The organism is Rathayibacter sp. AY1B5, assembly GCF_002932795.1.
Taxonomy (GTDB): Bacteria; Actinomycetota; Actinomycetes; order Actinomycetales; family Microbacteriaceae; genus Rathayibacter.
In genome coordinates this window covers 1-111,073 of record NZ_PSWM01000002.1, presented here as the reverse complement: position 1 = coordinate 111,073, position 111,073 = coordinate 1, and the positions used below count along the sequence as shown (strand labels likewise).

Genomic DNA, 111,073 nt, shown 5'->3' with positions numbered 1-111,073 from the left:
GCCACAAGATGAAGGCAGTGCGACCAACCAGGATTGTTGGTAGGTGGAATTGCCTAGTAGTCCTGCACATGGGTTTATCCTCGCTTTCACTACCGACACCGGTCGTGATGAGGATCCGCGGACCGGACTCCCGACGCTCCGCGCCAGCGCGTGTGCCGGACCGACCCGCACGTTAGGCTCGTCCCCGATGCGAGGGGTGCTGCTGTGAGGGACGAACGCGGGGACGACGGCTCGAACGAGGGAGTCGGCGACCAGCCGACCCGGCGGAGCCTGCGGCGGGCGCCGCACGCGCTGCCCGAGGCCCGCGTCGCGACCCCGGTGCTCACTCCGGTCCGTCCCGTGCGCCGACGACGGGGCCGCGTCTTCCGCACCACCCTCAGCACGGTCGCCCTCGCCGCGATCGCGGGGCTGGTCGCCGTCTCCGCGCTCCCCGCCTACTCCGTCGATCCGGTGCCCGACTCGCAGGCCGCCGTCGAGGCCGCGGCCCGCGTGCGGGCGCTCGGCAACCAGAAGCTCACGGTCGCTCCGACCGCGCTCCAGGAGCAGGTGATCCGCGACTCCTTCACCGCGCCGACCCAGGCCCAACTCGACGAGGCCGCCGCTCAGGCGCGGGCCCTCGCCGCCGCCGAGCAGGCCGCGCGAGACGCCGAGACCGCCCGCCTCGCCCAGGAGGCGCAGGCCGCAGCCGGCACCGACGGCACCACCGCGGGCAGCGGCGGCACCAGCACCTCGGTCACCCCCCGCGAGGAGGGTGACGACTACCCCTGGCGGGACCAGCTCACCGACGACCAGGGCGGCGGGCTCTCGCCGCTGCGGTACTACTACCGCGAGTGCGTCGACTTCGTCGCCTGGCGGATCAACCGCGACCAGGGCTCGACGAGCGCGCCCTTCAAGTGGACCTGGGGCAACATGACCCCGGGCGGCGGCAGCGCCTACGCCTGGGCGGGCCAGTGGGCCTCCCACGGCTGGGTGACCAGCAGCACGCCCGTCCCCGGCGCGGTCGCCTGGTTCACCGGCAACCACGTCGCCTACGTGCAGGCCGTCAACGCCGACGGCACGGTGTCGCTCGAGGAGTACAACTGGGGCAACGACCACGCGTACCACAAGCGGACCATCCCGGCCTCCCAGGTCGCGCTCTTCCTCTACCCGCCGAGCTGATGACCGGCGCCGTCGGCATGGCCGTGGCGCAGTTCGCTCCCACGCAGGACCGGGAGGCGAACCTCGCGACGATCGGGCGCCTGGCCCGTGTCGCCGCCGAGCGCGGGGCGAGCCTCGTGGTGCTGCCGGAGTACAGCTCCGCCTTCACCGATCCGCTCGGGCCCGAGCTGGTCGCCGCGGGCGAGGCGCTCGACGGGCCGTTCGTCACGGGTCTCGCAGCCCTCGCGCGCGAGCTCCGGATCCACCTCGTCGCGGGCATGGTCGAAACGATCGACGGCCACCGCATCGCGAACACGCTCGTCGCGCTCGACCCCGAGGGCGTGCTCGTCGCCCGCTACCGCAAGCTGCACCTGTACGACGCCTTCGGCCGGACCGAGTCGGAGTGGGTCGCCGCGGGAGAGATCGCCGCGCCCGAGACCTTCGTGGTCGGCGGCCTCGTCGTCGGCCTGCAGACCTGCTACGACCTGCGCTTCCCCGAGGTCAGCCGCTGGCTGGTCGACGCCGGGGTCGACGTCATCGCGGCACCGGCCGAGTGGGTGCGCGGCCCGCTCAAGGAGGCGCACTGGCGGACGCTGGTCACCGCTCGCGCGCTCGAGAACACGATCTACCTCGTCGCAGCCGACCAGACGCCGCCGATCGGGGTCGGCACGAGCATGATCGTCGATCCGATGGGCGTCGAGATCGCCACTCTCGGCGAGGTCGAGGACGTCGCCGTCGCCTGGGTCTCACGCGAGCGGATCGACGCGGTGCGCGCGACGAACCCGGCTCTGGCGCTGCGGCGCTTCCGGGTGCTCCCCCTCTGAGCGCCGCCACCGCCGCCACGGCGCCGGGGAGCCGGCCGCATCCGGTGCCGCCGGCTCCTCAGCGCGCCATCCGGGCGAGGCCCGCGACCGCCGTCTCCAGCACCTCGAACCGCTTGCAGAACGCGAAGCGGACCAGCGACCGGTAGGCAGCGGCGTCCTCGGGGCGGCAGAACGCCGACACGGGCACCGCCACCACTCCCGCGAGCTCCGGGAGCGCCCGGCAGAGCGCGACTGCGTCGTCGTAGCCGAGCGGTGCCGCGTCCGCGACGACGAAATAGCCGCCCGAGGACGGCGCGACGCCGAAGCCGGCCGCGGCCAGGCCCGCCGACAGCAGGTCCTTCTTGGCCGCCAGCGTCCGCGCCACGCCGGTGAAGAAGGCGTCCGGGAGCCCGAGCCCGAGGGCGACGGCCCCCTGGAACGGCGAGCCGCTGACGTAGGTGAGGAACTGCTTGACCGCGAGGACGGCCGTGATCAGCTCGCGCGGGCCCGTGACCCAGCCGATCTTCCAGCCCGTGGTGCTGAAGGTCTTGCCCGCCGAGGAGACGGAGAGTGTCCGCTCGAAGGCTCCGGGAAGGGAGGCGAGCGGGACGTGCGGAGTGTCGAAGCGCAGGTGCTCGTAGACCTCGTCCGTCACGATCAGGGCGTCGTGCCGCTCGGCGAGCCGCACGATCAGCTCGCGGGTCTCTGCCGGGAGGACGGCACCGGTCGGGTTGTGCGGGTCGTTCACCAGGATGACCCTCGTCCGGTCGCTCACCGCGGCGGTCAGCTCGTCATGGTCGACCGTGAAGGAGGGGCCGCGCAGGAGCACGGTGCGGTGCACCCCTCCGGCGAGGGCGATCAGGGCTCCGTAGGCGTCGTAGTGCGGAGTGAAGGTGAGGACCTCGTCGCCCGGCTCGAGCAGGCCCAGCAGAGCCGCGGCGAGGGCCTCGGTGGCACCCGTGGTGACGAGGACCTCGCCGTCGGGGTCGAGGGCGATCCCGGAGAAGCGCAGCCGGTGCGCGGCGATCGCCTCGCGCAGCACGGGGAAGCCGGGACCCGGCGGGTACTGGTTGATGCCCGACGCGATGGCGGCACGCGCGGCGTCGAGGATCTCGCGCGGGCCGTCCTCGTCCGGGAAGCCCTGGCCGAGGTTCACCGCTCCGGTGCGCAGGGCGAGCGCGCTCATCTCGCTGAAGACGGTGGCGGCGACCTCGCCGCCGGGGCCGAGGAGGCCGGCGCCCGCCGCGGCGCGGGACCAGGATCCGGGAATGCTCACGTGCCCAGTGTGCCCGCTCGGGGCGTCCGGCCGGTTTCATTTCCCGCTCGCAGGCCCGTCATAAGAAACGCCCAGGTACGATCGCCAAGCTATCCCCGCTTGGAAGGAGCAGCACCCATGACCGAGAGTCACGAGGGTCCTCGTCAGCCGGAGGAACCCACCACGCCGACGGAGTCCGGCGCCCGAGAGGCGACCGAGCGCACCCACGGCGAGAGCTCCGGAGTGTCGTCCTCGACCACCGGGCCCACCGAGCCGATCCACCAGGGCGGAGCGCACCGCGAGAGCGGGAACCCGACCGTCCCCTACCCCTCCTCCTCGGCCCCCCAGCCCCCGTACACGCCGAACGCGACGGCCGGCAACGAGGCGCAGCCCGTCTCCCAGCCCGCCCGCTACGGGCAGTACGCGCCGCCGGCGGCGAACACCCTGCACGGCTCCGAGGAGCCGCCCTCCTCGAGCCCCTTCGGCCCCGGCGCCGAGTACACCCCCGCCCCCACCGCCACGAAGCGCCGAGCCGGAGTGGGCGTCGTCGCGGCGCTCGCCATCGGCGCGGTCGTCGGCGGAGTCGCGGGAGCCGGCGTGTTCGGCCTCTGGTCCGCCTCCAACGGCGGCGGGACCCGCGTGGTCTCCGCCGGCGGCTCGCAGACGATCACGGTCAACAACGCCGAGGACGCGACGACCGCCACTGCGGTCGCCGCCAAGGCCACTCCGAGCGTCGTCACCATCGCGGTGAGCGGCAGCTCGTCCGCCGGCACCGGCTCCGGCATCGTGCTCTCGAAGGACGGCTACGTCCTGACCAACACCCACGTGGTCACCCTCGACGGCGAGATCGCGAACGGCACCGTGTCGGTCACCACCAGCGACGGCCGGATCTTCGACGCGACCGTCGTGGGCACGGACCCGACCCTCGACCTCGCCGTCATCAAGCTGACCGGCGCGACCGACCTCAGCCCGATGACGTTCGCGGACTCCACCAAGATCAACGTCGGCGACACGGCGGTCGCCATCGGCGCCCCGCTCGGCCTCTCCGGCACCGTGACCGACGGCATCGTCAGCGCGCTCAACCGGAGCATCCAGGTCGCCTCCTCGGCGGCTCCGGACGACTCGGGCGACAGCTCGAGCGGCGGCACCGAGAGCCCGTTCAACTTCGACATCCCGGGCCAGCAGGCGCCGACCCAGGCGAAGAGCACCATCTCGCTGCCCGTCATCCAGACGGACGCGGCGATCAACCCGGGCAACTCCGGCGGCGCGCTGCTCGACAGCGACGGCGAGCTGATCGGCGTGAACGTCGCTATCGCGAGCGCCGGCCAGTCCTCCTCGAGCGGCCAGTCCGGCAACATCGGAGTCGGGTTCGCGATCCCCAGCGCGATCGCGGAGCGCATCGCGAAGGAGATCATCGCGAACGGCTCCGCCTCGCACGGCCTGCTCGGCGCGAGCGTCTCGGACTCGACCGCGGACGTCCTCGGCGCCCGCATCGAGGAGGTCTCCGGAGGCGGTGCCGCGCAGGCGGCCGGTCTCGCCAAGGGCGACATCATCACCGCGATCGACAGCACTCCGATCACGAGTGCGTCCGACCTCACTGCGCAGGTCCGCGCGCAGGCCGCGAACGCCGCGGTCGAGCTGACCTACGTCCGCAACGGCCAGAGCTACCAGGCGAAGGCGACGCTGGGCCAGATGGCCGCCGGCTGATCCTCCGACGCCGCGCACAGCCCTTCGAGGATCCGTCCCCGGGGGGCTGTGCTCGGCCACCGCGCACAGCCCCTCGAGGATCCGTCCCCGGGGGGCTGTGCTCCGCCACCGGGCACAGCCCCTCGCGGATCCGTCCCCGGGGGGGCTGTTCCGCGTCCGGGCCGGGCCCCGGGGCGGGGCGGTCCCCGCTGGTAGGGTGGTGGATCCCTGCGCCCGCGCTCCTCCCGCACGAACTGGACCCATGCAGCCCGAGATCCCGGAAGACGACCTCTCCGACCTGCCCGGCGTCTCCTACGTCATGCCCGTCCTCAACGAGGTCGCGCACGTGCGCGCCGCGGTCGACTCGCTGCTGCACCAGGACTACGCCGGCCCCTTCGACGTCGTCCTCGCCGTCGCCCCGAGCATCGACGGCACGGAGGAGCTCGTCGCCGAGCTGAGCGCGGCCGATCCGCGGATCCGCGTCGTGCCGAACGAGGTCGGCTCCACTCCTGCGGGCCTCAACGCCGCGATCCGCGCCTCGCGCCACCCGGTCGTCGTCCGCGTCGACGCGCACTCCGTCCTGCCGCCCGAGTACGCGCGCACGGCCGTCGAGGCGCTGCAGCGCTCCGGAGCGGCGAACGTGGGCGGGGTGATGGCGGCGGAGGGGCTCACCCCGTTCCAGCGCGCGGTCGCCCGGGCGTACGGCTCGCGCATCGGCCTGGGCGGCACACCGCACCACGTCGGCGGCGAGGAGGGCCCGGCCGACACGGTCTACCTCGGCGTCTTCCGCCGCTCCGCCCTCGAGCGCGCCGGACTGTTCGACGAGCGCTTCAAGCGCGGGCAGGACTGGGAGCTGAACCGGCGGCTGCGCGAGCGCGGCGAGGTCGTCTGGTTCACTCCGCGGCTCACCGTCACCTACCGGCCTCGGCCCTCGATGCGCGCCCTGCTCCGGCAGTTCCTCTCGACCGGGATGTGGCGCGGCGAGCTGACCCGGATGTTCCCGGCCTCGCGGTCACTGCGCTACTTCGCCCCGCCCGTGCTCGTCGCGATGCTCGCCGTCGGGCTGATCGTCGGGCTGGCGGGAGTCGTCCAGGCGCTCGCCGGAGTCGCACCGTGGCTCCTGCTCGGGTTCGCGGTGCCCGTCGCCTACCTCCTCCTGGTCGCGGCGGCCACCCTCGTGGTCGCGCGGCCGGACGGCGCGCGTGCGATGCTGTGGTTCGCCGTGGTCATCCCGGCGGTCCACGTGGCCTGGGGGACCGGCTTCGTGCTCGGCTTCGCCGGGCTGACCAGCAACATCTCCGCCCACCGCCACCAGCCGCGGTCCGACTCGCCGAGGGGCGCATGACCACGACGACGAGACCCCGCTCCATCGCCGAGCTGCGCGCCGTCGCGCAGCCGCCGGAGGTGCGCGGGCGCCGCAACGCCGAGCACTGGACCGCGTCGCTCTACCTGCGCCGCTTCTCGCCGTACCTGACCTGGCTGCTGCTGAAGACCTCGATCTCGGCGAACGGCGTCACCGGGCTGATGATCCTGGTCGGCTGGAGCGCGGCGGCCGCCCTCCTGATCCCCGGGATCGCCGGAGCCGCGCTGGCGCTGCTCCTCGGCCAGCTGCAGATGCTGGTGGACTGCTGCGACGGCGAGGTCGCGCGCTGGCGTCGCACGTCCTCGCCGGCGGGCGTGTTCCTCGACAAGGTCGGGCACTACACGACCGAGGCGCTGATCCCGATCGCGCTCGGGCTGCGGGCGGCGGGCCTCCCGTTCGAGGCGCCGGCGGACTTCCTCTGGACGACGATCGGCTTCGCCCTGGCCCTGGTGATCGTCCTCAACAAGGCGCTCAACGACATGGTGCACGTGGCGCGCGCGAACGCCGGGCTCACGAAGCTGGCCGACACGAAGGGCGAGGCCGTGCCGTCCTCGTCCGGACTGGCGAGCCTGCGCCGGGCGGCCCGCTTCCTGCCCTTCCACCGCCTCTACCACTCCGTCGAGCTGACGATGCTGGCCTTCGCCACCGCTCTCGCGGGCCTCGTCGTCGGAGCGGGAACGGCCGACCGGGTCCTCGTGGGGGCGCTGCTGCCGCTCGCCCTCCTCGCTCTGGCCGGCCACTTCGTCGCGATCATGGCCTCCAAGCGTGTCCGCTCCTGAGCCCCGGGTCGGCGTCGTCGTCCTGACGCAGGGGACCCGGCCCGACGACCTCGCCGCGGGGCTGGCCGGCGTCCTCGCGCAGGAGGGCGTCGACCTCGACGTCGTCTGCGTCGGCAACGGCTGGGAGCCGGACGGCCTGCCCGAGGGAGTGCGGGCCCTGGCGCTCCCCGAGAACCTCGGCATCCCGGCCGGCCGGAACGCCGGAGTCGACGCCGTCGCGGGGGAGTACCTCTTCTTCCTCGACGACGACGCCCGGATCCCGTCCCCGCGCTTCCTCGTCGACGCGGTCGCGCTGCTCGCCTCGAACCGCCGCATCGGCCTGGTCCAGCCCCGCGTCGACAGCACGGACGGCACGCCGAGCCCGCGGCGCTGGACCCCGCGCATCCTCAAGGGCGACCCCCGCCGCTCCGGCCCCGTCTTCTCGGTCTGGGAGGGAGCGGTCGTGCTGCGGCGCGACGTGTTCACCCGGACGGGCGGCTGGGCGGCTCCCTTCTTCTACGCCCATGAGGGCATCGAGCTGGCCTGGCGGGTCTGGGACACCGGACGCACCGCCTGGTACGCGGGAGAGCTCGTCGCCCAGCACCCGGTCATCCAGCCGACCCGCCACGCCGACTACTACCGGCTGAACGCGCGCAACCGCGTCTGGCTCGCCCGCCGCAACCTCGCGGCGCCTCTGGCGCTCATCTACGTGGGGTGCTGGACCGCGATCCAGTGCCTCCGCTGGCGTCGCGACCCGTCCGCCCTGCGCGCCTGGTTCGCCGGCTGGCGGGAGGGATGGCGCTCGGATCCGGGCGGCCGGCGCGTCCTCTCGGCTCGGACGGTGCTCCGGATGGCGTTCGCCGGGCGTCCGCCGATCGTCTAGCATCGGGGAATCCGCCCCCGCCGGGGCCCCCGAAAGGACGACGGTGTTCGATTCGACCCAGCTCTCCCCGCCCGAGCGCGCCGAGGCGGAGGCGACCCCCGCCGGACCGGACCTCCTCACGGCGGTCCGCGAGCGCCTCGGCGCCGTCGACGACGAGTTCTCCGGCCGCCTCGACGAGCACCTCCCGCGCCTGGTCGATCTGCTCGCCACGGTGTACGCCGGCCGCGACGACCTCGAGGACCAGCTGGTCGCGATCGTCGAGCTCGCCGCCGCCTCCTGGGAGGAGCGGCCCGAGGAGCTCCGCGCGCTCGACCGCACTCGCGAGCAGCACCCGACGTGGTTCCTCTCGAACAAGGCGCTGGGCGGCGTCTGCTACGTCGACCGCTACGCCGGCGACCTCGAGGGGCTGCGCGCCGAGATCCCGTACTTCCGCGAGATCGGGCTGAACTACCTGCACCTGATGCCGCTCTTCGACGCGCCCGAGGGCGAATCGGACGGAGGGTACGCGGTCTCGAGCTACCGGCGCGTGCGCCCGGACCTCGGCGACATGGAGCAGCTCCGCGGGTTGGCCTCCGAGCTGCGCGAGCAGGGCATCGCGCTCGTGGTCGACTTCGTCTTCAACCACACTTCGAACGAGCACGAGTGGGCGCAGCGCGCGCTCGCCGGCGAGCAGCGCTTCGAGGACTACTACTGGATCTACCCGGATCGGGAGCAGCCCGACGCCTTCGAGCGCACGACGCGCGAGATCTTCCCGGAGGACCACCCCGGCTCCTTCGTCCAGCTGGAGGACGGCCGCTGGGTCTGGACGACGTTCCACCGCTACCAGTGGGACCTGAACTACTCCAACCCCGAGGTGTTCCGGGCGATGGCGGGCGAGATGCTCTTCCTCGCCAACCAGGGGGTCGACGCCCTGCGGATGGACGCGGTCGCGTTCATCTGGAAGGAGCTCGGCACCACCTGCGAGTCGCAGCCTCAGGCGCACCTGCTGCTGCGCGCGTTCAACGAGGTCTGCCGCCTGGCCGCTCCGGCGCTGCTGTTCAAGTCGGAGGCGATCGTGCACCCCGACGAGGTGATCGAGTACATCGACGTCGAGGAGTGCCAGCTCTCGTACAACCCGCTGCAGATGGCGCTCACCTGGGAGGCGCTCGCCACCCGCGACGTCCGCCTCCTCGCGCAGGCGCTCGAGCGCCGGCACGCCCTCCCCGAGGGCACGGCCTGGGTCAACTACGTGCGCGGGCACGACGACATCGGCTGGACCTTCGCCGACGAGGACGCCGCCGAGCTCGGGATCGACGCCGCCGGCCACCGCCGCTTCCTCAACGACTTCTACACCGACCGGTTCGACGGCACCTTCGCCCGCGGAGTCCCGTTCCAGGAGAACCCGCGCACCGGCGACCGCCGCGTCTCGGGCACGACCGCGTCCCTCGCCGGAGTGGAGGCGGGCGACGCCTACGGGATCGACCGCGTGCTGCTCGCGCACTCGATCGCCCTGAGCACCGGCGGTCTGCCCCTGCTCTACCTCGGCGACGAGGTCGGCCAGCTCAACGACCACGGCTACCTCGACGACCCGACGACGGCCGGCGACTCGCGCTGGGTGAACCGGCCGCGCCGCCCCGCGGAGCGCTACGACGAGCGCGAGGTCCCGGGGACGGCAGCGAGCGAGGTCTTCGGCGGGCTCCTGCACCTGATCGCCGTGCGCAAGGCCGTGCCGATGTTCGCCGGCACCGAGCTGAGCGTCTTCGACCCGGTCAACGACCACGTGCTCGGCTACCAGCGCCCCGGCGACGGGGAGTCGGTGCTGGTTCTCGCGAACGTGTCGGACGAGGTCCAGGAGGTCGCGGCCGAGCGGTTCGGAGGGTTCGCCGCGGAGGCGGTCGACCTGGTCACCGAGATCGCGGTCGACCTGCGCGAGGGCTTCCGTCTCGCTCCGCTGCAGTTCGTCTGGCTGAGGGTGACCCCGGCCTGATCGGCCCGCCGGACGCCCCCGGCGCGGGGGCCGCCGGTACCCTGGAGCGGATGACTCCCGCTCCCCGTGCCCTGCTCGCCCGCCTCCGCACCGACGCGCGACTCGCGCGCAAGGTGGGCGGCGAGCTGCTCGCGGCCCGCCGGGCCCGCCACGCGGTGGCCCGGCTGCTCGCGGAGCGCGGGCCGCTGCCCGAGGGCCGCTTCGAGATCGGCGTCTACTTCGCCGACGGCGACATCAACCTGTACCAGCTGCGGCAGTGGTACCGACCGCTGGCCGAGCTGGCGCTGACGCACCCGGTCGTCCTGCTCAGCCGCAACGCCGGCGCCGCGGAGGTGCTGCTGCACGAGAGCCCGGTCCCCGTCGCCTACGTCCGCTCCGTCGCCGACCTCGAGAGCACCATCGCGAGCCAGCCGCTGAGGATCGTGCTCTACGTCAACCAGAACGCCCGCAACTTCCAGATGATGCGCTACGGGCGCCGCTGGCACGTCTTCGTCAACCACGGCGAGAGCGACAAGATGTACATGACGACGAACCAGTTCAAGGCGTACGACTACAGCTTGATCGCCGGGGACGCCGCCCTCGCCCGGCTGCACCGCGTGCTCTGGGACTACGACTTCGACAAGCGCGCCCTCGCCATCGGCCGCCCGCAGGCCGACCACTTCGCCGGCGCCGTGCCGCTCACGCCCGACGAGCGGCGCGTGGTGCTCTACGCGCCGACCTGGGAGGGCGACCGCCCCGCCGCGGGTTACGGCTCGATCCGGAGCCACGGCACGGACCTCGTGCGCGGGCTCCTGGCCGACCCGCGGTTCCGGCTCGTCTACCGCCCGCATCCCCGCAGCGGGGCGGTCGACTCCGACTACGCCGCGGCCGACCGGGCGATCGTCGCGATGATCACCGCTGCCAACGCCGCCGATCCGCGCGCCGGCCACGTGCACGACACCGGTGCCGAGCTCGGCTGGCAGCTCGCCGCCGCCGACCTCGCGATCCTCGACGTCTCGGCGATGGTCTACGACCGGCTGGCCACGGGGCGCCCCCTGCTGGTCACCCGGCCCGTCAGCGCCGAGGCGGAGGTCGACGAGAGCGGCTACCTCGGCGACGCGGAGTGGCTGCGCGCCGAGGACGCCTCGGCGATCGTCGCGCGGATCGACAGCGCCGAGCACGATCCGGAGTCGGTCGAGCGGCTGGAGCGCTGGGTGCACCGCTACTTCGGCGACACGTCTCCCGGAGCGGCGACGCGGCGCTTCCACGCGGCGATCGAGCACCTGCTCGCCGAGTGGGAGCGGCACGCCGCTCTGCACCGGGGCGACGGCGCGGTCGACGACCACGATCCGGAGGGCTGAGCGGGCGGCAGCACCGCCCGGACCGCCGCGTCAAGGGTGGGCCCCGTCGCCGAGCGGCCTCCCGGCGCCCCGCTACGCTCGTCCCATGATGACCCCGCGCGCCTTCGCCCGCTCCCGCCGGCGCCGGTCGGCACCCGCCCAGCCCGCGGTCGAGCCGGACATCGTGGTCTCCGCCGACCCGGAGAAGCCGGTCTTCACGATCCGCTCCTTCCGCATCGGGCTGTTCGGCGCGCTGGGCGTGCTGGTGGCGCTCGTCCTGGGCGGCCTCGTCGTGCAGCTGGGCACGGTGCTGACCTACATCTTCGTGGCGCTGTTCTTCGCGCTCGGCCTCGATCCGCTGGTCTCCTGGCTCGAGAGCAAGCGCCTGCCGCGGCCGCTGGCGATCACGGCGGTGTTCGCCGCGGTGGTGCTGATCTTCGCCGGTCTGCTGGTCTACATCATCCCGATCCTGGTCGAGCAGCTGACGATGTTCGTCACGAGCGCTCCGCAGATCGTCACCGACATCGCCTCGCAGCAGTGGGTGCTCGACCTCGAGCAGCAGCTGCGCGGCGTGATCGACATCGACGAGCTGATCGAGAGCGTCCAGAGCTTCATCGGCAACCCCAACAACCTGCTCTCGCTCGGCGGCGGACTGATCGCGGTCGGGACCGGGATCGCCAGCGGCGTGACCGGCGCCGTCATCGTGCTGATCCTGACGCTGTACTTCCTCGCGTCGCTGCGCTCGATGAAGGCCGTCGCCTACCGCTTCGCCCCCGCCTCGCACCGCGCGAAGGCGCACGAGGTCGGCGACGAGATCACCGGCGCCGTGGGCCGCTACGTGGTCGGCCAGGTCTCGCTGGCCGGGGTGAACGGGGTGCTCACGTTCATCCTGCTGCTCTCGATCGGCGCCCCGGTGCCGGCGCTGCTGGCCTGCGTCGCGTTCCTCGGCTCCCTGATCCCGCTGGTCGGCACGCTCTCGGGCGCCGTGATCATCTCGCTCGCCTGCCTCCTGGCCTCGCCGCTGACCGCGCTGGTCGCCGCGATCTACTACCTCGTCTACATGCAGGTCGAGGCGTACCTCCTCAGCCCCCGCATCATGAACAAGGCCGTCTCGGTCCCCGGTGCGGTCGTCGTGATCGCGGCGGTCGCGGGCGGCACCATCGCGGGCGTGCTCGGCGCCCTGGTCGCGATCCCGGTCGCGGCGTCGGTGATCATCGTCGTGCAGAAGGTCGTCTTCCCCCGCCAGGACGCCAAGTAGCGGACCGCACCGCGACGGCCGGTCCGCTCAGCGCCAGGGCGGCACCGCGCCGTCGACCGCGGCGGTGAAGCGGCGGACCGACTCCGGGACCACGACGCCCTCCTCCGCCGGCACCGGCATGAGTGTGCGGGTGACCAGCGGCACGACGCCCGCCCAGACCCCTGCCTCGGGCTCGTCGCCCGCTCCGTGCGCGCGCACCTTCAGGCTCGCCTCGGCCAGGGGGAGGCGCAGCACCAGCGTCGCCGCGATCTCGCGGGCGGTGCTCGGCCGCACCTCCTCGTCGCGCCCCGGCAGGAGGCGCGCCACCAGCAGGTCGAGGGCCCTCGCCTTCTCCTCGCCCTCCAGCGCCTCGGCGCGGCCGATCACCATCGCCGAGCGGTAGTTCATCGAGCTGTCGAAGGTGGAGCGGGCGACGACCAGGCCGTCGACCAGCGTGACCGAGGCGGTGAGGAGCGAGTGCCTCGCCGCCTCCCGCAGCAGTCCGCCGCCGCTGGACCCGTGCAACAGGAGGGAGTCGCCGTCGCGGGCGAACAGGATCGGCAGCACGATCGCGGCGCCGTCCCGCACGACGGCGACGTGGGCGATCAGCGCTTCGTCGAGCAGGGCGTGCAGCTCGGCGGGATCGGTGCGCTGGCGGTCGCGGAGACGGGAGACGCGGGTGCGGTCGGTGACGGGGAGACTGTCCATGTCGGAATCGTCCCGCGCCGACTGGATCTGCCAGGATGCCACTGGGCCGCGATCGGAGTGGTCCAGAGCGGAGCGGTCGATGGCATCGGGCGATCTGGAGATCCCGCTGCTGCTCGGGCCGTCGCCGCGCGGCTCGGTCCGCGCTGCGCTCGCCGAGGCGCTGCGCCAGGCGGTGCTGGACGGGCGCTACCGGGCGGGGGACCCGATCCCGTCGAGCCGCGTGCTCGCCGAGCGGCTCGGTGTCTCGCGAGGATCGGTCGTCGCCGCCGTGGACCAGCTGGTGGGGGAGGGCTACCTCGTCGCCCACCCGCGCGCGGCGGTGACGGTCGCCTCCGACGGACTGCTGGCGCCGGCGCCGCACGAGCCGCGGCCCGAGTCCCGGGAGACCGTCGCCCCGCCCGCTGCGGCGGACCTGCGGCCCGGCAGGCCGGACACCCGCGCCCTCGACACCCCGGAGTGGCGGGCCGCCTGGCGCCTGGCACTCGCCTCGCCGCCCTCGGCGCCTCCTCGGGGTTCCGGGGACCCGGCCCTGCGGGAGCAGATCGCGGAGCAGTTGCGCCGGTCCCGCGGCGTCGACGTCCGGGCGTCCGACGTGGTGGTGACCAGCGGTACCGCGGGTGCCGTCGCGCTCCTCGCCCGAGCCGCCTCGGCCTCGCTCGGACGCGAGGTGCGGGTCGCCGTCGAGGACCCCGGCTATCCGGCGGTCCGGCGCCGCCTGCGCGCCGACGGGCACGAGGTCGTCGGCGTCCCGGTGCGCGGGGACGGCATCGACCTCGACGCCCTCGCGAGCTCCGGCGCGGACCTGGTCGTCGTGACTCCGTCGCACCAGTACCCGACCGGCGGCAGGCTCGCGCTGGCCGAGCGCCTGGAGCTGGTGCGCCGCGCGTCGGCCGGCCCCCTGCTCGTGGTGGAGGACGACTACGACAGCGAGTTCCGCTACGTCGGCGCCCCGCTGCCCGCGCTCGCCTCGCTGGACTCCGGCGGCGGAGTCGCCCACGTCGGGTCGTTCTCGAAGACCGTCTCGCCGTGGCTCCGCATCGCCTACCTCGCCGTTCCGCAGGCGTCCTGGCTGCGCGGTGCACTGGCCGGGCTCGACGACGAGAAGGACGCCTCCGCCTCGGGTCCGACGCAGGCGGCACTCGCGCAGTTCATGGCGAGCGGGGCGTTCCGGAGGCACCTCACCCGTTCGAGACGGCGCTACGCCCACCGCCGCGAGCTGGTCCGCGCCTTCGCGGAGTCGGCGCCGTGGGGGCGCGCGAGCGGACTCGACGGGGGTCTGCACGTCGTCCTCTCCCTGCCCGCGCCTCTGGACGCGCACGCCGTCGCGGCCGCGCTGCTCCGGGAGGGACTGCTCGTCGCCACCCTGCACGAGTACGCCCTGTCGGGACGGGCTGCGACCGAGGCGCTGGTCCTCGGCTACGGGCACGTCAGCGACCTCGAGCTCGCTTCGGCGCTGGACCTCGTCGACCGGACCGTCCGCGCGCTCGCCGCCGGGGCCGTCCGTGGTATCCCTGGAGGATGACCCGCGATTCCGCCCTGCACATCACCGACGATCCCGACGCCGACGCGCTGCTCAGCCGCGACCCGCTGGCCCTGCTGATCGGGATGCTCCTCGACCAGCAGGTCGCGATGGAGACGGCCTTCTCCGGGCCCCGCAAGATCGAGGAGCGCCTCGAGGCCGAGGGCGCCTCCTTCGACGCCGCGTCGATCGCCGGCTTCGACGAGGACGCGTTCTCGGAGCTCTGCCGGACGCCGCCGGCGATCCACCGCTATCCGGCGAACATGGCGGGCCGCGTGCAGGTCCTCTGCCGTGCTCTCGTCGACGACTGGGACGGCGACGCCGCGGCCCTCTGGACGCGCGAGGACCCCGACGGACGCACGGTGCTCGCCCGCCTGAAGGCGCTGCCCGGCTTCGGCGAGCAGAAGGCGCGGATCTTCCTCGCCCTGCTCGGCAAGCAGCGCGGGTTCACGGGCGAGGGCTGGCGCGAGGCCGCCGGCGCGTACGGCGAGGAGGACTCCTTCCGCTCGGTCGCCGACATCGTCTCGCCGGAGTCGCTGACGAAGGTCCGCGCCACCAAGCAGGCCGCGAAGGCCGCCGCCAAGGCGAAGAAGTAGGGCGCGGGGGCGGCGGATCGATCGAGCGCTCGACGACGGTCCCGGTCGCCCGCTCGGCAGTCGCAGGCCGAGTAGCCTGATCCGATGATCCCCGCCGCCACCGCCCGGCTGCGCTTCCGTGAGATGGCCGTTGAGGACCTTCCCGCGATGGCGGACCTGCTCGGCGACCCGGTCGTGATGCGGTACTACCCCGCGCCGAAGGACCGCGAACAGGCGGCCGCCTGGATCGAGTGGAACCGGCAGAACTACCGGGAGCACGGTTTCGGGCTGTGGATCGTCGAGACCCTCGACGGCGAGTTCGTCGGCGACTGCGGTCTGACCTGGCAGCGCGTCGACGGCGGCAACGAGCTCGAGGTCGGCTACCACGTGCGGGCCCGCCTGCAGGGCCGCGGCTACGCCACCGAGGCGGCTGCGGCCTGCCGCGACCTCGCGCTCGCCCACCGCCTCGCGGGACGACTCGTGGCGCTCGTGCACCCGGACAACGCCGCCTCGAGGTGCGTCGCCGAGAAGACTGGCCTCCGCGTGATCGGCGAGGACCGCGACGACAGTGGACTCGTCCGCACGATGCTCGGGATGCCGCTCGGCGGGCCCGCGAGCCTCCGCAACGAAGGCTGAGCGCCCCCGTCCGCGCTCGAGCGCCGTCGATCGACCGCTCAGCCTTCGCTGTGCGGGTCTCGGTCTAGAGCCGGTCGTCCAGTGCCGCGATCAGCGCCGCGCGGTCCTCGCGGAGGATCGAGGCCCCGCCCCCCGGCACGGTCCGCACCTCGACGCCGCGGCCGGCGAGGACGCCGCCCAGCGAGCCGTGGCCCAGCGGGTCCTCCGGCAGCACGGCGAGCGTCGGCACGGGGAACGTCTCGGGGGCCTCGGCCGCACCCCGCGCCGTCAGCCCGTCGGCGGAGTCCTGCTCCCAGAGGGCGTGGGCCGACACGTCGAGCTCGATCTGCTCGTCCGTCCAGATCGGGTGGCGGTGGCGGAGGGAGTCGGCGTCGCCCTTCTCGACGTGCGCGACCGAGCCGCCGCGGTGGAGCGCGCTCGTCAGACCGCGGGCGTCGGAGAACGCGGGGTCGAGCAGGATCAGCTGATCGGCCCGGTAGTGCGGAGCGAGCCGGGCGGCGACGACGGCTCCGAGGCCGTGGCCGATGACGAGGTCGGGGGTCTGCAGCACCGAGGCGCGGACGTCCGACGCCCAGCGCTCCGGCGAGTACACGGGCGACGCGGGGGAGCCGCCGTGACCGGCGAGGTCGGGGGCCACCACGCGGTAGCCGTGCTCGTGCAGTGCGGGGACCAGGGCGTACCAGATCCGGGAGTCGGAGCCGAGGCCGTGGAGGAGGAGCGCCGTCCGCTCGCCCGTTCCGCCGTAGTCGCGGACGAACAGCGCCAGCGGCTCGGCCGGAGCGGCGGCCAGCGCCTTCCGCTCGGCGCGCGGCGGTTCCAGCAGGAGGGTGTTGCCGAACGCCTGCGGTGCCGGCCCGAAGGCGTCGCGCGCGCTCTGGATCACCTTGCGGCCGAGCATCGCGTTGCCGACACCGCCCAGTGCCGCTCCGATCCCGAACGGCATCGCGCGGCCGATGAGCCCCGCACCCTGCTGGGCGAGGAAGTGCTTGGCGAAGGACTTCTTCGCGCGGTCGGCCAGCTCGCCCACGAGGAAGGACGGCAGGCCCTTCGTGACCACCGAGCCCCAGTACTGGTTGAGGCCGCTGCCCCCGCCGACGGCCTGCCCGGCCACCTGGCGCACCATCTCGCTGCCGGAGGAGCCCATCATCAGCGTGAGCACGAGGGCCCGAGCGCGGTCCGGGTCCTCGAGCGGGATCCCGTGTACCTCCGTCACCGACTGCGCGAAGAGCGCGCTCGCCTCCAGGAACCCCGCCGCTCCCGCGCCGGAGAGGGCCACCGAGGCGGCCGTGCCGATGCCGGGGACGACGGCGGTCGCTCCGATCGCCGCGCCTCCCGCGGCCACGCTCGAGAGGTACTGCCGCTCGAGCGAGGTGATGATCTGCTCCGGCGTCGCACCGGGACGCCGGCGCCGCAGCAGACGGATGTTCGCCAGCACGGCCGGGCGCTGCACCGCGAGGAGCCGGTCGAGCAGCTTCGCCAGCTGCGCGTTCTCGGAGCCGTCGGCCTGCTCCACCTCGCCGGCCCTCTCCACGGCGCGCTCGCGCTTGCGGTCCTTCTGGGCCATGTCGTGCACTCCTGCGTCCTCGGGCGCCGCGTGCGGGAGGGGTCAGTCGTCGGAGACGGTGCCCTGGACGGGCGGGCCCTCGGCCGGCGCCGTGCTGCTCCGCGGTGTCGGCGCGTAGTCCTCAGCGTAACGCGCGAGCACCTCCTCGATCGGCGCGTCCAACACCAGTCGGCCCTTGTCCAGGTAGAGCCCGCGGGTGCAGAAGCGGCGGAGGTCGCGCTCGTTGTGCGAGACGAAGAAGAGGGTGCGGCCGGAGGCGAGCAGCTCCTCGATCCGCGCGTAGCACTTCTCGCGGAACGCCCTGTCGCCGACTGCGAGCACCTCGTCCACCAGGATGATCGGCTCCTCGAGCCGCGACACGACGGAGAACGCGATGCGCACCTTCATCCCGCTCGAGAGGTGCTTGTAGGGGGTGTCCAGGAAGTCGCCGATCTCGGCGAACTCGATGATCGAGTCGAAGCGGGCGTCGACCTCGCGCTTGGACATCCCGTGGAGCCCCGCTGTCAGGTAGACGTTCTCCCGCACGCTGAGGTCGGCGACGAAGCCGCCGGTGATCTCGATGAGCGGAGCGACGCCGCCGCGCACCTCCACCGCGCCCTCGTCCGGCAGCACCACGCCGGCGACCAGCTTGAGCAGCGTCGACTTGCCCTGCCCGTTCCGGCCGACGACGCCGATCGCCTCGCCCGCCCGCACCTGCACGTCGAGCCCGCGCAGCGCCCAGAACTCCCCGGGCCGCGAGCGGCGGGAGCGGCCGGCGAAGAGGTCCTTGAAGGAGCGGCGGCCCCGCCGGTTGCGGCGGAAGCGGATCCCGAGGCCGCGGCACTCGATGACCACCGGGGCGTCGGCCATCACAGCTCCTTCAGCACGGCGCGCTCGGAGCGGCGGAAGACGACGAGGCCCAGCACCAGCACGAGCACCGAGATCCCCGCGGAGGCGAGGATGAGCGGGACGTCGAGCTCGCTCTCGAAGAACGCGGAGCGGTAGAGGGCGAAGATCCCGCTGAGCGGATTGAGCGCCGCGAGCGGCCGGATCTGCTCCGGCAGGTTGGCCGTGGAGTAGATGATCGGCGACGCGTAGAAGAGGAACCGGAGCACGAGCTTCACGGCCCGCTCCAGATCGCGGAAGAACACCACGAGCGGAGCCACCAGCAGGCCCACGCCGAGCGTGAGCAGTGCCTGCAGGAGGATCGCCACGGGGAACAGCAGCGCCGCCCAGGTCAGGTGCGCGCCGGCGATCACGGCGAAGAGCACCAGCACCGGCAGGCTCGCCACGAACTCGATGCCCTTCGAGAGCACGATCCGGCCGACCCAGATGGTCCGCGGGATCGACGTCGACCGCACCAGCTTCGCCTCGCGGAGGAACGCGCGGGTCGCGTCGGAGGTCGCCTGGTTGAACCACATCCAGGGCAGCAGGCCCGCGAGCAGGAAGACGATGTACGGGTCCTCGCCGACGGTCCGCTGGAAGACGACGGTGAAGACGAAGAAGTAGATGCCCGACATGACGAGCGGGTCGAGCACCGACCAGACGTAGCCGAGCGCGCTCGTGGCGTAGCGGACGGTGAGGTCGCGCTTCGTGAGGAGCCAGAGGGAGTGGCGGTAGCGCCAGGCCCGGGAGCGCCGGTGGCGCAGGGCCGTCTCGGTCGCGAGGGTGTCGGCCGTGCTCACTGCGCGACTCCTCCCGTCGGCTCCGCTCGAGCCGGGGAGGGGAGCGTCAGACGAAGAGGTTCGCGCGCTCGAGGTCCTCGGCGAAGTCCACCTCGACGGCGTAGAGGTCGGAGATGTCCATCGGCTCGACGAGCAGGCGGTCCTGCTCGATCGCCAACTCTATGCCACGCTCGAAGTAGTCCTGGGCGTCGACCCGGGCGAGCTGGCGCACCAGCGCGGCCTTGTCGGAGGCGGACACGTAGTTGATCCCGACCGCCTCGCCGAGGCCGCCGCGCACCGTCTTGGAGAGCTCCTGGATGAAGCCCTCGGCGCTCGTCGTGTACTTGACCTCCTCGTCCGAAACCTTCGAGGTGTTGACGGTGACGAAGGAGACGTCCTTCGCGATGAGCGCGGCCGCCCGGTCGAGGATGCGCGGGTCGAAGACGACGTCGCCGTTCATCCAGAGGACGCCGCCCTGCCCGCTCGCCTGCAGGGCGCGAAGGAGGCTCTTGGAGGTGTTCGTCTGGTCGTACTGCTCGTTGTAGACGAACGTCGCCGAGGGGAAGGCCTCGATGATGTGCTCGAGCTTGTAGCCGACGACGATGCTCACCGGGATCTTCGCGCCGAAGGCGTGGTGGATGTTGTCGAACTGCTGCTGCATGATCGTGCGCCCGTCGCTGAGCGGCGTGAGCGGCTTGGGGAGGGAGCGGCCGAGCCGGCTGCCCATCCCTGCGGCGAGGATGACGACGGTGGCGGGGCTGCTGCTCGTCGAACCTGTGTGCATCATCGTGTGTTCTCCTCGAATTAACCGCTGCGTCTCGATCTGGTCGACTCCTCGGGTAGAGACCTAGTGTACAGTTCACGCCCCCCGGGGCCAGAGTGGTTGACCTCTCGCCGTGTCGCCGGGCGTCGGCGCGGGCGCCGGGGGCCCCCGGACGAGTTGGTACCGTAGCCGGATGACGTCCGTGACGAACGCCGAGCCCGCTGAGGGTGCCGCGGATCCGGACGGCGCCTCGCCCGTCGTCTTCGAGCTGCACCAGCTGACCCGGACCTTCGGGAGGACGGTGGCGGTCGACCGCATCGACCTGGCCGTCCGTGCGGGGACCTTCTACGGGATCATCGGCCCGAACGGCGCGGGCAAGACCACCACGCTCTCGATGATGACGGGCCTGCTGCGGCCCGACACCGGCCGCGTGCTCGTGCACGGCGTCGACGTCTGGAAGGACCCGTCGGCCGCGAAGCCGCTGATCGGCGTCCTGCCCGACCGCCTCCGGCTGTTCGACCGGCTCACCGGCGCGCAGTTCCTCGCCTACTCCGCCGCGCTGCGCGGCATCGACCTCGCCACCGCGAAGCAGCGCACGGTCGAGCTGGGCGAGGCGCTCGGCCTCTCCGACGCGCTGGAGCGCCTGATCTCGGACTACTCCGCGGGGATGGCGAAGAAGGTCGCCCTCGCGGCGGCGATGATCCACGCTCCGCGCGTGCTGGTCCTCGACGAGCCGTTCGAGTCGGTGGACCCGGTCTCCTCGGCCGCCGTCATCACCGTGCTGCGCCGCTTCGTCGAGGGCGGCGGCACCGTCGTCCTCTCCAGCCACGGGCTCGACTTCATCGAGCGCGTCTGCGACGACGTGGCCGTGATCGTCGGCGGGCGCGTGCTCGCCTCCGGGACGGTCGCGGAGGTCGCCGGCACCGCGACGCTGGAGGAGCGCTTCCTCGAGCTCGCGGGCGGCAAGCAGATCGCCGAGGGGCTGCAGTGGCTGCACGACTTCTCCGGCTGAGGATCGACGTCCTCCTGGGCGCGTTCCGCTCAGGGCCCGCGCGCTCGGCCGGCGCCGTCCTGGGCGTGCTCGTGGTCGTCGCGGTGACGGCCCTGCTGATCGGGGCGATCGGCGCTCTGCGCTCCTCGGACGCTTCGGCGGGAGCCCTCGTGACGGCAGGCGGCCTCGTCTCCGTCGGCTTCCTGGTGCTGCCCTTCCTGCTCGGCCCGCTCGACCCGATGGACCCGCGGGCGTTCCGGCTCTTCGGCCTTCCGCCGCTCCGCCTGGCCGGTGCGCTGGCGCTGGCCGGCCTCGTCTCGGTCCCCACCCTCGCGCTGCTGGTGGTCGGGCTCGCGAGCGCGCCGCTCGTCCCCGGTGCCGGCGCCTTCGCCGTGGTCGGCCCGCTCCTCGCGGTGGCGACGGCCTCGCTCTTCGCGCGGATCGGCCTCGCCGCCTCCGCCGCACTCGTCCCCTCCCGGACCGCCCGCGAGCTGCTGGCCGTGCTCGGCCTGGTGCTGATGCTGGGCGGTCCCGCCGCCCTCGGCGCCGCCGCGCTGGTCGACACCGGGGACACACCGGTGCTCGAGCGCTGGGGCGCGATGATGGGAGCCACTCCGTTCGGTGCGGCCTGGATGATCGCCCCGGCCGCCCGGACCGGGGACGCGCTCGGCCCGCTCCTGCTGTCGCTGGCGACGCTCATCGCGGCGGGAGTGCTCTGGTGGCTCGTCGTCCGCCTGCTGACGGGGCGCCCCGAGCGCACGCACCGCCCGCCGCGCGGCCTCCGCCTGGGCTGGTTCGACGTCCTCGGCTCGACGCGCACCGGAGCGATCGCGGCGCGCAGCGTCACGTACTGGCTCCGGGATCCGCGCTACCAGGCGTCGCTGGTGGCCGTGCCTGTGCTGCCCGTCGCGGCGCTGCTGCTGCTCGCGGTGGTCGGAGTCCCCTTCCCGCTGCTCTCGCTGCTCCCGGTGCCGCTGATCGCGCTGTTCCTCGGCTGGTTCCTGCACAACGACGTCGCCTACGACGGCTCGGCGTTCTGGCTGCACGTCGCCGCGGGCGTCAGCGGCTGGTCCGACCGGCTCGGCCGCGCCTTCCCGACCCTCCTGCTCGGCGTGCCGGTCGTCGTGATCGGCTCGCTGATCAGCAGCGCGACCTCGGGGCTCCCCGACGCGCTGCCCGTCGTGCTCGCGGTGAACACCTGCCTCCTGCTCGTCCCCGCCGGCGTCGCCAGCGCGGTCTCGGCACGGCTCGCCTATCCGGCTCCGCGCCCGGGCGACAGCGCGTTCACGCAGCCCCAGGCCCCCGGAGCCAGCGGTGCCGGTCCGCAGTCCCTCGCGTTCGGATTGGGGCTGCTCCTCTCGGCGCCGGCCGTGGTGCTCGGCGTCCGGGCGCTCTTCGTCGACCCGGAGGCGGCGGGGGACGCCGTGCTCGTGGGCTTCAGCAGCGCGGTGGTCGTCTTCGCCCTCGGCGTGCTCCTCGGCGGCCGGCTCTTCGAGCGCCGCGCGACCGAGCTGGTCGCGTTCACCAGCCGCTACTAGCGGCCCAGGAGCACCTCGAGCTCGGCCACGACCAGGTCCGGGCGCGTGAGGAACGGGTGGTGGCCGGTCGGCACGTCGACCGAGCGCGTCGCCCGCTCGGCGTGGGAGCGCTGGAGCCCGACGCTCGTGCTCCGGTCCTCGGTGCACACCAGGTAGGTCGACTCGGCGCCCCGCCAGCCCGCCGCCGTCGTCGGAGTGGAGAAGGCGGACGAGGCCTGCGTCGTCACCCGCTGCCAGGCGCCCTCGCGGTCCTCCTCGTCGCCGTCCTGGAGGAACCGGTCGGCGAAGGACCGCGCGTCGTAGCCCGCGATCTGCAGCGAGCCGTCGGGCAGCAGTCCGATGCGGACGGGGTCCGGCTCGCCGCTCATGATCGCGCCCTGGGAGAGCCCGGGCTCGGGGGTGTAGGAGGACACGAGCAGCAGGCCGGCCACGGCCGGGTGGGGGCCCGCCTCGGCGATCACTGTCCCGCCGTACGAGTGGCCGACGAGCACGGTCGGGCCGCCGACCTCCAGCGCCTCCCGCAGTGCTGCGGCGTCCGCAGCCAGGCCGGGCTCCGACTCGGGATCCGCGGGGGACTCACCGCAGGAGGGGAGCGCGAGGGCGCGGCTGCGGACGCCCGTCCGCTCCTCGAGCAGGGCGGCGGCTCGCCGCCACCACCAGCCTCCGTCGCGCACCAGCGCGCCGTGCACGAACAGCACGTCCATGGAGTCTCCTTCTCTCCTCGGAGCTCCGACGCTAGCTGCCGCGCGTAGGATCGTCGGCATGATTCCGCGCGCCGAGAACAGCAGCACCGACCCCCTCGAGGGAGGCGGAGGAACCGCCACCCTCGACCGCGAGCTCGAGGAGCTCCTCAACCAGGAGTCCATCGAGCCGGGCGACCACGAGCGCTTCTCCCACTACGTGCCCAAGGACAAGATCCTCGAGAGCGCCATCACCGGCAAGCCGGTCCGCGCGCTCTGCGGCAAGAAGTGGCTCCCGGGCCGCGACCCGGAGAAGTTCCCGGTGTGCCCGGCGTGCAAGGAGATCTACGCGAAGATGAAGTGAGCTCCCGCCTCGCTCACTCGTAGCGGGTCGGGAGGACGGGCTCGCCGCGGCCGAGCCGGAGCGCGTCGATCGGCAGCTCGAGGACGGCGTTCGCGTGGTGCTCGCGGGCGGCCGCCACTCCCTCGATGCCGAGGTGCTCGGGCCGGATCGTCCCGTCCTCGATCAGGGGGACGAGCAGCGCCCGCTCGCCCTCGCCGACGGCACCCTCGGGACCGGCGCCCACGTGCACGACCTCGGCCTCGGCGACCCCGTCCTCCGAGAGCAGCCGGCCGGCGGCCTTCCGCCCGCCGATCGACGCCTTCGAGACCGACTTCTTCGCCACCGCGACCCACTCGCCCGCATCGTCCTCGTGCGCGACCAGCTTGTAGACCATGCCCGCCGTCGGGTGGCCCGAGCCCGTCGCCACCGAGGTGCCGACGCCGTAGGAGTCGACCGGTGAGGCCGCGAGCGCGGCGATCCCGTACTCGTCGAGGTCGTTGGTGACGGTGATGCGCGTGCCGGTCGCGCCGAGCGCGTCCAGCTGCTGCCGGACGGCGGCCACCTGCTGGGGGAGGTCGCCGGAGTCGATGCGCACGGCGCCGAGGCCGGTGCCCGCGACGCGGACCGCCAGGTCGACGGCGGCGGTCACGTCGTAGGTGTCCACCAGGAGGGTCGTGCCCGGGCCGAGCGCGGCGACCTGTGCGCGGAACGCCTCCTCCTCCGAGTCGTGGAGGAGCGTGAAGGAGTGCGCGGAGGTGCCCATCGTGGGCACGCCGAAGCTGCGCCCCGCCTCCAGGTTCGAGGAGGCGCCGAACCCGGCGATGTAGGCGGCGCGCGCCGCGGCGACGGCGGACCGCTCACCGGCGCGGCGCGAGCCCATCTCCGCCAGCGGGCGCCCGTCGGCGGCCGAGACCATCCGTGCGGCGGCGCTCGCCACGGCGCTGTCGTGATTGAGGACACTGAGCACCAGGGTCTCCAGCAGCACGCCGTCGGCGAAGGGCGCCTCGACGATGAGCACGGGGGAGCCGGGGAGGTAGACCTCGCCCTCGCGGTAGCCCCAGACGTCGCCGCGGAAGCGGTAGTCGGCGAGCCAGTCCAGCGTGCGGGAGTCGACCACGCGGTTCTCGCGGAGCCAGGACAGCTCGTCGTCGCCGAAGCGGAAGCGGGAGATCAGCTCGAGGAGCCGGCCGGTCCCGGCGAGCACGCCGTAGCGGCGTCCGGGCGGGAGGCTCCGGGCGAACACCTCGAACATGCAGCGGCGGTCGGCGGTGCCGCTGCCGAGGGCGCCCTCGACCATCGTGAGCTCGTACCGGTCGGTGAGGAAGGCCGTGGAGTCCATCCGCTCAGTGTTCCACGGCCGCCCCCGCGCGGCCCAGGCGCGGGTTCCGGGGCTTGCGCGCGCCGGCGGGCCCGGGAACGGCGTGCGGCCGGGACCGGCCCGCAGGGCGCGGGTAGGCTGTTCCTCCGTGACGGACGCACCGCTGGGCATCTTCGACTCCGGAGTCGGCGGGCTCACCGTCGCCCGCTCCGTGATCGACCAGCTGCAGAACGAGTCGATCGTCTACCTCGGCGACACCGCGCACTCGCCCTACGGGCCCAAGCCGCTCGCCGACGTCCGCGCCTACGCCCTCGACACTCTCGACACCCTGGTCGACCAGGGCGCCAAGCTGCTCGTCATCGCCTGCAACACCGCCTCGGCCGCGATGATGCGCGACGCCCGCGAGCGCTACACGCTCGGCCGCGGCATCCCGGTGATCGAGGTCATCCAGCCCGCCGTCCGCAGCGCCGTGCGCGACACCCGCAACCGCCGCGTCGGCGTGATCGGCACCGTCGGCACCATCCGCTCCCGCGCCTACGACGACGCCTTCGTCGCCGCGCCCGACCTGCAGCTGTTCACCGCCGCCTGCCCGCGCTTCGTCGAGTTCGTCGAGGCGGGCGTCACCTGGAGCGACGAGCTGCTCGCGGTGGCGGAGGAGTACCTCGCGCCCCTCAAAGCCGCGGGGGTCGACACGCTCGTCCTCGGCTGCACCCACTACCCGCTGCTGCGCGGTGCGATCGCGTACGTGATGGGGCCGGACGTCCGCCTCGTCTCGAGCGCCGAGGAGACCGCGCTCGACGTCTACCGGACTCTCGTGGCGCACGGCCTGCAGCGCACCTCCGCCGCGCCTCCGACCTACCGGTGGGAGGAGACGGGCTCGAGCGACTTCGTCCGCCTCGCCCGCCGCTTCCTCGGCCCGGAGGTCTCGAGCGTCGACCTCGTCGAGACGGGCACCATCAACCTGCGCGAGCTCGACCGGGCCGCGCTCCCGCACGATCGAGGGAGACCCGAGTGACCGACAGCACCGCATCGAAGGCCCTGCGCAAGGACGGGCGGGCGCCCGACGAGCTGCGCACCGTGACGATCGAGCGCGGCTGGAGCACCCAGGCCGAGGGATCCGCGCTCGTCTCGTTCGGGAACACCAGGGTGCTCTGCACCGCCTCCTTCACCAGTGGCGTGCCGCGCTGGCTGCAGGGCAAGGGCAAGGGCTGGGTCACCGCCGAGTACGCGATGCTGCCCCGCTCCACCAACTCCCGCATGGACCGCGAGTCGGTCAAGGGGAAGGTCGGCGGGCGCACGCACGAGATCTCGCGGCTGATCGGCCGGAGCCTGCGCGCAGTGGTCGACACGAAGGCGCTCGGCGAGAACACCCTCGTCATCGACTGCGACGTCCTCCAGGCCGACGGCGGCACCCGCACCGCGGCGATCACCGGCGCCTACGTGGCGATGGCCGACGCGATCGAGTGGGCGCGCGGCAAGAAGTACGTGGGGCAGAAGGCGCAGCCGCTGATCGACAGCCTCTCGGCGGTGTCCGTCGGCATCATCGACGGCGTGCCGATGCTCGACCTGGCCTACGTCGAGGACGTGCGCGCCGAGACCGACATGAACGTCGTGGTCACCGGACGCGGCCTGTTCGTCGAGGTGCAGGGCACCGCCGAGGGGGCCCCGTTCGACCGCCGCGAGCTCGACGCACTGCTCGACCTCGCGGTCGCCGGCGCCTCCGACCTCGCACGGATCCAGGCCGAGGCGCTCGCCGCGGAGTCCGGCGCGTGAGCCTGGACCTCGTCCTCGCCACGCACAACGCGGGCAAGGTGGAGGAGTTCCGCGCCATGCTGGCCGGCGCCCTCCCCGGGGTCGGCGTCCGCGCCTACGACGGACCCGAGCCCGTCGAGGACGGCGTGAGCTTCGCCGAGAACGCGCTGATCAAGGCGCGCGCGGCGGCGGCTCACACCGGCCTCGTGGCGCTCGCGGACGACTCCGGGATCTGCGTCGACGTCCTCGGCGGCGCCCCGGGCATCTTCTCGGCCCGCTGGTCGGGACGCGCGCACGACGCGACGGCCAACCTCGAGCTCCTCCTCGCGCAGCTGCACGACGTGAAGGCGGAGCACCGCGGTGCGCACTTCAGCTGCACGATCGCCCTCGTGGTACCTGACTCCGTGCTCCCCGGCGGGCAGGAGACGGTGGTCGAGGGGCGCTGGGACGGCGCGATCGCGACGGCGCCGCGGGGTGGGAACGGCCACGGCTACGATCCGGTGTTCGTCCCCGAGGCCGGTGCGCTCACGGCCGCCGAGCTCGCTCCCGAGCAGAAGAACGCCCGGAGCCACCGTGCCCGCGCGTTCACCGCGCTGCGCGCCGAGCTCGCCGCCCTGTCCGCCCGCCTCTGACCCGGGCTCGGCCCCTCCCTGCCCCCTCCTCGCTCTGTCCCCCGCCGCGAGATGCCACTTCGGTACACGCCCGTCGGCGTGTCGCGTACCGAAGTGGCATCTCGCGGAGGCTGAGGCGGGGCGGAGGGTGAGGCGGGGGCCGAGGCCGAGGTCAGGACTTCGGGTGCTTGTCGTCCAGGGTGTCGGCGTCGAGCACGTAGGCGGCCGACTCGGTCGAGTCGGTCTCGGGGTCCGCGGCGAGCTTCGCCTTGCGCTGCTGCTGGAAGAAGTGGAAGAGCGTCGGCACCAGCGCGAGCACGACCGCGCCGATCAGGATCACGTCGATGTAGTGCGAGACGAAGTCGGCGACCGGCGGGATGAAGGCGAGCAGCCACCCGATCAGGGTGACCCCGCTGCCCCAGATCAGGGCTCCGATGAGGTTGTAGAGGCTGTACTTGCGGTAGTTCATGTGGGCCACGCCGGCCGCGATCGGCGCGAAGGTTCGGACGATCGGCACGAAGCGCGCGAGGATCACGGCGAGGCCGCCGAAGCGCTCGAAGAACGCGTTGGTCCGCTTCACGTTCTCGATGCTGAAGAAGCCGGACTCCTTGCGCTCGAAGATGCGCGGGCCGGCCTTGTGCCCGATCAGGTAGCCGACCTCGCCGCCGAGGAAGGCCGAGAACCCGACGGCCAGGCAGATGAGCCAGATGGGGACGCCGAGGCCGCCGTTCGACGCGTTCTCGTGGGCCAGCAGGCCCGTGATGATCAGCAGCGTGTCGCCGGGGAAGAGGAAGCCGATCAGCAGCCCGGTCTCGGCGAACACGATGAGGCAGACCACCAGCACGCCCCAGGGGCCGAACGAGGTCAGGATCGTCTCCGGATCGAGCCAGGGGACGAGGGCGGCGTGGTTCAACGGATCTCCAGTCGACAGGGGCCGGTGGCCGGTCGGCGGTCACGCGAGCGCGCTCAGCGTACCGGCCGATCCCGTGCGGAAGGAGGGACTCGAACCCTCACGCCTCTCGGCACAGGAACCTAAATCCTGCGTGTCTGCCATTCCACCACTCCCGCGTGCGGGCTCCAGTGTAGGAGGAGGGCCCCGCGCCTCAGTCGCGGGGGGCTGACCGGGGGAGGTACCGCGGGATCCAGCGGGCGAGCGCCCCCGCTCCGCCCAGACCGAGCACCCCCATCACGACAGCGGCGAAGGGGAGCGAGACCAGGGCGGTGAGCGCCGACACGACGATCGGGGCGGCGGCGTTGCCCGCGTCCCCGGTGAAGCGGAACGCGCCGAGGAACGGGGCCGGATCGGCGGGCGGCGCGAGATCGGCGCCGATGGTCATCAGGATCCCGGAGCCGATGCCGTTCGCGGCCGCGAGCACGCAGGCCACGGCGACGAACCAGGGCACCGGATCGAGGGCGAGCACCGAGGCGGCGAGTGCGAGGTGCCCGAGCCCGAGGCCGATCATCGAGGGGATCGCGGTGGCGCCCCGGCCGAAGCGGTCCATCAGCTGGCCGCCGGCGTAGAAGAGGGCGAAGTCGAGCGCGCCGGCGATGCCGATGATGATCGCGGTGTCGGTCTCGGCGAGCCCGATGCTCACCGCCCAGAGAGGGAGGATCAGCGTCCTGCTCGCCCGCAGCGCCCCGATCACGGCGGCGCCGGTCCCCATCCGCGCGAGGACCCCGCGGTGCTCGCGCAGCGTCCCGAGCAGCGACTGCGGCGACTCCGGGACGGTCGCCGGCGCCTCCGCCGCGACCACCTCGCCCGGGGCGGCGCGGTCGGCCGCGGCCTGCGCCCGCCGCAGGACCGTCGCGGGGTCGGGCACGAGAAGAAGGACCGCGACCGCCGCCACGCAGCAGACGATGTGCACCCAGAAGACGGACTCGACGGAGCCGGTGAGGTGCACCACTCCGGCCGCCAGGAACGGGCCGATCAGCCAGCCGGCGCGGAAGGCCCCGGCGAGGGCGCTGAGCGCGCGGGCGCGGTGGGTGATCGGCACGAACGACGTCATGAACGCGTGCCGCGCCAGCGCGAAGACCGCGGTCGCGAGGCCGATCACGAAGACGCCGATCGTCAGCCCGACCCACGACGTCGAGAGCAGGCACACCACCAGCCCGAGGATCGACGCGGCTGAGGCTCCGAGCATCGCGCCGCGCTCGCCGATCCGCGAGACGATCCAGCCGCTCGGGATGTCGCCCGCCAGCTCGCCGATCATGATCATCCCGGCCACGAGCCCCGCCAGCGCCAGTGTCGCGCCGAGATCGCCCGCCGCGGCCGGCAGGAGGGGGATGATCGCCCCCTCGCCGATGGAGAAGAGGAGCGTGGGGAGGAAGGTCGACAGCAGCAGCGGCCCGACGGGGAAGGGGCGCGGAGCGGTGCTGGTCACCGTCCCCAGGGTACGCCCGGGCCGGAGGGCGGCTCCCGGCCCCCGGTAGTCTGGACCCACCATGCTGGACAACGACTTCACCGAGCAGATCACTGCTCTCCGCTCCACCTTCGCCGACATCCGCGCCGTCATCGACGTGGACGGCCTCCGCTCGAAGATCGCCGAGCTCAGCGAGCAGGCCGGCGCCCCCGACCTGTGGGACGACACGGCCAACGCGCAGAAGGTGACCAGCGCCCTCAGCCACCGCCAGTCCGAGCTCGCGCGGATCACCGCGATCGACCGGCGCCTGGACGACCTCGAGGTGCTCGTCGAGATGGCGAACGAGGCCGAGGACGCCGAGTCCGAGCAGGAGGCGATCGCCGAGCTCTCCTCCCTCCAGAAGGTCATGGGCGAGCTCGAGGTGCAGACCCTGCTCGACGGCGAGTACGACGACCGCCCCGCCGTGGTCACCATCCGCGCGGGAGCGGGCGGCGTCGACGCCTCCGACTTCGCCGAGATGCTCATGCGCATGTACCTCCGCTGGGCCGAGAAGCACAAGTACGCGGCGACCGTCATGGACGCCAGCTACGCGGAGGAGGCGGGCATCAAGTCGGCCACCTTCCAGATCGACGCCCCCTACGCCTTCGGCACGCTCTCGGTCGAGGCGGGCACCCACCGCCTCGTGCGGATGAGCCCCTTCGGCGCCGCGGGCAAGCGCCAGACCTCCTTCGCCGCGGTCGAGGTCATCCCGCTGATGGAGGAGGCCGGGGCCATCGAGATCCCGGACAACGACATCCGCGTGGACGTCTTCCGCTCCTCCGGCCCCGGCGGCCAGTCGGTGAACACCACCGACTCCGCCGTGCGCCTCACGCACCTGCCCACCGGCACCGTCGTGTCGATGCAGAACGAGAAGAGCCAGATCCAGAACCGCGCCGCGGCGATGCGCGTGCTCCAGTCGCGGCTCCTGCTGCTGCAGAAGGAGCAGGAGGCGGCCACCAAGAAGGAGCTCGCCGGGACCATCACCGCGAGCTGGGGCGACCAGATGCGCAGCTACGTCCTCGCTCCGTACCAGATGGTGAAGGACCTGCGCACCGACCACGAGGTCGGCAACCCCTCGCACGTGTTCGACGGCGACCTGGACGGCTTCATCGCCGCCGGGATCCGCTGGCGGAAGTCCTCCTAGCGCGGCGCGGGCGCGTCCCCACCGACGCGCCGCACGCCCCCTCGGCGGACTCTTCGGGATCGTCGCTTACCCTCGTACCGACATGATTCGCTTCGACAACGTCTCCAAGCAGTATCGGGGCGGCACGAGACCCGCCCTCAACGCCATCGATCTCGAGATCCTCCGGGGCGAGTTCGTCTTCCTCGTCGGCGCCTCCGGCTCCGGCAAGTCGAGCTGCCTCCGCCTGATCCTCAAGGAGGAGCGCCCCTCCTCCGGGTCGATCCACGTGCTCGGGCAGAACCTCGGCAAGATCTCGAGCCGCAAGGTCCCGTACTTCCGCCGCAACATGGGCGTGGTGTTCCAGGACTTCCGGCTGCTGCCGAACAAGTCCGTCTTCGACAACGTCGCGTTCAGCCTCCAGGTGATCGGCAAGTCGAAGGGCTACATCCAGGAGGCGGTCCCGGACACGCTCAAGATGGTGGGCCTCGCGGGCAAGGCCTCGCGCCTGCCCCACGAGCTCTCCGGCGGCGAGCAGCAGCGCGTGGCGATCGCCCGCGCCGTCGTCAACAAGCCGGCCGTCCTGCTGGCCGACGAGCCCACGGGAAACCTCGACCCGACCACGAGCGCCGGCATCATGGCGCTGCTCGAGCGGATCAACGCCGGCGGCACGACCGTGATCATGGCGACCCACGAGGCCGGCATCGTCGACCAGATGAAGCGACGCGTCATCGAGCTCTCGGCCGGCAGCATCGTCCGCGACGAGAGCCAGGGCGGCTACGGCCAGACCGAGAGCATCACCGTCGTCCACGACGGCGTCGTGGTCGTGGCGGCCGACGACCATGCGGTCGCCGAGCAGCCCGCGCCCCCGGCCCTCATCGACAGCGAGCTCGCGCCCGCCGAGGTCCCCGAGATCGACCTGCGCCAGGAGGCCCCGGCCCCGCCGCTCGAACCCGCCCGCCTCTCGCAGACAGCCGCCCAGCCCCGCGTGCCCGAGGGCCGCCGCTCCGCCGCGGCCGAGCCGGAGCGCGAGCCGGAGCCGGCCGCCGAGCCCGCCGCCGCCCCGCGCGTCGTCGAGCTGCAGAGCCAGACCGGTCCGATCTTCCTCCCCGCCGACACCGGCGCCCTGCCCGAGGAGTCGCTCGCCGCGCGCCTCGGCCTCCGCGCCCACGCGGGCGAGGGCGACGAGACCGGCGACGACCAGCAGAACGTAGGACCCGTCAAGTGAGATTCGCACTGATCTGGTCGGAGGTCGCCAGCGGCCTCCGGCGCAACGTCTCCATGGTCGTCTCGGTGATCCTGGTGACCTTCATCTCCCTCACCTTCGTCGGCACGGCGATCCTGCTGCAGATGCAGATCGGCCAGATGAAGAACTTCTGGTACGACAAGGCGCAGGTCGCGGTGTACATGTGCACCGCCACCTCCGGCGGCTCGAACTGCAGCGGCTCCGACGCCACCGCCGAGCAGATCGACGCGGTGCAGGGCCAGCTCGAGGGCGCCACGCTCGCGCCGTACATCGACCGCTCCTACTTCGAGGACCACGACCAGGCCTACGCGAACTTCCAGGAGCAGTTCGCGGGCAACCCGGTCGCCGAGTACGTCACTCCCGACCTGCTCAACCAGACCTTCTGGATCAACCTGAAGGACCCGACCCAGTCGGACGTCATCGTGGAGAGCCTGTCGAGCGTCTCGGGGGTCGAGAGCGTCACCGACCAGCGGCAGTACCTCGACCAGATCTTCTCGATCCTCAACGCGGCGAGCTACACGGCGATCGGCATCGCCGTCCTGATGCTCGTCGCGGCCGTGCTGCTCATCGCCACCACGATCCGCCTCTCGGCGTTCTCGCGGAGACGGGAGCTGGGCATCATGCGGCTCGTGGGGGCCTCGAACAGGTTCATCCAGACCCCGTTCATCCTCGAGGGGGTCTTCGCCGCGCTGGTCGGCTCGATCCTCGCGGGAGTCGCGGTGGTCGCCATCGTGCAGTTCTTCGTGCAGGGCTTCCTGGCGTACCGGATCCCGCTGACCTCCTTCGTGGGACTCGACGACGCTCTGATCGTCGTGCCGATCCTGATCGTGGTCGGCATCGTCCTGGCCGCCGTCTCGGCCAACGTCGCGATCGCGCGGTACCTGCGGGTCTGATCCCGGACCGGACGTATACTGGTGGGCTGTCCCGTTCGGGGCGGCCCACCGGTGCATCGCCCCGACGACGCCCGCCCCCTTCATCCGCTCGCGACCCGAGGAGCAGCCGTGCCCAGAGAACAGGGACAGAAGGTCGTCGCGACCAACCGCAAGGCGCGCCACGACTACCTCATCGAGGACACCTACGAGGCGGGCCTCGTGCTCACCGGCACCGAGGTGAAGTCCCTCCGGGCCGGCCGCGCGTCGCTCGTCGACGGCTACGCCTTCGTCGACGGGGGAGAGGCGTGGCTCGACGCCGTCCACATCAACGAGTGGGCGCAGGGCACCTGGACGAACCACCCGCCGCGCCGCAAGCGCAAGCTGCTGCTGCACAAGGCGCAGATCCTCAAGATCCACAACAAGGTGAAGGAGGGCGGGTACACGCTGATCCCGCTCTCGCTGTACTTCAGCGACGGCAAGGCCAAGGTCGAGCTGGCCGTCGCCAAGGGCAAGAAGGACTACGACAAGCGCCAGGTGCTCCGCGAACGCCAGGACCGCCGCGAGGCGGACCGCGCGATGTCGACCCGTCGCCGCCTCGGCGAGTAGGCCCCGCAGCGGGTGCTGCCCGACGGGTGCCGCGCAAGCCTCTTCTTCGCGCCCGGTGCTTTGGGAGACTGGGGCTCGTGACCTCCTCCGAGAACAGCGCCCCCGCCGCCCTGAGCGCCGCCGATGAGAAGACGCGGTGGCGCGCCTTCGCGGTGAGCGTCGGAGTCGCGGCGATCACGATCCTCGACCTCTCGAAGGTCAATGTGGGCCTTCCGTCGATCGAGCGCTCGCTCGGAGCGGACGCGAGCCAGCTGCAGCTGATCGTCGCGGGCTACGCGCTCGCCTTCGGCCTGGCGCTCGTTCCGGCCGGCCGGCTGGGCGACATCCGCTCGCGCCGGCTCCTGTTCCTCATCGGACTGACCGCGTTCACGGTCACGAGCCTGCTCTGCGCCGTCGCCCCGACGATCGAGCTGCTCGTCGTCGCGCGCTTCCTGCAGGGCGTCGCCGCGGGCATCCAGATGCCCCAGGTCCTCGGCCTGGTGCAGCAGATGTTCACCGGCGCCGAGCGGGCCCGGGCCTTCGGTGTCTTCGGCGCGACCATCGGCCTGTCGACCGCCTTCGGCCCGACCCTCGGCGGTCTCCTGATCGCGATCGGCGGCGAGCAGGACGGCTGGCGCCTGCTGTTCTGGATGAACATCCCGCTGGGCGTGGCCGCGCTCGTCTTCGCCTGGAAGCTCATCCCGAAGAAGCGCTCCCGGCCCGAGGGGGACAGATCCCTCGACCCCGTCGGCCTGCTCCTGCTGGCGGTCGCGATCTTCGCGTTCATGCTGCCGTTCCTGCTGACAACGGGCTCCTCCTCGGACTCGCCCTACCGCTGGTTCTGGCTGGTCCTCGCCGCGGCCGCCGCCGCAGTCTTCGTGCGCTGGGAGGCGCACTACGCCGCGTCGGGGCGCACGCCCGTGATCGACTTCCGCATCTTCCGGACCAGCTCCTACCGCAACGGCATCCTGGTCGCGACCTCCTACTTCGCCGCGATCCCGGCGACCTTCCTCCTCACCACGCTGTTCCTCCAGCAGGGGCTCGGTCTCGAGCCGGTGTTCGCCGGCATGGTGAGCATCCCCTTCGCTCTGACCTCGGCGGTGACCGCCTGGTACGGCGGCAAGCTCGTGCAGCGCTACGGCCGCGCGCTGGTGGTGCTGGGCATCGTGCTCGTGGTCATCGGCTTCACGCTCGTGCTGCTCGCCGCCGAGCTCCTCCCGGCCGAGACCGCGGCCTACGGCATGGGTGCCGCGATGCTGGTCGCCGGGGCCGGCGGCGGCTTCGTCGTGTCGCCGAACCAGACGCTCACCCTCGCCGAGATCCCGCCGGCGCAGGGCGGGGTGGCGGGCTCCGTCGGCCAGCTCGGCCAGCGCGTGGGCACCGCGGTCGGCACGGCCTGCGCCTCCGCCGTCTTCTTCGCGACGCTGGCGAGCGAGCGGGGGATGGCCGAGGGGCTGGACCAGTACCACGACGCCTTCCGCAACGGGTACTTCGTCACCCTCGGGCTGATCGCGCTGGCACTCGTGCTCGGCCTGCTCGATCTTCGCCACCGCCGGGTGAGCGCCCGCGGAGCTGAGGTAGACTAGGGCCCGTAACTCCACAGTGTGCGACGAACGACCCACTCCAGCGGCCTCCGGGCCGTCGAGTGCTCGCGGGGATGATCGGTTTCGACATTGCCTGCGAAACTGCGAGAAGCGGGTCGAGGATCCAGGGTCATCTCGTCAACGATCCCTGGAAAACACAGGTGCCGAACAGAAGCGCACCGACTTCGCTCTCGCTGCCTAAGCCAGAGTAGATAGTCCGTCAGCCCGTGGGTGCGTCCTCGCCCCGGATCCTGGCGTCATCTAGAGGACTTGCTGCGTCGTTACGCCTGAGGGCGACGCGGGACTTGCACTCGGGCTGGGCCCGTCGACCGATGCGCCGATGGTAACGGTCGGGGCCGAGCAGAACGCTCTCATCGGCTACACCCGTAGAAGGCGCAGAATCACAGCGATGGACGGGGGTTCGATTCCCCCCATCTCCACCACCGGTCGTCGTCGCACACTGGGAGCTCCGCTCCGCCGCCCTCACTACGGGCGCACGTCGAGCTGTCTGATCCGCCCGTAGAGGGTGAGCATCGCCAGCCGGTCGTCGTCGTCGTGCGCGGAGCCGGAGAGAGCCTGCGGCGGGGCCCAGTCCCGGTAGAGCACGCCCGGCGCCAGCACGGCCACGGCGGTGCCCGCCGGGTAGTGGGCGCCGCGGTCCACCGGCAGCTCGGCGAACGCGTCGGGCAGGAGCCTGTGCAGGACCTCCAGAAGAGGGCGGAGCCGTGCTGCTCGCGCCTCGTGCACGGAGAGAGTCACGGCGTTCATGGCGGCGAGCGCGGCCACCAGGTGCTCGGCGGCGGCGTCGTCGTCGCAGCGCTCGGTGACCAGCAGCGACACCACGCCGCGCGGCTTCAGCCAGCCGAGCGTCGCGGCCTCGGCGTCTCCGCCCACCGAGACGACGCGGTCGGAGGCGTGGGCGTAGTCGTGCAGGAGCCGCGACCAGACGTCGCCCGGACCGGGCCCGTCGACCTGCGCGACCGCCTCCGCTGCAGCGAGGAGGGAGCTCTGCCGGTGGAGCCTCGGAAACAGGCTGTCGGCCGGTCCCCAGTGCTGCTCGGCCGTGCGCGAGCGCTCGGGGCGTTCCTGGTCGTGCCGGTCCTGCATGTCGACTCCTGAGCCGCCGGTCTCCGCACCCCCTCGCGCCTGCCGGTCGTCCCTTCACCCTGCGCTCCGGCGGGGCGCGTGTCAATGCGCCGAACGGGGGGTCGACTGGAGCCGGAGGTCAGCGAGCGGAGCCGAAGAGGCTGCCGGTGGTGGAGTCGTCGGCCGGATCGAGGACGGCGCAGACGATCGTGCGGTCGCCGTGACGCCAGCCGACCTCGGAGGGGACCAGCGAGCGGTACTCGAGGGCGGAGTCGCCGTAGGCGATCCCCATCACGGCGCCGAACTCCGGCTCGCAGCCCGCCTCAGCCTGAGCGAGCAGCGTGTTGCGACTGGTGTAGCGGTCTCCCGGCTGAGCGAACGTGTGGAAGACCTCCAGCGCGTGCTCCTCGGCGCACGGGACGACGTCCACGTCGGCGATGCGGTCGTCGCCCGGGTCGGCCAGGCAGTCGCCGCGCCGCAGCGAGAACACGTCGGTGACGCCCGCGGTGACCACCGCGCCGCCCTCGTCGCGCACAGCCTCGGGACCGTCCGGGCCGACGACGGAGGAGCAGCCCGAGAGCAGCAGGAGGAGCGCCGCCGAGGCGAGCGCGGCCGTCCTGCTCCTCATCGCGGCGCCACGATCGCGAGCACCTCGTCGTGCAGCAGGCCGTTGGTGGCGACGGCGCTGCCGTGCCAGGGGCCGTCCTCCCCGTCGGCGGAGGTGAAGCGCCCGCCCGCCTCCTGCACGATCGGCACCAGCGCAGCGAGGTCGTAGGGCTTCACGTCGAACTCGCCCGCGCCGTCGAGCAGCCCCTCGGCGACGAGCATGTAGGGCCACGCGTCGCCGTAGGCCCGGTCGCGCCAGACGGCTCCGGCGAGCTCGAGCAGCTGCGGGAGCCGGCCCGCGCCGACCCACTGCTGGATGCTGTTGTAGCTGAAGGTCGCCGAGGCGAGGGTGTCGATCCCCGAGACGCGGAGCGGGCGCGGCTCCGCCCCGCCCTCCAGCTCGACGGCCCAGGCGCCGGAGCCCTCGGCCGCCCACCAGCGCGTGCCGAGAGCGGGAGCGGAGACGACTCCGACGACCGGGACGCCGTCGACCGCGAGCGCGATCAGGGTCGCCCAGATCGGGACGCCGCGGAGGAAGTGGGCGGTGCCGTCGATCGGATCGAGGATCCACTGCCGCGAGGCCTCGCCCGAGGTGCCGAACTCCTCGCCGAGGATCGCGTCGTCCGGCCGCTCGGCGGCGAGCAGCGCGCGGATCGCCTCCTCGACGGCGCGGTCGGCGTCGGTGACCGGGGTGCGGTCGAGCTTCGTGTCCACGACGAGGTCGAGCGCGCCGAACCGCTCCCGCGAGATCGCATCGGCCGCGTCCGCCAGGCGGAGGGCGAGTCGGAGGTCGTCGTCGAGGCTCTGGTCACTGCTCTGCGGGGTCACGCGACCACGATACCGGTGGGCCCCGCGGAGCCTCCGATCGCTGCCGCGGGCGGTCCGCCGCGCTCGATTTGACGAGACGGGGGGAGACGCTGGTAGTGTGATCCCTCGGTTCGGCACGCACGATCAGCCGGCCGGAATGCACCTCTAGCTCAATCGGCAGAGCAACTGACTCTTAATCAGTGGGTTCTCGGTTCAAGTCCGAGGGGGTGCACCAGCAGCCCCGCACCTCCTCGTGAGGTGCGGGGCTTCGTCGTTCCCGGAGCCGACCGTTCCCGGGCCCGTCCGGTCCCGACCGGACTCCTGACGGCGCCTCCGACGGCACGCCGACCAGGGCTGCAGAACGCCGACGGCTCCCGGCCGCCGAGAGGATCCCGAGGTCGAGGGCGGCGGAGGGTCGGGATGGGCAGCGCCTGAGCATCCGCACGGTGTCCGGCGCAGAATGCGGACCGACCCCCGTTCGCGTGGCAGGATCTCCGTTCGCTTCCGTTTCCCCTCCCGAAAGGACCGATGTGCCCGAAGACGTCCTCCCCGTGATCGGCTCGATCGCGCTCGCCGTGGTGATCGCGGTCGTGATCGCCGTGGTCGCGACCGCCGTCGTCGCCCTCGTGCTGCGCTCCGTCGGCAAGCGCAAGACCTGGGCGCGGCTGCTGATCCGGCGTCTGCGCATCCCGTTCCGCGTGCTGCTGATGACCATCGCGGTCTGGGCCGCGCTCGCCGCCACCGTGTCGGGCGACCCCTGGCCGGGACTCGTGCAGCGGGTGTTCCAGATCGCCACGATCGGCGCGGCGGCGTGGGTGATCGGCTCCCTGTTCGTGTTCCTCGAGGACCTGGGCGCCGAGCGCTACCGGACCGACACGGCCGACAACCGCCGCGCCCGCCGCCTCCGCACGCAGATGACGATCATCCGGAGGGTCGCCGTGGCGGCCGTCGTGGTCATCGCGATCGGCGCCTCGCTGCTGACCTTCCCCGAGGCCCGCACGGCCGGTGCGAGCCTCCTGGCCTCGGCCGGCGTGCTCTCGATCGTGGCGGGCCTGGCCGCGCAGTCGAGCCTCACGAACATCTTCGCCGGGATGCAGCTCGCCTTCAGCGACGCCATCCGCCTGGACGACGTGGTGATCGTCGAGACCGAGTGGGGGCGGATCGAGGAGATCACGCTGACCTACGTCGTCGTCCACCTCTGGGACGACCGCCGCCTGGTGCTGCCCACGAACTACTTCACGACCCAGCCGTTCCAGAACTGGACCCGCACTGGATCCGAGCTGCTCGGCGCCGTCGAGCTCGACCTGGACTGGCGGGTGAGCCCCGAGCAGATGCGCGACGAGCTGCACCGCATGCTCGAGGAGACCGACCTCTGGGACCGGCGCACCAGCGTGCTGCAGGTGACCGACGCGACGGGCGGCTTCGTCCGGATCCGGGTGCTGGTCACCGCGAAGGACGCGCCGACGCTCTTCGACCTGCGCTGCTACGTGCGCGAGCGGCTCGTCTCGTGGCTGCACGAGAACGACCCCGTGGCCCTTCCGCGTCAGCGCGTCGAGATGGAGCGGGAGCCCGCTCCCACCGCGACCCCGCGCCGGCACGGGTCCTCCGCCCCGGACAACCTGTTCTCGGGCGACGAGCGCTCGAACGAGCGGGGCGCTCTGTTCACGGGACTCATCGACATGCGCGACACCCCGACCCGCGACACCCGCGGAGTCCCCACCCGCGACCCGCGCGACTGACCCCCTCCGCGAGATGCCACCTGTGACGACGACACGCCGAGAACGGGCGTCACAGGTGGCATCTCGCGGGGGTCGGAGCGGGCGGAGGGGCGCCTAGCGGTTCACGGAGCTCATGTCGGCGTAGCGGTCGCCGACGGGGGCCTCGAGCGAGCCGAGGACGTCGAGCTGCTCCGGAGTCAGCACGAGGGCGTCCGCGGCGGCGTTCTCCTCGATGCGCGAGACGCGCTTGGTGCCCGGGATCGGAGCGATGTCGTCGCCCTGGGCGAGCAGCCAGGCGAGCGCCACCTGAGCGGCGGTCGCGTCCGCCTCGGCCGCCACGCGGTCGACGGCCTCCACGATGCGCAGGTTCGCCTCCAGCGCTCCGTCGGCGAAGCGGGGGTTGTCGCGGCGGAAGTCGTCGCTGCCCAGCTCGGCGACCGAGCGGATGCTGCCCGTGAGGAAGCCGCGGCCCAGCGGCGAGTACGGCACGAAGCCGATGCCGAGCTCGCGGAGGACCGGCAGCACCTCCGCCTCGGGGTCGCGGGTCCAGAGCGAGTACTCGGACTGCACCGCGGTGACCGGGTGCACGGCGTGAGCGCGGCGGATCGTCGCGGGCGCCGCCTCCGAGAGGCCGTAGCCGCGGAGCTTGCCCTCCTGGATCAGCTCCGCGAAGGCCCCGGCGGTCTCCTCGACGGGGACGCCCGGGTCCATGCGGTGCTGGTAGTAGAGGTCGATGCGGTCGGTGCCGAGGCGCGCGAGCGAGCCCTCGACGGCGAGACGCAGGTTCTCCGGGGAGCCGTCGAGTCCGCGGCTCCCGTCGCCGCGGTGGCGGATCATGCCGAACTTGCTCGCCAGCACGACCTCGTCGCGGCGACCGGCCAGCGCGCGGCCGAGCAGCTCCTCGTTGGTGTACGGGCCGTAGATCTCGGCGGTGTCGAGGAACGTGACGCCGAGCTCGAGGGCACGGTGCACGGTGCGGATCGACTCCGCGTCGTCGGTGCCGGCGCCGGTGTAGAACGCCGACATGCCCATCGCGCCGAGGCCGAGGCGCGAGACCTCGAGGGCGGCGACGTCGGATCCGAGGGTGATCGTCTTCATCAGTGGGTGGTCCTCTCCTGGTACGCCGCGATCTTGATGTCGATCGCGGCGAGGCTGGCATGTGTCCGGGCGAGCTGCGCCTCGACCTCCTCGCGGTGCGTCCGGAGCAGTGCGAGGCGCTCCGGCTCCGTGGCGGGCCCGGTCCGGAGGAGCCGGGCGTACTCGCGGATCCGCGCGATCGGCATCCCGGTCGCGCGGAGCTTGCTGAGGAAGTCGACCCAGCCGACGTCGGCCGGCCGGTAGCGGCGGTGCTGCGACGAGGCGCGCTCGACCGGGTCGAGCATGAGCCCGGCGCGTTCGTAGTAGCGCAGGGTGTGCACGGTGAGACCGGTGACGGCGGCGACCTGCGAGATCGACAGCACCTCCGGCTCGGCCGGGGCGGCGGTGGCGGTGGACATGGCGTCAACCTACGACCTCGAGTGCGCTCGAGGTCAAGCGGGAGCGGCCGGCTCAGCCGACCTCGCGGCTGAAGCCCAGGAGGGCTTCGGCGATGCGGGCGTCCGCCTCCTCGTGGCTGATGGTCGCCTCGCCGTCGCCCGCCTGCGGCCCGTACCACCCGAAGTCGGCGTGATTGGCGCCGTCGATCTCGACGAGGTCGGCGGAGGAGGGCAGCCGGACGCTCGCGTCGGCGACCTTCTCGGGGGTGCTGAGCCCGTCCTCCGATCCGCTGACGCTGAGGACGGGGAGCTCGGAGCCCGAGAGGTCGTTCGCGCAGTAGCTCCCGAGCAGCACCAGGCCCGCCACCGCCGGGTCCTCGGCCCACTGGCAGGCCTTCACACCGCCGAGGGAGTGGCCGCCGACGAGCCAGCGGTCGACGCCCTCGGCCTGGCCGGTGAAGGTCTCGAGGGAGCGCAGGTCGAAGAAGGCCAGGTGCAGGATCGGCCGCGTGATCACGACGGTCGCTCCGGCGTCGACGAGCGGAGCCAGAGTCGCCTCGTAGGAGGAGGCGTCGACCTTCGCCCCCGGGATGAAGACCAGGCCCGTGCCGGCCAGCTCGCCGGTCGAGGTCGGCGTCATCACGAGTGCATTGTCCGTGCGCTCGACGGCGACCGCCGGATCGGCGCGCACCCGTGCGAGGGCGTCCTCGTCCGGGCCGCTGACGATCGAGCTCCAGGTGAGGAAGCCGAGGACCGCGACTCCGAGCACTCCGCCGATGCTCGTGAGCACGACGCGGCGGCGCCTCATCGGGCTGCCGCGATCGCGTCGGCCGCCTGCACGAGGGCGAGGTGGGAGAGGGCCTGGGGGGTGTTGCCCGCGTGCCGGCGGCCCTCGACGTCGTACTCCTCCGAGAGGAGGCCCACGTCGTTGCAGAGCCCGACGAGCCGGTCCATGAGGGTCCGCGCGTCGGCGATCCGGCCGGAGTCGGCGTACTGCCGGACGAGCCAGAAGGAGCAGGCGAGGAAGGGGTGCTCCCCGCCGGCGAGGCCGTCGACCGAGGACTCGGTCCGGTAGCGGTGCAGCAGGCCGTCCTGGAGGAGCACGCGCTCCAGCTCGGCGACGGTGCCGAGCATCCGCGGGTCGTCGGGGCGGACGAAGCCGACCATCGGCAGGACCAGGAGCGACGCGTCGACCTCGGGGGAGCCGTAGGACTGCACGAAGTGGCCGCGCTCGGCGTCGTAGCCCTGGGCCTCGATCTCGGCGCGCACCTCGTCGCGGAGGCGCTCCCAGGTCTCGACCGGACCGGGCAGGCCGTTCTCGCGCACGGCGCGGACGCCGCGGTCCAGGGCCGCCCAGATCATCACTCGCGAGTGCGTGAAGTGGCGGGGCTCACCGCGGATCTCCCAGATGCCGTTGTCCGGCCGCTGCCAGTTGGTCTCGACGAAGCCCAGCAGGGCGCGCTGGAGCGGCCAGGAGAACTCCGTCTCGTCCACGCCGGCCACGCGGGCCTCGTGCAGCGCGACCATCACCTCGCCGATCACGTCCGCCTGGTACTGGTCGACGGCGGCGTTCCCGATCCGCACCGGGGAGGCGCCGTCGTAGCCGGGCAGGCTCGGCATCTCCCGCTCGGGCAGGTCGCGCTCGCCGGCGAGGCCGTACATGATCTGCACGTCCTCCGGGGCGCCCGCGACCGCGCGGAGCAGCCAGGCCCGCCACTTCTGCGCCTCCTGCTCGAACCCGTGCGCGAGAAGGGCCTGCAGGGTGAGCGAGGCGTCGCGGAGCCAGACGTAGCGGTAGTCCCAGTTGCGGGCGCCGCCGAACTGCTCCGGGAGCGAGGTGGTCGCCGCCGCGACGATGCCGCCGGTCTCGTCGTCGGTGAGGGCGCGGAGGGTCAGCAACGAGCGGACGACGGCGTCCCGGTGCGGGCCGTCGTAGTCGATGGCCGACGCCCACTCGGACCACCACGAGAGCGTGCGCTCGAGCGCGCGGTCGACGTCCAGGCGCTTGGGCGCCCGCTGGTGCGAGGGGAACCACGCCATCGAGAGGTCGACGACCGCGTCCGCGTCGACGTCGAACTCCGCGGCGTGGGCGTGGTCGACGGCCTTCAGCCGCACTCCGCGCACCACGACCGCGTCGGGGCCCGCGACGGCGACGAGCAGCGGGTCCTCGTCTGTCCCCTCCTGCCGCACCCAGGGCATGGTCCGGGCGTAGTCGAAGCGGATGCGCAGCTCCTGCCGCATCCGGACGGTCCCCGAGACTCCGCGCACCCGGCGCACCAGCTCGGCGCGCTCGTCGCGCAGCGGCATCACATCCACCACCTCGACCACGCCGGTCGGGGTCGTCCAGCGGGTGACCAGCGCGAGCGTGTCGCCGAGGTAGTGGCGCTCGCTCGTCGCCGCCCCGTCCACCGGCCGCAGCGACCAGCGCCCCTGGTCGTCGCCGCCGAGGAGGGCGCCGAAGACGGAGGCGGAGTCGAAGCGCGGCAGGCACAGCCAGTCGATCCCTCCGTCGCGGGAGACGAGAGCGGCTGTGCGGCAGTCGGAGAGGACGGCGTAGTCCTCGATCGGGGAGACCATGCGGCGATCCTCTCAGGTGCGGCTGTGGCCTCCCAGTCAAGGCGGAGCGGGGCTCTTCAGCGCGGCCGTAGGGTGAGCCGCATGGCACAGACCGTCTCGACCCTGCTCATCCTCGGAGCGACGGGGGACCTGTCCTCGCGGCTCCTCCTCCCCGCCGTCGGCCAGCTGCTGACCCGCGAGACCGACCGGAGGGTCCACCTCGTCGGCGCGGGGCGCGAGGACTGGACCCAGGAGCACTGGCACGAGGTGCTGACCGCCTCCTTCGCCACCGTCGAGGCGCAGGGCGAGGGTGTGGACGCGCTCACCTCCGGCACGCGCTACCAGCAGGTGGACGTCACCGATCCGGAGGCGCTCGCCGCCCTGCTCGCGAGCTGCGACGGACCGGTGGCGGTCTACTTCGCTCTCCCGCCGGCGATCGCGGCGAAGGCCTGCGAGGCGCTCGCCGCCCACGACCTGCCGGAGGGCACCGTGCTGGCGCTGGAGAAGCCGTTCGGGACCGACGAGGCGAGCGCGCACGCCCTCAACGAGCGCCTCGCCGCGCTGGTCCCCGAGGACCGCATTCACCGCGTCGACCACTTCCTCGGCCGCGCGACCGTGATGAACGTGCTCGGCCTGCGCTTCGCGAACCGGATCCTCGAGCCGCTGTGGTCGGCCGAGCACATCGAGAGCGTCGAGATCGTCTACGACGAGCAGCTGGCCCTGGAGGGGCGGGCGAGCTACTACGACGGCGCGGGCGCGCTGACCGACATGATCCAGAGCCACCTGCTGCAGGTCCTCGCGGTGATCGCGATGGAGCCGCCGTCCTCGCTCGACGCGGCCGACCTCCGGGACGCGAAGTCGATCGTCCTGCGCGCCACGCGCCTGCACGGCGACGACCCCGCAGCGAGCTCGCGCCGTGCCCGCTACACGGCGGGGACGATCGACGGCCGTGAGCTGCCCGCCTACGCGGACGAGAAGGGTGTGGACCCCGCTCGCGGAACCGAGACGCTGGCCGAGCTGGTCGTCGAGATCGACACCTGGCGATGGGCCGGCGTGCCGTTCACCCTCCGCTCCGGCAAGGCGCTGGGAGAGCGGCGGCGCGAAGTGGTCATCCGCTTCAAGCCGGTGCCGCACCTGCCCCGCGGCTTCGTGGGCAACGAGGCCCCGTCCGTGCTGCGGCTGTTCCTCGCGCCCGACCAGATGTCGCTCGAGCTGAACATCAACGGCCCCGGCGACCCGTACACGCTCGAGCGCGCCTCGCTGGAGGCGACCTTCGGCGCGGGCGAGTTGCTCGCCTACGGCGAGGTCATCTCGGGGATCCTCGACGACGACCCGTCGCTCTCGGTCCGCGGGGACGCCGCCGAGGAGTGCTGGCGCATCGTGCAGCCCGCGATCGACGCGTGGCACGCGGACCGGGTGCCGCTCGACGAGTACCCGGCGGGCAGAGAGGGCCCCGAGAGCTGGCCGGCGGTCTGACGGGCGGCCGGGGGAGGGGCCGTCGCGGGGGATCCCGAGACGGCGGCGGTGCCGCCTCCTGGATCAGCACGAGGTGCGGCGGTGCCGCCCACTCGGTCAGCAGGAGGGGCCCGGTCAGGAGGAAGGGGCTCGGTGCCCGCTCGATCAGCGGGAAGGGCGACGTCGCTCGTCCGCTCGGCCGGAGGGCGATGCGGTCGGCTCGACCGCGCGCGTCAGGAGCGGGTCGCGACGGGGGTGTCGACGGCGACGTCGGCAGGGGTCGGCTCCGCCCAGACGGCGATGGGCTTCGGCTCCCAGGTGAGGGCGGCCGGCTCCACCGGAGGAGTGGAGGCGCGCATCGCGGGGATCGCCTCGGTGACGGGGGACGAGGTCCGCTCGGCGCCGGCGCGGAGCTGCTCCTCCTGGATGGCGGCGGAGAGCTCGTGGGCGAGGGAGCGCGCGAGCATTCCGTGGAAGATCGGGTCGCGGTCGTCGTGGCTGCGGCGCGTGACGACCCAGGCGCCCTCGGATCCGACGAAGGCCGCGAGGCGCTCGTGGACGACGGCGAAGAGCTCGTCCTGAGTGAGGACGGGGGCCGCCTCGACGACCTCGGGGGCCGGCGTGCGACGCCTCAGACGAAACCTCATGACGAACCCCGTTTCCCGTGCCGGCAGCGACTGGGAACAGTGTCGCCGCCACCGCCTCGCGAGCCCGGCTGACACGCCGCCCCGCGGGGAGGCGGCGCGTCAGGAGGGCCTAGCGGTCGCGCTTCGCGCCGCGCTCCTCCGAGACGATCTTCTTGGAGTCGTAGGACACGGAGCCCAGGGCGACGGTGACCGAGATGGCCCAGCTGACCCACTGGAGGGCCAGGCGCCAGTCGCGCGGGCCCTTGCGCGTGGTCTGCAGGATCGACCAGCCGCCGACGATCGCGCTGATGACGCTGGAGTTGAGGATGAACTTGCGCATGCGTGTGCCTCCCGTGTTCACCCCGACGCTAGCGGGTGCGAAAGCTCTCAGAGGAACGCTTGACAGCACCGAGGGGTTGTCCCGCTACGGTGGACCGCCGCCGGGACCCGAATCCTCGAGCCGGGGCACGCCGAGGAGAACGGGAACGACATGCGCACGGCTGTGATCGGGGCGGTGCTGCTCGTCGTCGGGGCGGCGGCCGTCGTCACGGGGGTCCTCCCGATGGACGCGCTGGGCGAGCTGGTCGAGCGGACGGCGCCGATCCTCGGCTTCGTGGTCGCGGTGACCGTGGTCGCCGAGCTGGCCTCCGAGGCCGGCGTCTTCACGGTGGTCGCCGAGCGCTCCGCCGAGTGGGGCCGCGGGCGGACCGCGGTGCTCTGGCTGCTGGTGGTGGCGATGGCCGTCGTCAGCACGGTGTTCCTCTCGCTCGACACGACCGCCGTGCTCCTGACCCCGGTCGTGGTCCTGCTCGCGGCGCACGTGCGCGTCCCGCCCCTGCCGTTCGCGATGGCCACGGTCTGGCTGGCGAACTGCGCCTCCCTCCTCCTCCCCGTCTCGAACCTCACCAACCTGCTCGCGCAGCGGCGCCTGGGGGTCGAGGGCCCCTTCGCCTTCGCCGCTCTGACCGCGGTCCCCGCGCTCGTCGCGGCCGTCGTGCCCGTGCTGATCCTCGCGATCCGCTACCGGCGCGAGCTGGCCGGGCGCTACACCCCGGGGGAGCGCACGCCGGTGGAGGACCGGGTGCTGCTGGTCGGCGCGGGGATCGTCGTCGCGCTTCTCCTGCCGGCGCTCGTCTCGGGTCTCGAGGTGTGGATCCCGGCGACGGTCGCCGCCGCCGCGCTGATCGTCCTCTTCGCGGTGCGCCGTCCCGCGGCGCTCACGCCCGCCCTCCTGCCGTGGCAGCTCGTCGTCTTCGCGGCGGGCCTCTTCGTGGCGATGGAGGCGGCGCACCAGCTCGGGCTGGGCGCGGCGCTCGCCGTGGTCGCGGGCGAGGGGAGCGGGACGCTCGACCTGCTGCGCCTCGCCGGCTCCGGGGCCGTCGCCTCCAACCTGGTCGACAACCTGCCCGCCTACCTCGCCCTCGAGCCGGTCGCGGCGGATCCGCTCCGCCTGGTCGCCCTGCTGATCGGCGTGAACGCCGGACCGCTGATCACCCCGTGGGCCTCGCTCGCCACCCTGCTCTGGCACCAGAGGCTGACCGCGCTGGGCGTGCACGTCTCGTGGCGCCAGTACGCGCTCCTCGGACTCGTCGCCGTCGTCCCGACGGTGGGCGGAGCGACGCTCGCCCTCGCCCTCGTGCAGGGCTGATCCCCCGTCCCCCGCGCGGGGTCGGCTGATAGCCTCGACGGGCACGACGACGGCTCGACCGACGAAAAGGGACCCTCATTCCTCCGCACTCCGCTTCCTCCTCCTCCGCCGCTGACAGGACCGACGACGGGACCTCGGGAGGGACCGAGCGCAACGCGTTCGTGGTCGTCTCGAACCGCCTGCCGGTGGACCGCGTCGTGGCCGAGGACGGCACCGCCTCCTGGAAGACCTCGCCCGGCGGGCTGGTCACCGCGCTCGAGCCCGTGATGCGCGCGAACGAGGGCGCCTGGGTCGGCTGGCCCGGCGTGGCCGACGAGGAGGTCGCCCCGTTCGTCGACAACGGCGTGCAGATCGTCCCCGTCGCCCTCAGCGCGCAGGAGCTCGAGGACTACTACGAGGGCTTCTCGAACGACACGCTGTGGCCGCTGTACCACGACGTGATCGCGCCCCCCACCTACCACCGCGACTGGTGGGACGCCTACGTGCGGGTCAACCAGCGCTTCGCCGAGGCGGCCGCGGCCGTGACGGAGGAGGACGGCGTGGTCTGGGTGCAGGACTACCAGCTCCAGCTCGTGCCGAAGATGCTGCGCGAGCTGCGCCCCGACGTCACGATCGGCTTCTTCAACCACATCCCGTTCCCGCCCTACGGGATCTTCGCGCAGCTCCCGTGGCGCCGGCAGATCGTCGAGGGCCTGCTCGGCGCCGACGTCATCGGCTTCCAGCGCCAGGGCGACGCGGGCAGCTTCCTCCGTGCGGTCCGGCGGCTGCTCGGCTACGACACCCGCAGCACGGTCGTCGAGGTCCCGGTCGAGGAGGAGGCCGTCGGCGGCACCCGCCGCGTCAACCGCTCGCGGCGCGGGGCGAGCGTGCGCCCGGTCGTCGCCCGGCACTTCCCGATCTCGATCGACTCCGCGTCCTTCGAGGCGATGGCGCGCACCCCCGAGATCCAGGCCCGCGCCGCCGAGATCCGCGCCGAGCTGGGCAACCCCGCGACGATCATGCTCGGCGTCGACCGGCTCGACTACACCAAGGGGATCGGCCACCGCCTGAAAGCGTTCGGCGAGCTCCTGGCCGACGGCCGCCTCACCTCCGAGGACGCGGTGCTGGTGCAGGTCGCGAGCCCGAGCCGCGAGCGCGTGGACACCTACCGGCAGCTGCGCGACGACATCGAGCTGCAGGTCGGCCGGATCAACGGCGACTACAGCACGCTCGGGCACCCGGCGATCAGCTACCTGCACCACGGCTACCCGCGCGAGGAGATGGTGGCGCTCTACCTCGCCGCCGACGTCATGCTCGTCACGGCGCTGCGCGACGGGATGAACCTCGTCGCGAAGGAGTACGTCGCCTCCCGCTTCGACAACGACGGCGTGCTGGTGCTGAGCGAGTTCGCCGGAGCGGCCGACGAGCTCAAGCAGGCCGTGCAGGTGAACCCGCACGACATCTCCGGGCTCAAGGACGCGATGGAGGCGTCGGCTCGGATGCCGCGCGTCGAGCGCACCCGGCGCATGCGCGCGCTCCGGCGCCGCGTGCTCGAGAACGACGTGGCGCGCTGGTCGGAGTCCTTCCTCTCCGCTCTCGCGGAGCACGCGGCCGGCCAGCAGCTCGACGTGCGCCCCGCCGCCCGCGGGCAGGAGGCGCCGCACGGCCAGGAGGCGGAGCACCGCGACGACGCGGCCCACGGGCAGGCGGCCGAGCTCGAGCGGGAGGCCGCGGACGACCGCGAGCTCGACGGCGGCGCGCGATGAGCGAGGGAGTGCCCGAGCGGCTCGCGGCGGCGCTGCAGGAGCTCGCCGCGACCGACCGGCTCCTGGTGGCTCTCGACTTCGACGGCACCCTCGCGCCCGAGGTCGACGACCCCGCCCGCGCGCGGGCCCTCCCGGAGGCGCGCGAGGCCGTGCTGCGGCTCCTCGCCCTCCCCGGCACCCGGGTCGCGCTGGTCTCGGGCCGGGCGCTCGGGAGCCTGGAGGAGGTCTCGCAGCTGCCGGACGAGGCGCTGCTGGTCGGCTCCCACGGCATCGAGATCCGCCTCGACCCCGAGGGGGACGCGGTCCGGCTCGACGACGACGAGCTCGAGAAGGTCGGAGTGCTGGAGGACGTCCTGAAGGGCATCGCCCGCGGGATCGACAACGTCTGGATCGAGGACAAGCCCGCCGGCTTCGCCCTGCACACCCGCCTCGCGACCGAGCGCCACAGCCGCGTCGCCCACGTCGTCGCCCTCTCCGAGGCGCGCGCCGAGGTGCAGGGGGTCACCGTCCGCGAGGGCAAGAACGTCCTGGAGTTCTCGGTCCGCTCGACCACGAAGGGCGAGGCCGTGCAGCACCTCCGCCGCTACACCGGCGCGACCGCCGTGCTCTACGCGGGCGACGACGTGACGGACGAGGACGCCTTCGCGGTCCTCGGCTCCGGCGACGTCGGCATCAAGAGCGGCGAGGGCACCACCGCGGCCTCCTACCGGGTCCGCGGCCCCGAGCAGGTCGCGCACGCGCTCCGGCTGCTCGCCGACCTGCGCGCGGAGTAGCCGCTCCCTCCCGGCCCTCCGCGCCCGCGGTCCCGATCCGCCGACTCGCCGCGGACGGCCGTCCTCCGACGCGGGGAGCAGCCGTTCGCGACGAGTCGGCGCTCCGCGGGGACGCCCGCATCGGGTGCCGCTGCCGGGGGCCCGGGCCGGGACGGGTGCGCGGGCCGGTCCGGGTCCGCCCGGCGAGCAGGGGCACCGCGCGCGAGGCGGTAGCCTCATCGCATGCCGGAAATCGATTGGAAGCCCCGCTCGCGCACCGTCACGGACGGCATCGAGGCCACGACGTCGCGCGGGATGCTGCGGGCGGTCGGGATGGGCGATGACGACTGGGAGAAGCCCCAGATCGGCATCGCGTCCTCGTGGAACGAGATCACCCCCTGCAACCTCTCGCTCGAGCGCCTCGCGCGCTCCGCGAAGGAGGGCGTGCACTCGGGAGGCGGCTACCCGCTCCAGTTCGGCACCATCTCCGTCTCGGACGGCATCTCGATGGGCCACGAGGGCATGCACTTCTCGCTCGTCTCCCGCGAGGTCATCGCCGACTCCGTCGAGACCGTGATGATGGCCGAGCGCCTGGACGGCACCGTCATGCTGGCCGGCTGCGACAAGTCGCTGCCCGGCATGCTGATGGCCGCGGCCCGCCTCGACCTCGCCGCCGTGTTCGTCTACGCCGGCTCGATCGCCCCGGGCTGGGTCAAGCTGTCGGACGGCACCGAGAAGGACATCACGATCATCGACTCCTTCGAGGCCGTCGGCGGCGTCAAGGCCGGGATCATGTCCGAGGAGGACGCCAAGCGCATCGAGTGCGCCTTCGCCCCGGGCGAGGGCTCCTGCGGCGGCATGTACACCGCCAACACCATGGCCAGCGTCGCCGAGGCGCTCGGCATGAGCCTGCCCGGCTCCGCCTCGCCCGCCGCGGCCGACCGCCGCCGCGACTACTTCGCCCGCAAGTCCGGCGAGGCCGTCGTCGAGCTGCTGCGCAACGGCACCACGGCCCGCGACATCCTCACCAAGGAGGCGTTCGAGAACGCGATCGCGGTGGCGATGGCCTTCGGCGGCTCCACCAACGTCATCCTGCACCTGCTCGCGATCGCCAACGAGGCCGAGGTCGACCTCACGATCGACGACTTCAACCGCATCGGCGACACGATCCCGCACATCGGCGACCTCAAGCCCTTCGGCAAGTACGTCATGAACGACGTCGACCGCCACGGCGGCGTCCCGGCCGTGATGAAGGCGCTCCTGGACGCCGGACTGCTGCACGGCGACTGCCTGACGGTCACCGGCAGGACGGTCGCCGAGAACCTCGCCGCGATGGACATCGCCCCGCTGGACGGCGAGGTCATCCGCACCCTCGACAACCCGATCCACGCCACCGGCGGGCTCACCATCCTCAAGGGCTCGCTCGCCCCCGAGGGCGCGGTCGTCAAGACCGCCGGCTTCGACGCCTCCGTCTTCGAGGGACCGGCCCGCGTGTTCGAGCGCGAGCGCGCCGCGATGGACGCGCTCACCGAGGGGCGGATCCAGAAGGGCGACGTGGTGGTCATCCGCTACGAGGGCCCCAAGGGCGGCCCCGGCATGCGCGAGATGCTCGCCATCACCGCCGCCATCAAGGGGGCCGGGCTCGGAAAAGATGTACTACTGTTGACGGACGGACGATTCTCAGGCGGCACAACCGGCCTGTGCATCGGCCACATAGCTCCCGAATCGGTGGACGCAGGTCCCATCGCATTCGTTCGCGACGGAGACCCGATTCGGGTCGACATCGCCGCTCGCTCGATCGACCTACTCGTCGACGAGTCCGAGCTCGCCGCCCGCCGAGAAGGCTGGGCCCCTCTCCCTCCGCGCTACACCCGCGGTGTCCTCGCCAAGTACGCCAAGCTCGTCCGCTCGGCAGCCGAGGGCGCCGTCACCGGGTGACCCGGCCCGCTCCGGCCGGCCGCGCACTCGCGTTCCCGGGCACTCGCCTCCGGCTCTGCCCGCCGCCGCACCACCTCCTGAAGGAATCGACACCCGCATGACTCCGGATCCGTCCGCCGTGCAGCCCGCACCGACGCCCCAGCCACCCCGACCCGCCCACGCTCCTGGGGCCGCCCCCGCGGCCGAGGTCCTCACCGGAGCGCAGGCGGTCGTCCGCTCGCTCGAGATGCTCGGGATCGAGGACGTCTTCGGCCTGCCCGGAGGCGCGATCCTCCCGGTCTACGACCCGCTGATGGACTCCTCGAAGATCCGGCACATCCTGGTCCGCCACGAGCAGGGTGCCGGCCACGCCGCCGAGGGCTACGCCTCGGCGACCGGCAAGCTCGGCGTGTGCATCGCGACCTCGGGCCCCGGAGCGACCAACCTGGTCACCGCGATCGCGGACGCCTACATGGACTCGGTCCCGATGCTCGCGATCACCGGCCAGGTGTTCTCGACGCTCATGGGGACCGACGCGTTCCAGGAGGCGGACATCGTCGGCATCACGATGCCGATCACGAAGCACTCCATCCTCGTGACGCGCCCCGAGGACATCCCCTCGGCCCTCGCCTCCGCCGCGCTGATCGCCACCACCGGCCGCCCCGGCCCCGTGCTGGTCGACATCACGAAGGACGCGCAGCAGGACCAGGCGCCGTTCCTCTGGCCGCCGAAGATCGACCTGCCCGGGTACCGCCCGGTCACGAAGGCCCACGGCAAGCAGATCCAGGCCGCGGCCCAGCTGCTGGTCGAGTCGAGGAAGCCGGTGCTCTACGTGGGCGGCGGCATCATCCGCGCCCGCGCGGCGGCCGAGCTGAAGGCGTTCGCCGAGGCCTGCGGCGCCCCCGTGGTGACCACGCTGATGGCGCGCGGCGCGTTCCCCGACTCGCACGAGCAGCACCTGGGCATGCCCGGCATGCACGGCACCGTCCCCGCGGTGCTCGCGCTGCAGGAGGCGGACCTGATCCTCGCGCTGGGCTCGCGCTTCGACGACCGCGTGACCGGCAAGGCGGCGCTCTTCGCGCCCCACGCCAAGGTCGTGCACGTCGACATCGACCCGGCCGAGATCTCCAAGATCCGCACCGCCGACGTGCCGATCGTGGGCGACCTCAAGGACGTCCTCCCGGATCTCACCGACGCGTTCGCCAAGGCCTCCGCCGACGGCCGCGCCGACACCTCCGAGTGGTGGAGCTACCTCAAGGGCCTCCAGAAGGAGTTCCCCCTCGGCTACACCGAGCCCGACGACGGCCTGCTCTCCCCGCAGTACGTCATCAAGCGCATCGGCGAGATCACCGGCCCCGAGGGCGTGTTCGCCTCCGGCGTCGGCCAGCACCAGATGTGGGCGGCGCAGTTCATCAAGTACGAGCGCCCCAACTCGTGGCTCAACTCCGGCGGCGCCGGCACCATGGGCTACTCCGTGCCCGCGGCGATGGGCGCCAAGGTCGGCGAGCCCGAGCGCACCGTGTGGGCGATCGACGGCGACGGCTGCTTCCAGATGACCAATCAGGAGCTCGCCACCTGCACGATCAACGACATCCCGATCAAGGTCGCGGTGATCAACAACTCCTCGCTCGGCATGGTGCGCCAGTGGCAGACCCTGTTCTACGAGGGCCGCTACTCCAACACCGACCTCAACACGGGTCACGACACCGTCCGGGTGCCCGACTTCGTGAAGCTCGCCGACGCGTACGGCGCGCTCGGCATCCGCGTCACGAAGCCGGAGGAGATCGACGACGCCATCCGCCTCGCCATCGCCACGAACGACCGGCCCGTGGTGATCGACTTCGTCGTCAGCCGCGACTCCATGGTCTGGCCGATGGTCCCGCAGGGCGTCTCCAACAGCTACGTCCAGTACGCCCGAGACCACAGCCCGACCTGGGACGACGAGGAGTAGACCCGCATGACGCACCACGTTCTCTCCCTGCTCGTCGAGGACAAGCCGGGACTGCTCACCCGTGTCGCCGGGCTGTTCGCCCGCCGCGGCTTCAACATCGAGTCGCTGGCGGTCGGTCCGACCGAGCTGGCCGGGCTCTCGCGCATCACGGTCGCCGTGGACGTCGAGGACCTGCCGCTCGAGCAGGTCACGAAGCAGCTCAACAAGCTCGTCAACGTGATCAAGATCGTCGAGCTCGACACCGACCAGTCGGTCCAGCGCGAGCACCTGCTCGTCAAGGTCCGCGTCGACAACGTCACGCGCTCGCAAGTGCTCGAGGCCGTCACGCTCTTCCGCGCCCGCGTGGTCGACGTCGCGACGGACGCCCTGGTGATCGAGGTCACCGGCGACACCGGCAAGACCAACGCGTTCCTGCGGGTGATCGAGCCCTACGGCATCAAGGAGATCGCGCAGTCGGGCCTGCTCGCCATCGGGCGCGGCTCCAAGTCGATCACCGAGCGCGTCTTCAAGAACTGACCGAACTCTCCTCTACAGAAAAGGACTCACCACGTGACCGAGCTCATCTACGACGCCGACGCCGACCTCTCCATCATCCAGTCCAAGAAGGTCGCGATCGTCGGCTACGGCTCGCAGGGCCACGCGCACGCGCAGAACCTCCGCGACTCCGGCGTCCAGGTCGTCATCGCGCTGAAGGAGGGGTCGAAGTCGACCGCCAAGGCCGAGGACGACGGCTTCGAGGTCAAGAGCGTCGCCGACGCCGCGGCCTGGGCCGACCTGATCATGATCCTCGCGCCGGACCAGCACCAGCGCGCGATCTACAGCGAGCAGATCGCCTCCGCGCTGACCGAGGGCAAGACCCTCGCCTTCGCCCACGGCTTCAACATCCGCTTCGGCTACATCGAGGCGCCCGCCGGCGTCGACGTCATCCTCATCGCGCCGAAGGCCCCGGGCCACACCGTGCGCCGCGAGTTCGTCGCCGGCCGCGGCATCCCGGACATCATCGCCGTCGAGAACGACGCGACCGGCACCGCCTGGGAGACCGCCAAGTCCTACGCGAAGGCCATCGGCGGCACCCGCGCCGGCGTCATCAAGACCACCTTCACGGAGGAGACCGAGACCGACCTGTTCGGCGAGCAGGCCGTGCTCTGCGGCGGCACCTCGCAGCTCGTCCAGTACGGCTTCGAGACCCTCGTCGAGGCCGGGTACCAGCCGGAGATCGCCTACTTCGAGGTGCTGCACGAGCTCAAGCTCATCGTCGACCTCATGTGGGAGGGCGGCATCGCCAAGCAGCGCTGGAGCGTCTCCGACACCGCCGAGTACGGCGACTACGTCTCCGGCCCGCGCGTCATCGACCCGCGCGTGAAGGAGAACATGAAGGCCGTGCTCGGCGACATCCAGAGCGGTGCCTTCGCGAAGCGCTTCATCGGCGACCAGGACGCGGGCGGACCCGAGTTCCAGGAGCTGCGCGCCAAGGGCGAGAAGCACCCGATCGAGGAGACCGGCCGTGAGCTGCGCAAGCTCTTCGCCTGGAAGCAGACCGACGAGGACTACACCGACGGCAGCGTCGCGCGCTAGTCGCACCGCGTCGACCGGGGGAGCCCCGGTCCGACGAGGGACCCGACCACCGGGACCCCCTCGCCGGGCCGGGGCTCCTCCGCGTCCGGGGCGCGGCTACCGCTCGAGTTCGCGGACGAGACGGCGGAGACCGCCCTTCGGCGGGACGAGGACGGGGTCCGGCCACCGGGGCGAGAGGTGGTCGCCGAGCGTGACCCGGCGCAGCTTGCGGCCGACGAGGGGGAGGACCCAGTCGGCCGCCCAGCGGCGCTGCTCGCGCAGCCGTGCGCGGAGGCGGAGCGGCTCCGGTGCGTCCCACGGCCCGGTCGAGATCGTGTGCGGCACGCCGAGCGTGTCGAGCACGCGGCCGGCCAGGACGCGGTGGCCGCGCTTGGAGAGGTGCATCCGGTCGGGCGACCAGAGCACGGGGGAGTGGAACTCCCGCATCGCCCAGTAGTCGACGAGGATCGCGCCCCGCTCGCGGGCGATCCGGCGGACGGCGCTGTTGTAGAGGTGGTTGCGGCGCAGGAACATCCGCGGGGCGGGCAGTCCCGGGATGTCGACGCCGGTGAAGAGCACGAGGGAGGCGCCGGTGGTCGCGAGCGCGTCGACGAGCGCCTCGTAGCGGGTGATCAGATCGACCGTGTCGGTGCCGAGGTCGAGGATGTCGTTGCCGCCGGCGTAGAGCGTGACCAGGGTGGGGCGGAGCGCGAGGGCGGGCGCGAGCTGGTCCTCGGTGATCTGGGCGAGGCGCTTCGAGCGGATGGCGAGGTTCGCGTACTCCCAGCCCGGCTCGGCCTTCGCCAGGCGCTCGGCGACACGGTCGGCCCAGCCGCGCACGCCGTTCGGCAGGCGCGGGTGCGGATCGCCGACCCCCTCCGTGAAGGAGTCGCCGAGGGCGACGAAGCGGCGGCGGCGGTCGTCCATCCGCTCAGCCTCGCCCCCGGGGGAGGACGCGGGGTGTCCGCCGGGTGTCGGGGAGGCGGCGGCGGGCTCCGAGCCTCCTGCGAGGTGCGCGCGGCTAGGGTGTTGCGGTGATCGATGGTGGACCGGGCCGCTCCCCGGAGGACGACGACGCGGCGATCCCGCCGGTGGACCGCGGGCCGGACACCGGCCCGGAGGACGACGCCGACGACGAGGCCCTGGAGTGGGCGGGCGAGGGCGCGGACCCGACGCTCGCCGCGGGGACGGCGCGCGTGCGCCGGACGACCCGCACGGTCGCCGGGGCGGGCACGGCGGACGACGGCTCCGACGACGACGGCTCCGACGACGAGGACCCCGCCGACGAGGCCGCGTCCTCCTCCGCTCTGCTGATCGCCGCGGGCATCGCGGCCGGACTCTACCTCCTGTACGCCATCGCCTGGGCGATCACGGCGACGCGGCAGTCGCCGGTCGCCGCGGCCGGCTTCGCGGGCGATGCGCTCGGCGGCGCCCTCTACTCGCTCGGGCTCGGGCTGGCCGTGCTGGCGCCGCCGGTGTGGTTCGCCGTGGTGCTCCTCGCCACCCGCGACGCCCGGGTGCGCACCCGCGTGCTCTGGCTGGTCGCGGGCCTCGTCCTCCTCGCTCCGCTGCCGTTCCTGAAGGGGGCGTGATGACCGACTCGACCCGGGCCACCCTCGGCGGGACCGGCCGCCGCGACCGGCCCGGCCGGCGCCTGGCGGCCTCCGTCCTCGTCGCCGTGGTGTTCGCGCTCTTCTTCGCCTGGGACGTCTGGGAGGCGGTCGGCAACCTGATCGGCCTGCGAAGCTACGCAGCCTCCCTCGGCACCGATCTGAATCCGACGGGCTGGACGGTGCTCCTGCTCGGCCTGGTGCTGCCGGTCGCCTGCTTCGTCGCCGCCGTCCTGCTCGGGCGCCGCCGGGGGCTCCCGGCGCGCGTCGGACTGCTCGCGGCGGCGCTCTGCCTCTCGGCGGCGCTCTCGCTCGACGTGCAGCTCGTCCTCGGCGTCGAGAGCCTGGTCTCGCTGAGCTGACCGGCGGCGTCACACGGCGCGGGGCGCGCGCGCCCCTCCGCTACAGTGTCGGGGGGCTGCCGTCGCCCCCGCCTCGGTGCCCGCTCCGTCCCCTCTCCGAAGGAAGCGCCTCTCGTGACAAAGCCGGTCGTCCTGATCGCCGAAGAACTCTCGCCCGCCACCGTGGACGCGCTCGGTCCCGACTTCGAGATCCGCTCCGTGGACGGCACCGACCGCCCGGCTCTGCTCGAGGCCCTCGCCACCGCGCACGCGATCCTCGTGCGCTCCGCGACGCAGGTCGACGCGGAGGCGATCGCCGCGGCCCCCTCCCTCCAGGTGATCGCCCGCGCCGGGGTGGGCCTGGACAACGTCGACATCACCGCCGCGACCGCCGCGGGCGTCATGGTCGTGAACGCGCCGACCTCGAACATCATCTCGGCGGCCGAGCTCACCGTCGGACACATCCTGAGCCTCGCCCGCCACATCCCCGCCGCGCACAGCGCGCTCGCGCAGGGCCTCTGGAAGCGCTCGAAGTACACCGGCGTCGAGCTCTACGAGAAGACCGTCGGCATCATCGGCCTCGGCCGCATCGGCGCGCTGATCACCGCGCGCCTGCAGGCCTTCGGCGTGAACGTCGTCGCCTACGACCCCTACGTGACCAGCGCCCGCGCGCAGCAGCTCGGCGTCACGCTCCTCTCCCTCGAGGAGCTGCTGGCCGAGAGCGACTTCATCACGATCCACATGCCGAGGACGCCCGAGACGACGGGCATGATCTCGGACGAGCAGCTGGCGCTGATGAAGCCGTCGGCGTTCATCGTGAACGTGGCCCGCGGCGGTCTCATCGACGAGGACGCGCTGCACCGCGCGCTCGTCGCGAAGACCATCGCCGGCGCCGGACTCGACGTGTTCGTGAAGGAGCCGCCGACCGGCTCGCCGCTGCTCGCCCTCGAGAACGTGGTCGTCACTCCGCACCTCGGGGCCTCGACCGACGAGGCGCAGGAGAAGGCGGGCGTCTCGGTCGCCCGCTCGGTGCGCCTCGCGCTCTCGGGCGAGCTCGTGCCGGACGCCGTGAACGTCGCCGGCGGCGTGATCGACGAGTACGTGCGCCCCGGCATCCCGCTGGTCGAGAAGCTCGGCCAGGTCTTCTCGGGCCTCGCGGACTCGCCGGTCACCTCCATCGACATCGAGGTGCGCGGCGAGCTCGCCGGCTACGACGTGAAGGTCCTCAAGCTCGCGGCGCTCAAGGGCGTGTTCACCAACGTGGTCTCGGAGACGGTGTCCTACGTCAACGCGCCGGTGCTCGCGGAGCAGCGCGGCATCGAGGTGCGCCTGATCACGGAGCCGGTCTCGGACGAGTACCGCAACGTGATCACGCTGCGCGGCGCTCTCTCCGACGGCTCGCAGATCTCGGTCTCGGGCACGCTGACCGGCACCAAGCAGGTCGAGAAGATCGTGGCGATCAACGGCTACGACGTCGAGGTCCCCCTCGCGAAGCACCTCGTCGTGATGAGCTACGTCGACCGCCCCGGGATCGTCGCGGTCTACGGCCGCGAGTTCGGCGACGCCTCGGTCAACATCGCGGGCATGCAGATCGCGCGCACCGAGGCGGGCGGCAAGGCCCTCTCGGTGATCACCATCGACTCTCCCGCCCCCGACGGCCTGCTCGAGAAGGTCCGTGTCGCGATCGACGCCGATCTCATGCAGGAGATCGACATCACCGAGCAGTGAGCACGCGGCGGTTCGCTCAGGTCGACGTCTTCGGCGCCGCGCCGTTCCGGGGCAACCCGGTGGCGGTCGTCGTGGACGGCGACGGGGTGGGCGACGCGGCGATGGCGGAGTTCGCGCGCTGGACGAACCTCTCCGAGACGACCTTCCTCCTCCGTCCCCGCGACCCCGCGGCCGACTACCGGCTGCGGATCTTCACGCCGGGCGGGGAGCTGCCCTTCGCCGGGCACCCCACCCTCGGGAGCGCGCACGCCTGGCTCGCGGCCGGAGGGACGGCCCGCGCGGCCGGGGAGCTCGTGCAGGAGTGCGCCGCGGGCCTCGTCCGGCTGCGGGTGACGGAGGAGGGCATCGCCTTCGCCGCGCCGCCCCGGCTGCGGACCGGACCGGTCGACGAGGCGACGCTCCAGCGGGTGGCCGCGGCGCTGCGGATCCCGCGCGCGGAGATCCTCGACCACGAGTGGGTCGACAACGGTCCCGGCTGGCTGGCCGTGCGGCTCGCCTCGGCGGAGCAGGTCCTCGCGCTGCGGCCGGACCAGGCGCTGCTCGCCGGGCTCCCCGTCGGCGTCGTGGGCGAGCATCCGGCGGGAGACGGGTGCGCGATCGAGGTGCGGGCGTTCATCCCGGACGCCGGAGTGGCCGAGGACCCGGTGACGGGCAGCCTCAACGCGGGGATCGCCCAGTGGCTGATCGGCAGCGGTGTGCTGCCCGAGCGCTACACCGCGGCCCAGGGAGCGGCGATCGGCCGCGCCGGGCGGGTGCGCGTCGAGGGCGCGGGCGGCGAGATCTGGATCGGCGGCGCGACGGTGACCCTGATCGACGGGGTCGTCGAGCTGTAGCGGGTCCGCCGGGGGCGGCGCGGCTCAGCTCCCGAGGAGGCGCTGGACGACCGCGAGGACGTCCTCGGCCTCGCCGCGCGACTGCGTGCCCGTGGGGAGCAGCGCGGAGTTGTAGTAGAGCCCGTCGCTCATCAGGACGATCGCGCGGGCGACGAGCGGGTCGCCCACGGCGTCGGCGACCACCTCGTTCCAGCTGTCGTGGATCCGCGCGAGGCCGCCGCTGGCGCGCTCGTCGTGACCCTGCGCGATGCGCGAGACGGCGAGGATCGTGCGGTCGAAGGCCGAGTCGGCGGCGAAGGAGGTGCGCAGCAGGTAGGCGACCACGCCCTCGGGAGCGGCGAGGCTCTGCGCGACGTCCTCCTCCCGCCGCGCGTCGAGGCGCTGCAGGAGCCCGTCGACGAGGGCGTCCTTCGAGGGGAAGTGGTAGAGCAGCCCGCCCTTGGAGACTCCGGCCTCACGGGCGACGGCGTCGAGGGTCGCGGCGCGCTCGCCCTGCTCGGTGAGGAGCTGCTCGAACGCGTCGAGGACGCGGTCGCGGGCGGGGGCGGGAGGCACGACGACCATCCTACGGCGGATCGGTGGCGACTGTACCGGCTGGACGGTATACTCGCTCCGTTCCCCTCCCGAAAGGTCGTCCCCGTGTCCGCGCGCACCGCTCCCGTCTCCACCCACGACACCACCGGCGCCGCCGAGCGGGTCGGGCGACGCGCCTGGGTGGCGCTCGCGGTGCTGATGCTCCCGGTGCTGCTGGTCTCGGTCGACAACACGGTGCTGAACTTCGCGCTCCCCTCGATCGCCGAGGACCTGGGCCCCACCGGCACCGAGCTGCTGTGGATCGTCGACGCCTACCCGCTGGTGCTCGCGGGCCTGCTGGTGGCGATGGGCAGTCTGGGCGACCGCGTCGGGCGACGGCGCCTCCTCATGGTCGGCGCGGTCGGCTTCGCCGCCGTCTCGGTCGTGGCCGCGTTCGCTCCCACCGCCGCGGCGCTCATCGGCGCCCGCGCGGCGCTGGGCTTCTTCGGCGCGATGCTGATGCCCTCGACGCTGTCGCTCCTGCGCAGCGTCTTCCCGAACCGCGACCAGCGCCGCCTGGCGATCGCGATCTGGGCGACCGGCTTCGCGGTGGGCTCGGGCATCGGCCCGCTCGTCGGCGGAGTGCTGCTCGAGCACTTCCCCTGGGGGTCGGTGTTCCTGCTCGCGGTGCCCGTGCTGCTCCCGCTCGTGGTCCTCGTGCCGATCCTGGTGCCGGAATCGCGCGACCCGCAGCCCGGCCCGGTCGACGTGGTCAGCATCCTGCTGTCGCTGGCGACCATGGCGCCCGTGGTCTACGCGGTGAAGTCCTTCGCCGAGCACGGGATCGACGTGGTCGGCGTCGCGGCGCTCGTCGTGGGCGTCGTCTCGGGAGTGCTGTTCGTCCGCCGCCAGCAGCGCCGGGTCTCGCCGATGCTCGACCTCTCGCTCTTCCGCCGCGGCTCGTTCAGCGCAGCGATCGTGGTCAACCTGCTCAGCGTGACCGCGCTGGTCGGCGGGCTCTTCTTCCTGTCGCAGCACCTGCAGCTCGTGGTCGGGCTCTCGCCCCTGGAGGCGGGCCTCGTGCTCGTGCCGGGCCTCGCCGTGATGATCCTGGCCGGGCTGGGCGTGGTGCCGATCGCGCGCCGCGTCGCTCCGCGCCTCGTCGTGCCGGCCGGACTGCTGGTCTCGGCCGTCGGCTACATCCTGCTGGCCCTCGGCAGCGGGGCGCCCGGAGGAGCGTCGGCGCTCACCGTCGCGGTCGCCTTCGCGTTCCTCGGCCTGGGCATCGGCGCGGCCGAGACGGTGTCGAACGAGCTGATCCTGGCCAACGCGCCCGCCGACAAGGCCGGCGCCGCCTCCGCCGTCTCCGAGACCGCCTACGAGCTCGGCGCCGTCCTCGGCACCGCGACGCTCGGGACCGTCCTCACCGCCGTGTACCGCGGGGGAGTCGTGCTGCCCGAGGGCCTCGACGCCGCGCAGGCGCAGCGGGCCGGAGAGACCCTCGGCGGCGCCGTCTCGGTCGCCGGCGAGCTGCCCGCCGACTCCGCCGCGAGCCTCGTCGCGTCGGCGAGCGCGGCGTTCGACTCGGGCGTCGGCTGGTCGGCCTGGCTGGGCGTCGTCCTCGTGCTGGCCGCCGCCGCGGTCGGCGCCTGGCGCCTCCGCCGGAGCTGACGCTCCTCCGCTCCTCCCGCGGGAGGCCGCCCGGCGGGGGGCGCGTGCCCCGGACCGCGGCGCGGGCGGGCCGCGAGTACGCTGAGGGGACTCCGACCCCGTACGCCTGAGGACTGCCATGCCCCGCACCGTGAAGCTCGCCGTCATCCCCGGAGACGGGATCGGGCCCGAGGTGACCGCCGAGGCCGTCAAGGTCCTCGACGCCGTCACCGCCGACTCCGACCTGGTGCTCGAGACGACCACCTTCTCGCTCGGGGCCGCCCGCTACCTCGAGACCGGCGACGTCCTCACCGACGAGGACCTGGCGGCGATCGCGGGGCACGACGCGATCCTCCTCGGCGCCGTCGGCGGAGCACCGGGCGACCCCCGCCTCCGGGACGCGAACATCGAGCGCGGGCTGCTGCTGCGGCTGCGCTTCGAGCTCGACCACTACGTCAACCTGCGGCCCACCCGTCTCTACGCGGGCGTCCCCTCGCCGCTCGCGGCTCCCGGCGAGGTCGACTTCGTGGTCGTCCGCGAGGGCACGGAGGGGCCCTACGTCGGCACCGGCGGCTCGATCCGGCAGGGCACTCCGCACGAGGTCGCCAACGAGGTGTCGGTCAACACCGCCTACGGGGTCGAGCGCGTCGTCCGCCACGCGTTCGAGCTCGCCCGCGCCCGCCGCTCCCGGCTGACCCTCGTTCACAAGACGAACGTCCTCGTCTTCTCCGGCTCGCTCTGGAAGCGGATCGTCGACGAGGTGGGGGCCGCCTTCGAGGACGTGGCCGTCGACTACCTCCACGTGGACGCCGCTACGATCTTCCTCGTGACCGACCCTGCTAGGTTCGACGTCATCGTCACCGACAACCTCTTCGGCGACATCCTGACCGATCTGGCCGGCGCGATCAGCGGCGGCATCGGACTCGCGGCCTCGGGCAACATCAACCCCGACGGCGCGTTCCCCAGCATGTTCGAGCCGGTCCACGGATCCGCGCCCGACATCGCCGGACGGCAGCTCGCCGACCCGACCGCCGCGATCCTCTCGGCGGCGATGCTGCTGGACCACCTCGGCCGGAGCGACGAGGCCGCCCGCGTCACCGCGGCCGTGACCGCCGACATCGAGTCGCGCGACGGCACCCCGCGCTCCACGGCCGCGATCGGCGACTCCGTCGTCGCCCGCCTCCGCTGATCCCCCGCAGAAGGACACCACCACGATGAGCACCGACTCCGCCCCCGCCGACCTCGCCTTCGAGGTGACCGCCGCTCCCGCGCCCCGCTCCGAGGAGGAGCGCGCCCGGATCCTCGCGAACCCCGGCTTCGGCATGCACTTCACCGACCACATGGTCGGCCTCCGCTGGACCCGCGCGGACGGCTGGCACGACGCCCGCGTCGAGCCCTACGGTCCGCTCGCGCTCGACCCCGCCGCCGCCGTCCTGCACTACGCGCAGGAGATCTTCGAGGGCATGAAGGCCTACCGCCACGAGGACGGCTCCGTCTGGACCTTCCGCCCCGAGGCGAACGCGCGGCGCCTGCAGCGCTCGGCCCGCCGCCTCGCGCTGCCGGAGCTCCCGACGGACCTCTTCGTCGAGTCGCTGCGGCAGCTGATCGCCGTCGACGGCGACTGGGTCCCCTCGGAGCCGGAGACCAGCCTGTACCTGCGCCCGTTCATGTTCGCGCAGGAGGCGTTCCTCGGCGTGCGCGCGGCCGAGGACGTCGGCTACTACGTGATCGCCAGCCCCGCCGGCGCCTACTTCTCCGGCGGCGTCGCCCCCGTGTCGATCTGGCTCTCCACCTCCTACGCCCGGGCGGGCAAGGGCGGCACCGGGGCGGCGAAGACGGGTGGCAACTACGCCTCCTCCCTCCTCCCGCAGCAGGAGGCCTACAGCCACGGCTGCGCGCAGGTCCTCTTCCTCGACTCGCAGGAGTCGCAGTGGATCGAGGAGCTCGGCGGCATGAACGTGGTCCTGGTCAAGAAGGACGGCACGCTGGTGACCCCGGAGTCGGACTCGATCCTCGAGGGCATCACGCGCGACAGCGTCCTGCAGCTCGCCGAGGACCGCGGCCACCGCGTCGAGCGGCGCCGCGTGAGCATCGACGAGTGGCGGGACGGAGTGGCCTCCGGCGACGTGGTCGAGGTGTTCGCCTGCGGGACCGCCGCCGTGATCACCCCGATCGCCGAGCTCAAGGGCGAGGGCTTCTCCGTCGGCCGCGAGGGCGCGCCCGCAGGGGAGCTCACGATGTCGCTCCGCGAGGAGCTGACCGGCATCCAGTACGGACGCCGCGAGGACACGCACGGATGGATGACGAGGCTGGACGCATGAAGATCGCACGATTCGCCACGCAGCGCGACGGGGACAACGGGGGAGCGATCCACTTCGGGATCGTGGACGAGGACGACCTGGTCGTGCTCGCCGGCGACCCGATGTTCGCCGGGTTCGACACCACGGGGGAGCGCATCCCGATCGCGGAGGCGAAGCTCCTCGCGCCGGTGATCCCGCGCTCCAAGGTCGTCGGCATCGGGAAGAACTACGCCGACCACGCGGCCGAGATGGGCGGCGACGCCCCGGCGGAGCCGCTGGTGTTCCTCAAGCCGAACACCTCGGTGATCGGCCCGGACGAGGCGATCGTCCTCCCCGAGGACAGCCAGCAGGTGGAGTTCGAGGGCGAGCTGGCGATCGTGATCGGCGCCGTGGCCCGCAACGTCCGCGCGGAGGACTACGAGGACGTGGTCTTCGGGTACACGATCGCCAACGACGTCACCGCGCGCGACCTCCAGCGCTCCGACGGCCAGTGGGCGCGGGCGAAGGGCTACGACACCTTCTGCCCGCTCGGCCCGGTCATCGAGACCGAGTTCGTCTGGAACGAGAGCGCCATCGAGACGCGCGTCAACGGGCGCGTGCAGCAGTCGGGCAGCACCGGCGACATGATCCACGGGGTGCCCGAGCTCGTGGCCTACGTCTCGCGCATCTTCACGCTGCTCCCCGGGGACGTGATCCTCACCGGGACGCCCGCCGGCGTCGGGCCGATCGCGAACGGGGACACCGTCGCGGTGGACGTCGAGGGCATCGGCACGCTGTTCAACCCGGTGGTCGTCCGACGCTGAGCCCGGGTCCTCCTCGGCGCAGCGACGTCGCCGGCCCGCGCGGATCCTCGGATCCCGCGGGCCGGACGCGTCCGAGCGGGACGTCAGTCGGTGCTCGCCGGGTCGCTGCCGACGGCGCCCTCGGTCTCGTCGGGCAGGTCGGCGTCGCCGGAGACGGTGTCTCCTCCGCTGTCGCCGTCGGTCACGGCGTCGGTGACGCCGCGGTCGATCGCGGTGCCCCCGGGAGCGGCCCCCGCAGCGGAGGCGTCGGCCGCGTCCTCGCCGGGCAGCACCGTCTGCGCGCCGCCGGTGTTCGGGACGGCGTCGCCGCCGGATCCGGGAAGGTCCTCGTTCACGTTCTGGTCGGCCATGTCGGCTCCTCTCGTCGGTGCTCCAGCCCAGCACGCGACGAGTCCCTCCGCAGGACGTTGACAGCGCGGCCACGGGCGGGCAGAGGCGGGCCGCCAGGGCGGACGACGCTCCTTCACCGTGCTCCCCGGCGCTGTCAAGCGGACTGCCTCCGAAGCGGTCTGGTCGTAGCGTCGAGCTATGAACTCCTCCCGCACCGACTCCGTCAGCCGCATCGCCCGGGAGGACTTCGGCTGGTCGTCGCTGCTCCCCGGTCAGCGCGAGGCGATCGAGTCGGCGGCCTCCGGGCGCGACACGCTGCTGGTGCTGGCGACGGGCGGCGGCAAGTCCGCGGTCTACCAGATCGCCGGAGCCGAGCGCGGCGGCGTCGTCCTGGTCGTCTCCCCGCTCGTCGCCCTGCAGGCCGACCAGCTCGCCGCGATCGAGGCGGCTCCGGCGGCGCCTCCCGCGGTCGCGATCAACTCCTCCCAGGGCGCCGCGGCCGTCGCCCGTGCCTGGGACCGGATCGACGAGGGCGGCCCGCTCTACGTGCTCCTGGCACCCGAGCAGCTCGCCAAGCCCGAGAACGTGGCGCGGCTGGCGGCCGCGGGAGTGTCGCTGCTGGTCGTCGACGAGGCGCACTGCGTCTCCTCCTGGGGTCACGACTTCCGCCCCGACTACCTCCGCCTGGCCGATGTGCGCGGCGAGCTCGGAGACCCGCCGGTGCTCGCGATGACCGCCACCGCCTCCGGGCCGGTGCGCGACGAGATCATCGAGCGCCTCCGGATGACCGACCCCGAGATCCAGGTGCACGGCGTCGACCGTCCGGAGATCCGGCTGGTGGTGCACCGCCACGAGAGCGAGAACGAGAAGCGTGCCGCCGTGGTCGAGGAGGCGCGCAGCTGGACCGCTCCGGGCCTGGTCTACGTGGCCACCCGCAAGGAGACGGAGGCCTACGCGGCCGACATCGCGGCGGAGGGGCGCCGGGTCGCGGCGTACCACGCCGGGCTCAAGGTGTCCGAGCGGAAGGTCGTGCACGAGCAGTGGCGCGCGGGCGAGCTCGACGTCGTCGTCGCGACCTCGGCGTTCGGGATGGGCATCGACCGGGCCGACGTGCGCTTCGTGCTGCACGCCACGACCACCGAGTCGCTCGACGCCTACTACCAGGAGATCGGCCGCGCGGGCCGCGACGGCGAGCCCGCCACGGGCGCGCTGCACTACCGTGCGGAGGACCTGGGGCTCCGCCGCTTCTTCGCCAAGCGCTCGGTCGACAAGGCCGCGCTGCGCGTGATCTGGGCGGCCGTCTCGGAGCAGCCGGGGCTCGACTCCGCGGCGCTCGCGAAGGAGCTGGGGAAGCCGGCCCGCACGATCGCCCGGATCGTCAACGACCTCGCGGACGCGGGGCTGGTGGAGACCGGCTCCGGACTGCGCGCGACGCGCGAGGCCTCCGGCGACGAGGCCGTGCACGCGGTGAAGGAGGCTCTGGCCTCCCGTGAGCGGATCGCGGAGTCGCGCCTGTCGATGATGCGCGCGTACGCGGAGACCAGCCAGTGCCGCCGCCGGGTCCTGCTGGACTACTTCGGCGTGGAGTCGGCCGAGTGGTGCGGCAACTGCGACGGCTGCGAGCGGCACGAGGCGAGCGGCGGGACCGAGGAGGCGCCTGTGGACGCCCCTCTGAGCGTCGACGAGTCGGTGGAGCACCGCGAGTGGGGCGCCGGCACCGTGATGAGCGTGGAGGCCGACCGGGCGACGATCTTCTTCGAGTCCGAGGGCTACAAGGTGCTCTCGTTCCAGGCGCTCGAGTCCGGCGTCCTGCGCGAGCACGCCTCCGCCTGACCCCTGCTCTCCGCATCGGCCGGTCGCCGCTCGCGAGACGCCCCTCCGGTACGGTCGGCACGGCCTGCCGCGTACCGGAGAGGCGTCTCGCGGAGGGTGTCAGACCTTCGAGACGGCCGAGCTCACGTCAGTGGGCTTCTCGTAGTCGCCGTCCGGGATCGCACGGAGGGCCTCGAGGACGTCGCCGTCCGCGCCCTCCTTCTCGGCGGTCTCGACGATCGTGTCCTTCGAGGCGGGGTAGTCGATGCCCGAGAGGTACTTCTGGATCTGGATCGGGTTGGGTGCGTCCATCGTGCTGTCCTTTCGTCGCCTTGCTGAGTGTTACGAGTGCTCTTCGGCGAAGAGCCGGTCGAAGGCGTCGACGCGCCGGTCGGTGACCGTCGTGGGCGTCTCGAGGTGCACGGCACCGCTGGGCACGAGGCCCGCGCCGCCGAAGCGCTCCATGACGCGCCACTGCGCGGCGACGTCCTCACCGCTGTGCTCCGGGGGCAGCTGCTCCCAGAAGTCGAAGCCGCCGACGTCCAGGAGGGCGTCGCGGCGGTAGAGGACGCAGGCGCCCAGCCAGGCGACCCGGTACGCGCGCCAGGCGCCCTCCGGGACGTCGAGGCGGGCGGCGACGTGGGTGAGGTTGGCCGCGTTGTGGAGCGGCCAGCGCTCGAACTCAGGGGTTCCGCGCCGCACCCGCTCGGGCTCGACGCGCTCCTCCCAGGTCTTGAACGACTCGGTCTCGTGCGGGCGCACGTCCTCGAGGTAGGACAGGCCCTGCACCGCGGAGCCGACGAAGCCGCAGTCGAGGCGCTCGAGAGCCTCGTGCAGCCGCGAGAGCGTGCCCGGCTCGAGCCACACGTCGTCGTCGAGGAAGAGGACGGCGGGGGCGGTGGCGAGGGAGAGGAGGTAGTGCCTCTGCTCCGCGAGCCCGCGCCGGGGCAGGTGGCGGCGCACCACCGGAGCCCGGCCCTGCGCCTCCAGCACACGCAGCATCGCGAGGATCGTCGGGTCGCTCTCGGCGACCGCGTCGTCGGACTGGTCGCTGACGATCACGCGGAAGGGCGGTTCGTCCTGGGCGGCGAGTCCGGCGAGCGTGGCGGCGAGCTCGGCACGGCGGCCGACCGTCGGCACCAGCACGTCGATCAGCGGCTGCCGGGGAGCCTCGGGGATCCCCCAGCGCCCGGACCACCGGCGGCTGGTCACGGCGCGGCCGATCGGATGCGCTGCACCATCTCGGTCGTGGAGTGCTCCGAGACGTAGCCGACGGTGGTGACGACGCCTCCGTAGGATCGGACGACGGCGGCCTCCGCGAGCATGTCGGGGTTGTAGTCTCCGCCCTTCACGTAGACGTCGGGCTGCACGCGCTCGAGCAGCGGGATGGGGGTGTCTCCGCCGAAGAGGGTCACGTAGTCGACGCAGCCCAGCTCGGCGATCACGCCGGCGCGGTCGCCCTCCGGGTTGATCGGCCGTCCCTCGCCCTTGAGCCGCCGGACGGAGTCGTCGTCGTTCACCGCGACCACGAGCACGTCGCCGAGCTCGCGGGCCTGGCGGAGATACGCCGTGTGGCCGCGGTGCAGGACGTCGAAGCAGCCGTTGGTGAAGACCACGCGGCGTCCGCGGCGCGACTGCTCCGCGAGGACCTCGACGAGGGCGTCCTCGCCGAGCACGACGGCGCCGGGAGCGGCGAGGGAGGCGAGCAGGTCGTCGCCCGAGCAGACCGAGGTGCCGGGGCGCTGCACGACCACGTCGGCGGCGGCCTGCGCCAGATCGACGGCGGTGGCCAGGGAGCGGCCGGCCGCGAGGGCCAGGGTGGCGGTCGCGGCGAAGGTGTCGCCGGCGCCCGACGCCTGCTTCTCCTCCGCGGGCTGCGCGAAGGTGCGGCTGACCGTGCCGTCGGCGTCGAGGGCGGTGGAGCCGTCCCGGTCGAGGGTGACCACGACGTGCCGGGCGCCCGAGCGCGCGCGCAGTTCCTCGGCGGCGTCGCGCACGGCGGCGGCCCGCTCCGTCCCGCGGCCGAGGGAGGCGCCGAGCAGCCGCTCCGCCTCCTTGGCGTTCGGGGTGACGAGGTCCGGCCGGGCGGAGGCCCAGTCGGCGAGCTCGTGCGCATCGATCACCAGGAGGCCCGGGCGCTCGACGGCGAGCAGGCGCTCGACGGCCTCCCGGAGGATCCCCGAGCCGTAGTCGCAGACCAGGACGGCGTCGGCGCCCGCGGCGGCCTCGGCGGCGGCACCGGCGAGCAGGGCCAGCTCGTCGTCGGCCGGGCGGTGCGGGCCGGAGTCGACGCGCAGCATCACGCTGTCGCCGCCGACCACGCGGGTCTTGATCGTCGTCGCGGCGCCGGTGCGGACGACCCGGGAGGTGTCCAGGCCGGCCCGCTCGAGGGCGCGCAGCAGTCGATCGCCCTCGGAGTCGCGTCCGGCCACGCCGACGGTGCGGACGACGGCGCCCAGCGCGCGCAGGTTGGCGGCGGTGTTGGCGGCCCCGCCCGCGACGTCGACGACGTCCTCGAGCCGCAGAACCGGCGCCGGCGCCTCCCGCGTGACGCGCTCCGCCTCGCCGAGCCACCAGGAGTCGAGGATGAGGTCCCCGATCACGGCGACCACCGGCGGGCGCTCCCGGACGTGCGCCAGGAGCGCGCTCGCCCGCTGGAGCGCCGAGCCCTCGAGGCTCATCGGGCACCGCCGGGCAGCACCGGGAGGCCGAAGTGGACGACCGTGGTGGTGGTCATCTCGTCGAGCAGCTCCGGGCCGTAGCCGAAGCCGGAGCCCGAGGCGCCGCGGGGCTGGGCGCTGCCGCCCGGCGCTCCTCCGAAGACGCCGTTGACCTTGACGGTGCCGACCGGCAGCGTCGCCGCGGCGCGGTGGGCGTGCTCCATGTCGGCGGTGAGGATCGAGGCGGCCAGGCCGTAGGGGCTCGCGGCGGCCAGGTCCAGGCCCTCGTCGAAGGAGTCGACGACGCGGATCGGCGCGACGGGCCCGAAGGTCTCCTCCGTCATCACCAGCATCGACTCGGTGCAGTCGGCCAGGACGGTCGCGGGGTAGAAGGTGCCGTCCCCGGGGGTGCCGCCGGTGAGGGCGCGCGCGCCGCTGCCGAGCGCCTCCGTGACGTGCTCGTGGACGGCGTCGCGCATGCGGGCGTCGACGAGGCGGGGGAGCGGGCCGGCGCTCCAGCGGTCGGCCTCGGCGACGAGCGCCGCCGTGAACGCCTCGGCGATGTCGCGGTGCACGTAGATCCGCTCGACGGAGGTGCAGATCTGTCCGGCGTTGGCGAAGGCGCCGAGCGCGGCCTGCTCGGCGGCCCAGACCGGGTCGACGTCGCGGTCGACGACGAGCGCGTCGTTGCCGCCGTTCTCGAGGATCACGTGCGCGCCGGTGACGGCGGCGACCCGGGCGAGCGCGCGACCGGTGGCGGTCGAGCCGACGTGGGCGAGGACATCGACGCCCTCCGTGCGCGCCAGCTCGTCGCCGACCGCCCCGTCGCCCTCGACCAGGGTCAGCACCCCGTCGGGCAGCGCCTCGGCGAGGATGCTCGTGAAGAGGGCGCCCGTGCCCGGGCTGCGCTCGCTCGGCTTGTGCACGACGACGTCCCCGGAGACGATCGCGGCGCCCAGGAGGCCCGCGGCGACGGCGACCGGGTCGTTCCACGGAGTGAGGGCGAGCACGACGCCGCGCGGGTGCGGCAGGGCCAGATCGACGTTGAGGGCACCTCCGCGCAGGCTCTTCCCCCGGTGCAGCGGGCCGAGCTCGGCGTACTGGAGCAGCGTGTCGACACCGGCGCGGACGCCGCCCAGGGCGTCGCCGGCGGGCTTGCCGGTCTCCCGAGTGTTGAGGTCGGCGAGCTCCTGCTCGCGCTCGGCCACGCGGTGGGCGGCGGCTCGGAGGAGGGCGCCGCGCTCGGCGGGCGCGGTGGCGGCCCACGCGGAGAACGCGGTCCGCGCTCGGCGGACGGCGTCGGCGGCGGTCGTGGCGGGGGTCGTGATGTCGATGGTCACGGTCACCTCTCGGTCGGGGGCGCCCGCGGAGTGGCGGACGCATCCGTCCGGTACCCGGGTGGTGCGCGCCTAGACACGTCGCGTCCGGAATCCGCCGCGGGATCGGCGGCGCGGGCTCGCCGTCGATCCGGTTTCGGATCGGCCTCGGCGGGGAAGTGGAGGAGTGCACCGTCCCCGGAGCGGCGCCAGCGCGCCCTCCGCACCTGAGAGGAACCCGTCGTGGTCGCCATCGCCCCCCTCCGAGAGCCCTTCGCCGGAGTCGAGAGGATCGCCGTCCTGCGCGGCGGCGGACTCGGCGACCTGCTGTTCGCGCTGCCCGCCGTCGACGCTCTCGCGGCCGCCTACCCGGGAGCCGAGATCACCCTGCTCGGGACGCCCGCGCACCGGGTCCTGCTGTCGGGCGTCGAGTCGCCGATCAACGACGTCGAGATCCTGCCGGTGGCGCAGGGCGTCCGCGACGGAGAGGGGGAGGACCCCCGGGTCGTCGAGGACTTCACCGAGCGGATGCGCGCGCGCCGGTTCGACCTGGCCGTGCAGCTGCACGGCGGCGGGCGCTACTCCAACCCGTTCCTCCAGCGCCTCGGCGCGCGCCACACGATCGGCTCGCGCACGGACGACGCCGCGGAGCTCGAGCGCACGATCCCCTACGTCTACTACCAGCACGAGATGCTGCGGGCGCTCGAGATCGTCGGGCTGGCCGGAGCGCCTGCGACCCGCCTCGAGCCGGCGCTCGCCGTGGATCCGGAGCGGCGGGACCGCCTCGCCGCGGCGCTGCCCGCGGGTGGCCCGCTGGTGCTGATCCACCCGGGCGCGACCGATCCCCGCCGGCGCTGGCCCGCCTCCTCCTTCGCCGCTGTGGCGACGGAGCTGCTGGCCGACGGCGCCCGCGTGCTGGTGGTGGGCGACGCCTCGGACGTGCCCGCCGCCGACGAGATCGTCGCCGGAGCGCCGGGAGCGTTCTCCTGGGCTGGCGTCGTGGACCTCCCGGACCTCGCTCCGCTGCTCTCGCTCGCCGACCTCGTGCTCGGCAACGACTCCGGACCCCGCCACCTCGCCGCCGCGGTCGGCGCCCCGACGGTCGGGGTCTTCTGGGTGGGCAACGCGATCAACGCCGCGGCCCTCGGGCGGCAGCGCCACCGGGTGCAGCTGAGCTGGACCACCCGCTGCCCGGTCTGCGGGCGCGACGCCACGCAGGTCGGCTGGACCGCTCCGCGCTGCGAGCACGACGTCACGTTCGTCGGCGACGTGCGCGTCGAGGCCGTGCTCGAGGACGTCCGCGGGGTGCTCGCCTCCACCCACTGAACCGCGAGATGCCACCTGTGGTGCTCGACATCGGCGTGTCGGCGGCACAGGTGGCATCTCGCGGAGAGAGATCCGGGGAGCGCCCGGACCAGCGGATCACGGCCAGGACGGCTCCTCCTCGTGCGTGATGACGAGCTCGCGGACCTCGCAGCCGCGCGGCTGGCCGAGGACGAACATGACGGCGTTCGCCACGTTCTCCGGGTCGTTCAGCAGCGCGTCCGGACCGGGCTTGTACTGCTCGTCGCGGTCGTCGAAGAAGCGCGTCTTCATGCCCGACGGGATCAGCGTGGTCACGCCGATCTCGCCCTTGGTCTCGGCCGCGAGCGCGCGGGTGAAGCCGAGCACGCCGAACTTCGAGGCGCAGTACGCGGTCGCGTCCGAGACGGCCTTGATCGCCAGCGAGGAGGCGACGGTGACGACGCGGCCGTGGGTCTCGGTGAGGAAGGGCAGCGCCGCGCGGACGACGGCCGCGGTGCCGAGGAGGTTCACGGAGATGACCCGCTCCCACTCCTCCGGCTCCACGTCGACGAGGCGGCCGCAGCGGTCGATGCCGGCCGCGGTGACGACGGCGTCGAGCCCGCCGTGCTCGCGGGCGATCTCGACGACCGCCTTCTCGGCCTCGCGGGTCTTCGCGACGTCGACCTGGTAGGCGGCGACGCCCTCCTTCACCGACGAGACGTCGCGGTCGAGCACGATCGGGGTGCCGCCGGCGGCGGTGACCGCGGCGGCGACGGCCGCACCGAGCCCGGAGGCTCCTCCGGTGATCAGGACGCGGCCGATGGGGGTGGGAGTGGTGCTCATGGTTTCCTTCCGGGGGTGGTCTGCGGGCCTCGTGGGCCGCGGGTCAGCCGACGCGCGCGAGCGCGGCGGCGAGATGGGTGGTCGAGCGGCCCGGGTGGTACGGCACGGTCAGGACCCGGCCGCCCCACTCCGCCACCGTCGCCGTCTCGGGGAGGGACTCGGCGGAGTAGTCGCCGCCCTTCACCCAGACGTCGGGGCGGATGCGGCGCAGCGCCTCGTCCGGCGTGTCCTCGCCGAAGACCAGCACGGCGTCGACGCACTCGAGCGCGAGCAGCAGGTCGACGCGGTCGTCCTCGGGGATGATCGGCCGCGCCGCGCCCTTGAGGCGGCGGACGGAGTCGTCCGAGTTGAGGCAGACGATCAGGCAGTCGCCGAGCGCGCGCGCGGCCGAGAGGGTGCGGGCGTGGCCGGCGTGGAGCAGGTCGAAGCAGCCGCCGGTCGCGACCACGGTGCCTCCTGCCGCGCGGACGGACGCGGCGACGCGCAGGGCGTCGACACCGCCGCCGTGGAGGGGAGCGGGGTCGGCGGGAGCGGACAGGGAGGCGACCCCTCCCGCGAGCAGGTAGGCGCCGGCCGCGGCGACCGCCGCCTGCACCGCCTCCGACGTGCTCGCGCCCTCCGCGAGGGCGACGGCGGCGGAGGCGGCGAACCGGTCGCCGGCTCCGCACGGATCGGTGGGCGGCACGGTCACGGCCGGTGCGACGACCGGGACCCCGGCGCCGCGGGAGCGCAGCAGGGCGCCGGAGGATCCCATCGTCACGGTGACGGCACCGCAGCCCCAGCGCTCGAGGAGGGTGGTCGCGGCGGATTCTGCGCGCGTCACTCCGCGGCCGACGGCCCCCGAGAAGGCCGTGGCCTCGGCCAGGTTCGGAGTGGCGAGCGCGGTGGCGGCGACCGGCTGCGAGCCGCGCGGGTGCGGATCCCACACCAGCGGCACGGTGAGCGCGTCGAGAGCCGCGCGGAGCGACGCGTCCTCTGTCAGCCGACGGCCGTAGTCGGCGACGATCACGGCGTCGGCGTCGCCGAGCGCGGCGAGCATCGCGTCGGTCACGCCGGGGACGGGGGGCGTCTCGCAGCCGCGGTCGATCCGCACGACGGCCTGGCCGGAGGCGGCCACGCGGGTCTTCACCGGCGTCGGCGCACCCGAGGGCCCGGCGACCAGGCGGACGCCGGACAGCTCGGCGCGCAGCTCCGCCACGTCCGGATCCGAGTCCTCGGCGAGCGCGGTCACGAGCGTCACCTCGTGCCCGTCGCGGGCGAGCATCCGGGCGACGAGCCCGGCTCCGCCGGCGCGGGCGCTGCGGGCCGACACGTCGACCACGGGGACGGGGGCGTCCGGGCTCAGCCGCTCGGCGGGTCCGGAGAGGTCGACGTCGAGCATCACGTCGCCGACGACGACGAGGTGCAGGCGGCTCACGAGGCGGCCGCCGTCCGCGCGCGGATCCGGTGCTCGAAGGCCCGGCAGAGCGCGTGCACGAGCACCAGCTGCGCCTCCTGCACGTTGGAGCCGTGGCCCTCGAGGGCGATCGCCTCGTCGCAGAGCTCGGTGAGCGGGTTGGGCCCCTCGCCGGTCAGCGCCCACGAGCGGGCGCCCGCCGCGCGGGCGGCCTCCGCGGCGTGGAGGAGGTTCGCGCTGCGTCCGCTGGTGGACAGCAGCACCACGACGTCGCCCGCGCGGGCGTGCGCGGTGACCTGGCGCGAGAACACGTGGTCGAAGCCGTAGTCGTTGCCGATCGCGGTCAGGCTCGACGTCTCGGCGTGCAGCGAGATGGCGGAGAAGGGGACCCGGTCGCCGTCGAAGCGGCCGACCAGCTCGGCGGTGAGGTGCTGCGCCTCGGCCGCGGACCCGCCGTTGCCCGCGGCGAGCAGGCGCGCGCCGGAGTGGAGGCGGTCGGCGAGCTCGACGCCCCAGGCGGCGATCCTGTCGGAGTGGCGCTCCAGCTGCGCGACCGCGTCGAGCGCGCGCGCCACGTGGTCGTCGACGAGGCGCCGGGCGGCGTCGGCCGGGGTGTCCAGAACGGTGTCGATGGTCGCGGTGTCGATGGTCATCGTCGCGGAGCCGCCTTCCGGGTGGTGGGGGATGAGGGTGCGCTCGTGGCGCCGGTGAGGAGCGACTCGTCGCCGAGGCCGGCGAGGGTCGTGACGTAGGCGCGCTCGGTGTCGGCGGCGACGCGGTCCCAGGAGTAGCGGGACTCGACGCGCTCGCGGCCGGCGGCTCCGTAGGCGCGGGCGCGGTCGGGGTCCTCCAGCAGCGAGCCGAGGGCGGCGGCCAGGGCGACCGGGTCGCGAGGGGGCACGTGCACGCCGGTGACGTCCTCGACCACGGTGTCGATCAGGCCGCCCACGGAGGAGGCGACGACCGGTACACCGCAGGCCATCGCCTCGAGCGGAGTGATGCCGAACGGCTCGTACCAGGGTGCGCAGACCACGACGTCGGCCGAGCGGAGCATCGCGGGCATCTCGGTCTGCGAGAGCTGGCCGACGAAGTCGACGCGGTCGGCGACTCCGAGGCTCTCGGCCACGCCGTGCAGCCGCTGGTACTCGGGGTCCGCCGTCAGCGCGTCGCCGGAGCCGGAGCCCCCGACGACGACGAGCTCGGCGTCGTGGCCGGCCGCGACCAGGTGCGCGAGCGCCTCGATCGCGATGCCCATGCCCTTGCGCGGCACCAGCCGGCCGATGGTCATCAGCCGCGAGCGCTCGCCGCGCGGCGCGACAGGGCCCTCGACGGAGAACCGGTCGATGTCGACTCCGCAGGGCACCACCGAGATGCGCGAGGTCGGCACGCCGAGCCCTTTGAGCTCGAAGGCCTCGTCCGAGCAGGTGGCGACGACGCCGTCGGCCTTCTGGCCCACGCCGGGCTCGAGCCAGGCGCGCTCCTCGGGGCTGGTGTCGAGCGCGCCCTGCTGGCGGCGCTTGACGACGCCCAGCGCGTGGAAGGTGTGGAAGACCGGTACGCGCCGCCCTGTGGCGCGCTCCAGCCGCTCGGAGGCGTCGAGCGCGGCGACTCCGGACATCCAGAAGTGGCTGTGCACGAGGTCCGGCCGCTCCTGCAGCCACTCCTCGGCGAGGTCGACGGCGAAGTCGCCCATGAAGGGCAGCAGCTCGTCCTTGGAGACGCGGCTCGGCGGGCCTGCGTCGATGTGCACCACCTCGACGCCCGAGGTGAAGGGCACACGCCGGGGGAGGGAGGGGTCGTCGCGGCGGGTGTAGACGACGACGCGGTGGCCGCGGCGCGCGAGAGCGTCGGCGAGGGCCGCCACGTGGACGTTCTGGCCGCCGGCGTCGACGCCGCCGAGGGTCGCCAGCGGGCTCGCGTGCTCCGAGACCAAGGCGATCGTGAGCGCGGGCGCGGCGGAGAGGTGCTGCTTCATCGGGTGCTCCCTTTCAGAGCGGGCTCCGGCGACCGGCGTCCGGGGAGGTCGGCGAGGACCTCGTCCCAGTCGCGGTGGAACCGGGCGAGGCCGTAGCGCGCGAGCGCGGCCTCGCGGGCGACGGCGCCGGCGCGGGCGGCGCGGTCCGGGTCCTCGACGAGCGCCCGGGCCGAGGCGACGAGGGAGTCGAGGTCGTTCGAGACCGCTCCGGCCTCGGGCGGGACGGCGCGCCCCGCCTCCGTCACGTCGAGCGCGACGACGGGCATCCCGAGGTGCATCGCCTCGAGCAGCGCGAGGCCGAGGGAGGTCCAGCGGAACGGGTGCAGGTAGACCCGGCGTCGGGCCAGCGCGGCGTGCATCTTCTCCGTGCGGACGTCGCCGAGGACCGTGACGTCCTTCAGGCCCGGCAGCTCGGCGAGCCGGTCGGTCTTCATCCCGAAGACGTCCAGCGGAGCGACGGCGCCGAAGCGGGGGAGCAGGTCGGTGCCGGCGACCCGGCCGCGGCGGACGGGCTCGTTGACGACCACGCCGAAGTGCGGCAGCTCGCCGGTGTAGAGGGGGCCCGGGTCGTGGATCCCGTGCTCGATCACCGTGGTCCGGGTCGATCCGGTGTCCCACATCAGGGCGTTGAAGTGGGTGACGTGGACGATCAGCAGGTCGTCGCGGTCGGCGAGCGGGTGGCGGTTGTCCGGCACGTTCCCACGCGGGGTGTTGTGCTCGACGTAGACGGCGGGCACATCGCGGCCGAGGCGTCGCCCGAGCAGGCGCTCGGCCTCGGCGAGCTCCTCGGGACGCTGGAGGAGGACCGCGTCGACGTCGGCGTCGTGCAGCTCCTCGGGCGCGATCTCGGCGGCGCGGGGCCAGTCGCGGCCGCCGGTGCCCAGGCCCCAGGCGTCGCGGGCCGGAGTCGTGGGGAGCAGGTAGGTGTGGGCGCCGCGGACGAAGGCGTCCGCCCAGCCGCCGTGCACGTGCCAGAGCAGGATCCTCATGCGATGGCCTCTCTCGGGGAAGTCGTGGGTCGGAGTCGGAGGGCGGCGGCGACCGCCTCCTCGGCGCTCACCCCCGCGAGGCACGGATGGCCGGGGACGGGGCAGACGCGGGCGCGCGAGCCGGCGCACGGCGACTCCTGGTCGCCCAGCAGTGCCACCGGGACGCCGTACGGTGCCCAGCGCACCGCCGGGACGACCGGGGCGAAGAGGCTCACCACGGGGGTGCCGACCGCGGCGGCGAGGTGCGCCGGACCGGTGTTGCCGCAGATCACGACGTCGGCGCCGGCCAGCACCTCGGCGGCGCCGGCGAAGTCGGTGGCCCCGCCGAGGTCGATGCCGCGGGTGCCCGCGACCTCGGCCGTGAGGGCGCGCTCGCCCGGTCCGCCCGTGACGACGACCGCGAGGCCGGCGTCCGCCAGCAGCTCGACGGCGCGGGCCGCGTTCGCCGCGGGCCAGGCGCGGGCGGGGACGGCGGCTCCGGGGTGCACGACCGCGTACGGACCGACCCCCTCCAGAGCGGTCGGCAGCGCGCCCTCGCGGCGCACGCGGAGCCGTCCGTCGTCGCCGGCGGGCAGCGCGAAGCCTGCCGCCGCCGCGATCGCGAGCGCGCGCTCCGGCTCCGGCTGGTCCTCCTCGAGGGTCTCGCCCGGGACGAGGCGCACATCGAGCAGGGCGCCCGCGAAGTCGACCGAGGCGCCCGTGATGCGGGCGACACCGGCGAGGCGGAGCAGCAGGGCCAGCGGAAGCGGCGACTGGTGGAAGGAGGTGAGGATCACGGCCTCACCCGGCGCGAACTCCTCGACGATCGCGCGCAGCTCGTCGACGAGCTCGGCGTCGACGGGGCGGGAGGCGTCGCCGATCCACGGGCACCACCAGGTGCGGACGGAGGAGGGACCCGGCAGCACCGCGGCCGCGGGCGCTCCCTGCGGACCGCTCAGCAGCAGCACCTCGGCGTCGGCCGCGATCGCGCGGACAGCGGGTCCGCACAGCAGGACGTCTCCCGCGCTGTCCAGGCGGGCGACGAGCACGCGGCGCCTCACTCGGCGTCCTCGTCGGGCTGCATCGCGAGCAGCAGCTCGACCGCCTCGAGGAGCGTCGCCGCCTGCAGCGGAGCGGCGTCCACCTCCTCGGCGCGGGTGATCGGAGTCGGCACCAGCACTCCACGGGCGCCGGCCGCGGCGGCGGCGCCGACGTCGGCCCCGATGTCGCCGATCACGGCGAGGGATCGGGCCGGCAGTCCCAGGTGCTCGGCGGCGCCGAGCACCATGCCGGGCCGGGGCTTCCGGCAGGAGCAGCCGTCCTCCGGGACGTGCGGGCAGAGCATCCACACGTCGAAGCCGCCGAAGAGCTCGTCCACGCGCCGGTTCACCGCGTCGGCCTGGCCGCGATCGATGATCCCGCGGGCGATCCCGGACTGGTTGGTGACCACGCCCACGGCCAGTCCCGCCTCGCGCGCCCGCTCGACCGCGGCGAGGGCGGTGGGCATCGGCGAGACCTGCGCCGGGTCGCCGTTGTACGGCACGTCGACCACGAGCGTCGCATCGCGGTCGAAGAGGATCCCCCGCAGCCGGGGGGCCCTCGTGCGCTCGTCGGCGCTCCGGGAGGAGGAGTCGTTCACCTCCTCCTCGTACCCCTCGACCGGGGATGTAAACCCCCTCCCGGAGAAGTCGGTCCCGCCGGGCGCGTCGCTCGCATCCGAGGACGCCGCGTCTGAGGCGCGCGCAGCGGGGTACGGGGACTCCGACAGGAAGGAGGCGCCGTGCGCGCTCTCACCGCCCCGGACGGGACTCCGGAGATCCTCGCGCTGCGCGCTCTCAAGCTCGGCGACCTGCTCGTCGCGGTCCCGGCGCTGAAGGCGCTGCGCCGCGGCTTCCCCGAGCACCGGCTGATCATGGCCACGACCCCCTGGCTCGAGCCGATCGTCGACCTGGTCGAGGGCCTGGACGCACTCGTGCCCACTCTCCACGGACTCGACGACCCGCTGCCGATGGCCGCCGGCCGGATCGAGCTCGGCGTGAACCTCCACGGCAACGGCCCGGAGTCGCGGCTGCGCCTGCGCGAGGTGGCTCCGGAGCGCACGCTCGAGTTCCGCGTTCCGGCGCTGGACCCGGGCGCGGGACCCGGCGACCCGCGTCCGCTCTGGCTCGACGGCGAGCTCGAGCGCGCGCGCTGGGCCCGCCTGGTGAACTCGATCGGGCTCGACGCCGACCCCGAGGACGTCGCGATCGCCGTCCCCGTGGAGCCCGCCTCGGCCCCCGGAGCCGCCGTCGTGCACATCGGGGCCTTCTACGGCTCGCGTGAGTGGCCGGAGGAGCGGTTCGCCGCGGTGGCGCGCTCCCTCGCCGCCGAGGGGCACCGCGTCGTCTACACCGGAGGCGCGAACGAGGCCGATCGCGCCCGCCGCGTCGCCGAGCTGGCCGGTACGGGCGAGGTGCTCGCGGGGGTGCTGGCGCTCAGCGAGTTCGCCGCGGTCGTCGCGGCCGCCGAGGTCGTGGTCACCGTCGACACCGGAGCGGCGCATCTCGCCTCCGCGTACGGCATCCCCTCGGTGGTGATCTTCGGACCGGCGCCGCCCGAGGCCTGGGGGCCTCCCGCCTCGGGGCCGCACCGCGTGCTGACCGATGCCTCGCTCCGCCGCGGCGACGTCTTCTCCGCCGAGCCGGACCCGGCTCTGCTCGCGGTCCAGGTCGACGACGTCCTCGCCGCTCTCGCGTCGCTCCCGACGCGTGCCGAGGCCCACCTCAGGCGGACTTCAGCCGCGTCGTCGGGCGCACCGGAGTGACCGTGGCCACCCGGGCCCGGGGCGCGCGCGGCTGATGGCTGCGCGAGGGGGCGCCGAGCCTGTCGGCGAGCTGCGCGAGGATCCGCCGCTGCAGGCGCGAGACCTGCATCTGCGTCGTCCCCAGCGCATCGGCGATCTGCTGCTGGGTGCGCTCCTCGACGAAGCGCATCCGCAGGAGCTCGCGCTGCCCCTCCTCGAGCTCGGCGAGGGCCTCGGCGAGTCCGTGCCGCCGGTCGATGCCGAGCAGCCTCTCGTCCTCGCCGCCGAGGGTGTCGCCCAGGCCGACGCCGCCCTCGCCCACGGTCTCGTCGAGCGAGAGCGGATGCCCCGCGAGACGCGCGTCGGCGACCTCCGCCGCGTCCACGCCGAGGCGGCGCGCGATCTCGTGGTCGGTGGGGTGGCGGCCGAGCTCCTGCGCGAGCTCGTCGGCGACGACGGCGGAGCGGCGGTGCAGCTCCTGCACGCCGCGCGGCGGGCGGATCATCCAGCCGAGGTCACGGAGGTGGCGCTTGAGCTCTCCGGTGATCGTCGGGACGGCGAAGGCGGCGAAGCTGTCGCCGCGCTCCGGCGTGAACCGGCGGGCTGCCTTGACCAGGCCCACGTAGGCGACCTGGCGCAGATCCGCCCAGTCGCTGCTGCCGCGGGAGACCCGGCGGGCCATCGCCTCGGCCAGTCCGAGGTGGTCGAGCACGATGCGCTCGCGGATCCGCTCGCCCTCCGGGCCCTCCGCGCTCACCGCGGCCTGGAAGAGCGAGAGCGTGCGGGCGTCCTTCTCCTCCCGCGCCGCCTCGGTGAGGACGCTCGGGCGGTCGGTGCGGGTGTCGAGATCGATCGTGCTCATCAGTGCTCCTTCCGGGCACGCTCGCGCGGAGGCCCGGCGCGGCCTGCGGTGCGGCGCTCGGGCCCTCTCGACGAGAGGCCCGGGGTCAGCGCACCACTGCTCCTGCTCGCTCGGGGAGTCCGTTGACTCGGAGCAGTGCTGTCCGGTAGAAGCAGTGGCCGCGAGGCGCGCACCGTGCCCGGGGCGGAGGCGCCGCGGCCCCCGCGATCCCGGGCGCCGCACCGGCTCCCGCCGGTAGGATCGGCCTCGTATGTCTGAGCTCACCCCGCCCCTGGAAAGCGCGCCGGACGCGCACCCGTTCACGACTGCGACCGGGAGCGACGTCCGCGTCCGCTTCTGCCCGTCGCCGACCGGGACCCCGCACGTCGGCCTCATCCGCACCGCCCTGTTCAACTGGGCGTACGCGCGCCACACCGGCGGCACGTTCGTCTTCCGCATCGAGGACACGGACGCCGCGCGCGACAGCGAGGAGAGCGTCGAGCAGATCCTCGACGCGCTGCGCTGGCTGAAGCTCGACTGGGACGAGGGCGTCGGAGTCGGCGGCCCGCACGGTCCGTACCGCCAGTCCGAGCGCACCGGCGTCTACCTCGACGTGATCGCGCGACTGACCGCCTCGGGCCACCTCTACGAGAGCTACTCCACCGCGGAGGAGATCGACGCGCGCAACGAGGCAGCCGGCCGTGCGAAGCAGCACGGGTACGACAACTTCGACCGCGACCTCACCGAGGAGCAGCGCGCCGCCTTCCGCGCCGAGGGCCGCGCCCCGGCGCTGCGCCTGCGCGTGCCGGACGCCGACCTGTCCTTCGACGACCTCGTCCGCGGCCCGATCACGTTCCCCGCGGGCTCCTTCAGCGACTTCGTCGTGGTGCGCCCCAACGGCCAGCCGCTCTACACGCTCGTGAACCCGGTCGACGACGCGATCATGCAGATCACCCACGTGCTCCGCGGCGAGGACATCCTGCCCTCGACCGCTCGCCAGATCGCGCTGTACCACGCGCTGATCGACATCGGAGTGACGACCTTCGTCCCGCGCTTCGGCCACCTCCCGTACGTGATGGGCGACGGCAGCAAGAAGCTCTCCAAGCGCGACCCGTCCTCGAACCTCTTCCACCACCGCGACCGGGGCTTCATCCCGGAGGGCCTGGTCAACTACCTCGCCCTGCTCGGCTGGTCGCTCACGCACGACCGCGACGTCTTCTCGATCGACGAGATGGTCGCCGCCTTCGACGTGTCCGACGTGAACCCCAACCCGGCCCGCTTCGACCTCAAGAAGGCGGAGTCGATCAACGGCGACCACATCCGCCTCCTGGCCGTCGACGACTTCACCGAGCGGACGATCCCGTACCTCGTGGCGGCCGGAGTGCTCGCGGGCGAGCCGACCGCCGAGCAGCGCGCCGTGCTCGACGCCGCCGCGCCCCTCGTGCAGGAGCGGATCGGCCTGCTGGGGGAGGCCCCCGGCATGCTCGGGTTCCTCTTCACCGCGTCCGACGCACTCGAGTACGACGAGGACGCGCTGAAGGGCCTGCCCGCGAACGCCGGCGAGGTGCTCGCCGCCTCGATCGGCGCCCTCGAGCTCGTCCCCGCGTCCGAGTGGCTGACGGCCTCGATCCAGGAGGCGCTCGCCTCCGCGCTGATCGAGGGCCTCGGCCTCAAGCCCCGCATCGCCTACGGGCCGCTGCGCACCGCGGTCTCCGGACGCCGGGTCTCGCCGCCGCTGTTCGAGTCGATGGAGATCCTCGGCAAGCAGGAGTCGATCGCCCGCCTCGACCGCCTCGGCGCGCACCTCTCCCGGCAGGCCTGACCCGTGGCGGAGACGGTCGGCGGACGCTACGACGTCGTCGTGATCGGCGGGGGCCCCGCGGGGCTCTCGACGGCGCTCAACCTGGTCCGCGCGCGCCGCAGCGTGCTGCTGCTCGACAGCAACCGCCCGCGGAACGCTGCGACCCTGCACTCGCACGGGTTCCTCACCCGCGACGGGATCTCGCCGCTCGAGCTGCGCCGCCTCGGCCGCGAGGAGTTCGAGCGCTACGAGGCCGCCGAGGTGCACAATGCTCTCGTCACCTCGGTCGAGCGCTCCGGCGGCGAGTTCGTCGTCGGCGCGCGGGGCGTGCGCGGCAGTGCGGACCGCTCCGTCGTCGCCACCGCCGTCGTGGTCGCCGCGGGGCTCCTCGAGACGCCGCCCGCGCTGCCGAGCCTCCGCGCCTACTACGGCACCGCCGTGCACAGCTGCATGGAGTGCGACGGCTACGAGAAGGCGGGGGAGGCGCTCGCCCTGATCGGCGAGACCGACGACCTCGCGGAGCGGGCCATGCTCCTCTCGCAGTGGTCGACCGACCTGATCGTCTTCACCAACGGCGTCGGGACGGTGAGCGACGCCGACGAGTCGCTGCTCGCCTCGATCGGCATCCGGGTCGACCGGCGCCCGGTCGCCGACCTCGCCGGGGAGCGCGCCGAGATGACCGGCGTCCGCCTGGTCGACGGCGACGTCGTCCCGCGCACCGGAGCGTTCGTCCGCCCCGTCTGGACCCCCGCCCTGGACTACCTGGACGCGGCCGGCCCCGACCGCGACGCCGACGGCTTCCTCCGCGTCGACGCCGGCGGTCGCACCTCCGTCCCCGGCCTCTACGCCGCCGGCGAGGTCACCCCTCCCGGCCCGCAGCAGCTGATCGTGGCCGCCGGATCGGGAGCCCAGGTCGCCTCCGCGATCAACCGCGACCTCGTGCGCGCCCGCCTCGGCGAGGCCGCCCCGGAGTCCGAGGGCAGCGTCGTCCGCGGCTCGATTTGAGCCGGATGCCCGCGTAGGGTACTGTCGTCTCTCGGCGCTCGGGTCTCGATCCGATCGCCGCCTGGTCTCGGGATCACCTCCGGATGACCATTGGGGTATGGTGTAATTGGCAACACGGCTGATTCTGGTTCAGTTGTTCTTGGTTCGAGTCCAGGTACCCCAGCACTGATCTCCTCTGCGGCACTCCGCCCGACGCCCCCTTCCGGGCGTCCCCCGGGCCGCCCCTCGCGAGCCGCTCTCGGCGGAGTCCGCAGTATCCCCCCTCCGGCCGACGCGGCCGTCCGAGGCGCTGTGACACGATGGAACCTGTACGTCTCTCAGGTACCCGCGTCGCGCGGGTCGGACGAAAGGTCGCCCGCCCATGGAACCGGATCTCCTCTGGATCGTCCTCGCCGGAGTCGCCGTCGGCGCACTCCTGCTGATCGCCCTCATCGGCTTCTTCCTCTTCCGCGCCTGGTACCAGGTGCCGCAGGCCGACGAGGCGATCGTGATCGTCGGGAAGAAGCAGAAGGGCGAGGACGGCCTCACCTCGAACATGACCGTCATCACCGGCGGCGGCGCGTTCGTGAACAAGCTGACCCAGCGCTCCGACCGCATCTCGCTGCGCTCCCGCCAGATCAAGATGGAGCCGGTCGCGCAGACGAAGAACGGCGTCACCATCCACCTCGCGGGCGTCGCCCTGGTCAAGATCGGCTCCACGGCCGACCAGGTCCGCGCCGCCGCCGAGCGCTTCGCCTCGCAGGACCAGTCGATCGACGTCTTCACCACCGAGCAGCTCGAGGGCGCCCTCCGCGGCGTCGTCGCGAAGCTCAGCGTCGAGGAGGTCATGCAGGACCGGCAGAAGCTGGGAGACGAGATCGCCGAGGGCATCAAGGGCGACCTGCTCGCCCAGGGCCTCGTCCTCGACTCCTTTGCCATCCAGGGCGTCACCGACCGCAACGGCTACATCGAGGCGCTCGGTGCGCAGGAGATCGAGCGCGTCCGCCGCGAGGCCGACGTCGCGCGGATCAACGCCGCCCGCGAGGTCAAGGCCCGCCAGCTCGCCACGGACGAGGCGAACCTGATCGAGCAGACCGCCTACGACAAGAACACCGCCGCCGCGAAGTCCGAGGTCGGCCGCGCCAACGCCGAGGCCGAGCAGGCCGAGAACCTGGCCCGCGCCGAGCGCGAGCAGGCCGTCCTCGTGCAGCGCGCCGAGAACCGGCAGGCCGAGCTCGACGCCGACGTCAAGCGCGTTGCGGACGCCGAGAAGTACCGCCGCCAGACCGAGGCCGACGCCGACGCCTACGGGCGCGAGAAGAAGGCCGAGACGGACCGCCAGGTCGCGCAGCAGGTCTCCGACGCCGAGGCGTACGCCGTCCAGCGCCAGGCGGAGGCGCGCCAGGCGTCCGCCGCCGCCGAGGCCGCCGCCGTGAGCGCCCGCGCCGAGGCCGAGGCCCACGCACTGCGGGCCAAGGCGGGCGCCGAGGCCGAGGCGCTGCGCGCGAACGCGACCGCCGAGGCGGAGGCCATCCGTGCGAAGGGCGAGGCGAGCGCGGCGGCCATCGCGGCCGAGGCGGAGGCGCTCCGCGAGAACCAGGAGGCGATCCTGGGTCGCGAGCTCATCGGGCAGCTGCCCTCGCTCATGGCCGAGTTCGCCAAGGGCTACCAGAACGTCGGCTCGGTGACGCTGATCGGCGGCGACACCGCCGGCACCCACATCGCCCGCGAGCAGGCGGCCGGCCTCGCCGCCACGTTCGACAGCGTCAAGTCGGCGACCGGCGTCGACCTCGGGGCGATCCTCCAGGGCCAGGCCTTCGGCCGCGGGATGGCCACGGGCGGCTCCGTCGTGCCGACCGGCGCGTCGGTGTCGACCGGATCGGGGGACACGGCTCGTCCGTCCGGCTCCGGCGACCCGACCGCCGTCGCCTCCACGAGCTGACCGGAGGGTCCCGCCGATCCTCGGCGGCTCCAGCACCGCCGCCGTGCCCGTCGGTGGACGCCCGCGGGCGTCCGCCCTCGAGCACGGCGTGCCGCGTTCTGCGCGACCGGACCGTGCCGCCGCCCGGCATCGTGCAGCCCCCGCTCAGGCGAGCGGCTTGCGCATCTGCAGGGACGTCGTCTCGTAGCCGAGCGACTCGTACAGCGCCCGCGCGGCGGTGTTGAAGCCGAACACGTTCAGCGCGAGGGAGGCGCCGCCGCGGGAGCGGACGTGCGACTCCGCGAGCAGCATCGCCGCCCGGCCGAGGCCGCGGCCGCGCTCGGCAGCGTCGATCTGCACGTCCCAGACGTATCCGACGCCCTCGAGTCCGCTCGGGTGCGGACCGAGCCACAGGGACCCGACCGCGCGGCCGTCCTCGGAGACGCGCAGCACGTCGTGCTCGGCGGCGGGGGAGCCTCCCGAGAGGTACTTCTCGTCCGAGGTGTCGGCGTTGCGCGTCGCGGCCGCCTCGTCGTCGCCCGCCCGCATCCGGTCCTCGATGTACGCCGAGCGCTGCACTCGCATCCACCGGGCGAGAGCGGCGGCGGGCATCGGCTCGAGCGTGACGGTCATCCCCTCACGATCCCACTCCGGGCCCGCCTCCCGCGAACGATCCGTCGCGAACGGCCCGCAGGGGATCCGGGGACGGGCCGCTCGCGACGGATCATCGCCGGCCCGGGTCAGTCCGGGGTCCGCTCCGCGTGCTTCCGCTTCCCCAGGCGGGTGGCGAGGAACAGCAGCGTCCCCACGACCACGTAGCCCGCCGTCGCCAGCCAGACCACCCCCGTCTGCTGCGTCAGGAGCACCACGCTCGCGATGGTCGCGAGCACCGGCACCACGCGCGGCACGGAGTAGTGGGCGTGGTCGACGCGGTCCTTCTTCAGCACCAGCACCGAGACGTTCGCCGCGATGAACACCAGCAGGAGCAGCAGCACCGTCGTCTCGGCGAGAGTGCCGACGTCGCCGATGAGGCTGAGCAGCATCGTGACTCCGCCGACGACCACGATCGACACCCACGGCGTGCGGCGGCCCGGGAGCACCTTGCCGAAGGCGCTCGGCAGCAGACCCGACGTGGCGAGCCCGAAGCCGACGCGGCTCGCCATGACCATGAACAGCAGAGCGCCGTTCGCGATGGCGACCAGCGCGATCAGGCCGAACAGCCACGGCGGCACGGCCACTCCGCTCGCCGCGACCACGTCCAGCAGGGGGCCGCTCGACGCCGCGAGCTCGTCGTTCGGCAGCACGATCACGGCGCCGAGCGCGATCAGGAGGTAGACCACGGCGGCGGTGATCAGCGCGCCGAAGAGGGCCCGCGGGTACACCTTCGAGGGGTTCCGCACCTCCTCGGCCATGTTCGCCGCGGCCTCGAAGCCGAGGAACGAGAAGAAGGCGACGATCGAGGCGGCGAACGCGCCCTGCAGCGGAGCGACGTCGGGGTTGAACTCGAGCACGCGGGAGGCGTCGCCGTCGCCGGAGCCGAAGAAGACCGCGGCGCAGACGATGACGATCACCAGTCCGCTCACCTCGATCACCGAGGCGACCAGGTTCGCGGTCAGCGACTCCTTCACGCCGCGCAGATTCACCAGGGTGAGGATCGCGATGAAGACGAGCGCGGTCGGGATCGGCGGGACGTCCAGCAGCGCGCCGAGGTAGTCGCCCGCGAACGCGTTCGCCAGCGAGGCCGCCGTCGTGATGCCGGACGCCATCATCAGGAAGCCGATCAGGAACGACAGGTACGGCTTCCCGAACGCGCGGTCCACGTAGCGCGCCGCCCCTCCGGCGTGCGGGTACTTGGTGATCAGCTCCGCGTAGGTGCCCGCGGTGAGCAGGGCGACGACCAGCGCGATCAGCAGCGGCAGCCAGATCACGCCGCCGACGTCCTCCGCCATCGTGCCGACCAGGGTGTAGATGCCGGCGCCGAGCGTGTCGCCCACGATGAAGGCGAACAGCAGCGGTCCGGTGATCACCCGCTTGAGCGACGCCTTCCCGGGAGCGGTCTCGGCGGTGTCCGTCGTGTCGGTCATCCGCACACTCCACCGAAGCGAGGGGTCCGAGCGCAAGCCTTGCCGCCCGATCGCTGCGAGATTTCTCATGATCGTGACCCGTGTGGCAGGGGCCGTGGGCGGCGGGGCCTCCCACAGCGCGCCCGTCCCGGGTCTCGGGTGATCCGCCGCATCAGCGGGAGCGGACTCCGTGCGCACAGGGTGAACAGGGGGCGTCCGCGCGTGCCGCCGCGCGCCCGCACTGGGTAGGCTGGAGCGCTTCGTCGTGAGTGGAGCGGTCGCGGAGGAATCATGGGCAAGAAGCGCAACCAGGGACGATCCGGAGGCGGTCAGGGCGGGTCCGGCGGTCAGGGCGGCGGCCGCACGGCCGAGACCGCGCTGATGGTGCGGTTCCGCAGCTGGTACCGCTCGCACCTCGCCGAGGTCGGCCTGCAGCACGAGCACCTCGAGGCCGACGAGGCCGTCGAGGTGCTGACCGACCTCTTCGCGATGACCCGGGACCTGCGTCCGCGCGGCTCCTTCGCCCAGCCCGACGCCGAGCTGCTCGAGGCCGTCTTCGACCAGATCGAGGCCGACCTGTCGGGAGAGGAGAGCGAGGCCGACCTCGACGACACCCTCTTCACCGTCGCCGAGGTCGTCGAGCACTTCCTCGACTTCCTCACCGACGAGGACCTCTGGACCGGCACCGACGAGGAGCTGGACGAGTGCCAGGCCGTCCTCGACGAGGTCCTCGACCTCGCCGGCTCGTTCGTCGAGGCCGTGCTCGACGACCTCGCGGAGCTCGACGAGGTCCCGGCCGAGGAGCAGCTCTCCGCCGTCCGCGCCACCGCTCTCGTGCACGCCGCCGACGTCGTGGTCGAGCACCTCGCCGCCGCCGACGGCGCGACCCTCACCGAGCGCGCCGCCCGCGAGATCGCGGTCGAGGCGGGCATCTCCTCCGCGGGATCGACCCCGAGCGACGACTCCGTCCGCATCCCGGTCTCGGCCTGGTGGGACGCGCTGGTCGGCTCGGCCGTGCTCGAGCAGGAGGGGTCCGCCGCCGGCCTCGGCGAGGCGGCCGTGCTCTGGCGCAGCTCCGACGCGCACGAGGCCGCCGCCGAGCGCATCGCCTACGTCGCCCGCTTCCTCGAGCAGTGGATCCTCAGCGCCCAGACCGCGCTGACGGCCGCCGACACCGAGGACGGCGCCTTCTCCCCGGAGGAGCGCGCGGTCACCACCACCGACGCCGTGCTGGTCCGCATCGCCGTCGCCTGCCAGGCCGAGATCCACCCGGGCCTGGTCGTCGGCGAGCTGGTCGACGAGCTGGCCGCCGACTCCGGAGTCTCGCTCGACGAGGCCCTCGACGAGCGCGAGCGCATGGTCGGGACGGCCGAGCGCATGCTCGACGACACCGCCGAGCTCGGCCTGCTGCTGCACTCGCCCGAGTTCGGGTACGCGGTGCCGGAGGGCCTGGCGCCCGTCCTCGCCTCCGTCGTCCGCGCGACGGTCGTCCTCCTCGGCGAGCGCGAGGCCACCCGCCTCGAGATCCTCGACGAGGCGACCCAGGACACGGCGACCGCCTACGCCCTCCACGTCGCCCTGCTCGGGACCAAGCCCGTCGTCTGGCGGCGTCTCGAGCTCTCCTCCGAGTCGTCGCTGCGCGATCTGCACCTCGCGCTCCAGCTCTCGCTGGGCTGGACCGACGCACAGCCGCACTACTACAGCGTGGGCGTGCCCGACGAGGAGCAGGCTCCGATCGGCTCGCCGTCCGACGCGGAGGAGTTCGGCGCCGACCTCGTGGACGAGGCGGGCGTCGCGCTCGCCGAGGTCCTCGAGCAAGAGCAGGACGAGCTCTTCTACGTCTACGACCTTGAGGACGAGTGGCGCCACGTGATCCGCCTGGAGGCGATCGCGCCGCTGTCGACGGCTCTGCCGCGCTGCACCGGCGCGCGCGGCGCGGCTCCGCTCGACGTGCCGGGAGGCCCCGCGGCCTGGGCCGACACGGTACGAGCGGCGACCGACCCGTCCTCGGCCGACCACGCCGAGGCGCTCGAGGCTCTCGGCCTCGCCGCCGGCGCCTCGTTCGACCCGGCCGCGGTCGATGTCGACGGCATCAACCGCTCGCTCGGACTCCTGCGCTCCGCCGTCTGACGCCCCGCAGGACCGCCTCGCCGGAGGAGGTCCCCGCTCCCGCTCACCGCGGGCGGCGGGGGCCTCCTCCGGTGGCGCACGTCACGGGGTGAGCAGCAGCTTGCCGATGTGGCCGGAGGAGCGCATCACGTCGTGCGCCCGCTCGGCCTCGGCGAGGGGGACCACCTCGTCCACCACCGGGCGCACCGTCCCGGCGGCGACCAGCGGCCAGACCTCCGCGCACACCTGTGCGACGATCGCGCGCCGCTCCTCCAGCGGCCGGGCGCGGAGGGTCGTGGCGTGCACCGCGCCGCGCTTGCGCATCAGCACCCCGAGGTCGAGCGACCCGAGCGCGCCGGACTGGTTGCCGATGAACACCACGCGTCCGCCCACGGCCAGCGCCTCGAGGTCGCGGGCCAGGTAGTCGCCGCCGACGGGGTCGAGGATCACGTCGACGCCGCGCCCGCCGGTCGCCTCGCGGACCCGCTCGACGAAGTCCTCCTCGCGGTAGTCGATCAGGACGTCGGCGCCGAGCGCGCGGCACGCCTCGAGCTTGCGGGGGCTGCCGGCCGTGACGGCGACGCGGGCTCCGAGGGCGACGGCGATCTGGATGCCCGTGGTCCCGATCCCGCTCCCGCCGCCGTGGAGGAGGACGGTGTCGCCGGATCCGAGCCCGGCCACCATCACGAGGTTCGACCAGACGGTGGACGTCGTCTCCGGGAGGGCGGCGGCCGAGACGAGACCGATCCCGTCCGGGACCGGCAGCACCAGGCCCGCGTCGACCGCGACGTACTCGGCGTAGCCGCCGCCGGAGAGCAGCGCGCAGACCTCGTCGCCCTCCGCGAACCCGGTCGCGTCCTCACCGAGCGCGACGACCGTGCCGGACACCTCCATCCCGAGGATCTCGGAGGCGCCGGGCGGCGGCGGGTAGACCCCGCCGCGCTGGCCGAGGTCGGCGCGGTTCACGCCGGCGGCCGCGACGCGCACGAGGACCTCGCCCGGTCCGGGGGAGGGGGTCGGCACCTCCTCCAGCACGAGTCGGGAGTCGGGGCCGGGGTTCTCGATGCGGATCGCCTGCATGAGGGGGATGCTACGCCGCCTCCGCGCCTGCCTCCGTTCCTGTCCCCCCGGCGTGCGATCTGCAGGGGATCCGGACGTCGCCTCGCGGTTCAGGCGGAGGAGAACGCTCTCCCGCCCGCATCCCCTGCGAACCGCACCGTCCCCTGCAGATCGCCCGTACCCTGCAGATCGCCCGGCTAGCCCTGCTCCGCCAGGAACGCCAGCACCGCGTCCTTGAAGCCCCGCGCGGGCACGGTGCTGGTGTGGTCGCGGCCGGGGACGCTCACGAACCGCGCCCCCGCCTCCGCCGCCAGCAGCTCGCCCCCGGGAGCGATCGGATCCGCGCCTCCGGTCACGAGCAGCGTCGGCAGGCCGGGGTGCCGCCCGTGCTCCGGGTGCGCCCCGCCGCGGACGCCGTCGGCCACCGCCACCAGCGCCGCGAGGTCGTTGCCCTGCACCCCCTCCGCCATGCCGATGAAGGCGCGGGTGAAGCCGTCGTCGATCTCGCCGCCGGAGGCGACACGCGCCCGGGCCGCCTCCGCGTCGAAGGAGCGGAGGGGCTCGCCCACGGTCAGCCCGCCGAGGCTCAGCGAGGCGAGGCGCTCCGGGTGCTCGAGCCCCAGCACCCAGCTCATCCGGGCGCCGAGGGAGTAGCCGAGCACGTGGGGCGCGTCGAGGTCGTAGGAGTCGAGCACCCGCACCAGGTCGGCCACCATGGCGCTCACGCTGTAGGAGTCGGAGTGGTGCGGCTTCTCGCTCGCGCCGTGCCCGCGCTGGTCGAGCGCCACGACGCGGTACCCGGCGCGGTGCAGCGTCCGGAGCCAGCCCGACGTCTCCCAGTTGAGCACGGCGTGGGAGGCGAAGCCGTGCACGGCGAGGACGGTCGGGGCGCTCTCCTCGCCGACGGAGTAGGTGGCCAGCCGCACTCCGTCGTCGGCCACGACGTACACGGGCGGAGGGAAGGCGATCACTCCACCACCCTGCCCGCCGCAGCGGCGTCGAGGGGGCACCGTGCCGCAGACACGCCGAGCGGAGCCTCAGGCGCGGGGAGCCGTGCGGGCCGGGGTGCCAGGACGATCAGCGCGGCGGGCGGGTGGAGCGGGCGAAGGGCACGGCGATCCAGAGGCGCACGGTGCGCCCCCGGCCGGACCGGATCCCGAGGACCACGCACAGCACGAGGTTGAGCACGGCCAGCGCGAGGATCGCCGAGATCGTCGCGAGCGGCCAGTCGGCGCCGAGCGAGTCGCGCACCGACACCAGCGCGAGGTGCAGCGGGACCAGCATCAGCTGGAGCGCGAGGTAGGTGAGCTGCCAGTTGACGGCCACCAGGCCGTTCCGGTCGCTGAGGGTGCCGATCCGCCGCCGCGACCCCCACACCATCACGGTCGCCGTGAGGGAGATCACGGGGGAGATCACCACGAAGCCGGCGAGCGCCGAGAGCCCGGCGAACCAGACGGCGCGGGCGCCCGTGCAGTCCCGTGTGCGGTGCCGCAGCTCGTCGTCGTCCATCTCGCCGCCTCCTCGCGCCCGACCCAGTCTCGCACCCGCCCCCTCCTCGAGGCGGGGGATCGCCCAAGAGTTCCGGGGGTTCCCCGGATGGGGCGGGCCCGGGTGCGTCCGTAGCGTGGAGGCATCGCCGGAGCACACCGGCGGCACCGCATCCCGCCGGGCGACCGGCACCCGAGAAGGAGCACACCGTGACCACCGACGACCGCACCGCCCGCCTCTCCACCCCCGCCGACGAGCAGCCGACCGTGGACCTGGGCGCGACCGCCGTCCTCACCGAGGAGCGGCCGACCGCCGGGGAGCGCCCCGCCGCCGAGGAGCCCGCCTCGTCGCAGCAGGCCCGCGCCCCCTACGGCACCCCGGCCGTCCCGCCCGCGGCGCTCGCCCCGGCTCCGTCGACCCCGTTCTCGCTCACCAGCCTGATCCTCGGCGTCACGTCCGTCTTCTTCGGACTGACCGTGATCGCTCCGGCCGCGGGCCTCGTCTTCGGCGTCCTGGGCCTGAGGAGGGAGCCGACCGGCCGCACGCTCTCGATCTGGGGCATCGTGCTCAACTCCGTCATGCTCGGCCTGGTCCTGCTGTTCGCGATCGCGGTGCTCGTCGTGGTCGTGCTCGTGCCGCTGGCGGCCCTGGCGTCGGGGAGCGACTACCGCTGACCCGCCGCGTCCTGCGTCCCGCGCCTCCTGTCCGCCCCGGCGGCGGGAGGCGCGGTCGTTCCGCGCCCGTCGAGCGCCCGCTCCGCGCCTGCGTCCGCCGCCGCCCCGCGCCCCGGCGATAGGCTGGCCGCGCAGTTCGCGAGCCCCCTGCACCCTCCGGGGCCGCACGACGACAGCAACGGAGCTGGACGTGACCCTCGCACCGAGCACCCTCCCCGACCGCGACCCGGAAGGCAGAGCCCTGGACGACACCGAGACCCCCGCCACGCGCACCGAGAGCGACTCCCTCGGCTCGATGGAGATCCCCGCCGAGGCCTACTGGGGCATCCACACGGCGCGGGCCCTCGACAACTTCCCGATCTCCAAGCGCCCCATCTCGATCTACCCCGATCTCGTCCGGTCCCTCGCCACGGTCAAGCTCGCGGCCGCCCGGGCCAACACCGAGCTCGGCAGCCTCGCCCCCGCCAAGGCCGAGCTGATCGAGACCGCGTGCCGCCGCATCATCGACGGCGAGTTCCACGACCAGTTCGTGGTCGGGGTGATCCAGGGCGGCGCCGGCACCTCGACGAACATGAACGCGAACGAGGTCGTCGCCAACGTCGCGCTCGAGATCGGCGGCTTCGAGCGGGGCGACTACGCCCACCTGCACCCGCTCGACGACGTCAACCGCAGCCAGTCCACCAACGACGTCTACCCGACCGCGATCAAGATCGCGATGACGTGGTCGCTGCGCCGCCTGCTCGACGAACTGGCGCTGCTGCGCGAGTCGTTCTCCCGCAAGGCGGTCGAGTTCGGCAGCGTCCTGAAGGTCGGCCGCACGCAGCTGCAGGACGCGGTGCCGATGACGCTCGGCCAGGAGTTCCACGGCTTCGCGACGACCCTCGGCGAGGACCACGCCCGGCTCTCCGAGACCATCTGGCTGCTCGCCGAGGTCAACATCGGAGCGACCGCGATCGGCACCGGCATCACCGCCGATCCGCGCTACGGAGCGGCCGCGGTCCGCCACCTCAACGAGATCACCGACCTCGACCTCGAGATGGCGCAGGACCTCGTCGAGGCGACGAGCGACACCGGCGTCTTCATGTCGTTCTCGAGCGCGCTCAAGCGCTCCGCGATCAAGCTGTCCAAGATCTGCAACGACCTGAGGCTCCTCTCCTCGGGCCCGCAGGCCGGCTTCGGCGAGATCAACCTGCCGCCCCGTCAGGCGGGATCGAGCATCATGCCCGGCAAGGTGAACCCGGTCATCCCCGAGGTGGTCAACCAGGTCGCCTACTCGGTGGCCGGCGCCGACGTCACGGTCACGATGGCGGCCGAGGCGGGTCAGCTCCAGCTCAACGCCTTCGAGCCGGTGATCGCGCACTCGCTGCTGCAGAGCATCACCTGGATGACGCAGGCCTGCAGGACGCTCCGCGAGAACTGCATCGACGGCATCACCGCGAACGTCGACCGGCTCGAGGCCATGGTCGCCTCCTCGGTCGGCGTCGTGACGGCGCTCACCCCGAGCATCGGCTACACCGCGTCCGCGGCACTCGCCAAGGCCGCCCTCGCCACCGGCCGCAACATCGCCGACCTGGTGGTCGAGGCGGGGCTGATGTCCCGCGAGGAGGTCATGCGGCTCATCTCGCCGGCCCGGCTCTCGGGCATCGAGGCGATGACCGCGGCGCTCCCGATCATCGACCCCGCGCCGGAGGCGTGACCGCGGCCGCGAGGCGCGCCCCGGCGTAGCTGCGCCAGGGCGCCCAGCGGCGTCCGGCCTCGGCCAGCGCGCGCTCGCCGCCGGGCAGACCGAGGGACGCCGCGCCCCGTCGGAGCGCCGGATCTCCCGCGAGCAGGACGTCGGGATCCCCGGTCGCCCGCTGCGCCACGGCGGCCGCCGTGGCCGGGCCGATCCCGAGGACCGCGAGCAGCTGCTCGGCGAGCTCCTCCCGGTCGGCGTCGAGCCGCAGCGCTCCCTCGGCGAGCAGCGTGCAGGTCCGCACCAGCACGTCGGCGGATCGGCCGAGCACGCCGGCGGCGTGCTCGGCGATCACCGCGGGGGAGGGGAAGGAGCGCGCGATCGATCCGCTCGCCACGGACTCCGGCAGCATCGCGCCCAGCGCCGCGACCAGCCGTGCGGCCTCCCGCCGGCCGAGCAGCGCGCGCACCAGCGTCTCGGCCGGATCGACGGAGCCGGGCACGCGGACGCCGGGGCGGGCGGCGACGCTCGGAGCGAGCGCGGGATCGGCCGCGAGGGCCTCGTCGACGGCCCGGGCGTCCGCGTCGAGATCGAGCAGCCGCCTCACCCGGGCGACCAGGGGCCCGATGTCGGCGACGGAGACGAGGGTCGCGCTGCAGCGGACGGTCGCCTCGTCCGCCTCCAGCCGGATCAGCGCCGCGCCCCCGGGCAGGACGAGTGAGCGCGCGTAGCCGCCGGGGGACGCCTCCTCGAGCCCCGGGAGCGCGTCGGCGCCGAGCACGTCGAGCACCCCGGGATCGAACGGAGCGCGCACCGCCAGCCGGAGCTCCAGCGTGGTCGCGCCGTCGTGGACGCTGGCCTCGGAGCGCCTGCCCCGGGCGGAGGCGCGCAGTGCCGTCGGCGTCCGCTCGTACACCTCCGCCAGGGTCGCGTTGAACTGCCGGATGCTCGTGAACCCGGCGGCGAAGGCGACATCGGACACGGGGAGGTCGGTGCTCGTGAGCAGGAGCCGGGCGGTCTGGGCGCGCTGAGCGCGCGCGAGGGCCAGCGGAGGGGCTCCCAGCTCCTCGCGCAGGATGCGGCCGAGGTGGCGCGCGCCGTAGCCGAGCCGGGCAGCCAGTCCCTCGACCCCCTCGCGGTCGACGACTCCGTCCGCGATCAGCCGCATGGCGCGCGCCGCCGTGTCGTCGCGCAGGTTCCACTCGGGGGAGCCGGGCACGGCGTCCGGCAGGCAGCGCTTGCAGGCGCGCAGCCCCGCCTCGTGCGCGGCGGCGGCCGTCGGGTAGAAGCGCACGTTCGCGCGCCGCGGAGTGATGGCGGGGCAGCTCGGACGGCAGTAGACGCCCGTGGAGTGCACGCCGGTCAGGAACCGCCCGTCGAACCGGGAGTCGCGGGAGGCGACGGCGCGGTAGCGCTCCTCGAAGAGCGGATCGGAGTCGGGCACGCCTCGAGCCTCGCACGCGGCGACGTCCAGCAGGAGCGGGAATCGGACATCGGCGTCGCCCCTGAGGGTCGCTGCACGACGTCGGCCGAGAGCGGAGTCCCTGCCCCCACACGGCAGGCCACCCCCTCTCAGCCGACGTTGTGCAGAGCTGTCCCCGCTCACGTGCGCCCTGTCGCCTGTCAACCGCCGCCGGCACACCCCGCCGGTGCCCTACTGTCGGCCCCATGAGCGCCTATCCGCCGCCCGCACCGCCCGCCACCGCCCGCCCCTCCGTCGTGCCGACCGTGCTCGGCTCGATCGGCGTGGCGCTCCTCGGGATCCTGCTGCTGCTCGTGCTCGCCTACGTCGTGCTCGGACTCGGCGTCAGCGCCGCGGGGATCTGCGCGGTCATCGCGCTCGTGCCGCTCACCGTGGTGCTGCTGGGCGTCCGCTGGGTCGACCGCTGGGAGCCGGAGCCCGCGCTGGGCCTGTGGTTCGCCTTCCTCTGGGGCGCGGCCGGCTCCGTCGCGATCGCGCTCCTGGTCGACCTCGGCGTGCAGATCGCCGTCTACGCCTCCGGGCAGCAGCCGAGCGGATCCGACTTCGTCGGCGCCGTGATCCAGGCGCCGGTGGTCGAGGAGACGGCCAAGGGGATCGGGGTCCTCCTCGTCCTGCTGATCTGGCGCCGGACCTTCGACGGACCCGTCGACGGCATCGTCTACGCGGCCGTCGTCGCCTCCGGGTTCGCCTTCGTCGAGAACATCCTCTACTTCGGCAGCGCGCTGGTGGAGGGCGGTCTCGGCTCGCTCGCGGTGACCTTCTTCCTCCGCGGCGTGCTCTCGCCGTTCGCGCACGTGCTCTTCACCGCCTGCACGGGCGCGGCCCTCGGCTTCGCCTCGAACCGGCCCGCCGTCGCGCGGCTGCCCATCGCCCTGCTCGGGCTGGCGCTCGCCGCAGTCCTGCACGCGCTCTGGAACGGCTCGTCGTTCCTGGTGTCCGACTGGTTCGGCTTCTACGGCGTGGTCCAGGTGCCGCTGTTCGCGGTCGCCGTGGTCGTCGTGGTCCTGCTGCGCCGGCAGGAGCGGCGCGTGACGCTCCGGCGGCTCGACGACTACGCCGTCGCCGGGTGGCTCTCGCCGGCCGAGGTGCGGATGATCGGCACCGCGGAGGGGCGCCGCACCGCCGCCCGCTGGGCCCGGAGCGCGGGAGGGGACCGGCCGCGCGCGATGCGGGACTTCCTCCGCTCGGCGACGCGTCTCGCGCACCACCGGCAGCACCTCCTGCTCGGCCGCGGCGGACGCACCGGTGCGGTCGACGAGCGCGTCCTCCTCGACGAGCTCGTCGCCCGCCGGGCGGTCCTCACCCGCTGAGCCGGGGCCGCCCCCGCTCCGCGAGGGGCGGGCTAGGCGGAGGCGCTGCGCACGCGGCGCTCGCCGGCCGTCACGGGCACTCCGAGCCGGTTCTGCGCGGGCGGCAGCGGGCAGTTGTAGTGGGGCGAGAAGCCGCACGGCGGGATGTAGGCCCGGTTGAAGTCCAGGAGCACCGGGCCGGGAGTGCCCGCGTCGGCCGCGCCGCCGATCCGCTGCACGACGAGGAAGCGGCCGACGGGGTAGCTCGCGAGCTCCGGGTCGGCGCTGCGGTTGGTCGGGTCGCCGAACGGGACGAGCAGCGTGCCGCCGTCGTCGAACGCGGCGACCGTGTACTCGCGGGCTCGGCCGTCGTCCACGAGCGAGAAGGTGATGTCGCCGGGCACGACCAGCTCGCGGGTGGCGCCGTTGTCGCGCAGGTGCTCGAACGGGACGGTGCGGTCCTCGGCGACCGGCTCGAACCAGGCCTCGAGCACCCACGCGGCGTCGAAGGGGAAGGTCTCGATGGCGTCGAAGGAGCGGATGCCGTCGGAGGCCGCGTCCCAGACGCGGTAGCCGTACTCGGGCTCGCCGGTGTCGAGGTTCTCGCGACGCATCCGCGTCAGGGTCGCGGAGGGGCCGTAGCCGGCCAGCGCCTGCTCGTCGTCGACGCATTCGCCGGACTCGAGCCAGCGGGTCTCGACGAGGGCGAGATCGCCCCGCGGTCCGGTGACGCGCTCGACGCGTCGGGCGAGCCACGACTCCCAGCCGGCGCGCGCCGACTCCGTGAGGTCGATCGAGGCGCGGGAGGGGGCGGTGACGCTGCTGCTCGGAGTGGCCATGGGGCGTGCAACGCGGGGCCGTCCGGTTCTCTTCCCGGTCGATGATCGGACGGCGGCCGGGCACCCGGGAGAAAGAGCTCGACGCCCTGCGGCAGCGGCAGGGCCGGCTGCTCGGACGGGGCGTCGAGCTCTTCGTGGGAGAGAGGATGCTCCTCCGCGGCGCCGAGCGCAAGAGGCATCCGGATCCCGCTGACGGCACGGCCCTCTCCGGATCGCTCGGTAGACTGGATCGCCTGTTTTCCCGCGGCCCCCGGAGCGCATCCCGCGCCTCCCGGCCCGCGGCGGCGGACCCTCGGAAGGCGGACGATGACGGACGGCAGCACTGTGCAGGCCACCGAGCTCTCTCGGGAGCGCGACTACGTGGCGGCGCTCTACGCCCGCCTCGACGAGCTGATCGACCAGGCCCGCGAGGCTCTGGACACCGTCCGCATCGAGAGCGTCGGCGGCAACCACCAGAGCCGCTCCGAGCGCGACGCGTACGCGCGCCTCTACGAGGACCGCATCCGCTCGCTCACCGGCGCCGACGACCGGCTCGCCTTCGGCCGGCTCACGCTCGCGGACGCCGACTCCGAGCACCGCTACATCGGCAGGATCGGCCTGCGCGACGAGGAGCAGGACACGCTGCTGCTCGACTGGCGCGCCCCGCAGTCGGCCGCGTTCTACCAGGCCACGGCCGCCCGGCCGATGGGGACCCGCGCCCGGCGCCACCTCACCACTCGGGGCCGCGAGGTCCTCCGCTTCGAGGACGAGGTCTTCGACGAGGAGCTGCTGCGCGAGGGCACCGTGCTGCAGGGCGAGGGCGCGCTCATGGCGGCCCTCGGCGCGCAGCGCACCGGCCGGATGCACGACATCGTCGCGACCATCCAGAGCGAGCAGGACCGCATCATCCGGTCCGAGCTGCGCGGCGTGCTCGTCGTGCAGGGCGGGCCGGGCACCGGCAAGACCGCGGTCGCCCTGCACCGGGCCGCCTACCTCCTCTACTCGTACCGCGACCGCATCGCCTCCTCCGGCGTGCTCGTGGTCGGCCCCTCGCGCTCCTTCCTCCGCTACATCGAGGCGGTGCTGCCCTCGCTCGGCGAGACGGGCGTCGTCCTCTCGACGCTCGGCCAGCTCTACCCGGGCCTCGACCTCGTCGAGGAGGACGTGCCCGCGGTCGCCCGCGTGAAGGGCTCGGCGCGGATGGCGGAGCTGCTCAAGCGCGCGGTCCGCTCCCGCCAGATCGTCCCGGCCGAGACCCAGGTGCTCGACGTCAACGGCGAGAAGCTCCGTCTGGAGCCGCAGGACGTGGAGCGAGCGATCACCCGGGCGCGCGACAGCCGCAAGCCGCACAACGAGGCGCGCGTCTCCTTCGTCAAGACGCTGCTCTCCCAGCTCACGCGTCAGCTCGCCGATCAGCTGCGGAGCCACGGCAGCACGGTCGACGAGGCCGACGAGGCGGTGCTGCGCGAGGACGTGCGGACCGCCCACGACGTGCGCGTCGCGCTCAACACCGCCTGGATCCCGCTGACCCCCGAGAAGCTGCTGCAGGACCTCTACGCCCGTCCCAACTGGTTCGCGACGCTCACGCCGCGCTGGACCGCCGCGCAGCGCGCCCTCCTCCGCCGCGACCGCGACGCTCCGTTCACGGTCTCCGACGTGCCGCTGCTCGACGAGGCCGCGGAGCTGCTCGGCGCCTACGACGACCAGGCCGACGCCTCGAAGAAGGCCGAGAAGGAGCAGCGCAAGCGCGACATCGAGAACGCGGAGGCCGCCATCCGCAACATGGGAGTCGACGGCCTCGTCAACGCCAAGGATCTCGCGGCCGGCTTCGCCGAGCGCTCGGTGCTCGGCACCACCGCCGAGCGAGCCGCGGCCGACCGCACCTGGACCTACGGGCACGTCGTGGTCGACGAGGCGCAGGAGCTCTCGCCGATGCAGTGGCGGGTGCTGCTGCGCCGCTGCCCGATGCGCTCGTTCACGATCGTGGGCGACGTCGCGCAGGCGTCCGGCGCCTCCGCCGCGTCGAGCTGGGACGCCGCGCTCCGCGACACCTTCGGCCGCCAGGGCCGGGGAGTGGAGGCGGCGCCGTGGCGCTTGGAGGAGCTGACGGTCAACTACCGCACGCCCGCGCAGATCGTCGCCTTCGCCGAGCGGACGGCGCGCGAGAACGGGCTGGAGATCACGCCGGGGGAGGCCGTGCGCTCCACCGAGTGGCCGGTGCGGACGATCCGCGACCGCGGCGACGCGGGCCTCTCGGAGCGCGTACTGGCGGCTGTGGTCGAGGACCGGGACATCGAGGCGGAGGGCACCCTCGCGGTCATCGCGCCCGACCACGACCTCGCCGCGATCGCCGAGCGCCTCGAGGAGCGGTTCGGCCGGGAGGTGGGCCGCGGAGCGACCGGGCTCGACCGCGCGATCGCCGTGCTCTCGACGAACGACGCCAAGGGGCTCGAGTTCGACTCCGTGATCATCGCCCGCCCGCGTCTCATCGCTCAGACGGGCGAGCGCGGCGCCGCGTCGCTCTACGTCGCGATGACCCGGCCGACGCGGCGACTCACCCTGGTCGAGTGAGCGCTCGCAGCCCGCTCCCAGACTGCGCTCCCGAGCGCCGTAGGATCGAGGCATGAGCAGCGAGAACCTGACCAAGCCCGAGGTCGACGCCCCTGAGGGCCCGGCCCCCGACACCCTCGTCGTCGAGGACATCGTCGTCGGCGACGGCGCCGAGGCGCAGCCCGGCTCGACCGTCGAGGTCCACTACCTCGGCGTCGAGTACGACACCGGCGAGGAGTTCGACTCCTCCTGGAGCCGCGACCAGTCGATCAACTTCCCCCTCAACAACCTCATCCGCGCCTGGCAGCAGGGCATCCCGGGGATGAAGGTCGGCGGCCGGCGCAAGCTGATCTGCCCGCCCGCGCTGGCGTACGGCCCGGCCGGCGGAGGGCACCCGCTCTCCGGCAAGACCCTGATCTTCGTGATCGACCTGCTCGGCACCAAGTAGCTCCGGGCACACGACGAAGGCGCAGCTCCTAGCGGGGCTGCGCCTTCTTCACGCGCTCGACCAGCTCGCGCCAGGCTCCGTCGAGCTCGGTCTCGCCGAGGCGGACGCGGTGCGTCTGCACGCGGATCTCGTAGACGAAGCGGTCGGCCCGGCCGGGGGACTCGCCGTCGGCGCTGTCCCAGGGGAGCGAGCCGAGCAGGTCGCGCCAGGCGCGCTCGTCGGGCTGCTGCTCGACGTCGACCCGCCACACCCGGCGGAGGCCGGCGAAGCCGCCGCTGCGCGACACGATGACGTCCATGCGCGCGATGCTACCCGCCTCCGCCCGCGAGCGGACCGGCTCAGGCGGACAGCGTCACGCCGACCGTCGTCCAGCCGGTGCGCACGGCGGCCTCGACCTCGGAGCCGGATCCGTAGCGCTCGGCGGCGGCCTGCACGGTGAGCGCTGCGAACGCCTCGAAGTCGGCCGTCGCGGTGAGGACACCCCCGGTCAGCACGTCGTACCAGACCTGCCCTGCTCGCTCCCACGCCTTCCCGCCGAGGGTCGTCGCCGCCACGGCGAACGCGCGGTTGGGGATCCCCGAGTTGATGTGCACTCCGCCGTTGTCGTCGTCGGTCTCGACGTAGTCGGCCATAGAGCCCGGCTGCGGGTCGGAGCCGAGGACGTCGTCGTCGTACGCGGTGCCGGGAGCGATCATCGACCGCAGGGCCGTGCCCTGCACCTCGTCGGTGAAGAGCCCCTCGCCGATCAGCCAGCTCGCCTCGTCGGCGCTCTGGCCGGCGCCGTACTGCTCCAGCAGAGCTCCGAACACGTCCGAGACCGACTCGTTGAGCGCTCCGGACTGGCCGCGGTAGACGAGGTTCGCCGTGTACTCGGTGATGCCGTGGGCGAGCTCGTGGCCGATCACGCTCTGCGAGACGGTGAAGCGGCGGAACACCTGGCCGTCCCCGTCGCCGAAGACCATCCGCGAGCCGTCCCAGAAGGCGTTGTCGTAGTCGTCGCCGAAGTGCACGGTCGCGTCGAGCGGGAGCCAGGCGTCGTCGATGGAGTCGCGGCCGTACGCCCCCTGCAGGAAGGCCGACATCGCGCCGAGGCCGTCGTACGCCTCGTCGACGGCCGCGTCACCCGTGGCCGCCTCGCCCTCGCGGCGGACGACCGTGCCGGGCAGGGTCTCCTCCGTCCGCGCGTCCGCGATGGTGCGCTGGAGCGACTGCACGCGGGTGCGCGGAGAGGGCGTCGCGGCGGCGGTCGGCACCCCGCGGTCGGGCGAGGGCTCGCCGGGGCGGACGCGCCGGAACGGCACGTCCTGCTCGAGCGAGCGGCTCGCGGCCCGCGCGGCCCGGGCGAAGGCCGGATCGTCGAGGCGGGCGATGCGGACGAGGAGGTACGGCGGCACGACGGTTCGTCTCATGCCCCGATCCTGGCACCGACGTCCGACACGGTCCCGGGCTCGCCCGGCGGGCCCGCATGCGGTAGCGCCGAGCGGTAGCGTGAGCGCGACGAGCGGTTTCCAGCGATCCGGGGCCAGGCCCCGAGGACGACGAGGGCGGACATGGGCATCATCACGCGGGGCTTCTTCGGCAAGAGGGAGGCGGACCCGGACCTCCCGCCGGGCCAGCACCTCGAGAACGGGTTCCCCGTCCTCTCGATCGGGCCCACCCCGAACATCCACGAGTGGGCCTTCTCCATCGACGGCGGCCCTGCGGGCGTCCGCCGCTGGAACCGGGAGGAGTTCGACGCACTCCCGCACGAGGACGTGCACACCGACATCCACTGCGTGACCCGGTGGTCGAAGCTCGGCACCAGCTGGCGCGGCGTCTCGGTCGACACGCTGCTGGAGGGCCTGGAGACGGACGCCGGCTTCGTCATGGCGCAGAGCTTCGGCGGCTACACGACGAACCTCCCGCTCGCCGAGATCCGCGGCGGGAAGGCCTGGGTCGTCACCGAGTTCGAGGGGAAGCCCCTCGCAGCCGAGCACGGCGGCCCCGCACGGCTCCTGGTGCCCCACCTCTACTTCTGGAAGAGCGCGAAGTGGGTGCGGACGCTCCGCCTGATGCCCGGCGACGAGCCCGGCTTCTGGGAGCAGAACGGCTACCACATGCACGGAGACCCCTGGAAAGAGGAGCGCTACTGGTGATGTGGACGGAGGCGGTGGCCGAATCGGTCGCGCCGCTCACTCCCACGTCGCGCCTTCTGGTGCTCCGCGTGCCCGGGTGGCCGGGCCATCTGGCGGGGCAGCACCTCGACGTGCGGCTCACCGCGCCCGACGGCTACCAGGCGAGCCGCTCCTACTCGATCGGCGCGCCGGCCGACGGGGAGCGGGTCGAGCTCGCGGTCGAGCGGCTGGACGACGGCGAGGTCTCCCCGTACCTGGTCGACGGCCTCGAGGCGGGCGACCGGCTCGAGATCCGCGGCCCGATCGGCGGCTGGTTCGTCTGGCGTCCCGAGCAGGCGGAGCCGGTGCAGCTGATCGCGGGCGGGAGCGGCGTGGTGCCGCTGATGGCGATGGCGCGCGAGCACGCCCGGTCCGGGAGCACGGCGCGGATGCAGCTGCTCTACTCGGTCCGCTCGCCCGTCTTCGCCTACTACCGCGAGGAGCTGGCGGCGCTCGCCGAGCGGCCTGCCGCGACGGGCGGAGTCGCGGTGGACCACGTCTTCACCCGAGTGGCACCGGCGGGAGCGGCGCGTCCGGCCGGCCGCGTCACTCCGGAGCTGCTCGTCGAGGCGGCACTGCCGGCCGCGCTCGAGCCGACCGTCTACGTGTGCGGCCCGACCTCGTTCGTCGAGGCCGTCGCCACCGCCCTGGTCGAGCAGGGCCACTCGCCCGAGCGGGTCCGCACCGAGCGCTTCGGCGGCGCCTGACGCACCTCCCCGCGAGGCGCCGTCCCGGGGCGGACGCGCCGCACGCGTCCGCCCCGGCGCGTCCCGCGGGGAGGGAGGGGTCACTCGAAGGAGACGGTGCGGTTCTCGCCGATGTCGGGCTGCCCGCCGGTGACGGCGGCCTTCAGGACCTTGAACAGCACGACCGGACGGGGCTCGTCGGTCGCCCACAGCTCGACGGTCTCGGCCTCGACGCGGATCAGCGCGACGGTCGGGTCGTCCCTGCCGTCGGGGAACCAGCCGGCGACGGCCGGGGACCACAGCTCGTCCACCTTCGCCGGGTCGTGCACGACGGTCGCCGAGCCGGCCACCGACAGGTAGCCCTTCTTCGACTCGAACGCGACGTTGACGCTCGGGTTCGCGCGGATGTCGTCGACCTTGGGCGACGGGTCCTGCGTGAAGAACCACAGCTCGCCGTCGAAGTCGATGTCCTGGGCCTTGAGCGGACGGCTGACGAGCTGCCCGGTGGCGTTGACGGTGGTGAGGAGCCCGATCCCGGCGCTCTTCACCATCTCGGTGATCTGCTCGCGGTCGTCGGAGTCGGCGGGAGTGATGTCGGTGTCGGTCATGGTGCCGACGCTACGCGGACCGGGCGCCGCCGCAAGGGGTGGCGACGCCTCCCCGCGCGTGTCTAGCGTCGAGGCATGGACACCGAATCGACGTACACCGCCATCCTCGACAGCGGAGCGGAGCAGGAGAGCATCCGCCTCGAGATGATCGACGGCTCCCCGCAGCGCTCCTTCACCCGTCTGGCCGACATCGACGGCGAGGAGGTCGAGGTGGTCTGGGAGCTCGAGCCCGACGACGACGGCTTCCACGTCTACCGTCCGGTGCGGGTCGAGGGCCGCGACGACGACAGCGGACTGGTCTCGGACGACCGCCTGACCGACGGCGGCGGCGCCGACGCGGCCTCCGGCGACTGATCCCCCGCGCGCCCGTCCGCCGGCCGGTGCCGAGCGGGCGGGCGCGCCGTCCCGTCCGCCCCGGAGGAGACGCCCCCGGGCTCAGGCCGTCGGGTGCAGCGCGTCGTACGCGCGGAAGCCCGGTCGCAGGCGCAGCACCGCGGCGAGGATCGCGATGATCGCGAGCCCGCCCGCGAGCGGCGGCAGCCAGAGCAGCGCGAGCGAGGCGAGCAGCCCCGTGTAGAGGTCGCCGACCCGCGGGCCGCCCGTCACCACGACGATGAACACGCCCTGGAGCCGGCCCCTCATGTTGTCCGGGACCGCGGTCTGCAGCATCGTCTGCCGGAAGATCGAGCTGATGTTGTCGGAGGCGCCCGCGCCCGCCAGGGCGACCGCCGCGAGGGCGATGAGCACAGCGTTCGGCGCCGACGCGTCGTGCTTCACGAGCGCGGCGCCGAGCAGGACCGCGCCGAACGTGACGACGAACGCTCCGTACACCTGGATCGAGCGGCCGATCGCGAGGCCCTGCCGGCGGACCCCGGTGAGCCGGCCGGAGAAGACGCCGCTGATCAGCGCCCCGATCGCGAACGCGGCCGTGAGGGCGCCCACCGTCACCGCTCCTCCGCCGAGCAGTACGGCGGCGGCCGCCGGGAAGACCACGCGCGGCTGGCCGAAGGTCATGGCCACGATGTCGACCAGGAAGGACATCCGGACGTTCGGAGCGCCCTTCAGGAAGCCCAGTCCGTAGCGGAGGGACTCCAGCCCCGGCCGCTGGCGCTCGCCCTCGGGCACGAGCGCCGGCAGCCCCGCGATGCCGAGGAACGCGGCGAGGAACAGCACGACGTCGATCGTGTACGTGATCGCGAAGCCGGAGGAGGCGACCAGCACCCCGGCGAGGGCGGGCCCGACGGTCACCTCGACACCGCTCGCGATGCCGCCCAGCGCGGCGGCGGCGGGGACCAGCTCGGTGCGGAGCAGCCGCGGCGCCAGCGTCATCCGGGTGGTCACGATCACCGTCGTCGCCACCGCGTTCACGGCGGTGAGCGCGTAGAGGGACAGCGGAGTCTCGGCGCCGAGCCAGGCGAGGGCCGCGATCCCCGCAGTCGAGCCCCAGGCCACGATGGCGGCGAGCAGGAGCACCAGGCGGCGGTCGAACGCGTCGGCGAGCATTCCGCCGTAGAGGCCGGCGATCACGGTCGGGACCAGCGCCACCACGCCGACCAGGGCGACCGCGAGGGTCGAGCCGGTGAGCTCGTAGATGTGCAGGCCGACCGCGACGATCGTCATCTGGCCGCCGATGCCCGAGATCACGTTGCCGGCCCAGAGCCGCGCGAAGGCGGGGGACTCTCGGAGGGGGGAGACGTCGAGGACGTGGCTGCGCCGGGGGGCGCGGGGGGTCTGGCTCACTCGCTCCATTCTGCTGACTCCGCCGCCCCGACGGGCCGTGTCGCGCCGATCCGGGGGCTCGGGGGCCATCCCCTAGGGTGAGAGGCATGAGCACGTCATCCGACGGCGCGCCCGGGCGTCAGGGTCCTCCTGTCCCGCGAGCAGCCGGAGCCGCCCCCTCGCGACGCTCGATCCGCACCGCCGCCGAGGCGGGTGCGCGTCGCGCCGCGGCCGCCACGGGCGGTCGGCGCAGCTCCACCGGCGGTGTCCGCGCCGGAGCCCCGCGGACCGGCGCCACTACCTCGGGCGCCCGCGGACTCCTCCACCGCTACGGAGCAGGGATCGCCTCGGTCCTCCTGGCCGTCCTCGCCGTCCCGCTGTCGTTCTTCGTCTGGTACGCCCTGATCTCGCTCGGCGCCTACCCGGGCGACCAGGCCGTCAGCGACCTGCTGGTCGGCGTGCTCTACACCGCGCTCGTGCACGCGGTCCTGCTCGCCGGGATCCTGCTCGCCGTCTCCACCCTCCGGGCCCGGCGCCGCGAGAGGCGACCGCCGATCGCCGGCTGGATCGGCGTGGTCGTCAACGTCCTCGTGCTCGTCTACTGGCAGCTGCTGGTCTCGCCGTGGCTCGTCGTGCTCTGGAACCGGGCCACCGGCTCCTGAGACGGCCCTGCCTCTGGTAGAGTCGTCCGGTTGCCGTTCGACGGCCGCGGATCAAGAGAGCCCACGCACCAGGCGCCGGGCACCGCGCAACGAGAGAGAGGGGATCCCATATATGGCACTCGAAGCAGATGTCAAGAAGGCGATCATCGAAGAGTACGCGACCCACCCCGGTGACACCGGATCCCCCGAGGTCCAGGTGGCGGTCATGACCAAGCGGATCAAGGACCTCACCGAGCACCTCAAGGAGCACAAGCACGACCACCACTCGCGTCGTGGTCTGCTGCTGCTCGTGGGTCAGCGTCGTCGACTCCTCGGCTACCTGTCGGATGTGGACATCAACCGCTACCGCTCGCTGATCGAGCGTCTCGGTCTGCGCCGCTAGCTCCTCCCGGAGCAGGGCGCGGTCTCGATGACACCGCGAACTTCTTGCCGAACGGGCCGTCCTCCTCGCGGAGGGCGGCCCGTTCCGCGTTCCCGGCGCGGACGAGGCCGGCGGTGCAGGTCAGGGCAGGGGAGCGGGGCGGTCGACTCCGCCCCACGAGAAGCCGCTCGAGGCCGAGAACCAGTCGGCCGCGGCCCGCTGGAGCGCCGAGTCCTCCTCGGGGCGGCCGGGAGCCTCGACGGCGTCGACGAGCCCGGGCAGGGCGATCCGCCACGCCGCCGCGCTGCGCTGGGCGCGGGACCAGTCGCGGGCGCACACCGGATCCTCGGCCGCCGCGGCGAGAGCCTGCGGCGAGGTGACCCGCCAGCCGGTGTCCGACTCCGCGACCACGACCGCGCAGGTGAGCGCGGCGCCGCGGATGATGCTGTCGGGACCGGCGGAGGGGCCGATCGCCTGATCCTGAGCCGCGACCACCGCGGTGAGCGCGAGCTGCAGCCGGGTCGAGGGCTCGTCGGGCCGCGGACGGATCCTCCCGTCGCCGGCCGAGACCGAGGCCGCCGATCCCGGAGCGAGCAGCAGTCCGGAGGAGGACTGCGACGCGTGCAGGCTCAGCAGCCCCGTCACTCCGTTCGTCCCGCTCGCGACGCCGCGCACGGAGGAATCGCCGAGACTCCAGACGACGGGGGTGCGGTTGTGGATCGTGAGGCGCCGGTGGTCCTCGTCGAGGCAGGCCACGAGGTGGCCCGCCGGCACGCCCGCTCCGCCCTCGAAGGCGGACGAGGCGGCCAGCAGCTCCCGGGCGTCGTCGCACTGGGCGGGGGCGTCGGAGGCGGCGGCGGCCTGGTCGGCGACCGGCGCCCGAGGGGTGAGGGAGCCCTGCACGCCCGCGACCGCCGCCGTGGTGAGCGCTGCGGCGGCGAGGAGGAGGACCACGCCGCGCCTGCCCATCCTCCGCACCTCCTGGTCGGAGGCTAGCCCGGAGCGGGCGCTCGGGCCAGCGCCGCGAGGGGCTCGCGAAGCGCCGGACAGGAATTCTCTCGAGGAATCTCAGATCGGGTGCATCCGAGGAGGCGTCTCGGCCGGAAGTAGTGGTGAAGGCCCTTCTCGACCACCCCCCGACCCCTCGCGGGTCCCATCGTGAAAGAGGAACACCGTGACCACCTCCCGCTTCTCCCGCAGCCTGCTCGCCGGTGCCTGCATCGGAACCCTGGCCGTCGTCGGCATCGCCGCCACGCCCGCCACCGCCGCCGACGCCGACTCGGCCGACCTCTCGGTCCTGCACGCCGTCCCCGACACCCCGGTCGACGTCTACGTCGACGGGAAGCTCACGCTCGACGACTTCACTCCCGGCTCGCTCGCCGGCCCGCTCGACCTGCCCACCGGCACCTACACGGTCGCCATCACGGCCTCCACCGCCGCGGACGCCGGCGCCCCCGTGATCGGCCCGATCGACATCAGCCTGGAGGCAGGCAAGAGCTACACCGTCGCCGCGCACCTGAAGCCGGACAACACCCCCACCGCCACCCTCTTCACCAACGACATCTCGAAGACCGCCGCGGGGGAGGGCCGGCTCACGGTCCGCCACATCGCCGCCGCTCCGGCCGTCGACATCCTCGCCGGAGGGTCGCCCGTCCTGACGAACGTGACCAACCCGAACGAGGGCGTGCTGAACCTCGCGCCCGCCACGATCTCCACCGTGGTCGCCGCGACCGGCACGACCGCGCCGGTCATCGGCCCGGCCGACGTGCAGGTCCAGGAGGGCGTCAACACGATCGTCTACGCGTGGGGCAGCCTGGAGAAGGGCAACCTCGCCCTCGCGACGCAGACCATCGACGGACTGCACTCCTCGCCGTCGGGCGTCCCCGCCGGTGAGGCCGGCCTCGCCGCGGACAACCGTCCTGACGCCGCCGCGGGCTGGTGGGGCGGAGCACTGCTCGCCGCCCTCGCCGCCGCCGGCGCCGTGCTGATCGGCCGCCGCACCGCCGCCTCGCGTCGCTGACCCGAGGAACCGACCGCCGGGTCGGCCGTGCTGGAGCGCGGCCGTCCCGGCACCCCCCGACCACGACCCAGGAGGACGCCATGAGCCGGAGCCCCTTCCCTCTGCGCGTCCTCGCCGTGGTCGGGCTGATCGTGGCCGGTGCCGGTCTCGCCGGATGCGCGGCGCAGGAGTCCCGGGTGGAGCCCGCTCCCGCCGTCGTCTCCTCGGCGCCCCAGCAGCCGGTGCCGGCCACGGTCGCTCCCGTTCCGCCCGCGTCGTCGCCCGTCGCCGTTCCGTCCGTCCCGGTGGCGGACGCCCGGCTCGGCGCGACCCCCGCCCCCGCGGTCCTCGCCCCCGAGCGGCTCGTCGTCGACGGGCTCCCCGTCGACATGGCGGTGGAGCCGGTCGGAGTCGCCGAGGACGGCACGATGGAGCTCGTGCCCGACACACAGGTCGCGGGCTGGTACCGCTTCGGCGCCGGCCTCGACGAGCCGGAGGGCACCGTCGTGATCGCCGCGCACGTCGACTCGCTCGCCTACGGCCTCGGTCCGTTCGTCGAGCTGAAGAAGGCGGTCCCTGGCCAGACCGTCACCCTGACCGGCGAGGACGGCGCGGAGCGCACGTACACCGTCTCGACCGTCGAGACCACCGAGAAGACCACGGTCGACCTCTCCGCCGTGTTCGCCGCCGACGGACCGCCCCGCCTGGTGCTGATCACCTGCGGCGGCGACTTCGACTACGACACCCGCCACTACCTCAGCAACGTGGTGGTCACGGCCGTCCCGGTCGGCTGACCCGCCCGCCCGAGCCTCACCGACGTACGATGAGCCTCGCAGCGCCGCACGCCCCCGGGCGCCGGCGCTCCCCGCAGCCCTGGAGGGACCCCCTGATCGAGACCAGCGAGCCCGCCGACGGCGCCGAGGCCGACAGCGCCCTCGTGGCCCGGCTCGGCCTGCGCTTCGCCGCGGGGGAGGAGGCGGCGCTCGCCGAGGCGTACTCGCGCTGGTCACCGCTCGTGTTCACGCTTGCACTGCGCTCGCTCGGCGATCGGGGCGACGCCGAGGACGTCGTGCAGCGGGTGTTCGTCTCCGCCTGGACGTCCCGCTCGGGCTTCGACCCCGGTCGGGCCGCGCTCGGCGCCTGGCTGGTCGGCATCTCCCGGAGGAGGATCGCCGATGCGCACGAGGCACGGGCGCGCGAGCGGCGTCTCACCGAGGCCCTCGTCGCCGTGACGCCGGTCGAGGAGGGGGAGGCGCCGGTCGACCTCGAGGCGCGGATCTTGATCGCCGACGAGCTCTCCCGCCTGGACCCCGTTCCCCGCCGCGTCATCGGCCTCGCCTTCTACGAGGACCTCACCCACACCGAGATCGCCGAGCGCACCGGCCTGCCGCTCGGTACCGTCAAGAGCCACATCCGCCGCAGCCTCGACCGGCTCCGCTCCCGCCTGGAGGTGAGCAGCACATGACCCACCTCGATCCCGACGAGCTCGCCCTGCTCGCCCTCGGCGAGCACTCGAGCGACGCCGAGCAGGCCCACCTGCGCGACTGCCCCGACTGCGCCCGGCAGCTGGTCGAGCTCGGCCACGCGGCGGGCCTGGGTCGAGCGAGCCGCGCCGTCGAGCTGGAAGCGCCGCCCGCGATGGTCTGGGACCGCATCCGCGAGGAGCTCGCTCTCGGCGACCTCGGGCCCGGCGCCCTGCCAGTCGGGGAACGCGGCGAGATCGGCGCGCGCCACCACCGCGGCGGTGTCGTCGCTCCGCGAGGCCTGCCACCAGGCTCCGCCCGCGGCC

106 protein-coding genes, 3 tRNA genes, 1 other RNA gene and 1 pseudogene are annotated in these 111,073 nt (G+C 73.5%); 64 read left to right on the top strand and 47 right to left on the bottom strand.

Going from position 1 to position 111,073, the window contains the following annotated elements; translation table 11 throughout:
• The first annotated feature begins 204 nt into the window (after positions 1 to 204).
• The gene (locus C5D44_RS02635) at positions 205 to 1,158 is read left to right on the top strand and encodes a CHAP domain-containing protein (RefSeq protein ID WP_104280744.1); all 954 of its coding nucleotides are present in this window, start codon (positions 205 to 207) and stop codon (positions 1,156 to 1,158) included.
• A complete protein-coding gene (locus C5D44_RS02630; protein ID WP_104280743.1) occupies positions 1,158 to 1,961 on the top strand; it encodes a carbon-nitrogen hydrolase family protein in 804 nt (267 codons plus the stop codon). The genes C5D44_RS02635 and C5D44_RS02630 overlap by 1 nt, the downstream gene beginning before the upstream one ends.
• Before the next feature lie 58 nt (positions 1,962 to 2,019).
• On the opposite strand, the gene C5D44_RS02625 is transcribed toward C5D44_RS02630, so the two are convergent.
• Positions 2,020 to 3,216 (bottom strand): aminotransferase class I/II-fold pyridoxal phosphate-dependent enzyme, encoded by a 1,197-nt coding sequence (locus C5D44_RS02625; protein ID WP_104280742.1) that lies wholly within the window; start codon positions 3,214 to 3,216, stop codon positions 2,020 to 2,022.
• A gap of 117 nt (positions 3,217 to 3,333) precedes the next feature.
• Here C5D44_RS02625 and C5D44_RS02620 point away from each other — a divergent pair, with 117 nt between their 5' ends.
• The 7 genes from C5D44_RS02620 to C5D44_RS02590 all read left to right on the top strand — a co-directional run bounded on the left by C5D44_RS02620 (position 3,334) and on the right by C5D44_RS02590 (position 12,428).
• Complete coding sequence (locus C5D44_RS02620) at positions 3,334 to 4,902, top strand: S1C family serine protease (protein ID WP_104280741.1); 1,569 nt, start codon at positions 3,334 to 3,336, stop codon at positions 4,900 to 4,902.
• A gap of 241 nt (positions 4,903 to 5,143) precedes the next feature.
• Entirely contained in the window at positions 5,144 to 6,226 is a 1,083-nt protein-coding gene (locus C5D44_RS02615; protein ID WP_181118428.1) for a glycosyltransferase family 2 protein, read from the top strand.
• Entirely contained in the window at positions 6,223 to 7,023 is an 801-nt protein-coding gene (locus tag C5D44_RS02610; RefSeq protein WP_104280740.1) for a CDP-alcohol phosphatidyltransferase family protein, read from the top strand. Before C5D44_RS02615 ends, C5D44_RS02610 begins: the two co-directional genes overlap by 4 nt.
• Complete coding sequence (locus C5D44_RS02605; protein ID WP_104280739.1) at positions 7,010 to 7,885, top strand: glycosyltransferase family 2 protein; 876 nt, start codon at positions 7,010 to 7,012, stop codon at positions 7,883 to 7,885. The genes C5D44_RS02610 and C5D44_RS02605 overlap by 14 nt, the downstream gene beginning before the upstream one ends.
• Positions 7,886 to 7,928: 43 nt before the next feature.
• Positions 7,929 to 9,851 (top strand): amylosucrase, encoded by a 1,923-nt coding sequence (locus C5D44_RS02600; RefSeq protein ID WP_104280738.1) that lies wholly within the window; start codon positions 7,929 to 7,931, stop codon positions 9,849 to 9,851.
• A gap of 50 nt (positions 9,852 to 9,901) precedes the next feature.
• Positions 9,902 to 11,191 (top strand): hypothetical protein, encoded by a 1,290-nt coding sequence (locus tag C5D44_RS02595; RefSeq protein WP_181135469.1) that lies wholly within the window; start codon positions 9,902 to 9,904, stop codon positions 11,189 to 11,191.
• A gap of 85 nt (positions 11,192 to 11,276) precedes the next feature.
• Complete coding sequence (locus C5D44_RS02590; protein ID WP_244229611.1) at positions 11,277 to 12,428, top strand: AI-2E family transporter; 1,152 nt, start codon at positions 11,277 to 11,279, stop codon at positions 12,426 to 12,428.
• 27 nt (positions 12,429 to 12,455) lie between these two features.
• On the opposite strand, the gene C5D44_RS02585 is transcribed toward C5D44_RS02590, so the two are convergent.
• Positions 12,456 to 13,115, bottom strand: a complete 660-nt coding sequence (locus C5D44_RS02585) for a pyridoxamine 5'-phosphate oxidase family protein (RefSeq protein WP_104277637.1) — start codon at positions 13,113 to 13,115, stop codon at positions 12,456 to 12,458.
• A gap of 79 nt (positions 13,116 to 13,194) precedes the next feature.
• Between C5D44_RS02585 and C5D44_RS02580 the strand changes: the two genes are divergently transcribed.
• The 3 genes from C5D44_RS02580 (at position 13,195) to C5D44_RS02570 (ending at position 15,845) form a co-directional block, all read left to right on the top strand.
• The gene (locus C5D44_RS02580) at positions 13,195 to 14,637 is read left to right on the top strand and encodes a PLP-dependent aminotransferase family protein (RefSeq protein WP_181118427.1); all 1,443 of its coding nucleotides are present in this window, start codon (positions 13,195 to 13,197) and stop codon (positions 14,635 to 14,637) included.
• A complete protein-coding gene (locus tag C5D44_RS02575; protein WP_104280736.1) occupies positions 14,634 to 15,230 on the top strand; it encodes an HhH-GPD-type base excision DNA repair protein in 597 nt (198 codons plus the stop codon). The genes C5D44_RS02580 and C5D44_RS02575 overlap by 4 nt, the downstream gene beginning before the upstream one ends.
• A gap of 84 nt (positions 15,231 to 15,314) precedes the next feature.
• Positions 15,315 to 15,845 carry a GNAT family N-acetyltransferase gene (locus C5D44_RS02570; RefSeq protein WP_104280735.1) on the top strand — a complete coding sequence of 177 codons (531 nt, stop codon included), beginning with the start codon at positions 15,315 to 15,317 and terminating at the stop codon, positions 15,843 to 15,845.
• A gap of 64 nt (positions 15,846 to 15,909) precedes the next feature.
• Here C5D44_RS02570 and C5D44_RS02565 read toward each other — a convergent pair whose 3' ends face one another.
• Genes C5D44_RS02565 through C5D44_RS02550 form a run of 4 tightly spaced genes read right to left on the bottom strand, consistent with a single transcriptional unit; the run spans position 15,910 to position 19,836 of the window.
• Complete coding sequence (locus tag C5D44_RS02565; protein ID WP_104280734.1) at positions 15,910 to 17,409, bottom strand: alpha/beta fold hydrolase; 1,500 nt, start codon at positions 17,407 to 17,409, stop codon at positions 15,910 to 15,912.
• A 42-nt stretch (positions 17,410 to 17,451) separates the two neighbouring features.
• Positions 17,452 to 18,258, bottom strand: a complete 807-nt coding sequence (locus C5D44_RS02560; RefSeq protein WP_104223571.1) for an ABC transporter ATP-binding protein — start codon at positions 18,256 to 18,258, stop codon at positions 17,452 to 17,454.
• Positions 18,258 to 19,073 (bottom strand): ABC transporter permease, encoded by an 816-nt coding sequence (locus C5D44_RS02555; RefSeq protein ID WP_374954064.1) that lies wholly within the window; start codon positions 19,071 to 19,073, stop codon positions 18,258 to 18,260. The genes C5D44_RS02560 and C5D44_RS02555 overlap by 1 nt, the downstream gene beginning before the upstream one ends.
• A gap of 46 nt (positions 19,074 to 19,119) precedes the next feature.
• Positions 19,120 to 19,836 carry an NTP transferase domain-containing protein gene (locus tag C5D44_RS02550; RefSeq protein WP_104280829.1) on the bottom strand — a complete coding sequence of 239 codons (717 nt, stop codon included), beginning with the start codon at positions 19,834 to 19,836 and terminating at the stop codon, positions 19,120 to 19,122.
• Positions 19,837 to 20,008: 172 nt separating this feature from the next.
• On the opposite strand from C5D44_RS02550, the gene C5D44_RS02545 reads away from it, so the two are divergent.
• Both C5D44_RS02545 and C5D44_RS02540 read left to right on the top strand, forming a co-directional pair.
• On the top strand, positions 20,009 to 20,827 hold the full coding sequence (locus C5D44_RS02545) for an ABC transporter ATP-binding protein (protein WP_104277632.1): 819 nt from the start codon (positions 20,009 to 20,011) through the stop codon (positions 20,825 to 20,827).
• Entirely contained in the window at positions 20,803 to 22,344 is a 1,542-nt protein-coding gene (locus C5D44_RS02540; RefSeq protein WP_104280733.1) for an ABC transporter permease, read from the top strand. Before C5D44_RS02545 ends, C5D44_RS02540 begins: the two co-directional genes overlap by 25 nt.
• Here the strand turns inward: C5D44_RS02540 and C5D44_RS02535 are convergent.
• Complete coding sequence (locus C5D44_RS02535; protein WP_104280732.1) at positions 22,341 to 23,048, bottom strand: alpha/beta hydrolase; 708 nt, start codon at positions 23,046 to 23,048, stop codon at positions 22,341 to 22,343. The two genes, C5D44_RS02540 and C5D44_RS02535, sit on opposite strands and share 4 nt — an antisense overlap.
• A 58-nt stretch (positions 23,049 to 23,106) precedes the next feature.
• On the opposite strand from C5D44_RS02535, the gene C5D44_RS02530 reads away from it, so the two are divergent.
• The gene (locus C5D44_RS02530) at positions 23,107 to 23,388 is read left to right on the top strand and encodes a DUF3039 domain-containing protein (RefSeq protein WP_104277629.1); all 282 of its coding nucleotides are present in this window, start codon (positions 23,107 to 23,109) and stop codon (positions 23,386 to 23,388) included.
• A 13-nt stretch (positions 23,389 to 23,401) separates the two neighbouring features.
• On the opposite strand, the gene C5D44_RS02525 is transcribed toward C5D44_RS02530, so the two are convergent.
• The gene (locus C5D44_RS02525) at positions 23,402 to 24,706 is read right to left on the bottom strand and encodes a nicotinate phosphoribosyltransferase (RefSeq protein ID WP_104277628.1); all 1,305 of its coding nucleotides are present in this window, start codon (positions 24,704 to 24,706) and stop codon (positions 23,402 to 23,404) included.
• 127 nt (positions 24,707 to 24,833) lie between these two features.
• On the opposite strand from C5D44_RS02525, the gene murI reads away from it, so the two are divergent.
• Genes murI through rdgB form a run of 3 tightly spaced genes read left to right on the top strand, consistent with a single transcriptional unit; the run spans position 24,834 to position 27,069 of the window.
• The gene (gene murI, locus C5D44_RS02520; protein ID WP_104223566.1) at positions 24,834 to 25,700 is read left to right on the top strand and encodes a glutamate racemase; all 867 of its coding nucleotides are present in this window, start codon (positions 24,834 to 24,836) and stop codon (positions 25,698 to 25,700) included.
• Positions 25,697 to 26,458, top strand: a complete 762-nt coding sequence (rph, locus tag C5D44_RS02515) for a ribonuclease PH (RefSeq protein ID WP_104277627.1) — start codon at positions 25,697 to 25,699, stop codon at positions 26,456 to 26,458. The genes murI and rph overlap by 4 nt, the downstream gene beginning before the upstream one ends.
• A complete protein-coding gene (gene rdgB, locus C5D44_RS02510) occupies positions 26,455 to 27,069 on the top strand; it encodes an RdgB/HAM1 family non-canonical purine NTP pyrophosphatase (protein ID WP_104280731.1) in 615 nt (204 codons plus the stop codon). Before rph ends, rdgB begins: the two co-directional genes overlap by 4 nt.
• Positions 27,070 to 27,220: 151 nt before the next feature.
• Here the strand turns inward: rdgB and C5D44_RS02505 are convergent, their stop codons facing one another.
• The 3 genes from C5D44_RS02505 to C5D44_RS02495 form a co-directional block, all read right to left on the bottom strand.
• Positions 27,221 to 27,961: a DedA family protein gene (locus C5D44_RS02505; RefSeq protein ID WP_104280730.1), complete on the bottom strand. Its 741-nt coding sequence runs from the start codon at positions 27,959 to 27,961 to the stop codon at positions 27,221 to 27,223.
• 74 nt (positions 27,962 to 28,035) lie between these two features.
• Positions 28,036 to 28,116 (bottom strand) — tRNA-Leu (locus C5D44_RS02500).
• Positions 28,117 to 28,151: 35 nt separating this feature from the next.
• Positions 28,152 to 29,429, bottom strand: a complete 1,278-nt coding sequence (locus tag C5D44_RS02495) for an MFS transporter (RefSeq protein WP_258065030.1) — start codon at positions 29,427 to 29,429, stop codon at positions 28,152 to 28,154.
• 61 nt (positions 29,430 to 29,490) lie between these two features.
• Between C5D44_RS02495 and prfB the strand changes: the two genes are divergently transcribed.
• The 6 genes from prfB to ssrA all read left to right on the top strand — a co-directional run bounded on the left by prfB (position 29,491) and on the right by ssrA (position 35,296).
• The gene (gene prfB, locus C5D44_RS02490; RefSeq protein WP_104226967.1) at positions 29,491 to 30,591 is read left to right on the top strand and encodes a peptide chain release factor 2; all 1,101 of its coding nucleotides are present in this window, start codon (positions 29,491 to 29,493) and stop codon (positions 30,589 to 30,591) included.
• Between the two features lie 82 nt (positions 30,592 to 30,673).
• A complete protein-coding gene (ftsE, locus tag C5D44_RS02485; protein ID WP_104276192.1) occupies positions 30,674 to 31,795 on the top strand; it encodes a cell division ATP-binding protein FtsE in 1,122 nt (373 codons plus the stop codon).
• Positions 31,792 to 32,706, top strand: coding sequence for a permease-like cell division protein FtsX (gene ftsX, locus C5D44_RS02480; protein ID WP_104276191.1), 915 nt, complete (start codon positions 31,792 to 31,794; stop codon positions 32,704 to 32,706). The genes ftsE and ftsX overlap by 4 nt, the downstream gene beginning before the upstream one ends.
• Before the next feature lie 108 nt (positions 32,707 to 32,814).
• Positions 32,815 to 33,291: an SsrA-binding protein SmpB gene (smpB, locus tag C5D44_RS02475; protein WP_104223558.1), complete on the top strand. Its 477-nt coding sequence runs from the start codon at positions 32,815 to 32,817 to the stop codon at positions 33,289 to 33,291.
• 77 nt (positions 33,292 to 33,368) lie between these two features.
• On the top strand, positions 33,369 to 34,856 hold the full coding sequence (locus C5D44_RS02470) for an MFS transporter (RefSeq protein ID WP_104280728.1): 1,488 nt from the start codon (positions 33,369 to 33,371) through the stop codon (positions 34,854 to 34,856).
• A 67-nt stretch (positions 34,857 to 34,923) separates the two neighbouring features.
• Positions 34,924 to 35,296: a transfer-messenger RNA gene (gene ssrA / locus C5D44_RS02465) on the top strand.
• A 43-nt stretch (positions 35,297 to 35,339) separates the two neighbouring features.
• Here the strand turns inward: ssrA and C5D44_RS02460 are convergent.
• The 3 genes from C5D44_RS02460 to C5D44_RS02450 all read right to left on the bottom strand — a co-directional run bounded on the left by C5D44_RS02460 (position 35,340) and on the right by C5D44_RS02450 (position 37,373).
• Positions 35,340 to 35,960, bottom strand: coding sequence for a hypothetical protein (locus C5D44_RS02460; protein WP_104280727.1), 621 nt, complete (start codon positions 35,958 to 35,960; stop codon positions 35,340 to 35,342).
• Positions 35,961 to 36,078: 118 nt separating this feature from the next.
• Entirely contained in the window at positions 36,079 to 36,567 is a 489-nt protein-coding gene (locus C5D44_RS02455; RefSeq protein ID WP_104276188.1) for a septum formation family protein, read from the bottom strand.
• Positions 36,564 to 37,373, bottom strand: a complete 810-nt coding sequence (locus C5D44_RS02450) for an inositol monophosphatase family protein (RefSeq protein ID WP_104276187.1) — start codon at positions 37,371 to 37,373, stop codon at positions 36,564 to 36,566. The genes C5D44_RS02455 and C5D44_RS02450 overlap by 4 nt, the downstream gene beginning before the upstream one ends.
• Positions 37,374 to 37,511: 138 nt before the next feature.
• On the opposite strand from C5D44_RS02450, the gene C5D44_RS02445 reads away from it, so the two are divergent.
• Together C5D44_RS02445 and C5D44_RS02440 are read left to right on the top strand one after the other, a co-directional pair.
• A tRNA-Lys gene (locus tag C5D44_RS02445) sits at positions 37,512 to 37,587 on the top strand.
• A gap of 295 nt (positions 37,588 to 37,882) precedes the next feature.
• Positions 37,883 to 39,091 carry a mechanosensitive ion channel family protein gene (locus tag C5D44_RS02440; protein WP_181110047.1) on the top strand — a complete coding sequence of 403 codons (1,209 nt, stop codon included), beginning with the start codon at positions 37,883 to 37,885 and terminating at the stop codon, positions 39,089 to 39,091.
• A gap of 93 nt (positions 39,092 to 39,184) precedes the next feature.
• On the opposite strand, the gene C5D44_RS02435 is transcribed toward C5D44_RS02440, so the two are convergent.
• The 4 genes from C5D44_RS02435 to C5D44_RS02420 are packed head-to-tail and all read right to left on the bottom strand — an operon-like array spanning position 39,185 to position 43,122.
• Positions 39,185 to 40,168: an aldo/keto reductase gene (locus C5D44_RS02435; RefSeq protein WP_104276186.1), complete on the bottom strand. Its 984-nt coding sequence runs from the start codon at positions 40,166 to 40,168 to the stop codon at positions 39,185 to 39,187.
• Entirely contained in the window at positions 40,168 to 40,566 is a 399-nt protein-coding gene (locus C5D44_RS02430) for a MerR family transcriptional regulator (protein WP_104276185.1), read from the bottom strand. The genes C5D44_RS02435 and C5D44_RS02430 overlap by 1 nt, the downstream gene beginning before the upstream one ends.
• 52 nt (positions 40,567 to 40,618) lie before the next feature.
• The gene (locus C5D44_RS02425) at positions 40,619 to 41,353 is read right to left on the bottom strand and encodes an alpha/beta hydrolase (protein WP_104276184.1); all 735 of its coding nucleotides are present in this window, start codon (positions 41,351 to 41,353) and stop codon (positions 40,619 to 40,621) included.
• A complete protein-coding gene (locus tag C5D44_RS02420; protein WP_104276183.1) occupies positions 41,350 to 43,122 on the bottom strand; it encodes a glycoside hydrolase family 15 protein in 1,773 nt (590 codons plus the stop codon). Before C5D44_RS02420 ends, C5D44_RS02425 begins: the two co-directional genes overlap by 4 nt.
• Before the next feature lie 81 nt (positions 43,123 to 43,203).
• Between C5D44_RS02420 and C5D44_RS02415 the strand changes: the two genes are divergently transcribed.
• Positions 43,204 to 44,577, top strand: coding sequence for a glucose-6-phosphate dehydrogenase (locus tag C5D44_RS02415; RefSeq protein WP_181118425.1), 1,374 nt, complete (start codon positions 43,204 to 43,206; stop codon positions 44,575 to 44,577).
• A 212-nt stretch (positions 44,578 to 44,789) separates the two neighbouring features.
• On the opposite strand, the gene C5D44_RS02410 is transcribed toward C5D44_RS02415, so the two are convergent.
• Positions 44,790 to 45,203: a hypothetical protein gene (locus C5D44_RS02410; RefSeq protein ID WP_104280725.1), complete on the bottom strand. Its 414-nt coding sequence runs from the start codon at positions 45,201 to 45,203 to the stop codon at positions 44,790 to 44,792.
• 109 nt (positions 45,204 to 45,312) lie between these two features.
• Positions 45,313 to 45,522, bottom strand: coding sequence for a hypothetical protein (locus C5D44_RS02405; RefSeq protein WP_104276180.1), 210 nt, complete (start codon positions 45,520 to 45,522; stop codon positions 45,313 to 45,315).
• Positions 45,523 to 45,672: 150 nt separating this feature from the next.
• Between C5D44_RS02405 and C5D44_RS02400 the strand changes: the two genes are divergently transcribed.
• The 7 genes from C5D44_RS02400 to ilvC all read left to right on the top strand — a co-directional run bounded on the left by C5D44_RS02400 (position 45,673) and on the right by ilvC (position 54,770).
• A complete protein-coding gene (locus C5D44_RS02400; protein WP_104280724.1) occupies positions 45,673 to 46,830 on the top strand; it encodes an SLC13 family permease in 1,158 nt (385 codons plus the stop codon).
• Between the two features lie 161 nt (positions 46,831 to 46,991).
• On the top strand, positions 46,992 to 48,575 hold the full coding sequence (locus C5D44_RS02395) for a trehalose-6-phosphate synthase (protein WP_104250140.1): 1,584 nt from the start codon (positions 46,992 to 46,994) through the stop codon (positions 48,573 to 48,575).
• The gene (gene otsB / locus C5D44_RS02390; RefSeq protein ID WP_104276177.1) at positions 48,572 to 49,348 is read left to right on the top strand and encodes a trehalose-phosphatase; all 777 of its coding nucleotides are present in this window, start codon (positions 48,572 to 48,574) and stop codon (positions 49,346 to 49,348) included. Before C5D44_RS02395 ends, otsB begins: the two co-directional genes overlap by 4 nt.
• Before the next feature lie 222 nt (positions 49,349 to 49,570).
• A complete protein-coding gene (ilvD, locus tag C5D44_RS02385) occupies positions 49,571 to 51,265 on the top strand; it encodes a dihydroxy-acid dehydratase (protein ID WP_104276176.1) in 1,695 nt (564 codons plus the stop codon).
• A gap of 97 nt (positions 51,266 to 51,362) precedes the next feature.
• Positions 51,363 to 53,195: an acetolactate synthase large subunit gene (locus C5D44_RS02380; protein ID WP_104276175.1), complete on the top strand. Its 1,833-nt coding sequence runs from the start codon at positions 51,363 to 51,365 to the stop codon at positions 53,193 to 53,195.
• Between the two features lie 6 nt (positions 53,196 to 53,201).
• A complete protein-coding gene (ilvN, locus tag C5D44_RS02375; protein ID WP_104223540.1) occupies positions 53,202 to 53,711 on the top strand; it encodes an acetolactate synthase small subunit in 510 nt (169 codons plus the stop codon).
• Positions 53,712 to 53,744: 33 nt separating this feature from the next.
• A complete protein-coding gene (gene ilvC / locus C5D44_RS02370) occupies positions 53,745 to 54,770 on the top strand; it encodes a ketol-acid reductoisomerase (protein ID WP_104223539.1) in 1,026 nt (341 codons plus the stop codon).
• A 96-nt stretch (positions 54,771 to 54,866) separates the two neighbouring features.
• Here ilvC and C5D44_RS02365 read toward each other — a convergent pair whose 3' ends face one another.
• Positions 54,867 to 55,676: an SGNH/GDSL hydrolase family protein gene (locus tag C5D44_RS02365; protein WP_104280723.1), complete on the bottom strand. Its 810-nt coding sequence runs from the start codon at positions 55,674 to 55,676 to the stop codon at positions 54,867 to 54,869.
• 107 nt (positions 55,677 to 55,783) lie between these two features.
• Between C5D44_RS02365 and C5D44_RS02360 the strand changes: the two genes are divergently transcribed.
• The 4 genes from C5D44_RS02360 to C5D44_RS02345 all read left to right on the top strand — a co-directional run bounded on the left by C5D44_RS02360 (position 55,784) and on the right by C5D44_RS02345 (position 59,261).
• Entirely contained in the window at positions 55,784 to 56,341 is a 558-nt protein-coding gene (locus tag C5D44_RS02360) for a hypothetical protein (RefSeq protein ID WP_104280722.1), read from the top strand.
• On the top strand, positions 56,341 to 56,721 hold the full coding sequence (locus tag C5D44_RS02355; protein ID WP_104276172.1) for a hypothetical protein: 381 nt from the start codon (positions 56,341 to 56,343) through the stop codon (positions 56,719 to 56,721). The genes C5D44_RS02360 and C5D44_RS02355 overlap by 1 nt, the downstream gene beginning before the upstream one ends.
• 114 nt (positions 56,722 to 56,835) lie before the next feature.
• Complete coding sequence (gene serA / locus C5D44_RS02350) at positions 56,836 to 58,428, top strand: phosphoglycerate dehydrogenase (protein ID WP_104276171.1); 1,593 nt, start codon at positions 56,836 to 56,838, stop codon at positions 58,426 to 58,428.
• Positions 58,425 to 59,261 (top strand): PhzF family phenazine biosynthesis protein, encoded by an 837-nt coding sequence (locus C5D44_RS02345; RefSeq protein ID WP_104280721.1) that lies wholly within the window; start codon positions 58,425 to 58,427, stop codon positions 59,259 to 59,261. Before serA ends, C5D44_RS02345 begins: the two co-directional genes overlap by 4 nt.
• Positions 59,262 to 59,285: 24 nt before the next feature.
• Here C5D44_RS02345 and C5D44_RS02340 read toward each other — a convergent pair whose 3' ends face one another.
• Positions 59,286 to 59,816: a TetR/AcrR family transcriptional regulator gene (locus C5D44_RS02340; RefSeq protein ID WP_258067853.1), complete on the bottom strand. Its 531-nt coding sequence runs from the start codon at positions 59,814 to 59,816 to the stop codon at positions 59,286 to 59,288.
• 84 nt (positions 59,817 to 59,900) lie between these two features.
• Here C5D44_RS02340 and C5D44_RS02335 point away from each other — a divergent pair, with 84 nt between their 5' ends.
• From C5D44_RS02335 to C5D44_RS02320, 4 genes are all read left to right on the top strand, one after another.
• Positions 59,901 to 61,445 (top strand): MFS transporter, encoded by a 1,545-nt coding sequence (locus C5D44_RS02335; RefSeq protein WP_258067852.1) that lies wholly within the window; start codon positions 59,901 to 59,903, stop codon positions 61,443 to 61,445.
• 118 nt (positions 61,446 to 61,563) lie between these two features.
• On the top strand, positions 61,564 to 62,613 hold the full coding sequence (locus C5D44_RS02330) for a 3-isopropylmalate dehydrogenase (RefSeq protein ID WP_104280719.1): 1,050 nt from the start codon (positions 61,564 to 61,566) through the stop codon (positions 62,611 to 62,613).
• 25 nt (positions 62,614 to 62,638) lie between these two features.
• Positions 62,639 to 63,745 (top strand): branched-chain amino acid aminotransferase, encoded by a 1,107-nt coding sequence (locus C5D44_RS02325; protein WP_104276167.1) that lies wholly within the window; start codon positions 62,639 to 62,641, stop codon positions 63,743 to 63,745.
• Positions 63,742 to 64,527: a fumarylacetoacetate hydrolase family protein gene (locus C5D44_RS02320; RefSeq protein WP_104233223.1), complete on the top strand. Its 786-nt coding sequence runs from the start codon at positions 63,742 to 63,744 to the stop codon at positions 64,525 to 64,527. The genes C5D44_RS02325 and C5D44_RS02320 overlap by 4 nt, the downstream gene beginning before the upstream one ends.
• 83 nt (positions 64,528 to 64,610) lie before the next feature.
• Here C5D44_RS02320 and C5D44_RS02315 read toward each other — a convergent pair whose 3' ends face one another.
• Positions 64,611 to 64,877 carry a hypothetical protein gene (locus C5D44_RS02315; RefSeq protein ID WP_104280718.1) on the bottom strand — a complete coding sequence of 89 codons (267 nt, stop codon included), beginning with the start codon at positions 64,875 to 64,877 and terminating at the stop codon, positions 64,611 to 64,613.
• A 178-nt stretch (positions 64,878 to 65,055) separates the two neighbouring features.
• On the opposite strand from C5D44_RS02315, the gene C5D44_RS02310 reads away from it, so the two are divergent.
• On the top strand, positions 65,056 to 66,690 hold the full coding sequence (locus C5D44_RS02310; RefSeq protein ID WP_104280717.1) for a RecQ family ATP-dependent DNA helicase: 1,635 nt from the start codon (positions 65,056 to 65,058) through the stop codon (positions 66,688 to 66,690).
• A 99-nt stretch (positions 66,691 to 66,789) separates the two neighbouring features.
• Here C5D44_RS02310 and C5D44_RS02305 read toward each other — a convergent pair whose 3' ends face one another.
• Genes C5D44_RS02305 through C5D44_RS02290 form a run of 4 tightly spaced genes read right to left on the bottom strand, consistent with a single transcriptional unit; the run spans position 66,790 to position 70,669 of the window.
• Positions 66,790 to 66,981, bottom strand: coding sequence for a DUF2795 domain-containing protein (locus tag C5D44_RS02305; RefSeq protein WP_104223528.1), 192 nt, complete (start codon positions 66,979 to 66,981; stop codon positions 66,790 to 66,792).
• A 30-nt stretch (positions 66,982 to 67,011) separates the two neighbouring features.
• The gene (locus C5D44_RS02300; RefSeq protein ID WP_219815318.1) at positions 67,012 to 67,881 is read right to left on the bottom strand and encodes a glycosyltransferase family 2 protein; all 870 of its coding nucleotides are present in this window, start codon (positions 67,879 to 67,881) and stop codon (positions 67,012 to 67,014) included.
• A complete protein-coding gene (rfaE2, locus tag C5D44_RS02295; RefSeq protein WP_104280716.1) occupies positions 67,878 to 69,350 on the bottom strand; it encodes a D-glycero-beta-D-manno-heptose 1-phosphate adenylyltransferase in 1,473 nt (490 codons plus the stop codon). The genes C5D44_RS02300 and rfaE2 overlap by 4 nt, the downstream gene beginning before the upstream one ends.
• A complete protein-coding gene (locus C5D44_RS02290) occupies positions 69,347 to 70,669 on the bottom strand; it encodes an aldehyde dehydrogenase (protein ID WP_258067850.1) in 1,323 nt (440 codons plus the stop codon). The genes rfaE2 and C5D44_RS02290 overlap by 4 nt, the downstream gene beginning before the upstream one ends.
• Positions 70,670 to 70,888: 219 nt before the next feature.
• Here C5D44_RS02290 and C5D44_RS02285 point away from each other — a divergent pair, with 219 nt between their 5' ends.
• A complete protein-coding gene (locus C5D44_RS02285; RefSeq protein WP_104280714.1) occupies positions 70,889 to 71,971 on the top strand; it encodes a glycosyltransferase family 9 protein in 1,083 nt (360 codons plus the stop codon).
• Positions 71,972 to 72,067: 96 nt separating this feature from the next.
• Here C5D44_RS02285 and C5D44_RS02280 read toward each other — a convergent pair whose 3' ends face one another.
• From C5D44_RS02280 to C5D44_RS02250, 7 genes are read right to left on the bottom strand one after another with little or no spacing between them, the layout of a single operon-like run.
• Positions 72,068 to 72,772 (bottom strand): SDR family oxidoreductase, encoded by a 705-nt coding sequence (locus C5D44_RS02280; RefSeq protein WP_104250150.1) that lies wholly within the window; start codon positions 72,770 to 72,772, stop codon positions 72,068 to 72,070.
• A 43-nt stretch (positions 72,773 to 72,815) separates the two neighbouring features.
• The gene (locus C5D44_RS02275) at positions 72,816 to 74,180 is read right to left on the bottom strand and encodes a PfkB family carbohydrate kinase (RefSeq protein WP_104280826.1); all 1,365 of its coding nucleotides are present in this window, start codon (positions 74,178 to 74,180) and stop codon (positions 72,816 to 72,818) included.
• 5 nt (positions 74,181 to 74,185) lie between these two features.
• Positions 74,186 to 74,821: an SIS domain-containing protein gene (locus C5D44_RS02270; protein ID WP_104223523.1), complete on the bottom strand. Its 636-nt coding sequence runs from the start codon at positions 74,819 to 74,821 to the stop codon at positions 74,186 to 74,188.
• Positions 74,818 to 76,143, bottom strand: a complete 1,326-nt coding sequence (locus C5D44_RS02265; RefSeq protein ID WP_104280713.1) for a glycosyltransferase — start codon at positions 76,141 to 76,143, stop codon at positions 74,818 to 74,820. The genes C5D44_RS02270 and C5D44_RS02265 overlap by 4 nt, the downstream gene beginning before the upstream one ends.
• Positions 76,140 to 77,132, bottom strand: a complete 993-nt coding sequence (locus tag C5D44_RS02260) for a glycosyltransferase (protein ID WP_104280712.1) — start codon at positions 77,130 to 77,132, stop codon at positions 76,140 to 76,142. Before C5D44_RS02260 ends, C5D44_RS02265 begins: the two co-directional genes overlap by 4 nt.
• Positions 77,129 to 78,172, bottom strand: a complete 1,044-nt coding sequence (locus C5D44_RS02255; RefSeq protein ID WP_219815317.1) for a glycosyltransferase family 9 protein — start codon at positions 78,170 to 78,172, stop codon at positions 77,129 to 77,131. The genes C5D44_RS02260 and C5D44_RS02255 overlap by 4 nt, the downstream gene beginning before the upstream one ends.
• A complete protein-coding gene (locus C5D44_RS02250; RefSeq protein ID WP_104280711.1) occupies positions 78,169 to 78,750 on the bottom strand; it encodes an HAD family hydrolase in 582 nt (193 codons plus the stop codon). Before C5D44_RS02250 ends, C5D44_RS02255 begins: the two co-directional genes overlap by 4 nt.
• Positions 78,751 to 78,891: 141 nt before the next feature.
• Between C5D44_RS02250 and C5D44_RS02245 the strand changes: the two genes are divergently transcribed.
• Complete coding sequence (locus C5D44_RS02245) at positions 78,892 to 79,914, top strand: glycosyltransferase family 9 protein (RefSeq protein WP_104280710.1); 1,023 nt, start codon at positions 78,892 to 78,894, stop codon at positions 79,912 to 79,914.
• On the opposite strand, the gene C5D44_RS02240 is transcribed toward C5D44_RS02245, so the two are convergent.
• Positions 79,874 to 80,755: a sigma-70 family RNA polymerase sigma factor gene (locus tag C5D44_RS02240; RefSeq protein WP_104276158.1), complete on the bottom strand. Its 882-nt coding sequence runs from the start codon at positions 80,753 to 80,755 to the stop codon at positions 79,874 to 79,876. The two genes, C5D44_RS02245 and C5D44_RS02240, sit on opposite strands and share 41 nt — an antisense overlap.
• Positions 80,756 to 81,005: 250 nt before the next feature.
• Between C5D44_RS02240 and gltX the strand changes: the two genes are divergently transcribed.
• The 4 genes from gltX (at position 81,006) to C5D44_RS02220 (ending at position 85,461) form a co-directional block, all read left to right on the top strand.
• Complete coding sequence (gene gltX, locus C5D44_RS02235) at positions 81,006 to 82,556, top strand: glutamate--tRNA ligase (protein WP_104280709.1); 1,551 nt, start codon at positions 81,006 to 81,008, stop codon at positions 82,554 to 82,556.
• Between the two features lie 3 nt (positions 82,557 to 82,559).
• Positions 82,560 to 83,540, top strand: a complete 981-nt coding sequence (locus C5D44_RS02230) for an NAD(P)/FAD-dependent oxidoreductase (RefSeq protein WP_104276156.1) — start codon at positions 82,560 to 82,562, stop codon at positions 83,538 to 83,540.
• A gap of 91 nt (positions 83,541 to 83,631) precedes the next feature.
• A tRNA-Gln gene (locus tag C5D44_RS02225) sits at positions 83,632 to 83,703 on the top strand.
• A gap of 198 nt (positions 83,704 to 83,901) precedes the next feature.
• Positions 83,902 to 85,461, top strand: coding sequence for an SPFH domain-containing protein (locus C5D44_RS02220; protein ID WP_104276155.1), 1,560 nt, complete (start codon positions 83,902 to 83,904; stop codon positions 85,459 to 85,461).
• A 144-nt stretch (positions 85,462 to 85,605) separates the two neighbouring features.
• Here the strand turns inward: C5D44_RS02220 and C5D44_RS02215 are convergent, their stop codons facing one another.
• Positions 85,606 to 86,073 carry an N-acetyltransferase gene (locus C5D44_RS02215; protein WP_104280708.1) on the bottom strand — a complete coding sequence of 156 codons (468 nt, stop codon included), beginning with the start codon at positions 86,071 to 86,073 and terminating at the stop codon, positions 85,606 to 85,608.
• Between the two features lie 107 nt (positions 86,074 to 86,180).
• Positions 86,181 to 87,524 (bottom strand): APC family permease, encoded by a 1,344-nt coding sequence (locus tag C5D44_RS02210; RefSeq protein WP_104276153.1) that lies wholly within the window; start codon positions 87,522 to 87,524, stop codon positions 86,181 to 86,183.
• Between the two features lie 270 nt (positions 87,525 to 87,794).
• On the opposite strand from C5D44_RS02210, the gene C5D44_RS02205 reads away from it, so the two are divergent.
• The gene (locus C5D44_RS02205) at positions 87,795 to 89,633 is read left to right on the top strand and encodes a plasmid pRiA4b ORF-3 family protein (RefSeq protein ID WP_104280707.1); all 1,839 of its coding nucleotides are present in this window, start codon (positions 87,795 to 87,797) and stop codon (positions 89,631 to 89,633) included.
• Between the two features lie 81 nt (positions 89,634 to 89,714).
• On the opposite strand, the gene C5D44_RS02200 is transcribed toward C5D44_RS02205, so the two are convergent.
• The 3 genes from C5D44_RS02200 to C5D44_RS02190 all read right to left on the bottom strand — a co-directional run bounded on the left by C5D44_RS02200 (position 89,715) and on the right by C5D44_RS02190 (position 92,180).
• Positions 89,715 to 90,692 carry an NAD(P)H-quinone oxidoreductase gene (locus tag C5D44_RS02200; protein WP_104280706.1) on the bottom strand — a complete coding sequence of 326 codons (978 nt, stop codon included), beginning with the start codon at positions 90,690 to 90,692 and terminating at the stop codon, positions 89,715 to 89,717.
• A gap of 176 nt (positions 90,693 to 90,868) precedes the next feature.
• The gene (locus C5D44_RS02195; protein ID WP_181118424.1) at positions 90,869 to 91,642 is read right to left on the bottom strand and encodes an alpha/beta fold hydrolase; all 774 of its coding nucleotides are present in this window, start codon (positions 91,640 to 91,642) and stop codon (positions 90,869 to 90,871) included.
• Between the two features lie 106 nt (positions 91,643 to 91,748).
• The gene (locus C5D44_RS02190; protein WP_104280704.1) at positions 91,749 to 92,180 is read right to left on the bottom strand and encodes a DUF4870 domain-containing protein; all 432 of its coding nucleotides are present in this window, start codon (positions 92,178 to 92,180) and stop codon (positions 91,749 to 91,751) included.
• 188 nt (positions 92,181 to 92,368) lie between these two features.
• Here C5D44_RS02190 and C5D44_RS02185 point away from each other — a divergent pair, with 188 nt between their 5' ends.
• Positions 92,369 to 92,833, top strand: a complete 465-nt coding sequence (locus tag C5D44_RS02185) for a DUF4190 domain-containing protein (RefSeq protein WP_104280703.1) — start codon at positions 92,369 to 92,371, stop codon at positions 92,831 to 92,833.
• Between the two features lie 241 nt (positions 92,834 to 93,074).
• Positions 93,075 to 94,529 carry an aspartate ammonia-lyase gene (locus C5D44_RS02180; protein ID WP_258060401.1) on the top strand — a complete coding sequence of 485 codons (1,455 nt, stop codon included), beginning with the start codon at positions 93,075 to 93,077 and terminating at the stop codon, positions 94,527 to 94,529.
• Here the strand turns inward: C5D44_RS02180 and C5D44_RS02175 are convergent.
• Positions 94,504 to 95,952 carry a DNA-3-methyladenine glycosylase 2 family protein gene (locus C5D44_RS02175; protein WP_181118423.1) on the bottom strand — a complete coding sequence of 483 codons (1,449 nt, stop codon included), beginning with the start codon at positions 95,950 to 95,952 and terminating at the stop codon, positions 94,504 to 94,506. The genes C5D44_RS02180 and C5D44_RS02175 overlap by 26 nt on opposite strands.
• A 224-nt stretch (positions 95,953 to 96,176) precedes the next feature.
• On the opposite strand from C5D44_RS02175, the gene C5D44_RS02170 reads away from it, so the two are divergent.
• On the top strand, positions 96,177 to 97,301 hold the full coding sequence (locus C5D44_RS02170) for a PrsW family intramembrane metalloprotease (protein ID WP_104280702.1): 1,125 nt from the start codon (positions 96,177 to 96,179) through the stop codon (positions 97,299 to 97,301).
• A 32-nt stretch (positions 97,302 to 97,333) separates the two neighbouring features.
• Here C5D44_RS02170 and C5D44_RS02165 read toward each other — a convergent pair whose 3' ends face one another.
• Positions 97,334 to 98,119, bottom strand: coding sequence for a DUF1684 domain-containing protein (locus C5D44_RS02165; protein ID WP_104280701.1), 786 nt, complete (start codon positions 98,117 to 98,119; stop codon positions 97,334 to 97,336).
• A gap of 306 nt (positions 98,120 to 98,425) precedes the next feature.
• On the opposite strand from C5D44_RS02165, the gene C5D44_RS02160 reads away from it, so the two are divergent.
• Both C5D44_RS02160 and C5D44_RS02155 read left to right on the top strand, forming a co-directional pair.
• Complete coding sequence (locus C5D44_RS02160; RefSeq protein ID WP_104276144.1) at positions 98,426 to 100,669, top strand: UvrD-helicase domain-containing protein; 2,244 nt, start codon at positions 98,426 to 98,428, stop codon at positions 100,667 to 100,669.
• Positions 100,670 to 100,721: 52 nt separating this feature from the next.
• Complete coding sequence (locus tag C5D44_RS02155) at positions 100,722 to 101,096, top strand: FKBP-type peptidyl-prolyl cis-trans isomerase (RefSeq protein WP_104226280.1); 375 nt, start codon at positions 100,722 to 100,724, stop codon at positions 101,094 to 101,096.
• A gap of 28 nt (positions 101,097 to 101,124) precedes the next feature.
• On the opposite strand, the gene C5D44_RS02150 is transcribed toward C5D44_RS02155, so the two are convergent.
• Together C5D44_RS02150 and C5D44_RS02145 are read right to left on the bottom strand one after the other, a co-directional pair.
• Positions 101,125 to 101,394 carry a protealysin inhibitor emfourin gene (locus tag C5D44_RS02150; RefSeq protein WP_104280700.1) on the bottom strand — a complete coding sequence of 90 codons (270 nt, stop codon included), beginning with the start codon at positions 101,392 to 101,394 and terminating at the stop codon, positions 101,125 to 101,127.
• Positions 101,395 to 101,434: 40 nt separating this feature from the next.
• A complete protein-coding gene (locus C5D44_RS02145; RefSeq protein ID WP_104280699.1) occupies positions 101,435 to 102,505 on the bottom strand; it encodes a M4 family metallopeptidase in 1,071 nt (356 codons plus the stop codon).
• A gap of 141 nt (positions 102,506 to 102,646) precedes the next feature.
• Between C5D44_RS02145 and C5D44_RS02140 the strand changes: the two genes are divergently transcribed.
• Positions 102,647 to 103,231, top strand: coding sequence for a molybdopterin-dependent oxidoreductase (locus C5D44_RS02140; protein ID WP_104276141.1), 585 nt, complete (start codon positions 102,647 to 102,649; stop codon positions 103,229 to 103,231).
• Positions 103,231 to 103,956, top strand: coding sequence for a ferredoxin reductase (locus C5D44_RS02135; RefSeq protein WP_104280698.1), 726 nt, complete (start codon positions 103,231 to 103,233; stop codon positions 103,954 to 103,956). The genes C5D44_RS02140 and C5D44_RS02135 overlap by 1 nt, the downstream gene beginning before the upstream one ends.
• 80 nt (positions 103,957 to 104,036) lie before the next feature.
• On the opposite strand, the gene C5D44_RS02130 is transcribed toward C5D44_RS02135, so the two are convergent.
• A complete protein-coding gene (locus C5D44_RS02130) occupies positions 104,037 to 104,543 on the bottom strand; it encodes a pyridoxamine 5'-phosphate oxidase family protein (protein ID WP_104276139.1) in 507 nt (168 codons plus the stop codon).
• 75 nt (positions 104,544 to 104,618) lie between these two features.
• On the opposite strand from C5D44_RS02130, the gene C5D44_RS02125 reads away from it, so the two are divergent.
• On the top strand, positions 104,619 to 104,897 hold the full coding sequence (locus C5D44_RS02125; RefSeq protein WP_104224817.1) for a hypothetical protein: 279 nt from the start codon (positions 104,619 to 104,621) through the stop codon (positions 104,895 to 104,897).
• Positions 104,898 to 104,978: 81 nt separating this feature from the next.
• Here the strand turns inward: C5D44_RS02125 and C5D44_RS02120 are convergent, their stop codons facing one another.
• Complete coding sequence (locus C5D44_RS02120) at positions 104,979 to 106,292, bottom strand: MFS transporter (protein ID WP_104280697.1); 1,314 nt, start codon at positions 106,290 to 106,292, stop codon at positions 104,979 to 104,981.
• Between the two features lie 77 nt (positions 106,293 to 106,369).
• Here C5D44_RS02120 and C5D44_RS02115 point away from each other — a divergent pair, with 77 nt between their 5' ends.
• Entirely contained in the window at positions 106,370 to 106,924 is a 555-nt protein-coding gene (locus C5D44_RS02115) for a hypothetical protein (RefSeq protein ID WP_104280696.1), read from the top strand.
• Between the two features lie 112 nt (positions 106,925 to 107,036).
• A complete protein-coding gene (gene rpsO / locus C5D44_RS02110; protein ID WP_104276136.1) occupies positions 107,037 to 107,306 on the top strand; it encodes a 30S ribosomal protein S15 in 270 nt (89 codons plus the stop codon).
• Between the two features lie 120 nt (positions 107,307 to 107,426).
• On the opposite strand, the gene C5D44_RS02105 is transcribed toward rpsO, so the two are convergent.
• On the bottom strand, positions 107,427 to 108,254 hold the full coding sequence (locus C5D44_RS02105; RefSeq protein WP_104280695.1) for a hypothetical protein: 828 nt from the start codon (positions 108,252 to 108,254) through the stop codon (positions 107,427 to 107,429).
• Between the two features lie 205 nt (positions 108,255 to 108,459).
• Here C5D44_RS02105 and C5D44_RS02100 point away from each other — a divergent pair, with 205 nt between their 5' ends.
• The 4 genes and pseudogenes from C5D44_RS02100 to C5D44_RS02085 all read left to right on the top strand — a co-directional run.
• A complete protein-coding gene (locus tag C5D44_RS02100) occupies positions 108,460 to 109,305 on the top strand; it encodes a DUF4397 domain-containing protein (protein WP_104276134.1) in 846 nt (281 codons plus the stop codon).
• An 80-nt stretch (positions 109,306 to 109,385) separates the two neighbouring features.
• A complete protein-coding gene (locus C5D44_RS02095; RefSeq protein ID WP_104280694.1) occupies positions 109,386 to 110,078 on the top strand; it encodes a class F sortase in 693 nt (230 codons plus the stop codon).
• A 29-nt stretch (positions 110,079 to 110,107) separates the two neighbouring features.
• Positions 110,108 to 110,749, top strand: coding sequence for an RNA polymerase sigma factor (locus tag C5D44_RS02090; protein ID WP_104280693.1), 642 nt, complete (start codon positions 110,108 to 110,110; stop codon positions 110,747 to 110,749).
• Positions 110,746 to 111,073: pseudogene (locus C5D44_RS02085) on the top strand (anti-sigma factor); the annotation flags it as partial. The gene C5D44_RS02090 and the pseudogene C5D44_RS02085, both read left to right, overlap by 4 nt.

Bases quoted from the DNA above. Each gene is read 5' to 3' on its own strand.
- C5D44_RS02120 (WP_104280697.1), bottom strand. From the start codon at position 106,292: ATGGAGCGAGTGAGCCAGACCCCCCGCGCCCCCCGGCGCAGCCACGTC.
- C5D44_RS02620 (WP_104280741.1), top strand. From the start codon at position 3,334: ATGACCGAGAGTCACGAGGGTCCTCGTCAGCCGGAGGAACCCACCACG.
- C5D44_RS02530 (WP_104277629.1), top strand. From the start codon at position 23,107: ATGATTCCGCGCGCCGAGAACAGCAGCACCGACCCCCTCGAGGGAGGC.
- C5D44_RS02560 (WP_104223571.1), bottom strand. From the start codon at position 18,258: ATGGCCGACGCCCCGGTGGTCATCGAGTGCCGCGGCCTCGGGATCCGC.
- C5D44_RS02265 (WP_104280713.1), bottom strand. From the start codon at position 76,143: ATGAAGCAGCACCTCTCCGCCGCGCCCGCGCTCACGATCGCCTTGGTC.
- C5D44_RS02150 (WP_104280700.1), bottom strand. From the start codon at position 101,394: ATGGACGTCATCGTGTCGCGCAGCGGCGGCTTCGCCGGCCTCCGCCGG.
- C5D44_RS02575 (WP_104280736.1), top strand. From the start codon at position 14,634: ATGACCCGCGATTCCGCCCTGCACATCACCGACGATCCCGACGCCGAC.
- C5D44_RS02355 (WP_104276172.1), top strand. From the start codon at position 56,341: ATGACCGACTCGACCCGGGCCACCCTCGGCGGGACCGGCCGCCGCGAC.
- C5D44_RS02305 (WP_104223528.1), bottom strand. From the start codon at position 66,981: ATGGACGCACCCAACCCGATCCAGATCCAGAAGTACCTCTCGGGCATC.
- C5D44_RS02410 (WP_104280725.1), bottom strand. From the start codon at position 45,203: ATGAGGTTTCGTCTGAGGCGTCGCACGCCGGCCCCCGAGGTCGTCGAG.
- C5D44_RS02315 (WP_104280718.1), bottom strand. From the start codon at position 64,877: ATGGCCGACCAGAACGTGAACGAGGACCTTCCCGGATCCGGCGGCGAC.
- ftsE (WP_104276192.1), top strand. From the start codon at position 30,674: ATGATTCGCTTCGACAACGTCTCCAAGCAGTATCGGGGCGGCACGAGA.
- C5D44_RS02595 (WP_181135469.1), top strand. From the start codon at position 9,902: ATGACTCCCGCTCCCCGTGCCCTGCTCGCCCGCCTCCGCACCGACGCG.
- C5D44_RS02545 (WP_104277632.1), top strand. From the start codon at position 20,009: ATGACGTCCGTGACGAACGCCGAGCCCGCTGAGGGTGCCGCGGATCCG.
- C5D44_RS02115 (WP_104280696.1), top strand. From the start codon at position 106,370: ATGAGCACGTCATCCGACGGCGCGCCCGGGCGTCAGGGTCCTCCTGTC.
- C5D44_RS02310 (WP_104280717.1), top strand. From the start codon at position 65,056: ATGAACTCCTCCCGCACCGACTCCGTCAGCCGCATCGCCCGGGAGGAC.
- C5D44_RS02405 (WP_104276180.1), bottom strand. From the start codon at position 45,522: ATGCGCAAGTTCATCCTCAACTCCAGCGTCATCAGCGCGATCGTCGGC.
- C5D44_RS02585 (WP_104277637.1), bottom strand. From the start codon at position 13,115: ATGGACAGTCTCCCCGTCACCGACCGCACCCGCGTCTCCCGTCTCCGC.
- otsB (WP_104276177.1), top strand. From the start codon at position 48,572: ATGAGCGAGGGAGTGCCCGAGCGGCTCGCGGCGGCGCTGCAGGAGCTC.
- C5D44_RS02430 (WP_104276185.1), bottom strand. From the start codon at position 40,566: ATGTCCACCGCCACCGCCGCCCCGGCCGAGCCGGAGGTGCTGTCGATC.
- ilvN (WP_104223540.1), top strand. From the start codon at position 53,202: ATGACGCACCACGTTCTCTCCCTGCTCGTCGAGGACAAGCCGGGACTG.
- C5D44_RS02155 (WP_104226280.1), top strand. From the start codon at position 100,722: ATGAGCAGCGAGAACCTGACCAAGCCCGAGGTCGACGCCCCTGAGGGC.
- C5D44_RS02425 (WP_104276184.1), bottom strand. From the start codon at position 41,353: ATGAGGCGCCGCCGCGTCGTGCTCACGAGCATCGGCGGAGTGCTCGGA.
- C5D44_RS02105 (WP_104280695.1), bottom strand. From the start codon at position 108,254: ATGGGCAGGCGCGGCGTGGTCCTCCTCCTCGCCGCCGCAGCGCTCACC.
- C5D44_RS02200 (WP_104280706.1), bottom strand. From the start codon at position 90,692: ATGCAGGCGATCCGCATCGAGAACCCCGGCCCCGACTCCCGACTCGTG.
- C5D44_RS02145 (WP_104280699.1), bottom strand. From the start codon at position 102,505: ATGAGACGAACCGTCGTGCCGCCGTACCTCCTCGTCCGCATCGCCCGC.
- C5D44_RS02435 (WP_104276186.1), bottom strand. From the start codon at position 40,168: ATGAAGACGATCACCCTCGGATCCGACGTCGCCGCCCTCGAGGTCTCG.
- prfB (WP_104226967.1), top strand. From the start codon at position 29,491: ATGCTGGACAACGACTTCACCGAGCAGATCACTGCTCTCCGCTCCACC.
- C5D44_RS02095 (WP_104280694.1), top strand. From the start codon at position 109,386: ATGAGCCGGAGCCCCTTCCCTCTGCGCGTCCTCGCCGTGGTCGGGCTG.
- C5D44_RS02580 (WP_181118427.1), top strand. From the start codon at position 13,195: ATGGCATCGGGCGATCTGGAGATCCCGCTGCTGCTCGGGCCGTCGCCG.
- C5D44_RS02420 (WP_104276183.1), bottom strand. From the start codon at position 43,122: ATGGTCTCCCCGATCGAGGACTACGCCGTCCTCTCCGACTGCCGCACA.
- C5D44_RS02165 (WP_104280701.1), bottom strand. From the start codon at position 98,119: ATGGCCACTCCGAGCAGCAGCGTCACCGCCCCCTCCCGCGCCTCGATC.
- C5D44_RS02130 (WP_104276139.1), bottom strand. From the start codon at position 104,543: ATGACCGACACCGACATCACTCCCGCCGACTCCGACGACCGCGAGCAG.
- C5D44_RS02320 (WP_104233223.1), top strand. From the start codon at position 63,742: ATGAAGATCGCACGATTCGCCACGCAGCGCGACGGGGACAACGGGGGA.
- C5D44_RS02260 (WP_104280712.1), bottom strand. From the start codon at position 77,132: ATGAGGATCCTGCTCTGGCACGTGCACGGCGGCTGGGCGGACGCCTTC.
- C5D44_RS02535 (WP_104280732.1), bottom strand. From the start codon at position 23,048: ATGGACGTGCTGTTCGTGCACGGCGCGCTGGTGCGCGACGGAGGCTGG.
- C5D44_RS02210 (WP_104276153.1), bottom strand. From the start codon at position 87,524: ATGACCGACACGACGGACACCGCCGAGACCGCTCCCGGGAAGGCGTCG.
- C5D44_RS02570 (WP_104280735.1), top strand. From the start codon at position 15,315: ATGATCCCCGCCGCCACCGCCCGGCTGCGCTTCCGTGAGATGGCCGTT.
- C5D44_RS02330 (WP_104280719.1), top strand. From the start codon at position 61,564: ATGCCCCGCACCGTGAAGCTCGCCGTCATCCCCGGAGACGGGATCGGG.
- C5D44_RS02240 (WP_104276158.1), bottom strand. From the start codon at position 80,755: ATGAGCACGATCGATCTCGACACCCGCACCGACCGCCCGAGCGTCCTC.
- C5D44_RS02365 (WP_104280723.1), bottom strand. From the start codon at position 55,676: ATGGACGACCGCCGCCGCCGCTTCGTCGCCCTCGGCGACTCCTTCACG.
- C5D44_RS02460 (WP_104280727.1), bottom strand. From the start codon at position 35,960: ATGCAGGACCGGCACGACCAGGAACGCCCCGAGCGCTCGCGCACGGCC.
- C5D44_RS02415 (WP_181118425.1), top strand. From the start codon at position 43,204: ATGGCACAGACCGTCTCGACCCTGCTCATCCTCGGAGCGACGGGGGAC.
- C5D44_RS02615 (WP_181118428.1), top strand. From the start codon at position 5,144: ATGCAGCCCGAGATCCCGGAAGACGACCTCTCCGACCTGCCCGGCGTC.
- C5D44_RS02525 (WP_104277628.1), bottom strand. From the start codon at position 24,706: ATGGACTCCACGGCCTTCCTCACCGACCGGTACGAGCTCACGATGGTC.
- C5D44_RS02380 (WP_104276175.1), top strand. From the start codon at position 51,363: ATGACTCCGGATCCGTCCGCCGTGCAGCCCGCACCGACGCCCCAGCCA.
- C5D44_RS02400 (WP_104280724.1), top strand. From the start codon at position 45,673: ATGCGCACGGCTGTGATCGGGGCGGTGCTGCTCGTCGTCGGGGCGGCG.
- rpsO (WP_104276136.1), top strand. From the start codon at position 107,037: ATGGCACTCGAAGCAGATGTCAAGAAGGCGATCATCGAAGAGTACGCG.
- C5D44_RS02135 (WP_104280698.1), top strand. From the start codon at position 103,231: ATGTGGACGGAGGCGGTGGCCGAATCGGTCGCGCCGCTCACTCCCACG.
- gltX (WP_104280709.1), top strand. From the start codon at position 81,006: ATGTCTGAGCTCACCCCGCCCCTGGAAAGCGCGCCGGACGCGCACCCG.
- C5D44_RS02565 (WP_104280734.1), bottom strand. From the start codon at position 17,409: ATGGCCCAGAAGGACCGCAAGCGCGAGCGCGCCGTGGAGAGGGCCGGC.
- C5D44_RS02170 (WP_104280702.1), top strand. From the start codon at position 96,177: ATGAGCGCCTATCCGCCGCCCGCACCGCCCGCCACCGCCCGCCCCTCC.
- C5D44_RS02090 (WP_104280693.1), top strand. From the start codon at position 110,108: ATGAGCCTCGCAGCGCCGCACGCCCCCGGGCGCCGGCGCTCCCCGCAG.
- rfaE2 (WP_104280716.1), bottom strand. From the start codon at position 69,350: ATGAGCCTCGAGGGCTCGGCGCTCCAGCGGGCGAGCGCGCTCCTGGCG.
- C5D44_RS02455 (WP_104276188.1), bottom strand. From the start codon at position 36,567: ATGAGGAGCAGGACGGCCGCGCTCGCCTCGGCGGCGCTCCTCCTGCTG.
- C5D44_RS02325 (WP_104276167.1), top strand. From the start codon at position 62,639: ATGAGCACCGACTCCGCCCCCGCCGACCTCGCCTTCGAGGTGACCGCC.
- C5D44_RS02160 (WP_104276144.1), top strand. From the start codon at position 98,426: ATGACGGACGGCAGCACTGTGCAGGCCACCGAGCTCTCTCGGGAGCGC.
- C5D44_RS02215 (WP_104280708.1), bottom strand. From the start codon at position 86,073: ATGACCGTCACGCTCGAGCCGATGCCCGCCGCCGCTCTCGCCCGGTGG.
- C5D44_RS02590 (WP_244229611.1), top strand. From the start codon at position 11,277: ATGATGACCCCGCGCGCCTTCGCCCGCTCCCGCCGGCGCCGGTCGGCA.
- C5D44_RS02140 (WP_104276141.1), top strand. From the start codon at position 102,647: ATGGGCATCATCACGCGGGGCTTCTTCGGCAAGAGGGAGGCGGACCCG.
- C5D44_RS02270 (WP_104223523.1), bottom strand. From the start codon at position 74,821: ATGACCATCGACACCGCGACCATCGACACCGTTCTGGACACCCCGGCC.
- C5D44_RS02125 (WP_104224817.1), top strand. From the start codon at position 104,619: ATGGACACCGAATCGACGTACACCGCCATCCTCGACAGCGGAGCGGAG.
- C5D44_RS02550 (WP_104280829.1), bottom strand. From the start codon at position 19,836: ATGCACACAGGTTCGACGAGCAGCAGCCCCGCCACCGTCGTCATCCTC.
- C5D44_RS02630 (WP_104280743.1), top strand. From the start codon at position 1,158: ATGACCGGCGCCGTCGGCATGGCCGTGGCGCAGTTCGCTCCCACGCAG.
- C5D44_RS02190 (WP_104280704.1), bottom strand. From the start codon at position 92,180: ATGGACGACGACGAGCTGCGGCACCGCACACGGGACTGCACGGGCGCC.
- C5D44_RS02220 (WP_104276155.1), top strand. From the start codon at position 83,902: ATGGAACCGGATCTCCTCTGGATCGTCCTCGCCGGAGTCGCCGTCGGC.
- C5D44_RS02280 (WP_104250150.1), bottom strand. From the start codon at position 72,772: ATGAGCACCACTCCCACCCCCATCGGCCGCGTCCTGATCACCGGAGGA.
- C5D44_RS02610 (WP_104280740.1), top strand. From the start codon at position 6,223: ATGACCACGACGACGAGACCCCGCTCCATCGCCGAGCTGCGCGCCGTC.
- ilvD (WP_104276176.1), top strand. From the start codon at position 49,571: ATGCCGGAAATCGATTGGAAGCCCCGCTCGCGCACCGTCACGGACGGC.
- C5D44_RS02205 (WP_104280707.1), top strand. From the start codon at position 87,795: ATGGGCAAGAAGCGCAACCAGGGACGATCCGGAGGCGGTCAGGGCGGG.